The sequence below is a fragment of the Pseudomonas sp. B22129 genome (assembly GCF_044218875.1).
Lineage (GTDB): Bacteria > Pseudomonadota > Gammaproteobacteria > Pseudomonadales > Pseudomonadaceae > Aquipseudomonas.
The window spans coordinates 57,672-173,014 of record NZ_CP162592.1; the positions used below are offsets into that span (position 1 = coordinate 57,672).

At 60.4% G+C, this 115,343-nt stretch carries 100 protein-coding genes and 1 pseudogene (1 of these 101 only partly in view); 40 read left to right on the forward strand and 61 right to left on the reverse strand.

Annotated features, from left to right (window positions below; genetic code table 11):
• The 24 genes from recX to AB4P94_RS00400 form a co-directional block, all read right to left on the reverse strand.
• On the reverse strand, nucleotides 1–389 hold the 5' portion of the coding sequence (gene recX / locus AB4P94_RS00285) for a recombination regulator RecX (RefSeq protein WP_395608922.1). It extends 79 nt beyond the left edge of the window; 389 of the gene's 468 nt are visible here — the first part of the coding sequence; it begins with the start codon at nucleotides 387–389; the stop codon falls past the left edge of the window.
• A gap of 8 nt (nucleotides 390–397) precedes the next feature.
• Nucleotides 398–1,456: a recombinase RecA gene (gene recA, locus AB4P94_RS00290; protein ID WP_395608923.1), complete on the reverse strand. Its 1,059-nt coding sequence runs from the start codon at nucleotides 1,454–1,456 to the stop codon at nucleotides 398–400.
• An 84-nt stretch (nucleotides 1,457–1,540) separates the two neighbouring features.
• Nucleotides 1,541–2,041: a CinA family protein gene (locus AB4P94_RS00295; protein WP_395608924.1), complete on the reverse strand. Its 501-nt coding sequence runs from the start codon at nucleotides 2,039–2,041 to the stop codon at nucleotides 1,541–1,543.
• Between the two features lie 81 nt (nucleotides 2,042–2,122).
• Nucleotides 2,123–2,623 (reverse strand): lysis system i-spanin subunit Rz, encoded by a 501-nt coding sequence (locus AB4P94_RS00300; RefSeq protein WP_395608925.1) that lies wholly within the window; start codon nucleotides 2,621–2,623, stop codon nucleotides 2,123–2,125.
• Nucleotides 2,611–3,168 (reverse strand): glycoside hydrolase family 19 protein, encoded by a 558-nt coding sequence (locus AB4P94_RS00305; RefSeq protein ID WP_395608926.1) that lies wholly within the window; start codon nucleotides 3,166–3,168, stop codon nucleotides 2,611–2,613. Before AB4P94_RS00305 ends, AB4P94_RS00300 begins: the two co-directional genes overlap by 13 nt.
• 6 nt (nucleotides 3,169–3,174) lie before the next feature.
• A complete protein-coding gene (locus tag AB4P94_RS00310) occupies nucleotides 3,175–4,182 on the reverse strand; it encodes a phage late control D family protein (protein WP_395608927.1) in 1,008 nt (335 codons plus the stop codon).
• Nucleotides 4,183–4,191: 9 nt separating this feature from the next.
• Nucleotides 4,192–4,404, reverse strand: coding sequence for a tail protein X (locus tag AB4P94_RS00315; RefSeq protein ID WP_395608928.1), 213 nt, complete (start codon nucleotides 4,402–4,404; stop codon nucleotides 4,192–4,194).
• Nucleotides 4,397–4,780: a phage tail protein gene (locus tag AB4P94_RS00320; RefSeq protein ID WP_395608929.1), complete on the reverse strand. Its 384-nt coding sequence runs from the start codon at nucleotides 4,778–4,780 to the stop codon at nucleotides 4,397–4,399. The genes AB4P94_RS00315 and AB4P94_RS00320 overlap by 8 nt, the downstream gene beginning before the upstream one ends.
• Complete coding sequence (locus AB4P94_RS00325; RefSeq protein WP_395608930.1) at nucleotides 4,780–7,005, reverse strand: phage tail tape measure protein; 2,226 nt, start codon at nucleotides 7,003–7,005, stop codon at nucleotides 4,780–4,782. The genes AB4P94_RS00320 and AB4P94_RS00325 overlap by 1 nt, the downstream gene beginning before the upstream one ends.
• A 128-nt stretch (nucleotides 7,006–7,133) precedes the next feature.
• The gene (locus AB4P94_RS00330) at nucleotides 7,134–7,706 is read right to left on the reverse strand and encodes a phage tail assembly protein (RefSeq protein ID WP_395608931.1); all 573 of its coding nucleotides are present in this window, start codon (nucleotides 7,704–7,706) and stop codon (nucleotides 7,134–7,136) included.
• A 220-nt stretch (nucleotides 7,707–7,926) separates the two neighbouring features.
• Complete coding sequence (locus AB4P94_RS00335; protein ID WP_395608932.1) at nucleotides 7,927–8,433, reverse strand: phage major tail tube protein; 507 nt, start codon at nucleotides 8,431–8,433, stop codon at nucleotides 7,927–7,929.
• Nucleotides 8,433–9,599, reverse strand: a complete 1,167-nt coding sequence (locus AB4P94_RS00340) for a tail protein (protein WP_016970774.1) — start codon at nucleotides 9,597–9,599, stop codon at nucleotides 8,433–8,435. The genes AB4P94_RS00335 and AB4P94_RS00340 overlap by 1 nt, the downstream gene beginning before the upstream one ends.
• 2 nt (nucleotides 9,600–9,601) lie before the next feature.
• Complete coding sequence (locus tag AB4P94_RS00345; RefSeq protein ID WP_395608933.1) at nucleotides 9,602–9,775, reverse strand: hypothetical protein; 174 nt, start codon at nucleotides 9,773–9,775, stop codon at nucleotides 9,602–9,604.
• Nucleotides 9,776–9,860: 85 nt separating this feature from the next.
• Nucleotides 9,861–10,499, reverse strand: a complete 639-nt coding sequence (locus tag AB4P94_RS00350) for a hypothetical protein (RefSeq protein WP_395608934.1) — start codon at nucleotides 10,497–10,499, stop codon at nucleotides 9,861–9,863.
• Between the two features lie 2 nt (nucleotides 10,500–10,501).
• Nucleotides 10,502–12,625: a phage tail protein gene (locus tag AB4P94_RS00355; protein ID WP_395608935.1), complete on the reverse strand. Its 2,124-nt coding sequence runs from the start codon at nucleotides 12,623–12,625 to the stop codon at nucleotides 10,502–10,504.
• The gene (locus AB4P94_RS00360) at nucleotides 12,626–13,255 is read right to left on the reverse strand and encodes a phage tail protein I (RefSeq protein WP_395608936.1); all 630 of its coding nucleotides are present in this window, start codon (nucleotides 13,253–13,255) and stop codon (nucleotides 12,626–12,628) included.
• Nucleotides 13,252–14,247 carry a baseplate J/gp47 family protein gene (locus AB4P94_RS00365; protein ID WP_395608937.1) on the reverse strand — a complete coding sequence of 332 codons (996 nt, stop codon included), beginning with the start codon at nucleotides 14,245–14,247 and terminating at the stop codon, nucleotides 13,252–13,254. The genes AB4P94_RS00360 and AB4P94_RS00365 overlap by 4 nt, the downstream gene beginning before the upstream one ends.
• A complete protein-coding gene (locus AB4P94_RS00370; protein WP_176999501.1) occupies nucleotides 14,244–14,576 on the reverse strand; it encodes a phage baseplate protein in 333 nt (110 codons plus the stop codon). Before AB4P94_RS00370 ends, AB4P94_RS00365 begins: the two co-directional genes overlap by 4 nt.
• A gap of 12 nt (nucleotides 14,577–14,588) precedes the next feature.
• Nucleotides 14,589–15,197 carry a phage baseplate assembly protein V gene (locus tag AB4P94_RS00375; RefSeq protein ID WP_395608938.1) on the reverse strand — a complete coding sequence of 203 codons (609 nt, stop codon included), beginning with the start codon at nucleotides 15,195–15,197 and terminating at the stop codon, nucleotides 14,589–14,591.
• A gap of 3 nt (nucleotides 15,198–15,200) precedes the next feature.
• Nucleotides 15,201–15,716: a hypothetical protein gene (locus tag AB4P94_RS00380; protein ID WP_395608939.1), complete on the reverse strand. Its 516-nt coding sequence runs from the start codon at nucleotides 15,714–15,716 to the stop codon at nucleotides 15,201–15,203.
• 85 nt (nucleotides 15,717–15,801) lie between these two features.
• Nucleotides 15,802–16,317 carry a hypothetical protein gene (locus AB4P94_RS00385; RefSeq protein ID WP_395608940.1) on the reverse strand — a complete coding sequence of 172 codons (516 nt, stop codon included), beginning with the start codon at nucleotides 16,315–16,317 and terminating at the stop codon, nucleotides 15,802–15,804.
• Nucleotides 16,307–16,510, reverse strand: coding sequence for a Com family DNA-binding transcriptional regulator (locus AB4P94_RS00390; RefSeq protein ID WP_395608941.1), 204 nt, complete (start codon nucleotides 16,508–16,510; stop codon nucleotides 16,307–16,309). The genes AB4P94_RS00385 and AB4P94_RS00390 overlap by 11 nt, the downstream gene beginning before the upstream one ends.
• 85 nt (nucleotides 16,511–16,595) lie before the next feature.
• Nucleotides 16,596–16,940 (reverse strand): phage holin family protein, encoded by a 345-nt coding sequence (locus AB4P94_RS00395; protein WP_395608942.1) that lies wholly within the window; start codon nucleotides 16,938–16,940, stop codon nucleotides 16,596–16,598.
• Nucleotides 16,941–17,534: 594 nt separating this feature from the next.
• Nucleotides 17,535–18,269: a helix-turn-helix transcriptional regulator gene (locus AB4P94_RS00400; protein ID WP_395608943.1), complete on the reverse strand. Its 735-nt coding sequence runs from the start codon at nucleotides 18,267–18,269 to the stop codon at nucleotides 17,535–17,537.
• Between the two features lie 252 nt (nucleotides 18,270–18,521).
• On the opposite strand from AB4P94_RS00400, the gene mutS reads away from it, so the two are divergent.
• The gene (gene mutS, locus AB4P94_RS00405; RefSeq protein ID WP_395608944.1) at nucleotides 18,522–21,113 is read left to right on the forward strand and encodes a DNA mismatch repair protein MutS; all 2,592 of its coding nucleotides are present in this window, start codon (nucleotides 18,522–18,524) and stop codon (nucleotides 21,111–21,113) included.
• 142 nt (nucleotides 21,114–21,255) lie between these two features.
• Entirely contained in the window at nucleotides 21,256–21,579 is a 324-nt protein-coding gene (fdxA, locus tag AB4P94_RS00410; RefSeq protein WP_177049752.1) for a ferredoxin FdxA, read from the forward strand.
• A 495-nt stretch (nucleotides 21,580–22,074) separates the two neighbouring features.
• On the opposite strand, the gene apbC is transcribed toward fdxA, so the two are convergent.
• The gene (apbC, locus tag AB4P94_RS00415; protein ID WP_395608945.1) at nucleotides 22,075–23,169 is read right to left on the reverse strand and encodes an iron-sulfur cluster carrier protein ApbC; all 1,095 of its coding nucleotides are present in this window, start codon (nucleotides 23,167–23,169) and stop codon (nucleotides 22,075–22,077) included.
• A gap of 172 nt (nucleotides 23,170–23,341) precedes the next feature.
• On the opposite strand from apbC, the gene metG reads away from it, so the two are divergent.
• The 4 genes and pseudogenes from metG to AB4P94_RS00435 all read left to right on the forward strand — a co-directional run bounded on the left by metG (nucleotide 23,342) and on the right by AB4P94_RS00435 (nucleotide 27,602).
• Nucleotides 23,342–25,393, forward strand: coding sequence for a methionine--tRNA ligase (gene metG / locus AB4P94_RS00420; RefSeq protein WP_395608946.1), 2,052 nt, complete (start codon nucleotides 23,342–23,344; stop codon nucleotides 25,391–25,393).
• A gap of 280 nt (nucleotides 25,394–25,673) precedes the next feature.
• Nucleotides 25,674–26,036, forward strand: a pseudogene (gene rsxB, locus AB4P94_RS00425) (electron transport complex subunit RsxB); the annotation flags it as partial.
• A gap of 637 nt (nucleotides 26,037–26,673) precedes the next feature.
• Complete coding sequence (gene nth, locus AB4P94_RS00430) at nucleotides 26,674–27,312, forward strand: endonuclease III (RefSeq protein WP_395608947.1); 639 nt, start codon at nucleotides 26,674–26,676, stop codon at nucleotides 27,310–27,312.
• 107 nt (nucleotides 27,313–27,419) lie between these two features.
• Nucleotides 27,420–27,602: a PA3496 family putative envelope integrity protein gene (locus AB4P94_RS00435; RefSeq protein WP_124526113.1), complete on the forward strand. Its 183-nt coding sequence runs from the start codon at nucleotides 27,420–27,422 to the stop codon at nucleotides 27,600–27,602.
• 73 nt (nucleotides 27,603–27,675) lie between these two features.
• Here AB4P94_RS00435 and AB4P94_RS00440 read toward each other — a convergent pair whose 3' ends face one another.
• The 3 genes from AB4P94_RS00440 to AB4P94_RS00450 form a co-directional block, all read right to left on the reverse strand.
• Complete coding sequence (locus tag AB4P94_RS00440; RefSeq protein WP_110624399.1) at nucleotides 27,676–28,308, reverse strand: response regulator transcription factor; 633 nt, start codon at nucleotides 28,306–28,308, stop codon at nucleotides 27,676–27,678.
• Nucleotides 28,309–28,919: 611 nt separating this feature from the next.
• A complete protein-coding gene (locus AB4P94_RS00445) occupies nucleotides 28,920–30,137 on the reverse strand; it encodes an argininosuccinate synthase (RefSeq protein WP_159954499.1) in 1,218 nt (405 codons plus the stop codon).
• 129 nt (nucleotides 30,138–30,266) lie between these two features.
• A complete protein-coding gene (locus tag AB4P94_RS00450; RefSeq protein WP_395608948.1) occupies nucleotides 30,267–31,175 on the reverse strand; it encodes an OmpA family protein in 909 nt (302 codons plus the stop codon).
• A 156-nt stretch (nucleotides 31,176–31,331) separates the two neighbouring features.
• On the opposite strand from AB4P94_RS00450, the gene pyrC reads away from it, so the two are divergent.
• Nucleotides 31,332–32,378, forward strand: a complete 1,047-nt coding sequence (pyrC, locus tag AB4P94_RS00455; RefSeq protein ID WP_395608949.1) for a dihydroorotase — start codon at nucleotides 31,332–31,334, stop codon at nucleotides 32,376–32,378.
• Nucleotides 32,375–33,046, forward strand: a complete 672-nt coding sequence (gene rnt / locus AB4P94_RS00460; protein WP_010212742.1) for a ribonuclease T — start codon at nucleotides 32,375–32,377, stop codon at nucleotides 33,044–33,046. The genes pyrC and rnt overlap by 4 nt, the downstream gene beginning before the upstream one ends.
• A gap of 243 nt (nucleotides 33,047–33,289) precedes the next feature.
• On the opposite strand, the gene AB4P94_RS00465 is transcribed toward rnt, so the two are convergent.
• A complete protein-coding gene (locus tag AB4P94_RS00465) occupies nucleotides 33,290–33,892 on the reverse strand; it encodes a peroxiredoxin (protein WP_003172097.1) in 603 nt (200 codons plus the stop codon).
• A 244-nt stretch (nucleotides 33,893–34,136) separates the two neighbouring features.
• Between AB4P94_RS00465 and AB4P94_RS00470 the strand changes: the two genes are divergently transcribed.
• Both AB4P94_RS00470 and bfr read left to right on the forward strand, forming a co-directional pair.
• A complete protein-coding gene (locus AB4P94_RS00470; RefSeq protein ID WP_010564137.1) occupies nucleotides 34,137–34,355 on the forward strand; it encodes a bacterioferritin-associated ferredoxin in 219 nt (72 codons plus the stop codon).
• Between the two features lie 200 nt (nucleotides 34,356–34,555).
• Nucleotides 34,556–35,029 (forward strand): bacterioferritin, encoded by a 474-nt coding sequence (gene bfr, locus AB4P94_RS00475; protein ID WP_395608950.1) that lies wholly within the window; start codon nucleotides 34,556–34,558, stop codon nucleotides 35,027–35,029.
• 69 nt (nucleotides 35,030–35,098) lie between these two features.
• Here bfr and grxD read toward each other — a convergent pair whose 3' ends face one another.
• Complete coding sequence (grxD, locus tag AB4P94_RS00480) at nucleotides 35,099–35,437, reverse strand: Grx4 family monothiol glutaredoxin (protein ID WP_010212745.1); 339 nt, start codon at nucleotides 35,435–35,437, stop codon at nucleotides 35,099–35,101.
• An 84-nt stretch (nucleotides 35,438–35,521) separates the two neighbouring features.
• Nucleotides 35,522–37,630: a molybdopterin oxidoreductase family protein gene (locus AB4P94_RS00485; RefSeq protein ID WP_395608951.1), complete on the reverse strand. Its 2,109-nt coding sequence runs from the start codon at nucleotides 37,628–37,630 to the stop codon at nucleotides 35,522–35,524.
• Between the two features lie 434 nt (nucleotides 37,631–38,064).
• On the opposite strand from AB4P94_RS00485, the gene argF reads away from it, so the two are divergent.
• Entirely contained in the window at nucleotides 38,065–38,985 is a 921-nt protein-coding gene (gene argF, locus AB4P94_RS00490) for an ornithine carbamoyltransferase (RefSeq protein ID WP_395608952.1), read from the forward strand.
• Entirely contained in the window at nucleotides 38,982–40,091 is a 1,110-nt protein-coding gene (locus AB4P94_RS00495) for an ABC transporter ATP-binding protein (RefSeq protein ID WP_395608953.1), read from the forward strand. The genes argF and AB4P94_RS00495 overlap by 4 nt, the downstream gene beginning before the upstream one ends.
• 136 nt (nucleotides 40,092–40,227) lie before the next feature.
• On the opposite strand, the gene ybaK is transcribed toward AB4P94_RS00495, so the two are convergent.
• Nucleotides 40,228–40,698, reverse strand: coding sequence for a Cys-tRNA(Pro) deacylase (gene ybaK / locus AB4P94_RS00500; RefSeq protein ID WP_395608954.1), 471 nt, complete (start codon nucleotides 40,696–40,698; stop codon nucleotides 40,228–40,230).
• A gap of 327 nt (nucleotides 40,699–41,025) precedes the next feature.
• Between ybaK and AB4P94_RS00505 the strand changes: the two genes are divergently transcribed.
• From AB4P94_RS00505 to glpD, 4 genes are all read left to right on the forward strand, one after another.
• The gene (locus tag AB4P94_RS00505; RefSeq protein ID WP_016970743.1) at nucleotides 41,026–41,883 is read left to right on the forward strand and encodes an MIP/aquaporin family protein; all 858 of its coding nucleotides are present in this window, start codon (nucleotides 41,026–41,028) and stop codon (nucleotides 41,881–41,883) included.
• A gap of 80 nt (nucleotides 41,884–41,963) precedes the next feature.
• Nucleotides 41,964–43,469, forward strand: a complete 1,506-nt coding sequence (gene glpK, locus AB4P94_RS00510) for a glycerol kinase GlpK (RefSeq protein ID WP_395608955.1) — start codon at nucleotides 41,964–41,966, stop codon at nucleotides 43,467–43,469.
• 95 nt (nucleotides 43,470–43,564) lie between these two features.
• Nucleotides 43,565–44,320, forward strand: coding sequence for a DeoR/GlpR family transcriptional regulator (locus tag AB4P94_RS00515; RefSeq protein ID WP_010212755.1), 756 nt, complete (start codon nucleotides 43,565–43,567; stop codon nucleotides 44,318–44,320).
• A gap of 257 nt (nucleotides 44,321–44,577) precedes the next feature.
• Nucleotides 44,578–46,116 carry a glycerol-3-phosphate dehydrogenase gene (gene glpD, locus AB4P94_RS00520; RefSeq protein WP_395608956.1) on the forward strand — a complete coding sequence of 513 codons (1,539 nt, stop codon included), beginning with the start codon at nucleotides 44,578–44,580 and terminating at the stop codon, nucleotides 46,114–46,116.
• 61 nt (nucleotides 46,117–46,177) lie between these two features.
• Here the strand turns inward: glpD and AB4P94_RS00525 are convergent, their stop codons facing one another.
• On the reverse strand, nucleotides 46,178–46,942 hold the full coding sequence (locus AB4P94_RS00525) for a tetratricopeptide repeat protein (RefSeq protein WP_395608957.1): 765 nt from the start codon (nucleotides 46,940–46,942) through the stop codon (nucleotides 46,178–46,180).
• 84 nt (nucleotides 46,943–47,026) lie between these two features.
• On the opposite strand from AB4P94_RS00525, the gene AB4P94_RS00530 reads away from it, so the two are divergent.
• From AB4P94_RS00530 to AB4P94_RS00565, 8 genes are all read left to right on the forward strand, one after another.
• The gene (locus tag AB4P94_RS00530; RefSeq protein ID WP_395608958.1) at nucleotides 47,027–49,351 is read left to right on the forward strand and encodes a TonB-dependent receptor; all 2,325 of its coding nucleotides are present in this window, start codon (nucleotides 47,027–47,029) and stop codon (nucleotides 49,349–49,351) included.
• A gap of 382 nt (nucleotides 49,352–49,733) precedes the next feature.
• Nucleotides 49,734–50,660, forward strand: a complete 927-nt coding sequence (locus AB4P94_RS00535) for a glutamate/aspartate ABC transporter substrate-binding protein (protein ID WP_395608959.1) — start codon at nucleotides 49,734–49,736, stop codon at nucleotides 50,658–50,660.
• Nucleotides 50,661–50,854: 194 nt separating this feature from the next.
• Nucleotides 50,855–51,601 (forward strand): amino acid ABC transporter permease, encoded by a 747-nt coding sequence (locus AB4P94_RS00540; protein ID WP_065906793.1) that lies wholly within the window; start codon nucleotides 50,855–50,857, stop codon nucleotides 51,599–51,601.
• Entirely contained in the window at nucleotides 51,601–52,272 is a 672-nt protein-coding gene (locus AB4P94_RS00545) for an amino acid ABC transporter permease (protein ID WP_395608960.1), read from the forward strand. The genes AB4P94_RS00540 and AB4P94_RS00545 overlap by 1 nt, the downstream gene beginning before the upstream one ends.
• Nucleotides 52,269–53,003 (forward strand): amino acid ABC transporter ATP-binding protein, encoded by a 735-nt coding sequence (locus tag AB4P94_RS00550; RefSeq protein WP_049709764.1) that lies wholly within the window; start codon nucleotides 52,269–52,271, stop codon nucleotides 53,001–53,003. The genes AB4P94_RS00545 and AB4P94_RS00550 overlap by 4 nt, the downstream gene beginning before the upstream one ends.
• Nucleotides 53,004–53,211: 208 nt before the next feature.
• Nucleotides 53,212–55,113, forward strand: a complete 1,902-nt coding sequence (locus AB4P94_RS00555; protein WP_395608961.1) for an ATP-binding protein — start codon at nucleotides 53,212–53,214, stop codon at nucleotides 55,111–55,113.
• A gap of 53 nt (nucleotides 55,114–55,166) precedes the next feature.
• Entirely contained in the window at nucleotides 55,167–56,447 is a 1,281-nt protein-coding gene (locus AB4P94_RS00560; RefSeq protein WP_395611409.1) for a sigma-54-dependent transcriptional regulator, read from the forward strand.
• Nucleotides 56,447–56,785 (forward strand): GlpM family protein, encoded by a 339-nt coding sequence (locus AB4P94_RS00565; RefSeq protein WP_395608962.1) that lies wholly within the window; start codon nucleotides 56,447–56,449, stop codon nucleotides 56,783–56,785. The genes AB4P94_RS00560 and AB4P94_RS00565 overlap by 1 nt, the downstream gene beginning before the upstream one ends.
• Before the next feature lie 114 nt (nucleotides 56,786–56,899).
• Here the strand turns inward: AB4P94_RS00565 and AB4P94_RS00570 are convergent, their stop codons facing one another.
• Genes AB4P94_RS00570 through AB4P94_RS00595 form a run of 6 tightly spaced genes read right to left on the reverse strand, consistent with a single transcriptional unit; the run spans nucleotide 56,900 to nucleotide 64,168 of the window.
• Nucleotides 56,900–58,297 carry a sigma-54-dependent transcriptional regulator gene (locus AB4P94_RS00570; RefSeq protein ID WP_395608963.1) on the reverse strand — a complete coding sequence of 466 codons (1,398 nt, stop codon included), beginning with the start codon at nucleotides 58,295–58,297 and terminating at the stop codon, nucleotides 56,900–56,902.
• A complete protein-coding gene (locus AB4P94_RS00575; protein WP_395608964.1) occupies nucleotides 58,287–60,065 on the reverse strand; it encodes an ATP-binding protein in 1,779 nt (592 codons plus the stop codon). Before AB4P94_RS00575 ends, AB4P94_RS00570 begins: the two co-directional genes overlap by 11 nt.
• Complete coding sequence (locus tag AB4P94_RS00580) at nucleotides 60,065–61,189, reverse strand: GNAT family N-acetyltransferase (protein WP_395608965.1); 1,125 nt, start codon at nucleotides 61,187–61,189, stop codon at nucleotides 60,065–60,067. Before AB4P94_RS00580 ends, AB4P94_RS00575 begins: the two co-directional genes overlap by 1 nt.
• 15 nt (nucleotides 61,190–61,204) lie before the next feature.
• A complete protein-coding gene (locus AB4P94_RS00585) occupies nucleotides 61,205–62,071 on the reverse strand; it encodes an alpha/beta hydrolase (RefSeq protein ID WP_395608966.1) in 867 nt (288 codons plus the stop codon).
• On the reverse strand, nucleotides 62,068–63,462 hold the full coding sequence (locus tag AB4P94_RS00590) for an aspartate aminotransferase family protein (RefSeq protein ID WP_395608967.1): 1,395 nt from the start codon (nucleotides 63,460–63,462) through the stop codon (nucleotides 62,068–62,070). Before AB4P94_RS00590 ends, AB4P94_RS00585 begins: the two co-directional genes overlap by 4 nt.
• Nucleotides 63,455–64,168, reverse strand: coding sequence for an MtnX-like HAD-IB family phosphatase (locus AB4P94_RS00595; protein ID WP_395608968.1), 714 nt, complete (start codon nucleotides 64,166–64,168; stop codon nucleotides 63,455–63,457). Before AB4P94_RS00595 ends, AB4P94_RS00590 begins: the two co-directional genes overlap by 8 nt.
• A gap of 228 nt (nucleotides 64,169–64,396) precedes the next feature.
• Here AB4P94_RS00595 and AB4P94_RS00600 point away from each other — a divergent pair, with 228 nt between their 5' ends.
• Nucleotides 64,397–65,167 carry a MipA/OmpV family protein gene (locus AB4P94_RS00600; RefSeq protein WP_395608969.1) on the forward strand — a complete coding sequence of 257 codons (771 nt, stop codon included), beginning with the start codon at nucleotides 64,397–64,399 and terminating at the stop codon, nucleotides 65,165–65,167.
• Nucleotides 65,168–65,353: 186 nt separating this feature from the next.
• Here AB4P94_RS00600 and AB4P94_RS00605 read toward each other — a convergent pair whose 3' ends face one another.
• Nucleotides 65,354–66,007 carry a DsbA family oxidoreductase gene (locus AB4P94_RS00605; RefSeq protein WP_395608970.1) on the reverse strand — a complete coding sequence of 218 codons (654 nt, stop codon included), beginning with the start codon at nucleotides 66,005–66,007 and terminating at the stop codon, nucleotides 65,354–65,356.
• A 56-nt stretch (nucleotides 66,008–66,063) separates the two neighbouring features.
• Nucleotides 66,064–67,083, reverse strand: coding sequence for an alpha/beta fold hydrolase (locus AB4P94_RS00610; RefSeq protein WP_395608971.1), 1,020 nt, complete (start codon nucleotides 67,081–67,083; stop codon nucleotides 66,064–66,066).
• A gap of 186 nt (nucleotides 67,084–67,269) precedes the next feature.
• On the opposite strand from AB4P94_RS00610, the gene metR reads away from it, so the two are divergent.
• Nucleotides 67,270–68,187, forward strand: a complete 918-nt coding sequence (metR, locus tag AB4P94_RS00615; protein ID WP_395608972.1) for a transcriptional regulator MetR — start codon at nucleotides 67,270–67,272, stop codon at nucleotides 68,185–68,187.
• 133 nt (nucleotides 68,188–68,320) lie between these two features.
• Here the strand turns inward: metR and AB4P94_RS00620 are convergent, their stop codons facing one another.
• From AB4P94_RS00620 to AB4P94_RS00645, 6 genes are all read right to left on the reverse strand, one after another.
• A complete protein-coding gene (locus tag AB4P94_RS00620; RefSeq protein ID WP_395608973.1) occupies nucleotides 68,321–68,827 on the reverse strand; it encodes a GNAT family N-acetyltransferase in 507 nt (168 codons plus the stop codon).
• Nucleotides 68,824–69,231, reverse strand: coding sequence for an NUDIX domain-containing protein (locus AB4P94_RS00625; RefSeq protein ID WP_395608974.1), 408 nt, complete (start codon nucleotides 69,229–69,231; stop codon nucleotides 68,824–68,826). The genes AB4P94_RS00620 and AB4P94_RS00625 overlap by 4 nt, the downstream gene beginning before the upstream one ends.
• A gap of 166 nt (nucleotides 69,232–69,397) precedes the next feature.
• Complete coding sequence (locus AB4P94_RS00630) at nucleotides 69,398–70,738, reverse strand: HD domain-containing phosphohydrolase (protein WP_395608975.1); 1,341 nt, start codon at nucleotides 70,736–70,738, stop codon at nucleotides 69,398–69,400.
• 168 nt (nucleotides 70,739–70,906) lie between these two features.
• The gene (locus tag AB4P94_RS00635) at nucleotides 70,907–71,179 is read right to left on the reverse strand and encodes a type B 50S ribosomal protein L31 (protein WP_395608976.1); all 273 of its coding nucleotides are present in this window, start codon (nucleotides 71,177–71,179) and stop codon (nucleotides 70,907–70,909) included.
• A 100-nt stretch (nucleotides 71,180–71,279) separates the two neighbouring features.
• Entirely contained in the window at nucleotides 71,280–72,605 is a 1,326-nt protein-coding gene (locus tag AB4P94_RS00640; RefSeq protein ID WP_395608977.1) for an APC family permease, read from the reverse strand.
• A gap of 190 nt (nucleotides 72,606–72,795) precedes the next feature.
• Entirely contained in the window at nucleotides 72,796–73,617 is an 822-nt protein-coding gene (locus AB4P94_RS00645; protein WP_395608978.1) for a carbon-nitrogen hydrolase family protein, read from the reverse strand.
• 93 nt (nucleotides 73,618–73,710) lie between these two features.
• Between AB4P94_RS00645 and AB4P94_RS00650 the strand changes: the two genes are divergently transcribed.
• The 4 genes from AB4P94_RS00650 (at nucleotide 73,711) to AB4P94_RS00665 (ending at nucleotide 83,983) form a co-directional block, all read left to right on the forward strand.
• Nucleotides 73,711–74,475 (forward strand): response regulator transcription factor, encoded by a 765-nt coding sequence (locus AB4P94_RS00650; RefSeq protein WP_395608979.1) that lies wholly within the window; start codon nucleotides 73,711–73,713, stop codon nucleotides 74,473–74,475.
• A 29-nt stretch (nucleotides 74,476–74,504) separates the two neighbouring features.
• Nucleotides 74,505–76,124 (forward strand): FMN-binding glutamate synthase family protein, encoded by a 1,620-nt coding sequence (locus AB4P94_RS00655; RefSeq protein WP_395608980.1) that lies wholly within the window; start codon nucleotides 74,505–74,507, stop codon nucleotides 76,122–76,124.
• 173 nt (nucleotides 76,125–76,297) lie between these two features.
• Nucleotides 76,298–77,413, forward strand: coding sequence for an OpgC family protein (locus tag AB4P94_RS00660; protein WP_395608981.1), 1,116 nt, complete (start codon nucleotides 76,298–76,300; stop codon nucleotides 77,411–77,413).
• A 69-nt stretch (nucleotides 77,414–77,482) separates the two neighbouring features.
• A complete protein-coding gene (locus AB4P94_RS00665; protein WP_395608982.1) occupies nucleotides 77,483–83,983 on the forward strand; it encodes an NEL-type E3 ubiquitin ligase domain-containing protein in 6,501 nt (2,166 codons plus the stop codon).
• A gap of 3 nt (nucleotides 83,984–83,986) precedes the next feature.
• Here AB4P94_RS00665 and AB4P94_RS00670 read toward each other — a convergent pair whose 3' ends face one another.
• On the reverse strand, nucleotides 83,987–85,405 hold the full coding sequence (locus tag AB4P94_RS00670; protein ID WP_395608983.1) for an amino acid permease: 1,419 nt from the start codon (nucleotides 85,403–85,405) through the stop codon (nucleotides 83,987–83,989).
• Nucleotides 85,406–85,773: 368 nt separating this feature from the next.
• On the opposite strand from AB4P94_RS00670, the gene AB4P94_RS00675 reads away from it, so the two are divergent.
• The 3 genes from AB4P94_RS00675 (at nucleotide 85,774) to AB4P94_RS00685 (ending at nucleotide 90,246) form a co-directional block, all read left to right on the forward strand.
• Nucleotides 85,774–88,860 carry a transglycosylase domain-containing protein gene (locus AB4P94_RS00675; RefSeq protein ID WP_395608984.1) on the forward strand — a complete coding sequence of 1,029 codons (3,087 nt, stop codon included), beginning with the start codon at nucleotides 85,774–85,776 and terminating at the stop codon, nucleotides 88,858–88,860.
• Nucleotides 88,861–88,960: 100 nt separating this feature from the next.
• A complete protein-coding gene (locus tag AB4P94_RS00680; protein WP_395608985.1) occupies nucleotides 88,961–89,482 on the forward strand; it encodes a PadR family transcriptional regulator in 522 nt (173 codons plus the stop codon).
• Nucleotides 89,479–90,246 (forward strand): siderophore-interacting protein, encoded by a 768-nt coding sequence (locus AB4P94_RS00685; protein ID WP_395608986.1) that lies wholly within the window; start codon nucleotides 89,479–89,481, stop codon nucleotides 90,244–90,246. Before AB4P94_RS00680 ends, AB4P94_RS00685 begins: the two co-directional genes overlap by 4 nt.
• Before the next feature lie 110 nt (nucleotides 90,247–90,356).
• Here AB4P94_RS00685 and AB4P94_RS00690 read toward each other — a convergent pair whose 3' ends face one another.
• The gene (locus AB4P94_RS00690; protein ID WP_395608987.1) at nucleotides 90,357–90,983 is read right to left on the reverse strand and encodes a Pr6Pr family membrane protein; all 627 of its coding nucleotides are present in this window, start codon (nucleotides 90,981–90,983) and stop codon (nucleotides 90,357–90,359) included.
• 4 nt (nucleotides 90,984–90,987) lie between these two features.
• On the reverse strand, nucleotides 90,988–91,221 hold the full coding sequence (locus AB4P94_RS00695) for a VF530 family DNA-binding protein (protein ID WP_048720273.1): 234 nt from the start codon (nucleotides 91,219–91,221) through the stop codon (nucleotides 90,988–90,990).
• Between the two features lie 213 nt (nucleotides 91,222–91,434).
• On the opposite strand from AB4P94_RS00695, the gene AB4P94_RS00700 reads away from it, so the two are divergent.
• Both AB4P94_RS00700 and AB4P94_RS00705 read left to right on the forward strand, forming a co-directional pair.
• The gene (locus tag AB4P94_RS00700; protein WP_395608988.1) at nucleotides 91,435–93,453 is read left to right on the forward strand and encodes a TonB-dependent receptor; all 2,019 of its coding nucleotides are present in this window, start codon (nucleotides 91,435–91,437) and stop codon (nucleotides 93,451–93,453) included.
• A 457-nt stretch (nucleotides 93,454–93,910) separates the two neighbouring features.
• Nucleotides 93,911–96,328 carry a glucose/quinate/shikimate family membrane-bound PQQ-dependent dehydrogenase gene (locus AB4P94_RS00705; protein ID WP_395608989.1) on the forward strand — a complete coding sequence of 806 codons (2,418 nt, stop codon included), beginning with the start codon at nucleotides 93,911–93,913 and terminating at the stop codon, nucleotides 96,326–96,328.
• A 182-nt stretch (nucleotides 96,329–96,510) separates the two neighbouring features.
• Here the strand turns inward: AB4P94_RS00705 and AB4P94_RS00710 are convergent, their stop codons facing one another.
• On the reverse strand, nucleotides 96,511–98,847 hold the full coding sequence (locus tag AB4P94_RS00710; RefSeq protein ID WP_395608990.1) for a putative bifunctional diguanylate cyclase/phosphodiesterase: 2,337 nt from the start codon (nucleotides 98,845–98,847) through the stop codon (nucleotides 96,511–96,513).
• A 400-nt stretch (nucleotides 98,848–99,247) separates the two neighbouring features.
• Here AB4P94_RS00710 and lon point away from each other — a divergent pair, with 400 nt between their 5' ends.
• The 5 genes from lon (at nucleotide 99,248) to cmoB (ending at nucleotide 104,641) form a co-directional block, all read left to right on the forward strand.
• On the forward strand, nucleotides 99,248–101,671 hold the full coding sequence (gene lon, locus AB4P94_RS00715) for an endopeptidase La (protein ID WP_395608991.1): 2,424 nt from the start codon (nucleotides 99,248–99,250) through the stop codon (nucleotides 101,669–101,671).
• A 190-nt stretch (nucleotides 101,672–101,861) separates the two neighbouring features.
• Nucleotides 101,862–102,251, forward strand: a complete 390-nt coding sequence (locus AB4P94_RS00720; protein WP_395608992.1) for a protease inhibitor I42 family protein — start codon at nucleotides 101,862–101,864, stop codon at nucleotides 102,249–102,251.
• 1 nt (nucleotide 102,252) lies between these two features.
• On the forward strand, nucleotides 102,253–102,909 hold the full coding sequence (locus AB4P94_RS00725) for a lysoplasmalogenase (protein WP_395608993.1): 657 nt from the start codon (nucleotides 102,253–102,255) through the stop codon (nucleotides 102,907–102,909).
• Between the two features lie 35 nt (nucleotides 102,910–102,944).
• Nucleotides 102,945–103,688: a carboxy-S-adenosyl-L-methionine synthase CmoA gene (cmoA, locus tag AB4P94_RS00730; RefSeq protein ID WP_395608994.1), complete on the forward strand. Its 744-nt coding sequence runs from the start codon at nucleotides 102,945–102,947 to the stop codon at nucleotides 103,686–103,688.
• On the forward strand, nucleotides 103,685–104,641 hold the full coding sequence (cmoB, locus tag AB4P94_RS00735) for a tRNA 5-methoxyuridine(34)/uridine 5-oxyacetic acid(34) synthase CmoB (RefSeq protein WP_395608995.1): 957 nt from the start codon (nucleotides 103,685–103,687) through the stop codon (nucleotides 104,639–104,641). Before cmoA ends, cmoB begins: the two co-directional genes overlap by 4 nt.
• A gap of 139 nt (nucleotides 104,642–104,780) precedes the next feature.
• Here the strand turns inward: cmoB and tadA are convergent, their stop codons facing one another.
• The 10 genes from tadA to lptF all read right to left on the reverse strand — a co-directional run bounded on the left by tadA (nucleotide 104,781) and on the right by lptF (nucleotide 115,335).
• Nucleotides 104,781–105,278, reverse strand: a complete 498-nt coding sequence (gene tadA / locus AB4P94_RS00740) for a tRNA adenosine(34) deaminase TadA (RefSeq protein WP_395608996.1) — start codon at nucleotides 105,276–105,278, stop codon at nucleotides 104,781–104,783.
• The gene (locus AB4P94_RS00745; RefSeq protein ID WP_395608997.1) at nucleotides 105,278–106,654 is read right to left on the reverse strand and encodes a multicopper oxidase family protein; all 1,377 of its coding nucleotides are present in this window, start codon (nucleotides 106,652–106,654) and stop codon (nucleotides 105,278–105,280) included. The genes tadA and AB4P94_RS00745 overlap by 1 nt, the downstream gene beginning before the upstream one ends.
• Before the next feature lie 240 nt (nucleotides 106,655–106,894).
• Nucleotides 106,895–107,638: a pyridoxine 5'-phosphate synthase gene (gene pdxJ / locus AB4P94_RS00750; RefSeq protein WP_395608998.1), complete on the reverse strand. Its 744-nt coding sequence runs from the start codon at nucleotides 107,636–107,638 to the stop codon at nucleotides 106,895–106,897.
• A gap of 51 nt (nucleotides 107,639–107,689) precedes the next feature.
• Nucleotides 107,690–108,379 carry a DNA repair protein RecO gene (recO, locus tag AB4P94_RS00755; protein ID WP_395608999.1) on the reverse strand — a complete coding sequence of 230 codons (690 nt, stop codon included), beginning with the start codon at nucleotides 108,377–108,379 and terminating at the stop codon, nucleotides 107,690–107,692.
• A gap of 217 nt (nucleotides 108,380–108,596) precedes the next feature.
• Nucleotides 108,597–109,499, reverse strand: coding sequence for a GTPase Era (gene era, locus AB4P94_RS00760; RefSeq protein WP_395609000.1), 903 nt, complete (start codon nucleotides 109,497–109,499; stop codon nucleotides 108,597–108,599).
• Nucleotides 109,492–110,181, reverse strand: a complete 690-nt coding sequence (gene rnc, locus AB4P94_RS00765) for a ribonuclease III (protein WP_017136295.1) — start codon at nucleotides 110,179–110,181, stop codon at nucleotides 109,492–109,494. The genes era and rnc overlap by 8 nt, the downstream gene beginning before the upstream one ends.
• A gap of 152 nt (nucleotides 110,182–110,333) precedes the next feature.
• Nucleotides 110,334–111,188: a signal peptidase I gene (lepB, locus tag AB4P94_RS00770; protein ID WP_395609001.1), complete on the reverse strand. Its 855-nt coding sequence runs from the start codon at nucleotides 111,186–111,188 to the stop codon at nucleotides 110,334–110,336.
• Nucleotides 111,189–111,193: 5 nt separating this feature from the next.
• Nucleotides 111,194–112,993: a translation elongation factor 4 gene (lepA, locus tag AB4P94_RS00775; RefSeq protein ID WP_169378422.1), complete on the reverse strand. Its 1,800-nt coding sequence runs from the start codon at nucleotides 112,991–112,993 to the stop codon at nucleotides 111,194–111,196.
• A 151-nt stretch (nucleotides 112,994–113,144) separates the two neighbouring features.
• Nucleotides 113,145–114,224, reverse strand: coding sequence for an LPS export ABC transporter permease LptG (gene lptG / locus AB4P94_RS00780; RefSeq protein ID WP_395609002.1), 1,080 nt, complete (start codon nucleotides 114,222–114,224; stop codon nucleotides 113,145–113,147).
• On the reverse strand, nucleotides 114,217–115,335 hold the full coding sequence (gene lptF / locus AB4P94_RS00785; RefSeq protein WP_395609003.1) for an LPS export ABC transporter permease LptF: 1,119 nt from the start codon (nucleotides 115,333–115,335) through the stop codon (nucleotides 114,217–114,219). The genes lptG and lptF overlap by 8 nt, the downstream gene beginning before the upstream one ends.
• Nucleotides 115,336–115,343 lie beyond the last annotated feature (8 nt).

Here is a 115,343-nt window from a genome sequence, read left to right on the forward strand (position 1 = left end):
TGCTTCGCTCGCTCCTTGGCATCTATCGGGAGATGACCAGAAAACTTGCGGCGCCAGGTATCTTCCAACTGCGCCTGCCAACTGATACCGCACTCACGTAGTGCGAGTTCAATGTCAGCGCGCTGAAGACCACGCTGGCTCAACTCCTCGCGAATTCGCGCAGGGCCGTAGCCGGAGCGGGCTCGGTAAGACACAAAGCTTTCGAGATAACGGGCTTCCGAAAGCAGCCCCTCTTCCGTTAAACGGTCGAGGGCTGTTTCGATCATTTCGGGCTCTGCGCCACGCTGACGCAATTTACGCGTCAGCTCGACTCGACCATGCTCGCGGCGAGCGAGCAGGTCCATTGCAGTGCGCCGAACGGCGACGGGTGTATCCAGTACCACTGTCATCTTTTGGTTCAGATGTCAGTGTCGACTTCTTCAACTTCTTCAACCGGCTCGCGGTTAGCGGCAGCTTTCACGTCTGGGGCTGCGGTGAGCAGCTTGTCGCGAATCTGCTTTTCAAGCGTGGCAGCGATATCCGGGTTGTCTTGCAGGAACTTGGCCGAGTTGGCCTTGCCCTGGCCGATCTTGCTGCCGTTGTAGGCATACCAGGCACCGGACTTCTCGACGAAACCGTGCAGCACGCCCAGGTCGATCATCTCGCCGTTCAGGTAGATACCTTTACCGTAGAGAATCTGGAACTCAGCCTGACGGAATGGCGGAGCCACTTTGTTCTTCACGACTTTAACGCGGGTTTCGCTGCCGACAACCTCGTCGCCTTCCTTCACCGCGCCAGTACGGCGGATATCCAGACGGACCGATGCGTAGAACTTCAACGCGTTACCACCGGTGGTGGTTTCCGGGCTGCCGAACATCACGCCGATCTTCATACGGATCTGGTTGATGAAGATCACCAGGCAGTTGGCGTTCTTGATGTTACCGGTGATTTTACGCAGCGCCTGGGACATCAGACGGGCCTGCAGGCCCACGTGCATGTCACCCATTTCGCCTTCAATTTCAGCCTTCGGCACCAGGGCTGCCACGGAGTCGACCACGATCACGTCGATGGCATTGGAGCGCACCAGCATGTCGGTGATTTCCAGGGCTTGCTCACCGGTGTCCGGCTGGGATACCAGCAGGTCATCGACGTTGACGCCCAGCTTGCCAGCGTACTCTGGGTCCAGGGCGTGCTCGGCATCGACGAACGCACAGGTGGCGCCCATTTTCTGTGCCTGGGCAATCACCGACAGGGTCAGGGTGGTTTTACCGGAAGATTCAGGACCGTAGATTTCAACGATACGGCCTTTTGGCAGGCCGCCAATGCCGAGCGCGATGTCCAGACCCAGAGAGCCCGTGGAAATGGCCGGGATCGCCTGACGGTCGTGATCGCCCATACGCATTACGGCACCCTTGCCGAATTGACGTTCGATCTGACCCAGGGCCGCAGCCAAGGCTTTCTTCTTGTTGTCGTCCATTAAAGTCCTCACGTAATCAATAAGGCCTGGTCGGCCAACACCTGTATAAGTAGACAGTATTGTTCCACAAAGATCCGGGATCGCCTACCCCTGATTTTCGATTTCTGCTGCAGCTCGTCGCAACAAGCCCTCCAGCGCGGCCTTTACCGTTTGTCGGCGCACCTCGTCACGGCTGCCGGGAAAGTGCGCCAGCTCGCTCGTCACCTCGTCGCCCACGCCAAATGCCAACCATACCGTGCCCACCGGCTTGTCCGGCGAACCACCGTCCGGCCCGGCCACACCGCTGACCGCCACGGCAAAGCGCGCCAGGCTTTTTTCCTGCGCGCCCCTCACCATCGCTTCCACCACGTCCTGGCTGACAGCGCCGACTTTGGCGAACAGTTTTTCGGGCACGCCCAGTTGCCGGGTCTTCTGTCGATTGGAATAGGTGACATACCCGGCCTCGAACCAGGCCGAACTCCCCGGAATGCGCGTGATGGCCTCAGCGATACCGCCGCCGGTACAGGACTCGGCAGTGGTGACATGGGCATTGAGCACTTGCAGACGGCGACCCAGTTCAGCAGCCAGTTGAGTGATTTCCTTCACGGTCGTCTCCAGGAATGGGCGGGGGTTTGCCTACCCTACAGGAGCAAATGGCACACGCAAGTGACAGACTGATGCAAGACGCTAACGGGCGACGGCGTGCACGTAAGCCTGGCAAGCACGCAAGGCGATCAAGGCGTTATCGCCGTCGTCGGTGATGCTGATAATTCGTTGAGCATGCGCCGGGTCAAGTCGGGCGCGTGCGGTTGCATGAACCACGCCGCCGGTGGTGGCAGGGGCTGGCACTGTACAACCGTTGGCGGGGTCGCTGGCGTCAAGAAGGACTGACAGCCGCACATCAGCAGTGGCCAAGCGGTCACGCAGAGTAGCCTGGTCACGCCTGGCATCGCTTAACTCCTGGGTATGTTGTTGATCGCCGGCGCTGAGTTGTTGTTCCAGCGCCAGCCGTTTGTCTTGCTGCAATTGCTGTTGATGCAAGGCAAGGGAGCGTTGCAGGCTGAGTGCCTGTACTTGAGCCGCCGATTGCCGTTCAAGCTGCGCGCCGTAACGCCAGGCTTGTACCTGCCACACAACGGCCATCAACAGGCAAATACCCGCTACGCGGCAAACCGCTAGGTAACGCATAGCACCGCCTTGGCCCGCGCCCAAAAGTGCAAACGGTCATCCAAGCCATTGAGCCCGCCGTTGATGCGCCGGGTGATGGTGGTGAACTGGTCCTTGTCGGCCAGCTCGTTCAAACCGTTGCTTTGCCAGAACCAGGCGGCGGATTCACAGGCCCATTGCGGTTGCTCCAGCCGCTCAGGTTGTTGCAGCAGCCGGTCGTCGCCGAACAACGCCTGGCTGCATGCCAAATAGTTGCGCCGGCCGGTGATCTGGATGAGCCCCCTGCCCCGGTACTTCTGGCCATCACCGTCAGCCTCAGGCGTATTGCCCAGCCGCACGGCCAGGGGCCCGGTGTCGTATTTGCTCAGGTACTGGTCGCTGCCCAGTTCGCGCACGTAACGCAACTCAGCGGATTCGTGAGCTATTTGCGCGAGAAACGCAGCGATGCGCTTGGGCTGGCCGATCTCAAACCTGGACATTGCCGCATTCAATGCCGGCAAAAAAACGCCCGCTCTCAGGCGGGCTCCAGGCAAGATTTGAAGCAGTTGAGACAGTGTTATCAACATAAGCCCTCACTCAGCCGGGGCAAGGCCGCTGGCCTTGATCGTGCATCGGTAACTTTCGCTGCGTTTGCCACTGGCCGTCACGCTGTCGATCGACCACCGGCCCTGCATGAAACCGGGCCACGACGCGTCCAGCAGTAACAAGCCTTCGGCGCCAAATGCCGGATTTCCGGGGCACACCACATTGACCTCCAACCCTTCCCGGCCGACTCGACGCATTTCGCCCTCAGCGGCAGTTCTCGCTTCGGCCTCATTCTGGTAGCGCTGCGTCACCACTTTGAAGGGCTCGATCCCCACCTCCACCGTCCGCTTTTTACCGGCCCCCGCATCCCACCAGGACGCTCGCGCCCCCAAGTAGGTGGCTCGGCTGGAGTCGGTGAAGGTGGCGTTGATAAACGCGCGGTCACCCGGGCGATTGTCCCGCGTGATCGACAACTCTACATCCGGCAGGATTTTCCCCGACAGCGAGTTGATCGTGCCTTTGCGGCCCAGCACATACAGCGCATCGACGGGTTTGGCCACCGCGTCAAAGCGCTTGGCCAACCGCGTCAGAAACGCCATGTCGCTTTCATTGGTCTGGTCGATGTGCAGGATCTGTTCATTCTCCAGGTCCGGCGCCACACGCGGTGAGAAGCCGTAGCGCGTCGTCAGTTGGCGAAACAGCGCACCCAGGCTGATCGGCCCGTGGCTGGCGGTGCGTCGCTGCTTGAACTCGGCGTGATCAAACGGCGCCGCCGTCGCCACCAGCACCAGGCGCAACGGGAACAGCGAGGGTGTGCGCTTTGTGATCCTGAACCGTCCCTTATCCACCAGGCCGGACTCGAGGTAACCGACGCGCAGGCCGATATTTCCGCCCAGACTCGGCAACCCTTCAAGGCCCTCGATATCGAGTGTCAGCTTGAGCTGGTCAGACTTGAAACCGGCTACATCGGTGTGCTCCCACTCCAATAGCCGCTCATTGAGCAGCGCGGCATTGGCGCCGTAAATCTCCACCACGGGTGTGAATCCAAGTGTCATGATTGCTCCTTAATCCCAGGCCGAAACCGGTTGCTTGGCCACAGGCTGCGTCTCCAGCTCCGGTACGATCACGCTGACACCCGCCGGCAACACTGCGGCCTGTTCGGCCAGCTGCGGATTCAAGCGCCACAGCACTTCCTCGGCCGCGTCATCACAGCGGCCAAGCTCGCGGTAGAGCAACAGGTTCACCGAGTCACCGGCAATACTTCGAACCCTACGCATTGACGAACTCCTCCAGTACCAACACCCAATTGATCACCATGGCCGTGCCATCGTCGATCACGCTGGACTGTTTTTCGTCCACCGACTTGACGGTCCACAACCCCCAGTTAAGGCCCACGCCATCGACCAACGGCAACGGCACGCGCAGGGCCTGCAGCGCACGCAATTCATCCAGCCGCGCCATGCCCAGCGCCTTTGCCGCCTTGCCACCGAAGGTGAGTGTTTCGAGCGCCTGACCGACCTGGGTGGACTTGGGTTTGCCGGAAACAATATCCAGGCTGCCCCAGCCCCCGCTGCTGATGCGGCCCAGTGAGTCGTAGGCGAACCCACGGGCCAGCCCGAAAATAAACGGGCCCAATGCCATCTGTTGTCGCATCACACCACTCCTGTATCGGTCAGGGCCGAATCACGTCGCGTGCCCAGCAGGCTGTCCATCGACAGTGGCGTGAATTGCGCCTCTATCTGTTGCACCACGAGCGCGGCCAATTCTTGATAGCCCGCCTGCTCGGGCGCATTGATGGTGATTTGCGGGGCGAAGTTGATCTGGCGGTTGTCGGCTTGAGCGTTATTGAGGTTTTTGCTGGTCTCATCGGGCGACGGCAAACGGTCGCTGGAGCCCATCAACTTCTCACTCAGCCACGTGCCGATATCACTGCCGGCGAATGTACCCAGCGCGCCACCGACTACTTTGCCAATCGCGCCACCAGCCACTCCGCCCATTACGCCACCCAGCACTGTGCCGGCTCCGGGTACAACCGAACCGATCGCAGCACCGGCAAGCGTGCCCAGTAAACGGCCAGCGGCCATGCCAGCAAATTCGCCAGCAAGACCACCCGCTATGCCGCCGCCCACCGAGCCAACCGTGGTGCCCACTGCCTTACCCAGGTTCCCGTTCATCGCACCCTGGACAAGATCAACGCCGGCCCCCGCCAGCACTATGCCAAGCGAGCCGTTTCGCACGGCCTTGCTTGTTCTGGTGCTTCTCGGAGCCGTTTCTGCCCTCCGATTACCCACAGGCGTCTCGCTGCCCTTGGGTTTCTCTTTGCCGACAGTCGAGCCGGGCTTGCCGGAGGTGGTATCACCGTCCCCGAGAATTTTCCCGGCAGCCTTCTCGAACACCTTGTCCTTCACCGCACCGAGCAACCCGGAAAACACTCCAGAAAACACCGGAGCCAGCACCGCACCCGCCAAGGCCACGGCGACCGTGGCCTTGGGCAACGCCTCAGCCAACCAACCCACGCCATTGACCAACGCGGTCATTGCCGTCAGCGAGGTATCCACGATCGGCGCCAGCGCCACGTCCTTGGCACTGCCCAGGCGCGTGGTGCTGGCCTCGTAAGCCTGTTGATGCGCTTGCGTGGAGTCTGCGCGAACCGCCGCCGAACGCAGCACCGAGCCTTGCTCACCGAGTGCGGAGGTCGCATACACCGACTTGTCGGCCACCAGCGAAAACGCCTGCTTCACTGTGTCGATGGTCGGTACCAGACTCAGAATCGACTGGTTACCGTCAAACAGCTGCGCCGCCAGTGCCGCCTGCTTCTGGGCAGGTTGCGCCTTCAGCGCCTCAAGCACGGTGAGCAGGGTTTGCGGCGCGTCCTGCTTCATCCCGGTTGCGAGCAATGCGGGATCCAGCTTGAGCGCTGCCCACGCGTTGCGCTGGCCTTCAGAAGCGCCATCACCTTTGGCCAGAACGCTGCTGATTTTTTCCAGCCCGGCACCTGCCGCGCTCTTGTTGTTGCCCGCACTTAGCAACGCGGCCGACAGCGCCGCCGCCTGTTCCGGGGTCATGCCTGCGGCGGTGGCCGCGGCCCCCTGGCGTTGCACAATGGCACCGATATCCGCCGCTTCAGCCTTGAGCGAAACACTGGTGCCCAACACATTGGTTGCGTCCGCCAGGTCATGGGTTTTCGTGCGGTCGAGTTTCATCGTCTCGCGCCAGCCCCCCATCATCTCGCCGGCATTTTTGACGTCAATCTTGAAGGCGGTCGCCACGATCGCGGCGTCACGGGCGAACTGCGTCAGGTCTTGCTGGCGAGCCACGCCATCGATGTTGCCCGAAGCATCTTTGTGTTCGCTGCCGACACCCGAACGAGCGGCCACATACTCGACCCGAGAAAGGTCCACGGCGCTGGCGCCACTCGCCGCCACCATCGGTTCCGAGGCCATCGCCAGATTGGCTTCACGCAACTGTTTACGCTGCCCCCCGACAAATTTCAGGACCTGGTCGAGGTCGGTCATCGCGGCATCCAGCGCCTGCGAGGGCTTGGGCTTTCCAGCGGGTGTTGCGGTTTTTGCCTGGCCTGCGCCCTCGCCCGCGTCGGCTTGTCGAGCGTCCATCAGCTTGAGCAACGAGGCGTTGAACAGCTCAAGGGTTTCCACGAGCCGGGCCTGCCCCGCCGCGAGATGATTGATCTCAACACTGGTGTTGACCAAGGCCAGACCCAGCTTTACGGCCTCGCCCGGCACTGCCCCCGCGGGATCGGTGAGCGTTGATGCGATGGGTTTGAGACGGGCCTGCGCCATTGCTGTTTCACGCGGGCCCAGCGTCAGGTCGCCGTCCGTGGCGATGGCTGACGCGCTTGCATCGTTATTGCCTGCCATACCGCTCTACTCCTGTTTGACGCCAAGGCGTTTGATCGCGATGTCGTAGCGGCGCAATGCTTTACCGGCGTCCCAGTCGAGGATCTCTGCCTCATTGACCGAGTAAATCAGCGGCACCACATCGAGGATTACTTCGATGTCGCGCTGCGAAAGAAGTCCGCCGGTTTGTTTAAAAAATCGTCGATGCGCTCCTGCAGTTCCGTCCAGTCGGGCACGGTCAGGCCGGCCAAGTCAGGAATCATCAAGCCGGTGCAGTGAGCGGTAATGAACTCGGCGCGCTCTTTATTGGTGGTCAGTTTTTTCATGACTTTGGTGGCACGCAGGGCCGGCATTTCCAGGCTAAGCGCGGTCAGGTTGCGGCCAGCGGTGTCCAGGGGCAGCAGCAGTTGCACCTGTTCATGCTGCGATGGCTCATCACCCTTGCCGAGGAAGAACGATGCAGGGCGTGTCGACATTTCGTGCACGTATTGCGCGATGCTCACGTAGTCCGGGCGCTTGAGTTGGTCGAGCTCTTTTTCCGACAGGCCGGTGGCGAGTTTCGCCAGTTCGAAGAACTGGTCGTCCTCGTCATCACCGGCCCGGGCCAGCGCCTCTTTTTGCGCGGCGTAGTACAGCGGTTTGAGTTGAATCTGCTCGATCGTCGCGCCGGTGTCGGCGGTAATCGGCGAGAGCAGGATGTGCAGCGGTGGCATCCAGGCCATGGGTAATTCCTTATTGAAACGTGGCTAAAAAGCGTCTGAAGCATGGTGCGGTCAAATGTGGGAGCTGGCTTGCTGTGGCGAGGGAGCTTGCTCCCGCTCGGCTGCGCAGCAGTCGTCCGCTTTTTTGGGGGCGCTTCGCTCCCCAGCGCAAGCAAGCTTGCTCGCCACAGCAAGCCCGGCTCCCACATTTGACCGTGCCCACTTCAGGTCATGGTTTCTCTTAAGGCATCAATACCGCGCGGCGCGCATCACCGAGAATGTCGACGCCGTTGAGCACGAACTTCTGGGTGCGCACGTCAATGTCGATCACCGGGATGCCGTTTTCCAGGCGGTTGTAGGTGCGGCAGGTCAGTTCCAGCGTGGTGGTCGGTTTCTCGCCCATTTTCAGCGGCGTCTCAGCCAGGCTTTTCAACTTGCCGCCGACGGTGTGGTAAGTGAAGTAAGTCTTGCCGTCCTGATCCTGGCCGGCTTCGCGCACATTCAGCAAGATGTCGTCGCCCAGGCGCACGCCCAGCGCCAGCATGATTTCCGGCCCAGCACCTTGCAGTTCCAGGGTGGCGTTAAGCGCTTTGGCGCTCTTGGCCATTTCCTCGGCAATAAACCGCCCGCCCGTCATGGACTCCATATCGAAGTCGATTTTCGGCGGGGTGAAGGAGGTCACCGTCGCGGACAACGGCAGGCCTTGCAGGGTGGCCGCAATGGCCTGTCTTACACGGTTGGTAAACATTAGAGAACGTCCTCCAGGAACTGCTCGATGATTTCATCGCGGGCATTGAGTTGATAAATCATGTGTTCGTTCGGCGCGTAGCGGCCGTAGTCGATGACGATGAACCAGGTGCCGTTCTTGTACTTCTCGACACTGTTGAGTTCCGGGTGCAGGTACACGCTGCCGCCAGGAATGGTTTCGTCGGCTACCAGGGTTTGCAGCCAGTCATTGATGCGCTTGACCTCCTGGTCCATGAAAGACTTGGTGAGGTTCTTGGCCATGGCTTTCTGGCCGGCCTTGACCAGCTTGCGGCTGATGGCATCTTCCAGGCCGACGTAGCTGATGAACTTGCCGGTGATCGAGCGGTTACCCAGCAGCGAAAAACCGCCAAGGATGGTGCGGGCGTAGTAGCTCACGCCATAGCGGTTGAGCAGGTCGCCTTCGGTGGAGGTGTCGAGGATGTTGTACTCGACCACGCGGGAAACATCCTCGGCGAACGTCACCTGGTTGCCCGGGCTTTCCCACTGCTTGACCTTGGCCAGTGCGGCGATGGCCAGCGAAGACGGCGACAGGAACACGTTTTTCTTCGCCGCCTTGGAGTACACCGACGGCATGTTGTGCACCAACAGGCAACGGTCGAAACCGAGGTCGGCACCGCCCAGCTCGCCGCTGTAGGTCACCTGGTCGGCGACGCTGGCGTCCTTGCCATCCAGCACCACACGGGCCTTGATACGCTTGCCAAAAGAGGCGAACTCACCGGCCACGGCCTTGGTGCCGGTGAAGCCCGGCGCGCCGATGATGGTCAGGTCTTCCGGCACACCCGCCAGCGCCGCCAGGCCCAGTTTGCGGCCGGTGGTTGGTTCGTTGCCGCCAATTACATTGTTGATCGTGTCGGCCGGGGTTGCGCCCTCCTCCACGATCACCACATAGACCGGCACCTTGACCACTTTGAGGATCTGGTACACCGCCTGAAACAGCGTGCCCGACTCGGCGCCGGTCGGGTCCAGCAGCGCCTGGGTGGTGAAGCTGTTGATGCGAAACGGCGCGTTTTTCGGGATCGACGCATGGGCATTCGGCGCAGTGCCGACCAAGCCGATCACGTTATCACCCAGGCCACCCATGGCCTCGGGGGATTCGGTGGCATTCACGGTGATGCCGTTGTGCTCGAAGTTCAAAACCTCAGCCATGGTTAGTCAGCCTTCTTTGGGGTGGAGTTGAGGACGCCTGTCAGTTCCAGGCGGCCAGCGGTGCGCAGGGCGGATGCTTCGACGTCGAGCAGTTCCAGCTCCTCTCCAGCGGTGGACCAGTGGCCACCTCCGGTGGGGAATGGGATGAGGACGGTGTAGGTTTGGCGGTTGGCCATGGGTGGATCTCCGGGCATAAAAAAAACCGCAGGGCGGTTTCGTGTGGGTGTCTAGGAAACGGAGTGTGAAGCTACAAAAATGCCTTCACTGCGGGAGCGACAGCTTCGGCAGTTCAGCAACGAGATCTTGCGGACTGAACACTTCGCGCGTTTTCTGCTCTACGGCATCAAATTGCTCGTAGCAGTACGCCCAACAGACAGAGCGCCAGGAACGAAAGGCCTGGCCTTGAACCTGAAAGCGCGGTACGGCAGGCTCATCGGCATAGCTGATGGCATTTTTGATATCGTCGTATCCCGCAGACTTGGCCGTCTGATCCAGGAAGGCCTGAACGACCGCGACAAACTCAAGCTTGCGTTGCTCCCACGTCGGTTCCGGCGGTGCGGCAATGATGGGGCGAGCGCCGTCGGCTGCGATGACTTTGCCAGAGGCTTGAGCTGCAAAAAGCGCCTCATACTCTTGCGCGCCGACTTGCGAAAGCTCCTGCGCGGGCGGCAAGTAGCAGTCCGGGTTTGCCACCTCAATCAAGGGTGGTTCAGCCGTGACATCTGCAATCCTGACCATGGGCCGCTGGGCTTCAGGGTTGTTTGGATCAGCTTCCCAAGCCTGATCCGGAATGTTCACTTGAGGTCTCTCCCACGAGGGATCAGGGATCCAGAGCGTTCGCTCGCCATGGGCTCGAGTGTCGTAAAAACCTAGTGTTTTGGCATGAAAGAAGATCGTCATAGTCAGTAGCCTGTGGCCTCCCAGTAAATGTCATCAGGTGAATTGAACGGGCCGGAAATAACCGAAAACTGTGTATTGCTGACGATCAGGGTGTTGGTGCCTGTTGAAGTATCGCTGTAAAACACGCTCGTACGGCTTGCAACAAGCGATGAGCAACGATTGGGGAACGCGATAGGAAAACTGCGATGGGTGACGGTGTCCGAGGCCCCCAAGGTAATCCCCCACTGCTTGATCATCCCGGTCTGAGCACACTTCCACCAACCACTGGGTCCCAGCGAGGCGGTATTTTTCAGCACCGTCCCGGGCACATCGGCCGTGGCCTGCGGCAGGTTAGTCAGGCCAGCAGCATTGCCGCTGTAGATGCCTGAAATCGACAGATGCCCCCCTTCGGTAATGGTCATGGCATTGTTGGTGGCCCCCACATGGGTGACGACTTGGGGAGGCGTGGTGCTGGTTCCGCCGGCATAGGCCTCCACTGCCGCAAGATGTCGCTCATTCCAGCACGTTGCCCGCCACACCAGATACGCCATGTAGTTGGCAGGTGCATTAACTTGTATGGCCGGAGAACGGCCGCGCCATGCAACAAAGCCACCGCCCATGTCGGGTACATCAAAGGTGGCAGTACCAGACATCAAGCCACCTGCGAGGGGTAACTTGGCACTGTCAGAGATCGCGATGTTGGCCGTACCATCAAACGGCACACCATTGATTAGCCGCGGTGCTGCTAACCGCGAAGCTGTACCGGAGTTTCCGGCGACATCAATGCTATAAGAACCTTGCAGTCGGGCAGGTGGCACGATGCCTTGGGTCAAGGCATTCGCGTTGAGGTTCTGTAGCTGGCCGCCCTCACCGATGTACGCGCCCTTGATGGTCTGGTTTCCCTGCCCATCAAAAACGAACGCAGCGGGTACCCCGCCGACGTGAAGCGCCACGACAGGAAGCGAAGTGGAGGTTCCGCCCGCGTAAACGTCCATGGACGCCAGATGGCGCTCCCCCCACATGGTCCCTTTCCAGATGGAATAGGCATACGCGTTGTTCGGGCAGTTGATTTGAATGGCAGGTATGCGCTTTTGCCAATCCACGAAATAGCCGGCCATACCCGGGAAGTCCGCGCTGATCGTGCCAGCCATGGTCCCGCCACTCAGTGGCAACTTCGATTCATCGGTCAGTTTCCCGAACATCGACGCTACTTCGCCTTTGGTATAGGCATCCTTGATACCCATCTCGGCAAGCGTTTCCGGGTTGGCACCGCGTACGGCACGCCCATACTTGTCGACGGTGAGAACGCTGTAGGCCCCAGCCTGAACACCACTTCTTCCTGCGAGCATCTCAAACGCCAAGGGCGTGGTACCCAATGCGATGGGCCCCTTGCTGATCAATTGCCAAAGGGACCCACCGTAAGCGTTACCTTCTTCAACAATGACGCTAAGCCCAGGGGTGACAGATTCACCGGACTTGGCATCCGGCGAACGCGACCAAACACCATTGGCAACCACATAGATGCCGTTGTCCTTCGCCACAGATTGGCCCACAACCAGCACACGCTGGCCGGCAATCACGGCAACGCCATCGATCTGCTGCGCAGCGCTCAGCGCAATGTTCGCTGTCGACACAACACGTACCGATTGCTTGTTATCAAGCTTGGCCAACTCATCACCGAGAAAGCCCACAACCCAAGCACGGGTTGCCTTGACCACGGTGTCATCAATCAACAGCGTCACCAGAGACGCATTGCTCGTTTCGAAAATAGAGCGAATGTAAAATTCTTTGCCTGATCCGGAGGTTGCCAACACCGGTTTGAATGACTCCGGATATTTGACGATGGCGTACAACACACCGGTATCGGTCCAGATACCCGCCTCTCGTACATACCATCCACCGACATCAGCCGGAATGGTGACTTCCGCCAGCAGCCAACTCGGGTTTTTTTCGTCCTGAAAAAGGGCATTCAAGGGCCCTCTCCATACCTCACGCTTCAGCGCTTTGGCAGTCGCATCCGGGTTGTAGACAGCGCCATTGCCATCGCCGACCGAGATCTGTGAGAGTTTGATCGGCAAGCCTGCTGCCTTGCAGGCGGTTTCGTAAGCAATACCGGCATTTGTAAGTAGCGTATAGAAGTCGGCCATTTAGGACCCCTGTGGATAACTGGTGAAGGTTTCAACGCTGTAAAGCCCAGCAGCGCAAAATGCATCGCCTGTGGCTTTCAGCCCGTCGATGACAATCGGATGGATAGTGGTAAGTTCGCCGCATACCGTAGCGGCAGCTAGAGAATGGTTGCCGGATGCACTAAGCCCTACGGAGACCGTTACGATATCGCGCTCGCTTTTTGCGGCTGCCAGGCGTTGATCGAGCCGCGCGTCCACCTCTTGGCTGTAGGCTTGACTCGTGAATGCCCTCACCGAAAAGTTGTAGGGCTCGCCCACGGGTGATTGCTCGTACCACGAGCGAACTTCAGGGGCCAATTGCAAGCCAACTGCTGCATTCTCCAATGCCTTGCGTGTACCTGACTGCCTCGCAGTCGGCCAAGCGAGCTTTACGGTGGCCCTCTTTTCAGCTTCCGGAGCGTTGGCACTCCACTCGGTGACACCTCTGTCCGCAGCAAGGTAAGGCAAGAACTCGGCGGGTGTTTGCAACGGGTTCATCAACGCCGGAAACGGCGGCACCACCCGGTCAAGCAGCTTGCCAAACCCCAGGTCCAGCGCCTTTTCCAGTGGGGAACTGTTGGCGGGTAACAGACTTGCCTTGGGCTCACTCATAGCGTGTGCACCTCCACCTCGACGCCCGTGCAATACGGGGCCTGGAACGCGGTGCTGATGATCGGTGCCTGGGGTTCAAGAATCTGCAGTTGCGCAGCCCCGGCGCTGTGAATGGCGTAGTCGATCCAGCTCGGGTCGACGCGGCCTTCGAGGCGATGGCAGGACTCGGCATAGTCACGCAACAGTTTCTGGGCGGCGACTTGGGTGAGCCCCGAATCCGGGCCGGCGTTGATTTTGGCCACCACACGGATTTTGTAGGGTTGAATCTGTGCGCCCTGAACGCTGACCAGATCGGTCTCCGGGCGCACATCGGGTCGTGCGAAATGGCGGCGCACGCCGTCAAGCAAAGCGGCAGACGGCGTGCCGTCGCCTTCCCTTGAAAGCACGGTGACCATCACTTCCCCCGGCGCGGTTCGCCGGCCATTGCCGTCTTTGACCTGCGCCGCGTAGCCGTCCGGGTCAAAGGTGTAGCTGACCGTTACCACGCCCGGCGTTGCGCTTTGCACCTTCACCGATGGCCGCTCGCCGAGGGTGAACACCTCGCGGCGATACTGCATGCGCGAGCCCGCCGCCGGTGCGTGGGGTGCCAGGTAATAACGCAGGCGGGCGTCGTCGTCGCTTTCCAGGGTCGGCGGCACTGGCGGGAAGGCGGCCGGGTCGCCGGGGTCGAGCACCTGGCGCTCCAGGCCCATGTCGGCGAGGCGAGCATCCAGGTTGCTGCCGGTGGCCCACCACGCCAGCATCTGTTTGATGCGCGCATTGTATTTGCGCTCGTGGGTTTGCAGACGGATGCAGAAGGCTTCAAGGGCCAGGGTCAGCAGCTCGCTTTCATTGTCGAGGCTGACCTTGAGTTTGGCGGCGCTTTGCGGGGCACGGGTGGCCACGTAATCGATAACGAACGCCTTGAATTCAGCCAGCAGCGGCTCGAACTCGTCGACCGCAATGATGGCCGGTTCGGCCAGTTGGTTCTGGCCCGGGATCAACATGCTCATGTCACGACCTCGAAAGATTGTTGGCGGTTTTTCCAGGTGCCGGCAAACCGCAACAGCAGTCCGGCGCCTTGGCGGGTGGCGACGATGACCTGGGGTTGAAAATCGCCGATGCCGTTCTGGGTGTTGTAGAACGCCTGGGCTGCGTGGCTTTGGGCGAGGATCAACAGGTCGTCGCCCAGGTTCTGGCCGAGCAGTTGCGGGATCATCGAGCCGTACAGCGGGCGCTTCTGACGAGTGCCCACGGGGGTGGTCAGCGCTCGGGTGGCGCGCTGCACAAATTGCAGCCAGTCATCGACGGCTGCCCCGGTGTTGCGATCGATGCCGATCATGGGATGTCCTTGTCACGGGCTGATGACCCGGCCCTGGTGGTCCACCACCGGGCCGCTGAAGTGCGCGCCGCCGGCATCCAGCAACAGGCCGGTGCCGCCGATTTGCAAGGTGATGCTCTGGGGCGTGATCGTCAGGCTGGCGGCGCCGACTTTGACGTCGACCCGCTCACGGGAACCGCTGAATGTGGTAGGCCCGTTGGCCCAGTTGAAGGTGTGGCTGGCGTCGTCGTAGTCACTTTGGGTGCCGTCCTGATGGCGCCGCCGGGTCAGGCTTGCAACACTGGAGACCGGCGGAAACTGACTACTGTTAAGACCGAACAGGGCTACAGACTGGCCGCCACCTTCCCCGCCGCCGTAGTTGAGCAACAGGCATTGTTCGCCCACGGACGGGATGCGTGTTTCGGTTTGCGCGCCGGCGCTGGGGTTGAAAAAACGGATGGCGGGCGTCAGTAGCTCGCCGTGGCTGACCTTGCAGGTATTGCTGGCGGCGTCGACCTCCTGGCACACGCCAATCCGGCAGAAACTTTCGGCACGCCGGTAAAGGTCTTCGAGCTGGGCCTCCATTTCCGCCAGGCGCTCGACGATCGGCCCCAGTTGCATGCGTAACAGCGCGTCAAACATGGGCTACTCCGCCAGTGGTTTGTATTGAGCGGGGTCGTTAATGTTCGAGACCTCCCAGGTGCAGGCAAACAGCGGCGTGCCTGTAGGGTCTTCGAGCAGTCGCTGGCCGAGATAGACGGTTTGGCTAAAGGATACGGTCCAAGTGTCGTAGTCCATTTCCGTACTGGCTTGTATCGACGGCACTGCAACAATGGCGGCGGGCAAATCGCACTGCGCTGGCGGTAGCCCCCAGCGGTTATCCAGGGCCAAGTCCATCAGTTGGCTGGCCAGGTCGCAGGCATCAAAAGGTGCGGAACCGCTGACGACCATGACTTTGAGAGAAATCAACAATACGTGGGCTTTACGCCCGTCAAGAGCGCGAACATCCGGGCCGTTGCGCTCTACGCTAATCAGCACACCGGGTTTACGCTCGCCAGCCTGAAAGTCCTGGCGATTGCCCACCTGCAACTGTGGAAAGGCACCCTTGAGTACCTCGCCGATCGCAATGGGCAGCTGAGAAGGTTTTTCAATAAGTGTCATCTTGGGCATCCTTGCATCGGTGACTGCCGATAAGGGCGGGAAGCCCCGCACAATGGCGGGGACTTCCTGCTATCGGGTAACGCGCTTAGAAGGTCCAGCTCCATGCCGGAAAGGTAGGCAGCGGGCCGGTACCGTGATCTGGATAGAACACGTGAGGCGTAGGCGCCGCCGTGGGAGTAAAGCCAAAACGAGCCCACATGGGCACGCCGTCGATCAAGACGATGTTGCCGTCATCCTGCAACTGCAAGTAGGTACGATCAGGTCGGCCAGCCTGGTCCTGTACCGGAATCCAGCTGGTCAGGGCGATCCAGGTACGGCTGTGGACATGGTCGACGAGAATGGCCCCGCCTTGCATGTAGAAACAGTTAACCAGGTCCGAATTAGGACGGGCGTCTACGTAGGTGTAAGGCACCGAGCTATCGGCCACCCAGATTTTGACGCCGTTATCGTAAAGCACCAGGTTCGCGTCGGCCTCCAGGATCAGTTTGTACTGCTTGCTGGGAGACTCGAGATACTGCCCGACCAGCATGAAGTTACGGGGAGGTAGTACCGAGCTTCCGTTTTGAGTGAACGGAATAATATGAAAACCACTACTGGACATGTTGATCACCTTTTTGGGGTCGATTTATTGCGGAGGATTCCGCTTTTACGTCGCTCACAGGCGATTGCTCGAGACTCGTGGCCTTCACATGATTCAGCGTCCCACACCGGGGGCACTTGATCTGGAGCTCGTTACACTTGTCCGTCCGGGCAAGTAATTTCTTACAGCTTCCGCATCTAAGGTCCTTCAGCATCTGTGGACTCCTTCACGAGCCACATACCCGCTTGCATCGCCGGGGGTGGGGCTCGCGCACTTCACTTCAACGCATCAAATGCACGTCACTGCTGATCCGGGCGCGGGGTTGGAGGGTCGCTGACTCCAATTCGTTTGGCCGCCCAACGCTCATAAAGGCCAATCGCGACGTCTGCGCCGGCCATGGCAGTGAGGCAACCGATGGCGCCGGCGGTCCAGATCGACATGCCGGCGGCGTAGCACAGCATCAACGCTGAAACCCCGCACACCATGCAGGCCCCGGACCGTAGCACCAGCCGGCGAATCAACGACCAGCCGCGAGCGCCCTCCTTGTCTGCACGCCACATTTCCCCGGAAACGCCGCCAATCACGGCCAATATGATCACCAGCCAGATGGGCATTTCCGCTAACGCTTGCTGCTCGTTTGTCATGTCACGCCTCCTGGCTGAGCTCTAGATAGTCCGTATTTCATTTACACATGCTTCGATAGGTAGGCATTCCAAAAAGCCCGGTTGCCCGGGCTTTTCAGTAATGCTGTCCTCGAACGTTCGGCGCTACTGGCGCGGTACGGTTCTTTCCTCAATGTTTTTCCGACCACGATCCCTGTCTGCCGGATAACTGCTTCTGGTGCTTTACGCTGCACACCCGGGTCAGTTGCCAACCCTCTGAACCGTTATGAGGCCGGTTCATCGCTGCCTGTTTTTAAAGCGGTGAAACTAAAGAGCGTCGGCATCCTTGCCGGGTGTTGCCTGGCATCCCTGCCATCGCTTCGATGGCGTCCTTGCCGATGTTGCGTGCCTTCCTTGTCTTTCCCTGGCGGCATCCTTGCCGCCTCCACCAGGCCTTGTTGGCTGGCTTGAGATGAAGAATATGCATGTATGCATATACAGTCAATGCATTAATGCATTTATTTTTACCTTCAACATGCACTGATGCATTTAGAGCCTTGCTGGCCAGGGATTTGCCGATTTTCTACAGGCGAAAAAAAACCCGCACACTGGCGGGCTTTGTCTTATGCAAGGAGGCTAGCGGGCGTACATGCCCCACCAAAACACATGGCCGAGGATGCTGATCTGCTCATCCTGGATATCCTGAAAGCTGTAGTCTTCATCCGGGTGCTCATCGCGGTTGAAACTGCGCAGACGAATCCCGGAAGGCAGGCGGTAGAGCTGTTTCACGCGCAGCTGGCCATTGTGGTTGATGGCGTACAGGTCGCCATCGACGATATCACCAATGCCACTCTTGCCCGCATTCACCCCCACCGTCGCACCGTCGCGCAGCACCGGCAACATGCTGTTGCCGCGCACCGTCACACATTTGGCCTGGTCGAACTGCACACCGTTGTGGCGAAGGCTGCGCTTGCCGAACCGCAGGCTGGCCTTCTCGCTTTCCTCGATGACGAATCTTCCTGATCCAGCAGCCAATTCAACCTCGCGCAGAAAGGGGATCGACACCTCGTCATCATTAACGGGCGTGTCGTCGTCCCACAGGCTTATGTCCTTGAGTTCCGAATGCATCGGGTCGCGTCCGTCGTCCCGCGAAACGCCCACCGCCGCGCGCCCGCGCAGTTGGTCGGTGCTCACACGGAAGTAGTCGGCGATGCGGGAAATGTGCTTGTCCGACGGATCAACGATCTTGCCGCTGAGGATCCGGGACAACGTGGATTGAGGCACGCCGGTACGCCGGTGAAGCTCCGTGGGGGAGATCCGGTCGCGGTCCAGCAATTCTCTTAAGACGGATGAAACGTTGCGTTTTTGCATAATGGGGATGATGACGGGGGATTTCGGGGTTGGCAAATGCTAATTTGCATATTTCATGCATATTTCAGGCCGCGGTGGCGAGCCCCTTTAATACTGGCTGGCAGTAGAGGCCTCGCCCTTTTGTATTTTCCCTAGCCGTTTGCGAACTGCGAACCCTCGACCTCGCATGTTAACCTTGCCGCCATCGCAAAATCGCAGGGCCAAACGCCCCACCTTTGCCCCACTCCTTTCAACGAATTTGCCTACGACCCAATGAGTAAAGCCACTTCAGATCTGTCCTCCCACACCCCGATGATGCAGCAGTACTGGCGCCTCAAAAACCAGCACCCTGATCAGTTGATGTTCTATCGCATGGGCGACTTCTACGAGATCTTCTATGAAGACGCGAAGAAGGCCGCCAAGTTGCTGGACATCACCCTGACCGCGCGCGGGCAGTCGGCGGGGCAGTCGATTCCGATGTGTGGCATTCCTTACCACTCACTGGAAGGCTACTTGGTCAAGCTGGTGAAGCTGGGCGAGTCGGTGGTGATTTGTGAGCAGATCGGCGACCCGGCCACGAGCAAGGGGCCGGTGGAACGCCAAGTGGTGCGCATTATTACGCCGGGCACGGTGAGTGATGAGGCGCTGCTGGATGAGCGTCGCGATAACCTGATCGCAGCGGTGTTGGGCGATGAGCGTTTGTTCGGCCTGTCGGTGCTGGATATCACCAGCGGCAATTTCAGCGTGCTGGAGATCAAGGGCTGGGAGAACCTGCTGGCGGAGCTGGAGCGGATCAATCCGGTGGAGTTGTTGATTCCGGATGATTGGCCAAAGGACTTGCCGGCAGAAAAGCGCCGTGGGACCAAACGCCGTGCGCCGTGGGACTTCGAGCGTGATTCGGCGCTGAAAAGTCTGTGTCAGCAATTCTCGGTGCAGGACCTTAAAGGCTTCGGCTGCGAAACCCTGACCCTGGCGATCGGCGCCGCCGGTTGCCTGCTGGGTTACGCCAAGGAAACCCAGCGCACCGCCCTGCCGCATTTGCGCAGCCTGCGCCATGAGCGCCTGGACGATACCGTGGTGCTCGATGGCGCCAGCCGTCGCAACCTGGAGCTGGACACCAACCTGGCGGGCGGGCGTGACAACACGCTGCAATCGGTGGTCGACCGCTGCCAGACCGCCATGGGCAGCCGTTTGCTGACCCGTTGGCTGAACCGTCCACTGCGCGATCTGACCGTGCTGCAAGCGCGGCAGACTTCCATTACCTGCCTGCTGGACGGCTATCGCTTTGAAAAGCTGCAGCCGCAGCTGAAAGAAATCGGCGACATAGAGCGCATTCTGGCGCGGATCGGCCTGCGCAACGCACGGCCCCGTGACCTCGCGCGCCTGCGTGACGCCCTCGGCGCCCTCCCACAGTTGCAAGAGGCGATGACCGATCTGGACACGCCGCACCTGCAACAGCTGGCGGTGACCACCGGCACCTACCCGGACCTCGCGGCCCTGCTGGAAAAAGCCATTATTGATAACCCGCCTGCGATCATCCGTGACGGCGGCGTGCTGAAAACCGGATATGACACCGAGCTGGACGAGCTGCAATCTCTGAGCGAAAACGCCGGCCAATTCCTGATTGACCTGGAAGCACGCGAGAAAGCCCGCACGGGCCTGGCCAACTTGAAGGTCGGCTACAACCGTGTGCACGGCTACTTTATTGAGTTGCCGAGCAAGCAGGCCGAGTCGGCGCCGGTTGATTATCAGCGTCGCCAGACCCTTAAAGGCGCCGAGCGCTTTATCACGCCGGAATTGAAAGAGTTCGAAGACAAGGCGTTGTCGGCCAAAAGCCGTGCCTTGGCGCGGGAAAAGATGCTCTATGAAGCCTTGCTCGAAGACTTGATCAGCCGCTTGGCGCCGTTGCAAGACACCGCAGGCGCGCTGGCGGAACTGGATGTGTTGAGCAACCTGGCCGAGCGTGCGCTGAACCTTGACCTCAATTGCCCGCGCTTTGTGAGCGAGCCGTGCATGCGCATCGTGCAGGGGCGCCATCCGGTGGTTGAGCAGGTGTTGACCACGCCGTTTGTCGCCAACGACCTGTCGCTGGATGACGACACGCGCATGCTGGTGATTACCGGCCCGAACATGGGTGGTAAATCCACCTACATGCGCCAGACCGCATTGATCGTATTGCTGGCGCACATCGGCAGCTTTGTGCCGGCGGCCAGTTGCGAGTTGTCGCTGGTGGACCGCATTTTCACGCGGATCGGCTCCAGCGACGACCTGGCCGGTGGCCGTTCGACCTTTATGGTGGAAATGAGCGAGACCGCCAACATCCTGCACAACGCCACAGAACGCAGCCTGGTATTGATGGACGAAGTGGGCCGCGGCACCAGTACCTTCGACGGTCTGTCTCTGGCCTGGGCGGCGGCCGAGCGCCTGGCGCATCTGCGCGCCTACACGCTGTTTGCCACTCACTACTTCGAACTGACCGTATTGCCGGAAAGCGAACCGCTGGTCGCCAACGTGCATTTGAATGCCACCGAGCACAACGAACGCATCGTGTTCCTGCACCACGTGCTGCCAGGGCCGGCGAGCCAGAGCTACGGCCTGGCAGTGGCGCAACTGGCCGGCGTACCGAGCGAGGTAATCACCCGCGCCCGAGAGCATCTCAGCCGCCTGGAAACCACCGCGCTGCCCCACGAAACCGTGGTTGCAAGCCCCGTCAAAGCCAAAAGCAAGAGCAGCGCGCCGCATCAAAGCGATATGTTCGCCAGCCTGCCCCATCCGGTACTGGATGAGTTGGCCAAGCTTGATCTGGACGACATGACCCCGCGCAAAGCGCTCGAAATGTTATATGCACTGAAGGTTCGGATATAACGCTGAGGCTTGCAAGCTGGTAGACTCTCGCGCGGTTTGGGATGCTGCGGGCTTTTAGCCTGGCCTGCAGACTATCGCTCCCGAACCTCGCGAGCCCTGCCACAAAGGGTTTCGCTGCCGCCGCCTGAGGAGAAAATTAGAAATGACCTTCGTCGTCACCGACAACTGCATCAAGTGCAAGTACACCGACTGCGTGGAAGTATGTCCGGTGGACTGCTTCTACGAAGGCCCGAACTTCCTGGTTATCCACCCGGACGAGTGCATCGACTGCGCCCTGTGTGAGCCTGAATGCCCGGCCGTCGCCATTTTCTCCGAGGATGAAGTCCCGGCAGAGATGCAGGAATTTATTCAGTTGAACGTCGAGCTGGCGGAAATCTGGCCGAACATCACTGAACGCAAGGATCCGATGCCGGATGCAGCGGACTGGGACGGTAAAAAAGGCAAGATTGCAGACCTCGAACGCTGATAGCGTCGCCGCCCATAAAAAAGGCCCCTTGCGGGCCTTTTTGCGTTTCTGCGCAGCGGGTTTTACTTTTCTGCAGGCAAAAAAAGGGGCGGTATGACCCGCCCACATTTTTTCCCTAGTCCCTGTATTCCTTTTCATCATCCTGATGAATCGCATCCTGCGACATTCCCTGAACCATCGTTCCTTGATGGCTGTGCCAATCCGTGGACACAGGGCTGATGTTAGAGAGTTCCAAGGGAAGTTCAACGGGATCCAAGTTGCGGGCTGACAGCTTTTCACGCGAGGCCTCGCATAAATAATTGTTACTTTTCAACAGGATAGAAAAGTCTCTCGCCTTTCTTAGTCGTACACACCCGGTAAAAACCCCAAACACTTACGAAAAAGTAAGCGAATGCTTACACGCGCAATTGCGTAAAAGCGTAACCGGGCCCTGTTGGCCGATCTTCAGGCATGAAAAAGCCTCGGCAATGCCGAGGCTTTTTCGCTTCAGAGAGGTCAGTCGTCGCTGACCGTGATCGTCGGCATCGCCGGTGCAGCCGCTTCCTGCAGCACGATCCGGGCCCCCACGTGGCGGGCCAGTTCCTGATAAACCATGGCGACCGGGCTGTCAGGCTCGGCCACCACGGTAGGCTTGCCACCATCGGCCTGCTCACGAATCAGCATCGACAACGGCAACGAGGCCAGCAATTCAACGCCGTATTGAGTCGCGAGCTTCTCGCCACCGCCCTCACCGAACAGGTGCTCGGCATGCCCGCAGTTGGAGCAGATGTGCACCGCCATGTTCTCCACCACGCCCAGCACGGGAATGTTGACCTTGCGGAACATCTCCACACCTTTGCGGGCATCAAGCAGCGCAAGATCCTGCGGCGTGGTCACGATCACCGAACCGGCCACCGGGACTTTTTGCGCCAGGGTCAGCTGGATATCACCGGTGCCGGGCGGCATGTCGATAACCAGGTAATCGAGGTCGCCCCAGGCGGTCTGGGTGACCAGTTGCAGCAACGCGCCGGAGACCATCGGCCCGCGCCAGACCATCGGCGTGTTGTCGTCGGTGAGGAAGGCCATGGACATGACCTCAACACCATGGGCCTCAATCGGTACAAACCATTTCTGATCCTTGACCTTCGGCCGCGTGCCTTCGGCGATGCCGAACATCACACCCTGGCTTGGGCCATAGATGTCGGCGTCGAGAATGCCCACGCGCGCGCCTTCGCGAGCCAGGGCCAGGGCGAGGTTGGCCGCCGTGGTGGACTTGCCCACGCCACCCTTGCCGGACGCCACGGCAACCACGTTCTTGACGTTGGCCAGGCCCGGGATTTGCGCCTGGGCCTTGTGCGCGGCGATCACGCACTGAATGTCGACCTTGGCCGCACGTACGCCCTCGAGACCTTCGATGGCCATTTGCAGCATTTGCGCCCAGCCGTTCTTGAACAGGCCTGCGGCATAGCCCAGTTCCAACTGGACCGACACTTGGTCACCCTGGACCTCGATGGCGCGCACACAGCCGGCGCTGACCGGGTCCTGGTTCAAATAGGGGTCGGTGTACTGGCGAAGAACGGCTTCCACCGCTGCGCGATTGACGGCGCTCATGGGCTACTCCCGAAAAAAGACTGACTGAAACAGGCGGCTATCCTAACCGTTCCGACAGCCCAGCGGCATGCTTTCGAAGGTCTGGAAGATGCTGAAACAGCGTCACGGGGTGAAATAAATTTCCCGGCGCTTTATAGTGGCCGACCTCCGTTTCATCAAGTAGCCGAGCCCCATGTCCGAGCCACGCAAGATCCTCGTCACCAGCGCCCTGCCCTATGCCAATGGTTCCATCCATCTTGGCCATATGCTTGAGTACATCCAGACTGATATGTGGGTGCGCTTCCAGAAGCATCGCGGCAATCAATGCATTTATGTCTGCGCGGACGACGCCCACGGTTCGGCCATCATGTTGCGCGCCGAAAAGGAAGGGATCACCCCGGAACAACTGATCGCCAATGTGCAGGCTGAACACAGCGCCGACTTTGCCGAGTTCCTGGTGGATTTCGACAACTTCCATTCGACCCACTCCGAGGAAAACCGCGAGCTGTCGAGCCAGATCTACAAGCGCCTGCGCGACGCCGGGCACATCGACACGCGGTCGATCACCCAGTATTTCGACCCGGAAAAGAAAATGTTCCTGGCCGACCGCTTCATCAAGGGCACCTGCCCGAAATGCGGCACCGAAGACCAGTACGGCGACAACTGCGAGAAATGCGGTGCTACCTACGCGCCGACTGACCTGAAAGATCCGAAGTCGGCCATCTCGGGCGCCACGCCGGTGCTCAAGGATTCCCAGCACTTCTTCTTCAAGCTCCCGGATTTCCAGCAAATGCTGCAAACCTGGACCCGCAGTGGCACGTTGCAGGACGCCGTGGCGAACAAGATCGCCGAATGGCTGGATGCCGGCCTGCAACAGTGGGACATCTCCCGCGATGCGCCGTACTTCGGTTTCGAAATCCCTGACGAGCCGGGCAAATACTTCTACGTGTGGCTGGATGCTCCGATCGGCTACATGGCCAGCTTCAAGAACCTGTGTGACCGTACGCCGGAACTGGATTTCGACGCGTTCTGGAACAAGGATTCCACCGCCGAGCTGTACCACTTCATCGGCAAGGACATCGTCAACTTCCACGCCCTGTTCTGGCCGGCGATGCTTGAAGGTTCGGGCTACCGCAAGCCAACCGGCATTGCCGTGCACGGCTACCTGACGGTCAACGGCCAGAAAATGTCCAAGTCCCGTGGCACCTTTATCAAGGCGCGCACCTACCTGGACCATCTGTCGCCGGAATACCTGCGCTACTACTACGCCTCCAAGCTGGGCCGTGGCGTCGACGACCTGGACCTGAACCTGGAAGACTTCGTACAGAAGGTCAACTCGGACCTGGTCGGCAAGGTCGTCAACATCGCCAGCCGCTGCGCCGGTTTTATCCATAAGGGCAACGCCGGTGTGCTGGTGGCTGAAAACGCCGCGCCGGAACTGACTGACGCCTTCCTCGCCGCTGCGCCAAGCATCGCCGACGCCTATGAAGCCCGTGACTTTGCCCGCGCCATGCGCGAAATCATGGGCCTGGCTGACCGCGCCAACGCCTGGATCGCCGACAAGGCACCGTGGTCGCTGAACAAACAGGAAGGCAAGCAGGCTGAAGTCCAGGCAATCTGCGCCACGGGCGTCAACCTGTTCCGTCAGTTGGTGATTTTCCTCAAGCCCGTGCTGCCATTGCTGGCTGCCGATGCCGAGGCGTTCCTGAACGTCGCGCCGCTGACCTGGAATGACCACGCCACCTTGCTGAGCAACCATCAGCTGAACGAGTTCAAGCCGCTGATGACCCGTATCGACCCGGTCAAGGTCCAGGCCATGACCGATGCTTCGAAAGAAGACCTGGTCGCCAGCCAGACCGACACCGGTGAGTCCGCGCCTGCTGGCAATGGCGAACTGGCCAAGGACCCGCTCTCCCCGGAAATCGAGTTCGACGCCTTTGCGGCCGTGGACCTGCGCGTTGCGCTGATCATCAAGGCCGAAGCCGTGGAAGGGGCTGACAAGCTCTTGCGCCTGACGCTGGACATCGGTGACGAGCAGCGTAACGTTTTCTCCGGCATCAAGAGCGCGTACCCGGACCCGTCCAAGCTCGATGGTCGGCTGACCATGATGATCGCCAACCTCAAGCCACGGAAAATGAAGTTCGGTCTTTCCGAAGGCATGGTGATGGCAGCTGGCCCTGGCGGTGAAGAGATTTACCTGCTGAGCCCTGACAGCGGCGCCAAGCCGGGTCAGCGTATCAAGTAAGCCAGAAGGCTGTGCTTGTGGTTGTTGTAGTGAGCGGGCTTGCCCCGCGTTGGGTCGCGCAGCGGCCCTAAACCAGCGACTCGGTCCTATTTGTAGAAACCGTGATGGCAGTGATGGGGCTGCTCCGCAGCCCAACGCGGGGCAAGCCCGCTCGCCACGACAAGCCCACAAGCCACAACGGATAGAATCCCGCTCATTACAACCTGCGGGCTCACCACCCAGGCCCTGTTCGTCTAACCGGCATGCCAATGATCCTCCCATGAACCTGACACAACGTATCGACGCGCTGCTGCCGCAGACCCAATGCGGCAAGTGCGGGCACCCGGGCTGCAAACCCTACGCCGAGGGCATCGCGCTTGGTGAAGCGATCAACAAATGCCCGCCGGGCGGCGAGGAAACCATCGCCAGCCTGGCGCAATTGCTGCGCGTGCCGGTGCTGGAACTGGACACCAGCCGAGGGGAAGCTCCGGCACAGGTCGCCTATATCCGTGAAGCCGAGTGCATCGGCTGCACCAAGTGCATACAGGCCTGCCCGGTGGATGCAATTGTCGGCGCCGCCAAGCTGATGCACACCGTCATCATGGATGAATGCACCGGCTGCGACTTGTGTGTTGCGCCCTGCCCCGTGGACTGCATTGAAATGCACCCGGCAGCCACCGTGCTGCCGATTGTGGGCGGCCTGGCGACCAATGATCGACAACGCGATGAGCGCAGCATCAAACGTGACCGGGCGCGGCGCCGTTATGAACAACGCAATGCGCGGCTGCAACGGGAAGAGGCTCAAAAGCTCGCTGAACGCCTGGCTCGGGCCAAACGTTCGGAACCGGCGTTACCCGTGCAGGCCAGCACTGCCCAAGATGCAGCGGTCAAGAAAGCCAAAATCACGGTTGCAATGAGTCGCGCCCAGTTGCACAAATCCTTGAAAGCGTTTGGTCACCCGCCAACCTTTGAACAGCAATCGCAGTTGATTGCCCTGCAACAGCAATTCGAAGCAGCGGAGCAAGCGCTGGCAGCTTTGGAAGTGCACACCGCACCGACGGCAGTAGCCGCGACCGGTAATACTGCCGACCTGAAACGCGCCAAAATCCAGCTCGCGATGCGCCGCGCGGAGCTGAAGAAAGCCCAGGACTTGAACGCCGACCCGCAACAACTGGCGCAGGCGCAGCACAAGCTCGACGAGGCACAGCACCAGGTGGATGCCCACAGCAACGCCTGATCCGCAAATCCTGCGGCGTGTATTGCTACAATCGCGCCGACCGCCTGCAAGGAACCTCTGCCCCATGAACGCCGCAAAACGCCTGGAAATTTTCCGCAGGTTTCACGAGGATAATCCGGAACCCAAGACCGAACTGGCCTACACCACGCCGTTCGAGTTGCTGATTGCGGTGATCCTCTCGGCGCAGTCCACAGACGTTGGCGTCAACAAGGCCACGGCCAAACTGTACCCGGTGGCCAACACGCCAGAGGCGATTTATGCACTGGGCATTGAAGGCTTGTCGCAATACATCAAGACCATCGGCCTGTACAACAGCAAGGCGAAGAATGTGATTGAAACCTGCCGCCTGCTGGTCGAGATGCATGGCGGCGAAGTGCCACAAACCCGCGAAGCTCTGGAAGCGTTGCCGGGTGTGGGCCGTAAAACCGCCAACGTGGTGCTCAATACGGCGTTCCGGCAACTGACTATGGCGGTGGACACGCATATTTTCCGTGTCAGCAACCGCACCGGCATCGCGCAGGGCAAGAACGTGGTGGAGGTGGAAAAGCAGTTGATGAAGTTTGTACCCAAGCCCTATCTGCTCGATTCCCACCACTGGCTGATCCTTCACGGGCGTTATGTTTGCCAGGCCCGCAAGCCGCGTTGCGGGAGCTGCCGCATCGAGGATCTGTGCGATTACAAGGACAAGACGTCTGACGATTGAGGGATCATTGGTTTTTTCGATCACCCGATTGAAAAAATCTTTTTTACCCATTCATGGATTATCGTTATAAGGAGCGCCAACGGCAGTCTTAGCCTGGAGTTAACCTTATGAGCACTGGCAAAGAACAACTGGATGTAGAGGACGACCTCGTTGCGGAGTCGGATGACGATGGGGAAGCCCCTGTTGCAGAGGTGGCCAAGACCAATTTGAGCAAACGCCGCACTATCGACAACCTATTGGAAGAGCGACGCTTGCAAAAACAACTGGCCGATTACGACTTCGATCTCTGATCGACCTGTTGACGACCGGAAGCCTCCCTGACGGAGGCTTTTTTCTGCCGGTTACTCTGGGGGGATCCGGCCGCTAGACGAGGCCATTGCGTTGAGCCAGCTCGATCAGGTCCACCAGGGAGCGCGCGTTGAGCTTGAGCAGAAGGCGAGTCTTGTAGGTGCTCACGGTCTTGTTGCTCAAAAACATGCCGTCAGCGATTTCCTTGTTGGTTTTGCCACGGGCCAGTTGCTGCAGCACCATCATCTCACGCCCGGACAGGCGTTCGACCATGTCCGCTTCACTGGCATTGCCCATGGTGGAGCGCACCGAGTTGAGCGCCTGGTTCGGAAAGTAGCTGTAACCCGAGAGCACGGCCTTGATGGCACTCAGCAGCTCGGTCAGGTCTTGCTGCTTGCACACATAGCCTGCCGCACCCGCCTGCATGCAACGCATCGAAAAATGCCCGGGGGCCTGGGACGTCAGCACCAGTACCTTCACCGGCGCGGGTTGTTTGGCAGACGCCAGCCGGCAAATCACTTCCAGCCCGTCGAGCTTGGGTATTCCGATATCCAGAATGACGATGTCCGGTACATGCTCCCGTGCAAGTTGCAATGCATCGACACCGTTATCAGTCTCGGCAACGACTTCATAACCATGACGCTCCATTAGCATGCGCACAGCAAGCCGAATGACGGGATGATCATCCACGATCAGCACTTTATTCATGAGAAAGTCCAATTTCGCTGTTCGAATTATTTAGAGCAAACACAATAGCCTAGTCGCCCGCTAGTTGGCATAGCATTCCCCCCCAAGCAACAGCAAGCAGAGACCCAACCCACAACGATATCGGAATAAGCCTACAAAAAAACACTAACTCGGATGCACCCTGCTTTATGACGCCTTTCAGATATTTCCGGGCTTTTAAATATTTTGCGCAAATTAAGCCACGTACACGGCGCATTGGGTAAACGCCCCGCACGTGACTTTCAGGAAAAGCCCATTGTGTAAAGCTGCCCGGAGAATAATCCCACGTAAAACTTCCGACTGTTTTAGTTCCATTCAACATATTTTAAAACCTCCTTAATTCCTACAGAATTTTCAGCGCATTACTGGAATCCTGTAAAACATAGTGAAACTTCTGTAAGAAATAGTTCCTATGAAGGTGTTAGAAATTCATTCAGTTAAACAAAAACTCAACAGACAACTTTAGAGTTCAACAAAATATAAACACTCTGGTAATACAACTAAAAATCATCGCCGGCTCAAGGCCACAGATTACTTACAGGCAAAAAAATGGCCCCTTGAACAAGGGGCCATTTTTCACAACAAGGAATCTGTCAGAACAGCTTGCGGCCCTTGTTGGCTGCAATGCGCATGCGCAGGGCATTCAACTTGATAAAGCCAGCTGCATCCGCCTGATTGTAAGCGCCGCCATCTTCCTCGAAGGTGGCAATGTTGGCGTCGAACAGCGACTCATCGGACTTGCGGCCAGTAACGATCACGTTGCCCTTGTACAGCTTCAGGCGCACAACACCATTCACGTGAACCTGGGAGGCATCGATCATCTGTTGCAGCATCAGACGCTCAGGGCTCCACCAGTAGCCGGTGTAGATCAGGCTGGCGTACTTGGGCATTAGCTCGTCTTTGAGGTGAGCCACTTCGCGATCCAGGGTGATGGACTCGATGGCGCGGTGGGCACGCAGCATGATGGTGCCACCTGGGGTTTCGTAGCAGCCACGGGACTTCATGCCCACGTAACGGTTCTCGACGATGTCGAGACGGCCGATACCGTGTTCACCGCCGATACGGTTCAGGGTCGCCAGCACGGTGGCCGGGGTCATTTCGACGCCGTCCAGCGCGACGATGTCGCCGTTGCGGTAGGTCAATTCCAGGTACTGGGCCTTGTCTGGAGCGTTCTCCGGGGAGACGGTCCATTTCCACATGTCTTCTTCATGCTCGGTCCAGGTGTCTTCCAGCACGCCGCCTTCATAGGAGATGTGCAGCAAGTTGGCGTCCATCGAGTACGGGGACTTCTTCTTGCCGTGACGCTCGATCGGGATCGCGTGCTTTTCCGCGTAATCCATCAGCTTTTCACGGGACAGCAGGTCCCACTCGCGCCACGGAGCAATCACTTTTACGCCAGGCTTGAGGGCGTAGGCGCCCAGTTCAAAACGGACCTGGTCGTTGCCTTTGCCGGTGGCGCCATGGGAAATGGCGTCAGCGCCGGTTTCGTTGGCGATTTCGATCAAGCGCTTGGCGATCAGCGGACGTGCGATGGAGGTACCCAGCAGGTACTCGCCTTCGTAGACGGTGTTGGCGCGAAACATCGGGTAGACGAAATCGCGGACGAACTCTTCGCGCAGGTCGTCAATGTAGATCTCTTTCACGCCCATGGCTTGCGCCTTGGCACGTGCAGGTTCGACCTCTTCGCCCTGACCCAGGTCAGCGGTGAAGGTCACCACTTCACAGTTATAAGTATCCTGCAGCCACTTGAGGATCACCGAAGTGTCCAGGCCGCCGGAATACGCGAGAACGACCTTGTTTACGTCGGCCATGCCATCACTCCACGGGGTTGTACGGAAAGGCGACGATTCTACCGACCAAAACCATGAAATTACAGGGGCGCGACAGCAAATGAAGATAAAGCGACAGATTATGTCGAGTGCGCGACCGATAGCCGCACTTTATGACGTGTGTGCAGGGTTGCCTGGAGCCGTGGCCTGAGGCGCCGGTTTTTCGGGAACGGCGACACGTTCAAGCTGAATATTCACACGGCGGTTGCGCGCCCGGTTGGCGGCGTTGGTGTTGGGGGCCAGCGGGTAGCTCTCGCCGTGAAAGCGCATGGTTATCTGCGATTCCGGGATGCCATTTTCCTTGAAGTAGTCCGTCACGGCCAGGGCACGGCGGCGCGAGACGTCGCGGTTGGTCAGGCGATTGCCACTGTTGTCGGAATGGCCGTTCAACTCGATATGGTTAACCGTGGGATCAGCCTTCATGAACGCGACAATCACCGCCAGTTTCTTTTTGGCCGCCGCATCCAGCTCGATGCCGCCACCGGGAAACCCGACTTCAGTCTGTTTGACCTGGTCGTAATTCATCGGCAATAACTTGGCCGTGCACAGTTGATAGTCGTTGAAGGCCTTGTTGAATTTCACCGGTAGCAGGCGAACCTCCGAGTAGCCGCCTTCGCGCCCGTAATGCCGCACAGTCGGACTGCGCCCTTCGAGCAAACCGCTGAACAGCCGCCCGGCCTGGGCTTGGGAACTGTTGAAAAGCACATCGCCACTGCCGACACGCACAGCGCCAAGGTTGATATCACCACGGCCCGGCTGCCAAGGCGCAGCGGCGGCCAACAAGGTGGCCGAGCCCGCACCCAATGCGCCGTTGTAGGCTTTGAGGCGGAACGTCGCCTGCTCGCCGGCCCGGCGCACGAACTCACCCGAGCCAAAATCGGTGATCGGCTGGGTCAGGCGGCACTCGAACTGGTCGCCTTCCACCTTCCACTCGATGTTCTCCAGACGTGTCTGGAACGTGAGGGCCATCGCAGGCAGGCTGGCGAACACACTGAGCAGGGCTAGATAATGCTGGCGCACGGGAGGCTCCACTGGTTTCTACAACACTTCAAAGCGTCATACGTCGTTAAGGCATACCCAGGGATATCGGACGCCTGCAGCAAAACTTGATAGCGAGTGCCTGCAAGAGTCTTTTCCGGTAGCATTCCCACCAGATTGACCCGCCTGGAATCCCCAATGTCCGACCGCCTGACCCTGCTGCGTCCCGACGACTGGCATATTCATCTTCGCGATGGTGCTGCGTTACCCCAAACTGTGGCCGATGTAGCGCGCACGTTTGGCCGCGCCATCATCATGCCAAACCTGGTACCTCCGGTGCGTAATGCCGAGCAAGCCGACGCCTATCGCCAGCGCATCCTCGCTGCGCGCCCGGCCGGCAGCCGCTTCGAACCGTTGATGGTGCTCTACCTGACCGATCGCACCCAGCCCGAAGAGATTCGTGAGGCCAAGGCCAGCGGCTTCGTGTACGCCGCCAAGCTGTACCCGGCAGGCGCGACCACCAACTCCGATTCCGGCGTAACCAGCATCGACAAGATCCTGCCCGCCATCGAAGCCATGGCCGAAGTCGGCATGCCGCTGTTGATCCACGGCGAAGTCACCCGTGGCGACGTCGATGTGTTCGACCGTGAAAAGATCTTCATCGACGAACACATGCGTCGCGTGGTCGAGCTGTTCCCGACCTTGAAAGTGGTGTTTGAACACATCACCACCGCCGACGCCGTGCAGTTCGTCAACGAAGCTTCGGCCAACGTTGGCGCGACCATCACCGCGCATCACTTGCTCTACAACCGCAACCACATGCTGGTGGGCGGTATTCGACCGCACTTCTATTGCCTGCCGATCCTCAAGCGCAACACCCACCAGGTGGCCTTGCTGGATGCCGCCACCAGCGGCAGCCCGAAGTTCTTCCTCGGTACCGACTCGGCACCTCACGCCCAGCACGCCAAGGAAGCCGCGTGCGGCTGTGCCGGCTGCTACACCGCGTATGCCGCCATCGAGCTGTACGCCGAGGCGTTCGAGGCGCGCAATGCCCTGGACAAACTCGAAGGCTTCGCCAGCCTCAATGGCCCGCGTTTCTACGGCCTGCCGGCGAACACCGACCGCATCACCCTGGTTCGTGAAGACTGGACCGCCCCTGCCAGCCTGCCGTTTGGCGAGTTGACTGTTATCCCGCTGCGCGCCGGTGAAACACTGCGCTGGCGCCTGCTGGAGGAAAGCAAGTGAGTGAAGACCATTACGACGACGAACATGAGCACAGTGGTGGCGGTTCCCGTCACCCGATGGCCGAGCGGTTTCGCGGCTATCTGCCGGTTGTCATCGACGTAGAGACCGGTGGCTTCAACTGTGCCACCGACGCGCTGCTGGAAATTGCCGCGACCACCATCGGCATGGATGAACAGGGTTTTGTGTTCCCGGAACACACTCACTTCTTTCGCGTGGAGCCGTTTGAAGGCGCGAATATCGAAGCCGCTGCTTTGGAATTCACCGGTATCAAGCTCGATCATCCATTGCGCATGGCCGTAAGCGAAGAAGCGGCGCTGACCGACATCTTCCGTGGCGTGCGCAAGGCGTTGAAAGCCAATGGCTGCAAACGCGCGATCCTGGTCGGGCACAACAGCAGCTTCGACTTGGGCTTCCTGAACGCCGCCGTGGCGCGGCTGGACATGAAACGCAACCCGTTTCATCCGTTTTCCAGCTTCGACACCGCCACCCTCGCTGGCCTGGCGTATGGCCAAACCGTACTGGCCAAGGCCTGCCAGGCAGCCGGTATCGACTTTGACGGCCGTGAGGCTCACTCGGCCCGCTACGACACCGAGAAGACCGCCGAGCTGTTCTGCGGCATCGTCAATCGCTGGAAAGACATGGGCGGCTGGGAAGATTTCAACGACTGAGGCTGACGCGCCTGTGGAGCGAGCTTGTTGTGGCGAGGGAGCTTGCTCCCGCTGGGCTGCGCAGCGGCCCCAATAAGACCGCTGCGGTTAACCTGTTAAACTGCGGTGTCAGGATCTGGGGCCGCTTCGCAGCCCAGCGCGAGCAAGCTCCCTCGCCACAGAAGCTCGCTCGCCACAGACCCAAATGCAGTGCATAAAAAAACCGGCCTTCACAGGCCGGTTTTTTTGTACCTCGAACCTGGCTTACAGCTTGCCAGCGTTCTCGGTCAGGTAAGCCGCAACGCCTTCTGGCGAAGCGTTCATGCCTTTGTCGCCTTTTTTCCAGTTGGCAGGGCAGACTTCGCCGTGCTCTTCGTGGAATTGCAGCGCGTCAACCAGACGGATCAGCTCTTCCATGTTACGGCCCAGTGGCAGGTCGTTGATGATCTGGGAGCGAACCACGCCTTTGTCGTCGATCAGGAACGCGCCACGGAAAGCCACGCCGCCTTCGGACTCCACGTCGTAGGCCTTGGCAATGTCGTGCTTCATGTCGGCAGCCATGGTGTATTTGACTTTGCCGATGCCGCCATCATTGATGGCGGTGTTGCGCCAGGCGTTGTGGGTGAAATGGGAGTCGATGGAAACCGCGACCACTTCAACGTTGCGCGCCTTGAAATCGTCCATGCGGTGGTCCAGAGCAATCAGCTCCGAAGGGCAGACGAAGGTGAAGTCCAGCGGGTAGAAGAACACCAGGCCGTATTTGCCTTTGATGGCTTCAGACAGTTTGAAGCTGTCTACGATTTCGCCATTGCCGAGGACGGCAGGTACGTCGAAATCCGGGGCTTGTTTGCCGACGAGTACGCTCATTGGGTTTCTCCTGATGTGAGGGTGAAGATTGAAGTAAAAGGACCGGCCCCGAGTCTGCCGCTATCAAGCGACAGCCCTGTGACACAATCACGCTTCGTGAAGACCGACCATCATACACTGAAAAAACCGTCCGTCAGCGAAGGCACGGCGCCATGCAATACGCCGAGAATCTACTTTGACAATCATTCTCGTTAACATTAAGATCCAACGCACTTAAGCCTTAAACCCGCGACGGTTCTCCCTTATGTATGTGTGCCTCTGTACTGGCGTCACCGACGGACAAATCCGCGAAGCAATCTATGAAGGTTGCTGCAGCTACAAGGAAGTGCGTGAAACCACGGGCGTTGCCAGCCAGTGCGGCAAATGTGCTTGCCTTGCCAAGCAAGTGGTACGGGAAACCCTGACGCAGCTGCAAACAGCCCAGGCCGCTCTCCCCTATTCAGCAGAATTTACACACGCATAATTTCGCGTGTTTTAAAGAGCCGGGCTTAATGTCCGGTTTTTTTATGCCTGTAATTCAATTAGTTAGCGCCAAGACGCGGAACACAAACATTCTTATTCCGATTAATTTTCATTTATTATTCAATAACTTAGGTTTGACACTCAGGTTTTCGCCGCTCAAACTCTGCCCATACACAGCTATTACAGGGCAGGACCCCAGTCATGAAAGGCGACATCTCAGTCATCCAGCAACTCAACAAAATCCTTGCCAATGAACTGGTCGCGATCAATCAGTACTTTTTGCATGCACGCATGTACGAAGATTGGGGCCTGAACAAGCTGGGCAAGGTTGAATACAAAGAATCCATCAAAGCCATGAAAGATGCGGACAAGCTGATCAAGCGCATCCTCTTCCTGGAAGGCCTGCCGAACGTGCAGGACTTGGGCAAGCTGAACATCGGTGAGCACACTCAGGAAATGATCGGCAGCGACTTGGGCTTCGAGCGCAAGAGCCACGGCGACCTCAAGGCCGCCATCGCTCACTGCGAAACCAAGGGCGACTTCGGCAGCCGTGAACTGCTGGAAGATATCCTGGAAGACCAGGAAGAACACATCGACTGGCTGGAAACCCAACTGGGCCTGATCGACAAAGTCAGCCTGGAAAACTATCTGCAATCGCAGATGGGCGACGAATAAGCCCTCGGCACTCAGGTACAAAAAAGCCCCGCTCTCTTTCGAGAAGCGGGGCTTTTTATTGCCAGCGAATCAAGCGTCGGTCTTGGCCGCCGCGTTTGCCGCTGCGTCTTTGATCAGCGCTTGCAGCGAACCATCAGCCGCCATCTCAGTGATGATGTCGCTACCGCCGACCAGCTCACCGGCTACCCACAGTTGCGGGAATGTCGGCCAGTTGGCGTACTTCGGCAGGTTGGCGCGAATTTCAGGGTTTTGCAGGATATCCACGTAAGCGAATTTCTCGCCACACGCCATGATGGCCTGGGAAGCTTTCGCGGAGAAACCGCACTGAGGAGCGTTCGGCGCGCCCTTCATGTAAAGCAGAATGGTGTTGTTGGCAATCTGCTCTTTGATCGTTTCGATGATATCCATGGAACACCTCGGCTGGAACTTTGCGACTCACAGGTCGGCACGGTGGCGCATTGTAACGCAAAATTCCAGCGCGGTGCTCGAGCCTTATGCGGCAGCCACCTGCACCGGAACGCCGTTCAGCGCGGCGTTTCCAGACAATTCGTCGAGTTGCCGCTCGTCGGTCAGGTCATTTGCACTGGCTCCCGGCTGACCGCTGGCGATGCTCATCTGCACGCCAGGGCGGCCGTGCCCCCAACCGTGAGGCAGGCTGACGACGCCGGGCATCATGTCCAGGCTGGCCAGCACTTCCACTTCAATCATGCCGATACGCGAACTGACGCGCACACGCTGGCCATCACTCAACTGACGGCTGGCCAGGTCATCCGGGTGCATCAGCAACTGATGGCGCGGTTTGCCCTTCACCAGGCGGTGATAGTTATGCATCCAGGAGTTATTGCTACGCACATGGCGGCGACCAATCAGCAGCAGCTCGTCGACTACCGGCGCCGGTTGCGCGGCAAACCGCGCCAAGTCCGCGAGAATCACCGCCGGCGCCGCGTGCACTTTGCCATCAGCCGTCTTCAGGCGTGCGGCAAGATTGGCGCTGAGCGGCCCCAGATCAACTCCATGGGGATGATCCGCCAGCATCTCCACTGACAATTTGTGCTCGGAGGCGTCACCGTAACGCCCAGCGCGCAACCCGAAGTCGATCATCTGCGCAGGCGGCAGGGTCGGTTTAAGCGCCGCGCCCGTCTGCGCTGCAAAGGCTTTGGCCAGGCCGACGAAAATCTCCCAGTCATGCAGCGCGCCCTCCGGCTTGGGCAGAATCGCGCGGTTGAAGCGAGTGACATTGCGCACCGCGAACATATTGAACGTGGTGTCGTAGTGATCATTCTCCAGCGCCGAGGTCGACGGCAGGATCAAGTCGGCATAGCGCGTGGTCTCGTTGATGTACAGGTCGACGCTGACCATGAACTCCAACCCCTCCAGTGCCTGCTCCAGTTGCCGGCCATTGGGCGTCGACAGCACCGGGTTGCCCGCCACCGTCACCAGCGCGCGGATTTGCCCTTCGCCCTCGGTGAGCATTTCCTCTGCCAGCGCCGACACCGGAAGCTCGCCGCCATATTCAGGACGACCGGATACGCGACTCTGCCAGCGATTGAAATGCCCGCCGCCGGTGGAGGCCACCAAATCCACGGCTGGCGAGGTGCACAAAGCACCGCCGACGCGGTCAAGGTTGCCGGTGACCAGGTTGATCAGTTGCACCAGCCAATGGCACAAAGTGCCGAACGCTTGGGTCGAGACGCCCATGCGCCCGTAGCACACGGCGCTGTCGGCGGCGGCAAAGTCCCGCGCCAGCTGGCGAATTTGCTCGGCAGGCACTGCGCATTGGCGGCTCATGGCTTCGGCAGTAAACCCGGCAATCGCCTGGCGCACGTCATCCAGCCCCTCGACCGGCAGGTGGCTGTCCCGAGTCAGGTTTTCGCTGAACAACGTGTTGAGCACACCGAACAAGAGCGCCGCATCACCGCCCGGCCGCACGAACAGGTGTTGGTCCGCTATCGCCGCCGTTTCGCTGCGGCGCGGGTCAACGACCACCACTTTGCCGCCACGGGCCTGAATGGCCTTGAGGCGCTTCTCCACGTCAGGCACGGTCATGATGCTGCCATTGGACGCCAGCGGGTTGCCGCCGAGGATCAGCATGAAGTCGGTGTGATCGATGTCCGGAATCGGCAGCAACAGGCCGTGGCCGTACATCAGGTAGCTGGTGAGGTGGTGGGGCAACTGGTCAACGGAAGTCGCGGAGAAGCGATTGCGGGTCTTGAGTTGGCCCAGAAAGTAATTGCTGTGGGTCATCAGCCCGTAGTTATGCACGCTGGGGTTGCCCTGGTAGACCGCCACGGCGTTCTGACCATGCCTGGCCTGGATGCCCGCCAGCCGTTCGGCCACGAGCGAAAACGCATCTTCCCACGGAATCGGTTGCCATTCGCTGCCGACCCGGAGCATGGGTTGATGCAAACGGTCGGGGTCGTTCTGGATATCCTGCAGCGCCACGGCCTTGGGGCAGATATGCCCGCGGCTGAAGGCGTCCTGCGGGTCGCCCTTGATCGAGGTGATCGTCAGGCTACCGTCGTCGGCCTGGGTGGTTTCCAGGGTCAGGCCGCAAATGGCTTCACACAGATGGCAGGCACGGTGGTGGAGAGTCTTGGTCATGGCCAGTCTCTTTATCAGGGCTTTGACTTCACTATGGGCCGCGACCGAAGGCGACACCACTAACGTTCGCCCCGTGAATCGAACGGCATCAGGCCAAGGCATGGCTAAGCGTGAGCAAATGTTTCAAAACCCTCCCGCTAGCCTCTGAAACCGACGCAGTCTGGCCTGGGCCCGCCCCCGCGCATTGCAAAATATCTCGACGCCAGTGTACAAATGGCCCGCTGCTGTCTGGAAATTGTCTTCAAAAGCGCTCAGGCGCCCCTCTTGAACACCCTTAAAAACCGTAGCCCTATTGGTAAGACGCGACATTTAATTATAAGATCGCGCCTTCCCCTATTTCGTCGCCCCGTGCGGCTTTCGCCGCAGGTCTCGCCCGTTGTCACAATAAACAAGGCTTTGAGTATCTGCGGTCTGTTGCAAAAAGGTAGTTAATGATGAGCGCAAGGCACTTTCTCTCCCTGATGGATTGCACGCCCGAAGAGCTGGTCAGCGTGATCCGTCGAGGCATTGAGCTTAAAGACCTGCGTAACCGCGGTGTACTGTTCGAGCCTTTGAAAAACCGTGTGCTCGGGATGATTTTCGAAAAGTCGTCGACCCGCACCCGGGTGTCGTTCGAAGCCGGCATGATCCAACTGGGTGGCCAAGCCATCTTCCTGTCCTCGCGCGATACCCAATTGGGCCGTGGCGAGCCGGTTGCCGACAGCGCCATCGTGCTGTCGAGCATGCTCGATGCGGTGATGATCCGTACCTTTGCCCACAGCACCGTGACCGAATTTTCCGCCAATTCCCGTGTACCGGTGATCAACGGCCTGTCCGATGACCTGCACCCGTGCCAGTTGCTGGCCGACATGCAAACCTTTCTTGAGCACCGTGGTTCGATCCAAGGCAAGACCGTGGCCTGGATCGGCGACGGCAACAACATGTGCAACAGCTATATAGAAGCGGCGATCCAGTTCGACTTCCAATTGCGCATCGCTTGCCCGGAAGGTTACGAACCCGATGCACGCTTCCTGGAACAGGCCGGTGACCGTGTCACCGTGGTACGCGACCCGCGTGACGCAGTGATCGGCGCGCACCTGGTGAGCACCGACGTGTGGACGTCCATGGGCCAGGAAGAAGAAACCGCCAAGCGCCTGGCGCTGTTTGCGCCGTTCCAGGTTACTCGCGCACTCCTCGACCTTGCCGCGCCGGACGTGTTGTTCATGCACTGCCTGCCCGCGCACCGTGGCGAAGAAATCAGCCTCGACCTGCTCGACGACAAGCGTTCGGTTGCCTGGGACCAGGCTGAAAACCGCCTGCATGCGCAGAAAGCGTTGCTCGAATTCCTCGTGCCACCGTCGTACCACCACGCATGAGCCAGCCATTACTGCTGAACCTGCGCAATCTGGCATGCGGCTATCAAGATCAACGCGTGGTGCAGAACCTCAATCTGCACCTCAACGCCGGCGATATCGGTTGCCTCTTGGGTTCCTCAGGTTGCGGCAAAACGACGACCCTGCGTGCGATTGCCGGGTTTGAGCCGGTGCACGAAGGTGAGATCAGCCTGGCCGGTGAAGTGATCTCCAGCGCCGGTTTCACACTGGCACCGGAGAAACGTCGTATCGGCATGGTTTTCCAGGACTACGCACTGTTTCCACACCTCAGCGTCGCCGACAACATCGCCTTCGGTATTCGCAAACACCCGCAGAAAGACCGGGTGGTCGCCGAGTTGCTGGAACTGGTCAACCTGAAAAACCTCGGCAAGCGCTTCCCTCACGAGCTGTCCGGCGGCCAGCAACAACGCGTCGCCCTCGCCCGCGCCTTGGCGCCGGAGCCACAACTGTTGCTGCTGGACGAACCGTTTTCCAACCTCGACGGGGAGTTGCGGCGCAAGCTCAGCCATGAAGTGCGCGACATCCTCAAGGCGCGGGGCACCAGCGCAATTCTGGTCACCCACGATCAGGAAGAAGCCTTCGCCGTGAGCGATCAAGTCGGGGTTTTCAAAGAAGGCCGGCTGGAACAGTGGGACACGCCCTACAACCTTTATCACGAACCACAGACGCCTTATGTCGCCAGCTTTATCGGCCAGGGCTACTTCATCCGGGGCCAATTGAACTCGCCGGAATCGGTGAGCACCGAACTGGGTGATTTGCGTGGCAATCGTGCTTACACCTGGCCGACGGGCGGCGCGGTGGATGTATTGCTGCGCCCGGATGACATCGTTTACGCGCCGGGCAGTGCGTTGAAAGCGCGGATTGTTGGCAAGACGTTCCTGGGGGCTTCGACCCTGTATCGTTTGCAGTTGCCGACGGGTGCGCAGCTGGAGTCGATTTTCCCGAGCCATGCGGATCATCAGGTTGGCGTGGATGTTGGGATTCGGGTGGCGGCAGAACATCTGGTGCTGTTTCAGGCGTCAGGCAGTACGGCCGCGCAGATTCCTCACGCCGAGTCAGGCGTGCGTCGCTACAGCCCCGCCAACTGACGAAACCGGAACAAAAAATGTGGGAGCGGGCTTGCTCGCGAATGCGGTGTATCAGTGATGAATGTATCGACTGACACACCGCATTCGCGAGCAAGCCCGCTCCCACATTTGGTCCTGCATATAGTTCAGAATCGCCTTACGCCCGGCCTATTTCTGCAAACTTCGCCTGTGTATGCTCAGCCAACACCGCCGCCGGCAATTCCACTTCCAACCCCCTTCTCCCCGCACTCACAAAAATCGTCGCAAACGGCTGCGCTGTCACATCAATAAAAGTGCGCAAACGCTTCTTCTGCCCCAACGGGCTGATGCCGCCCAACAAGTAGCCCGTGGAACGTTGCGCCGCAGCCGGGTCAGCCATCTCGGCCTTTTTCACTCCGGCAGCCTGCGCCAAGGCTTTTAAATCCAGGCTTCCGACGACCGGCACCACGGCCACCAACAATTCACCTTTCTCACTGCTGGCCAGCAGCGTCTTGAACACCTGCGCCGGGTCGAGGCCCAATTTTTCCGCGGCCTCCAGACCATACGACGCAGCCTTGGGATCGTGTTCATAACTATGGATGCGATGTTCGGCGCGAACTTTTTTCAACAAGTCCAATGCAGGGGTCATGAAGTCTCCAGGCGTGGCAAACAGAGGACCAATTCTAGGCCAAGGGCGCACAAAAGGCTCTAGTACGCCTACTCGAAAGATCAATACCCTGTGCTCCCTGCGTGATCATTCACCAGACCTATAGTTCGAAAATGACCGATCGTTCACTTTCGACCTTTGACAGCCGTCATTCTTGTCTATATTTTTTCGTTTCCGAATACTGTAGGAATGGCACTACAGTACTCCAGCAGTAAGCTGCGGCCTGGATGGGGATCCTTGCCACGGTGAAAATCGCGTAACAACACGTTGAGGTTGTGCGCCAGACAAGAACAACAATCGAGGTTTTCCATGACAACTGCTCTTCAACAGCCTTCACTTTCGAGCCAATGCATGGCCGAATTCCTGGGGACTGCGCTGCTGATCTTCTTCGGTACCGGATGTGTCGCTGCGCTCAAGGTCGCGGGTGCCAGCTTTGGCTTGTGGGAGATCAGTATCATCTGGGGGGTTGGCGTCAGCATGGCGATCTACCTCAGCGCCGGCATTTCCGGGGCGCACCTCAACCCGGCGGTCAGTATCGCCCTGTGCATCTTTGCCGACTTCGAAAAGCGCAAACTGCCCTTCTATATTCTCGCCCAAGTCGCCGGCGCCTTTTGCTCGGCGGCCCTGGTGTACACGCTCTACAGCAACCTGTTTTTCGATTACGAACAAACTCACCACATGGTTCGCGGCTCCCAGGCGAGCCTGGAACTGGCGTCGGTGTTCTCCACCTACCCTCACGCACTGTTGAGCACCGCCCAAGCGTTCCTGGTGGAAGTGGTCATCACCGCCATTCTGATGGGCGTGATCATGGCGCTGACCGATGACAACAACGGCCTGCCGCGCGGCCCGCTGGCCCCGCTGCTGATCGGCTTGCTGATCGCGGTGATTGGCAGTGCCATGGGCCCATTGACCGGTTTTGCGATGAACCCGGCGCGGGATTTCGGGCCCAAGCTGATGACCTTTTTCGCCGGCTGGGGTGAAATGGCCTTTACGGGCGGTCGCGATATTCCTTACTTCCTGGTGCCGATTTTCGCGCCCATTGTGGGTGCATGCCTTGGCGCTGCGGCCTATCGCGGGCTGATCGCTCGCCACCTGCCGAGCGCGGCACCTGCTATAGATGAAGAAACACCTGACACGGCTGTCAACGGCAACACGCGTATTTCCTGATCACACCCGCCTGGTGCCCACTGCCCTTTTGCGGCCCAGGCGGATTACTTACTTCTTTACTTCCGTGCAAGGCAATCGACATGACCGACATTCAGAATAAGAACTACATCATTGCCCTTGACCAGGGCACCACCAGTTCGCGGGCGATCATCTTTGATCGGGACGCCAACGTGGTCTGCACCGCCCAGCGTGAATTCACCCAGCACTACCCGCAAGCCGGTTGGGTCGAGCACGACCCGATGGAAATTTTCGCTACCCAGAGCGCGGTGATGGTCGAAGCGCTGGCTCAAGCCGGCCTGCACCATGATCAGGTCGCCGCCATTGGTATCACCAACCAGCGTGAAACCACGGTGGTGTGGGATAAAGTCACCGGCCGCCCGATCTACAACGCGATCGTCTGGCAGTGCCGCCGCAGTACCGAGATCTGCCAGCAGCTCAAGCGCGACGGCCACGAGCAATACATCAATGACACCACGGGCCTGGTCACAGACCCTTACTTCTCCGGCACCAAACTCAAGTGGATCCTCGACAACGTTGAAGGCAGCCGCGAACGTGCGCGCAACGGCGAGCTGCTGTTCGGCACCATCGACAGTTGGCTGATCTGGAAATTTACCGGCGGCAAAACCCACGTCACCGACTACACCAACGCCTCGCGCACCATGCTCTTCAACATCCACACCCTGGAGTGGGACGCGAAGATGCTGGAGATCCTCGACGTACCGCGCGAAATGCTGCCGGACGTGAAATCGTCCTCGGAAATCTACGGCCGCACCAAAAGCGGCATCGCCATCGGCGGTATCGCCGGTGACCAGCAGGCCGCGCTATTCGGCCAGATGTGCGTGGAAGCGGGCCAGGCCAAGAACACCTACGGCACCGGCTGTTTCCTGCTGATGAACACAGGCGACAAGGCGGTGAAATCCAAACACGGCATGCTCACCACCATCGCCTGTGGCCCGCGCGGCGAAGTGGCTTACGCCCTCGAAGGCGCAGTGTTCAACGGTGGTTCCACCGTGCAATGGCTGCGTGACGAGCTGAAAATCATCGCCGACGCCACCGACACCGAATACTTCGCCGGCAAGGTCAAGGACAGCAACGGCGTGTACCTGGTCCCGGCCTTCACCGGTCTGGGTGCTCCGTACTGGGACCCCTATGCCCGTGGCGCACTGTTCGGCCTGACCCGTGGCGTACGCGTGGATCACATTATTCGTGCTGCCCTGGAGTCGATTGCCTACCAGACCCGCGACGTACTGGACGCCATGCAACAGGATTCCGGCGAACGCCTCAAGGCCCTGCGCGTGGACGGCGGCGCTGTAGCGAACAACTTCCTGATGCAGTTCCAGGCCGACATCCTTGGCACCCAAGTTGAGCGCCCGCAAATGCGCGAGACCACCGCGCTCGGCGCTGCCTACCTGGCAGGCTTGGCGTGCGGTTTCTGGGGCAGCCTGGACGAGTTGCGCGGCAAGGCGGTGATCGAGCGCGAATTCGAACCGCAACTGGATGAAGCCGCCAAGGAAAAGCTCTACGCCGGCTGGCAAAAAGCGGTGAGCCGCACCCGTGACTGGGAACCGCACGAAGGCGCTGAATAAGCCAAGCGCCGGACCTATATAGGGTTGTAACTGGCAGGGAGCAGATTCCTGCGTCATCATGGGCCACTTTTGTATGGCAGCCCAAAGGACGCCCCATGAATCTGCCTCCCCGCCAACAACAAATCCTCGAGCTGGTCCGCGAACGCGGCTATGTCAGCATCGAGGAAATGGCGCAGCTGTTCGTTGTCACCCCGCAAACCATCCGCCGCGATATCAACCAACTGGCGGACGCCAATCTGCTGCGCCGCTACCACGGCGGCGCAGCCTATGACTCCAGCGTTGAAAACACCGCGTACGCCATGCGTGCCGACCAGATGCGCGACGAGAAACAGCGCATCGGCGAAGCCATCGCTGCGCAAATCCCCGACCACGCCTCGCTGTTCATCAATATCGGCACCACCACCGAATCCATCGCCCGTGCGCTGCTCAATCACAACCACCTGAAAATCATCACCAACAACCTCAACGTCGCCACCATGCTCAGTGCCAAGGACGACTTTGATGTGCTGCTGACCGGCGGCAACGTGCGCCGTGACGGCGGTGTGGTGGGCCAGGCCAGTGTCGACTTTATCAACCAGTTCAAGGTCGACTTTGCGCTGGTGGGTATCAGTGGGATTGACGAAGACGGCAGCCTGCTGGACTTCGACTATCAAGAAGTGCGGGTTTCGCAGGCGATCATCGCCAATGCGCGCCAGGTGATTTTGGCGGCGGACTCGAGCAAGTTCGGGCGCAATGCCATGATTCGCTTGGGCCCGATCAGTTTGGTGGACTGCCTGGTGACTGACCAGCAGCCGGTGCCGGCGTTGGTGCAGTTGTTGAATCAGCACAAAGTCAGGCTGGAAGTGGTTTAGCAGCTGTACTGACGCCATCGCGGGCAAGCCCGCTCCCACAGTTTGAAATGCGGTCAACTGTGGGAGCCGGGCTTGCCCGCGATAGCGGTCTGACAGGCACTCCATTCCCCACGATGTTCACAATTCTTCCTTTCCCCGCCCTTCGATGAGTTTTTTCAATCGAAGTCGGGTGGCTGCGCGCGCGTTTATCGGCTACCATTTTCGCAAATGAACATTAATGTTCGAATTCCAAGACGAAAAGATCGCGAGGCCAGCCGATGAACCCTTCCACCTTGCCTGCTCCACCGCTTGCCGAAGTCTATGACGTTGCCGTTATCGGCGGCGGGATCAATGGCGTCGGCATTGCAGCAGACGCAGCCGGTCGCGGGTTGTCGGTATTCCTTTGCGAAAAGGATGACCTGGCCAGCCACACGTCGTCGGCCAGCAGCAAGCTGATCCACGGCGGCCTGCGCTATCTCGAACATTACGAATTCCGCCTGGTGCGCGAAGCCCTCGCCGAACGCGAAGTGCTGCTGGCCAAGGCCCCGCACATCGTCAAACAAATGCGTTTCGTGCTACCGCACCGCCCGCACCTGCGCCCGGCGTGGATGATTCGCGCAGGTCTGTTCCTGTACGACCACCTCGGCAAGCGCGAGAAGCTGGCAGGCTCGAAAAGCCTGAAGTTCGGTGCCGACAGCCCGCTGAAAAGCGAAATCACCAAAGGCTTCGAATACTCCGACTGCTGGGTGGATGACGCCCGCCTCGTCGTGCTCAATGCCATGGCCGCCCGCGAAAAAGGCGCGCATATCCACACCCAGACCCGTTGCGTCAGCGCACACCGCAGCAACGGCATGTGGGAAATGAACATGGAACGCGCCGACGGCAGCCTGTTCTCGATCCGCGCCCGTGCGCTGGTGAATGCGGCCGGCCCGTGGGTCGCCAAGTTCATCAAGGATGACCTGAAGCTGGATTCGCCGTATGGCATTCGCCTGATCCAGGGCAGCCACCTGATCGTGCCTCGACTGTACGAAGGCGCCCACGCGCATATCTTGCAAAACGAAGACCAGCGCATCGTCTTCACCATTCCGTACCTCAACCACCTGACGATCATCGGCACCACCGACCGCGAATACACTGGCGACCCGGCTGCAGTTGCGATCACAGAAGGTGAAACCGACTACATGCTCAACGTGGTCAATGCGCACTTCAAGAAACAACTGAGCCGCGACGATATCGTGCATACCTATTCCGGTGTGCGCCCGCTGTGCAACGATGAATCGGACAATCCGTCGGCAATCACCCGCGACTACACCTTGGCATTGTCCGGCGGCAACGGCGAAGCGCCGATCCTGTCGGTGTTTGGCGGCAAGTTGACCACCTACCGCAAGCTCGCCGAGTCGGCGATGGCGCAGCTGGCGCCATTCTTCACGCAGATGCGTCCGAGCTGGACCGCCACTGCGAGCCTGCCTGGCGGTGAGAACATGACGACGCCAGAAGCCCTGGCCGACGCGATTCGCGCCAAGTTCGACTGGGTACCGAGCGAGATCGCCCGTCGTTGGTCCACCACTTACGGCAGCCGCACCTGGCGCCTGCTGGAAGGTGTGCAATCACTGGCAGACCTGGGCGACCACCTGGGTGGCGGCCTGTACACCCGCGAAGTCGATTACCTGTGCGCCGAAGAATGGGCGACCAAACCTCAGGACGTGTTGTGGCGCCGTACCAAGCTCGGCCTGTTCACTACGCCGCAGGAACAGGAAAATGTGCAGCGTTATCTGTCCAAAGTCGAACTGACCCGTGCAAAGATTGAAGCGGCCTGATCAACCTCAGGTTCGTGCCGCATACAGCAAAGCCCCTGCACCGAAAGGTCCAGGGGCTTTTTTATGGGGCGAGGGTTTGGCGCTGATAGCGCAGCCCCATTTCCCGAATCTCATCCGAGCCGGACCTCAGCAATACGGGGTAAGCCGCCTCGAGAAACCCAGGCGTTGCCGACGTCAGCGCCCGCTCCAGCCAGACGCAGGCTTGCGTTGTGTCCCCCGCCTCGGCCAGCTCCGCCGCATGGTTGTATTGCCCGCGAAAATCTCCGCCTTCAGCCGCGCGCTGATACCACTGCCGCGCCAGTTGAAGGTCCTCTGGCACCACAACGCCCTCATGGTGGAAGCGCCCGAGCAGGTTCATCGATTTGGCGTGGCCTTTGGCAGCGGCCTGACAGAACAGCTCGTAAGCCGCTGACAGATCTTTCTCCACGCCTCGTCCGCGCGTCAGCAATTGGCCGTAGTTGTAGAGCCCCCAATCCAACCCAAGGTCAGCGGCTTGCCGATAATGCCGCGCCGCCCCCTTCAAATCGATGTCGCTGCCCCAGCCGTTCTCCAGGCAACGCCCAATCATGTTGATCGCCATGGGATGGCGATGCCGAGCGGCAATGCGAAACCAGCTCAGCGCCAATTGCGCATCTTTCTGCACGCCCCGACCGTCCAGCAATAGCTGGCCCAAGGTCGCCTGTGCATCGGCATCACCGAGTTGCGCGGCATGCATGACCCAACGCACATAAGCGCGCGGGTTACCGCCGATCTCAGACGTTTCATTGTCTGCCTGCCCACTCTGCATCCGCGCCCCGCATGCGATCCGGGATCGCAAAAATTTCATGAATTATTTCGTTACAAACTATTACATTTGAGATCGCTTATCAATTACGATCGCCTCTCACTTTCACCCACACGAGAATATTCAATGGCTACCGGGATCAGTTCTGCCCCCCTTTCATCGCGGCATTTGCTCGCGTCGGCGGTGGGTTTGGCAGTGGCTGCGCAGGGAGGTTTCAGTTATGCAGCGGAGACTGCAGCAGATGACAACACAGGCGTAATCCAGCTCGGCGCGACCAGCATTGAAGGTCAAGCCCAAAGCACCAGCACTTACAACCCTGTGGCCCCCTCTTCCCCCAAGTACACCGAAGCGCTGCGCGACACCCCGCAGACGATCACGGTCGTACCCAAGGAGGTCATTCATGACCAAAACCTGCTGACTCTGCGCGATGTGCTCAGCACCGTGCCGGGCATCACCTTTGGTGCCGGTGAAGGTGGCAGTGGTTATGGCGACAGCATCAACCTGCGGGGGTTTTCCGCCAGTGGTGACATCTACGTCGATGGCGTGCGCGACAGCGCGCAATACAGCCGCACCGACCCCTTCAACCTGGAGCAGGTCGAAGTCGTCAGCGGCGCAAGTTCGGTGTATTCGGGTTCGGGCGCGGTGGGCGGCACCATCAACCTGGTGACCAAGCAGCCGGAGTTGCGTGACAAAACCACCGTCAGCGCCGGTATTGGCACCGATAGCTACAAGCGCTTTACCCTGGACTCCAACAGCCAGCTCAACGACACCACCGCATTTCGTTTGAACCTGATGGCCCATGGTAACGACGTGCCCGGCCGCGATTATGAAGATTACTCGCGCTGGGGCATTGCGCCCTCCATCGCCTTTGGCTTGGGTACGCCTACCCGCGTGACCGTCAGCTATGAGCACCAGAAAGACGACAACACCCCGCAATACGGCATCCCCATCTACAACGGCAAACCAATGCCGGGCGTGGGCTGGAGTGATTTCTACGGCTATCACAACATCAATGACCAGCAGATCACCTCGGATGCATTCAGCCTGAAGCTCGAACATGACTTCAATGATTCCGTGTCCGTGCGCAACTTCAGCCGCGTCGAGCGTGTGCGCCAGGAATTGCGCGCCTCAGGCCCCGAGGGCGCCCAGGCCGGCTGCCTGGCCAGCGGCACCCAGATCACCGGCGCGCCCTGCCCCACAGGCCTGGCCCCCGGTTTCTTCCAGCCCGCCGGTGGCTCACTGGGTAACGAGCGCAACACCCAGAACAAAATGTTCACCAACCAGACCGACGTAACCAGCCGCTTCAGCACCGGTTTCATCGACCACACGCTGGTGACCGGTATTGCGATCAGCCGCGAGGAATACCAGGCAGACACCGGCAAATGGCTGACCAACAGCAATGGCACCGCGATCGTTCCGCCGCCGGTCAGCTTCAGCGATCCGAACTCCGACTGGACAGGCCCGGTCAACTTCACCCGTGCCGCCCACGTCGACGGCGCACTGAACAACCGCGCCGCCTATGCCTTCGACACCCTCAAGCTCAACCCGCAGTGGGAAATCAACGGCGGCCTGCGTTACGAGCATAACGCCGGCAGTTCGGTGACCAATGCCTACTCCCCCGCTGGCGTGGAAACCCCTGGTACCCGTTTCGGCCAAGCGGATGACCTGACGTCTTACCGCCTCGCACTGGTCTACAAACCGGTGGAAAACGGCAGCTTCTATATCGCCTACGGCAACAGCAAGACGCCGTCGCAATCCAGCGTCAACGGGGGTTGCTTCACTCCAGCCAAGACCTCAAGCGGGGCCACCAACAACTGCAACGTCGCCCCGGAAACCGCCGTCAGCTATGAAATCGGCACCAAGTGGGACTTCCTCGACAATGCCCTGTCAGTCACCGGTGCGATTTTCCGCAATGACCGCACCAACTACAAAGTCGCCGACCCCGACCCCACCAACCTCAGCGGCTCGCAATCGCTCGACGGCAAAGCCCGCGCCGACGGCGTAGCCCTGGGCCTGAGTGGTGCGATCACAGAACGCTGGAGGGTCTTCGCCAACTACACCTACCTGGACACCCGCGTACTGCGCAGCGCCAGCGACTTTACCCTGGCAACCACCGGCTTTGACGCGCAGAAAGGTGAGCCCCTGCCGTTCACGCCAAAACACGCCGCCAGCCTGTGGACGGTGTACGACCTGCCGTACAACTTCCAAGTGGGCTACGGCATCACGGCGCAATCCAAGCAATACCTGGTCAGCGCCGCCGGGGCACCGACGGCACCTGGCTACGCAGTGCAGCGTGCGATGCTCGGTTATAAGGTCAACAAACAATTAAACCTGCAGTTGAACGTCAACAACCTGTTCGACAAGGAATACCTGACCCGCATCCGTAACAACGGCTGGGCGGTACCGGGTGATGGTCGTGCAGCGGTGGTTTCGGCTGACTACACCTTCTGATTGCACCGCACACCCTGTGGGAGCTGGCTTGCCTGCGATTGCATCTCCTCGGTACAACCAAAGACCGAGGTGCCTGCATCGCAGGCAAGCCAGCTCCCACATTAATGCTGCACCTGAAACCCATCCGCGACCATTCGGTTTTCCGAACGGCATCCCCCACACCATTCGGTTAACCGGATCGGCCAGTTACAAATTCCCCGTAACACAAACTTAATCTCCTTATAAATCAGCCATATAACCTTTTATCTCGGGTATGGCACGACTCATGCTCTACACTCCCTGACGATTGCCTGAGACGCCTCAGGAGCCGTTACGGGCATTCGCTGTACAAGAGAGCCGCTTAGCCGGCTTCATAAAAAAAACAAATGTCGAGGAAGTATTGATGCGCATCGTTCCCCATATCCTGGGCGCAGCTATCGCTGCTGCTCTGATCAGCACTCCAGTTTTCGCCGCCGAACTCACCGGCACACTGAAGAAAATCAACGACTCCGGCACCATCACCCTCGCGCACCGCGACAGCTCCATTCCGTTTTCCTATATCGCGGACGGTTCGGGCAAACCTGTGGGCTACTCCCACGACATTCAGTTGGCCATCGTTGAAGCCCTGAAAAAAGACCTGAACAAACCCGACCTGAAGACCAAGTACAACCTGGTCACCTCGCAGACTCGTATCCCGTTGATCCAGAACGGCACCGCGGACATCGAGTGCGGCTCCACCACCAACAACGCCGAACGCGCCCAGCAAGTTGATTTCACCGTCAACATCTTCGAAATCGGCACCCGCCTGCTGGTCAAGAAAGACAAGGATGGCAAGCCGTCCTACGCTGACTTTGCCGACCTGAAAGGCAAAAACGTCGTGACCACCGCCGGCACCACGTCCGAGCGCATCATCAAAGCGATGAACGCCGACAAACAAATGGGCATGAACGTCATCTCCGCCAAAGACCACGGCGAATCCTTCCAGATGCTGGAAAGCGGCCGCGCCGTTGCCTTCATGATGGACGACGCCCTGCTGGCCGGCGAAGAAGCCAAGGCCAAGAAGCCGGACGACTGGGTCATCACCGGTACTCCGCAGTCCTTCGAAGCCTACGCGTGCATGGTGCGTAAAGACGACCCGGCCTTCAAAAAGGCTGTGGATGACGCCATCGTCGCCCTGTACAAGTCCGGCGAGATCAACAAGATCTACAGCAAATGGTTCGAGAGCCCGGTTCCGCCAAAAGGCCTGAACCTGAACTTCCCGATGAGCGAAAAAGTTAAAGACCTGATCGCCAACCCAAGCGACAAGCCAGCGCCAGACGTAAAAATCTGATACCTGACTAAGCTTATCTCCTGAGGGAGCCAACCCTCCCTCAGGCGTCTGTTACTACCTGCTGGCTTTAATGTGGAACACTCGACCTGGCGGTTTTCGAGCCGATCGCGTGTGCCTGGCGTTCACCGTCAGGCGGGAAAGGATCTTCCCCAAGCGGGTGCTTGTACATCGATCGATCTCGAGGGGAGACCCTAATGAATTACAACTGGGACTGGGGCGTGTTCTTCAAGTCCACCGGCGTTGGCAGCGAGACTTATCTCGACTGGTACATTGCCGGCCTGGGCTGGACCATTGCCATCGCTGTCGTGGCATGGATTATCGCCTTGTTGCTTGGCTCCATTCTGGGGGTCATGCGCACCGTGCCAAACCGCATCGTATCGGGCATCGCGACCTGCTACGTGGAACTGTTTCGTAACGTGCCACTGCTGGTTCAGCTGTTTATCTGGTACTTCCTGATACCCGACCTGCTGCCGCAAAACCTGCAGGACTGGTACAAACAAGACCTCAACCCGACCACCTCGGCTTACCTCAGTGTTGTGGTGTGCCTGGGCCTGTTCACCGCCGCTCGCGTGTGTGAGCAAGTGCGTACCGGTATCCAGGCGCTGCCACGCGGCCAGGAGTCTGCCGCGCGCGCCATGGGCTTCAAGCTGCCGCAGATCTACTGGAACGTACTGCTGCCGCAGGCCTACCGGATCATCATTCCGCCGCTCACCTCGGAATTCCTCAACGTGTTCAAGAACTCCTCCGTGGCGTCCTTGATCGGCTTGATGGAACTGCTGGCGCAAACCAAACAGACCGCAGAGTTTTCGGCGAACCTGTTTGAAGCCTTCACCCTGGCCACGCTGATCTACTTCACTTTGAACATGAGCCTGATGTTGCTGATGCGCCTGGTCGAGAAGAAAGTCGCGGTGCCCGGCCTGATCTCCGTGGGGGGTAAATAATGGACTTCGATTTCAGCGGCATCATCCCCGCCATGCCCGGCCTGTGGAACGGCATGATCATGACCTTGCAGTTGATGGTCATGGGCGTAATCGGTGGCATCGCATTGGGTACCGTACTGGCGCTCATGCGCCTGGGGTCCAACAAACTCCTGGCCAACCTGGCCGGCGCTTATGTGAACTACTTCCGCTCGATCCCGCTGCTGCTGGTGATCACCTGGTTCTACCTGGCGGTGCCGTTCGTGTTGCGCTGGATCACTGGCGAAGACACCCCGATCGGCGCGTTCACCTCCTGCGTCGTGGCCTTCATGATGTTCGAAGCTGCGTACTTCTGTGAAATCGTGCGGGCCGGCGTGCAATCGATTCCCAAGGGCCAGATGGGCGCAGCCCAGGCGATGGGCATGACCTATGGCCAGACCATGCGTCTGATCATTCTGCCCCAGGCGTTCCGCAAGATGACCCCGTTGCTGCTGCAACAGTCGATCATCCTGTTCCAGGACACCTCGCTGGTCTACACCGTGGGCCTGGTGGACTTCCTTAACTCCGCCCGCTCCAACGGCGACATCATCGGCCGCTCCAACGAGTTCCTGATCTTCGCCGGTGTCGTCTACTTCATCATCAGCTTTTCCGCCTCGCTGCTGGTCAAGCGTCTGCAAAAAAGGTTTGCCGTATGATCTCTATCAAGAACATCAACAAGTGGTATGGCGACTTCCAGGTGCTGACCGATTGCAGCACTGATGTCAAAAAAGGCGAAGTGATCGTGGTGTGCGGGCCGTCGGGCTCGGGTAAGTCCACCCTGATCAAGTGCGTCAACGCGCTGGAACCGTTCCAGAAGGGCGACATCGTGGTCGACGGCACCTCCATCGCCGACCCGAAAACCAACCTGCCGAAATTGCGCTCGCGCGTGGGCATGGTGTTCCAGCACTTCGAACTGTTCCCGCACCTGACCATCACCGAAAACCTGACCATTGCGCAGATCAAGGTGCTGGGCCGCAGCAAGGAAGAAGCCACCAAGAAGGGCCTGCAACTGCTCGAGCGCGTTGGCCTGTCGGCTCATGCCCACAAACACCCTGGCCAGCTCTCCGGCGGCCAGCAACAACGTGTGGCCATCGCCCGCGCCCTGGCCATGGACCCGATCGTCATGCTGTTCGACGAACCGACCTCGGCGCTGGACCCGGAAATGGTCAACGAAGTGCTCGACGTGATGGTGCAACTGGCTCACGAAGGCATGACCATGATGTGCGTGACCCACGAAATGGGCTTTGCCCGCAAAGTGGCCGACCGCGTGATCTTCATGGATGCCGGCAAGATCATCGAAGACTGCCCGAAAGAAGAGTTCTTCGGCGACATCAGCGCCCGCTCCGAACGCGCCCAGCACTTCCTTGAGAAAATCCTGCAGCACTAAGCATTACAGCGCTTCCACTGTAGAAACCGCGCCCATGTGGGAGCGGGCTTGTGTGGGAGCTGGCTTGCCTGCGATGGCATCACCTCGGCACCCCTGTGACACCGAGGCGTCTGCATCGCGGGCAAGCCCGGCTCCCACAAAAGCCAGGCCCCACACAAACAGGTCCATGCCAGGGCTGGCAAGCTCTGGTTGACCCAAGGCATCTGTGATGAAATGCGACCCCAACCAATTTCGCGCCGCACCGCCATCACTTGCCGTGAAACCACGCCTGATTCGCCAACTGTTCCTGCCGCCACTGATCATCGCCCTGATGATCGGCCTGGGTTATATCGGCTTTTGGGTCAGTGAGTACTATGGCATCCGCACCCTCAGCGACACTGGCGAACGTCAGCTGGAGCTGCATGCCCGCACCGTCGAAAGCGAACTGAGCAAATACACCTACCTGCCCAGCCTGCTGGAACTGGAGTCCAGCGTCTCCACGCTGCTGGCCGACCCGAGCCAGGAAACCCGGCAACCGGTCAATGATTACCTCGAAGGCTTGAACCGCCGCAGCCGCAGCCGGGCCATCTACGTGATGGACACCACCGGCCGCGTACTGGCTACCAGTAACTGGCGTGACGCTGACAGTTACCAGGGTGAAGACCTGTCCTTCCGCGCCTATTTCCAAAATGCCGTACGCGGCCAGCCCGGGCGTTTCTATGGCGTGGGCAGCACCAATGGCGAAGCCGGTTACTACCTGGCCCACGGCCTGGAAGAACACGGCAAGATCATCGGCGTGGCCGTGGTCAAGGTGCGCCTCGAAGCCCTGGAAGAACGCTGGCAACGCGCGCGTCTCGAGGCTTTTGTCAGCGACGAGAACGGCATCATCATTCTGTCCAGCGACCCGGCCCGCCGCCTCAAGGCCGTGCGCCCGCTGAGCGACGAAACCAAGGAACGCCTGGCCCACAGCCTGCAATATTACTGGGCGACACTGAACGAGCTGGAACCTCTGGCCCGCGAGCGCCTCAACGAAGGCAACGAAAAACTGACCTTTCCCGCCAACAGCGAAGTGGTCAACGATGAACACGAAGTCAGCTACCTGGCGCAAACCCGCCCGCTCTCCGACACCCCGTGGAATTTCACCCTGCTCACGCCGCTCAATGACCTGCGTCGCGCGGCGATCAACCAGGGCATCCTGGTGGCAGTCGCGTTTGGTCTGGTCGCGTTTTTGCTGATTGCCTGGAACGAGCGGCGCAAGGTCATCGCCACTCGCCTCGCCGCGCGCGAGGCCTTGCAGGAAGCCAACAGCCAGCTGGAACGGCGGATTGCCGAACGCACCGCCGACCTGCGCGCCAGCAACGAACGCCTCAAGAGCCAGATACGCGAACGGCGCCAGGCCGAAGAAACCCTGCGCCACGCCCAGGATGAACTGGTACAGGCCGGTAAACTGGCGGCCATCGGTCAGATGTCTACCAGCATCGCCCACGAATTGAACCAGCCGCTTGCGGCCTTGCGTACGCTATCGGGCAACACGGTGCGCTTCCTTGAGCGTGGCGCCCTCGATACCGCCAGCACCAACCTCAAGACCATCAACGAACTGATCGACCGCATGGGCCGCATCACCGCCAGCCTGCGTTCGTTTGCCCGGCGCGGCGACGACCAGGGTGAAGCCAACCTCGGCAAAGCCGTGGATGCCGCGTTTCAAGTGCTGGGCGCGCGCCTGGACGGCTTGGCATTGAAGGTGAACCGCGACTTCGCCAACGCCCGGTTGCAGATCGACCAGACGCGCCTGGAGCAGATTCTGGTCAACCTGATCGGCAACGCCCTGGACGCCATGCAGGCGCAACCGGCCCCTGAACTGTGGCTGGACGGCCACAGCGTTGACGACAAGTACCGCCTGCAAGTACGCGACAACGGCCACGGCATCGACCCCGAGGCGCGCAAGCATTTGTTCGAACCGTTTTTCACCACCAAGCCCGGCGAGCAAGGCCTGGGCCTGGGCCTGACCCTGTCCGCCAGCCTCGCGGCGGCCACCGGCGGCAACCTCGCCGTGGAACACCCGGCCAGTGGTGGTACTGCCTTTGTCTTGTGCCTGCCGCTGGCGGGCACTCAAAAAGCTGAGTCGACATGAATACAGATTCGAAAGACCTCACCGTTCTGATCGTCGAAGACGACCCCCATGTACTGCTCGGCTGCCAGCAGGCCCTGGCACTGGAAGACATTCCCAGCGTGGGCGTGGGCAGTGCCGAAGAAGCGCTCAAGCGCATCGGCGAGAACTTTGCCGGCATTGTCATCAGCGATATCCGCCTGCCCGGCATCGACGGCCTGGAACTGCTGACCCGCCTCAAGTCCCTGGATAAAAGCCTGCCGGTGGTGCTGATCACCGGGCATGGCGATATCTCCATGGCGGTGGGCGCGATGCGCAACGGCGCCTACGATTTCATGGAAAAACCCTTCTCCCCCGAGCGCCTGGTCGACGTGGCGCGCCGCGCCTTGGAGCAGCGCGGGCTGGCGCGGGAAGTCTGGTCGTTGCGTCGCCAATTGGCCGAGCGCGACTCCCTGGAAGGCCGCATCATCGGCCGCTCGCCGGCCATGCAGAACCTGCGCGAGCTGATCGCCAACGTGGCCGACACCTCGGCCAACGTACTGATCGAAGGCGAAACCGGCACCGGCAAGGAACTGGTCGCGCGCTGCCTGCATGATTTCAGCCGGCGTCACTCGCACCAATTCGTAGCGCTGAACTGCGGCGGCCTGCCGGAAAACCTCTTCGAAAGCGAAATTTTCGGCCACGAAGCCAACGCCTTTACCGGCGCCGGTAAACGCCGGATCGGCAAGATCGAGCACGCCCACGAAGGCACGCTGTTCCTCGATGAAGTGGAAAGCATGCCGATCAACCTGCAGATCAAGTTGCTGCGGGTGTTGCAGGAGCGCACCCTCGAACGCCTGGGCTCCAACCAGAGCGTGGCGGTGGATTGCCGCGTGATTGCCGCCACCAAGTCCGACCTTGACGAGCTGAGCCGCGCCAGCCAATTTCGCAGCGACCTGTATTACCGCCTCAATGTGGTCACCCTGGAACTGCCACCCCTGCGCGAACGCCGCGAAGACATCCTGCACCTGTTCGAACACTTCCTGCAGCAGTCCTCACTGCGCTTTGACCGCAGCGTGCCGGAGCTGGATAACCAGACGGTGTCGACCCTGATGAGCCACGACTGGCCGGGCAACGTGCGGGAACTGCGCAACGTCGCCGAGCGCTTTGCCCTGGGCCTGCCAGCCTTCAAGAAAAGCGGTGCCGGCGCCAGCAACCACGGCCTGGCGTTTACCGAGGCGGTGGAGGCATTTGAACGCAACTTGCTCAACGACGCCTTGCAGCGCAGCGGCGGCAACCTGACCCAGGCCAGCCTGGAACTGGGAATGGCCAAGACCACGCTGTTCGACAAGGTCAAGAAATACGGGTTGAGCCACTGATGGATCTATTCTTGAAAGCCGCCATCGGCGCGGCGGTGGTGTTGATCCTGGCGGCGCTGGCCAAGACCAAAAACTACTACATCGCCGGGCTGGTGCCGCTGTTTCCGACCTTTGCGCTGATCGCGCATTACATCGTCGGCAAGGGCCGTTCGGTGGACGATTTGAAGACCACGATCCTGTTCGGGATGTGGTCGATCATTCCGTATTTTGTGTATTTGGCGACGCTGTACGTGATGGTTGACCGGATGCGGCTGGAGGCGTCGCTTGCGGTGGCCGCGGTGGCATGGTTGATGGCGGCGACGCTGCTGGTGAGCGTGTGGGTGCGCGTGCACAGCTGACTGTGGGAGCGGGCTTGCTCGCGAAAGCGGTCTGTCAGCAACTTATGTGTAGCTGACCCACCGCTTTCGCGAGCAAGCCCGCTCCCACATTTAGATCGTTGGCAGACTGAGAAATCAGCGAATGATTTTCTCGACCTGAATCCCCAGCTTCTTCAAGCGGTACCAGAAGCTCCTTTCGGAAATCCCGATCTTCGACGCGGCGGCAGCCTGCACGCCGTTGCTCTCGTTCAGCGCGGCCAGAATGTAGGTTTTCTCGACCTCGGCCAGCGCCGCATCAAGGTCCGCCGGCACGCCCGGGTTGTCGCCGAGCAGTGCGGTAACCCCTTCTTCGGCAGGCCTGGAGGCGAACAGGTAAGCCGGCAGGTCGATGTCTTCAATCACCGGTTTGGCCGCAACGATGGTCGCGCGCTCCACACAGTTCTGCAGTTCACGGATATTGCCCGGCCAGTTGTAAGCCGCCATGGCCTGCAGCGCCTCGGGGCTGAAGCCGGTGATGCGCTTGCCGGCAGTAGCGCTCAGGGTATGGGCAAAGTGCCGCGCCAGGGGCACGATATCTTCGGCGCGCTCGCGCAGGGCCGGCAGCGGAATCGGGAACACGTTGAGGCGGTAATACAGGTCTTCGCGAAACTCTTTATTAGCCACCGCATCCAGCAGGTTCTTGTTGGTGGCAGCGATGACCCGCACGTCCACCTTGCGCTCGCGCGGGTCGCCCACAGGCTCGATCACCCGCTCTTGCAACGCACGCAGAATCTTGGCTTGCAACGCCAACGGCATATCGCCCACTTCGTCCAGGAACAAGGTGCCCTGGTCTGCCTGCATAAAGCGCCCTACCCGGTCCGCCACGGCGCCGGTGAACGCGCCTTTGCGGTGGCCGAACATCTCGCTTTCCAGCAGGCCTTCGGGGATGGCGGCGCAGTTGACCGCCACGAACGGTTTGTCGGCGCGGCTGCCATGCTTGTGGATGGCGCGGGCGACCATTTCCTTGCCCGTGCCGCTTTCGCCGGTCAGCAGGATGGTTGCATTGCTGTCGCGTACCGAATCGATCGCGTGCAGCACCTGGCGAAACGCCGGGCTGTCACCCACCAGGCTGTCGAACTGCGCATGCTGGTCGAGCTCGGCACGCAAGCGTGCGTTGTCGCGCAGGATGTCGCGAAATTGCAGGGCCTTGGCCACGGTGATGTCCAGCTCGTCGATATCGAACGGCTTGGCGATGTAGTCGTAGGCGCCATTGCGCATCGACTGCACGGCGTTTTTCACTGTGCTGTAGGCGGTCATCACGATCACCGGCAAATCCGGGAAGCGCACTTTGATTTCGGCCAGCAGCGCCGGCCCGTCCATGCCGGGCATGCGCCAGTCGCTGATCACCAGGTCGATGTCTTCCTGCTCCAGCACTTTGAGCGCATGCAGGCCGTTGCTCGCGGTAAACACTTGAAGGCCGTTCTGGCTCAGGGCCGACGTCAGCAAGTCACAGAGCTTGGGTTCATCGTCGACCACCAATACGTTATGCGTCATGACCTTCCTCATCATCGCCGTCGTCTTCACCCTGAGCCGGAATGTACAGGCTAAAGGTGGCGCCGGCATCTTTCTCACTGGCGCATTCAATGCTGCCATCGTGACTTTCCATGATCGAATAGACTTTCGCCAGACCCAACCCCGTGCCCGAGGCCTTGGTGGTGACGAATGGCGTGAAGATGCGCTCAATCATGTCCGCCGGGATGCCTTGGCCGGTGTCGGCGATGCTAATCACCGTGTTGTGCTCCACCGTGCGAATGCCCACGGTCAGGCGCCCGCCTTCGGGCATGGCATCAATGGCGTTGAGAATCAGGTTCAGGCACGCCTGCTTGAGCTGCTTGGCGTCGGCATACAAGGTCGCTCCCGGCGCCTGGTCATCGATTTGCGCATCGATAGTGTGGGTGGCCAGCTCCGGGCTGCAAAAACCCAGGATCTCCTCCACCAACGGGCGTGCCGGCTGCAACACGCGCAACGGCGCGTTGGGCTTGGCGAAATCAAGAAACTCGGTGATCAGGTCATTGATGCGGCTGACTTCGCTGATCACGTATTCCAGGTGGCGCTTGTCGGTTTCCGGCAGGTCGACGCGCCGGTGCAGCAACTGGGTGGCGGTCTTGATGATGCCCAACGGATTGCGGATTTCGTGCGCCAGGCCCATGGCGACTTCACCCAGGGCGTGCAGCCGGTCGCGGCGGCGCAGCTGGGCTTCGAGGTGGTGCAGCTCGCCCAAGCGCTCGGTCATGTGGTTGAAGGTGCTGCTCAGTTGCGCCAGTTCGTCGCCGCCGGAGACCAGTACGCGGTGCTCATAATTGCCCGAGATCACCGCATTCACGCCTTGGGATAAGTCCCGCAGCGGTTTGGTCAGGCGTCGCGACACCAATACGCCAGCCCCCAGGGACAAGGCCGAACTGAGCAGGAAAATCAGCACGAACAGGTTGCTCTGGTTCACCAAGCCCACCAGGCTGGTATGGCGCAGCAGGCCGCTGAAGATCACACCTTGCAGGTCACCCGCGTCATTGAAGATCGGCCAGTACAAACCGCTGTAGTTATTGGTGAACTGCTCGCTCGGCTGCTTGGTGGCACGCATGGCCTTCTCGACACTGGTCGGGATGCGCGAAGGGTGGTTTTCAAAACGCTGGGTCGAAAAAATCTCTGAAAACCCCGTGGGGTTCGCCAGGTAGAGGCGCAGGTCGAGGGAATGCACATCGGCCACACTGGTCAGGAAGCTGCTGTCCAGGTAGGTGGCAACCAGCAGCAAATAATCGACGCCCTCCTGGGTGGTTTCGAAGGTCGAGACCACCAGGCCCGTACTCACGCCGGCCACTTGCACTGTCTGCAACACGGCGTTGCTGGTCAGGTCGATCTGCTTGACGATGTCGTCGGACGCCGTGCTGAACATTACCTTGTGGTCACTGCTGCGGATCAGCGCGACCACGTCGATATCCGTGGCATCCGCGATGTCGGCGGTCAGCCGGTCATGCTTGGCCGCCTGCTTGCTCGAAGGCGGGCTGGTGTAGCGCAGGAACAGCTTGGCCATGCGCGCATTGTCATGAAGGATGTCGCCAATCTCGTCCTTGACGATCTTGGTCGACTCTTGCAGCCAGATACGCACGTTACTGTCGAAAATCTGCGACAACGTGGTCGCCGCCAGTTCGGCCGCGATCATGGTGGGAATGACGCTGACCAGCCAAAACGCCAGCACCAGCTTGCGCTGGACGCTCCAGCGCGAGATGGCAAAGGGGCGGGCTTTCTGGCGGGTCTTGGTGATCATCAGGTTTCGCTTATCGCAGCAGCCATGGCAGGGTCGGATCGATCCGGTCGGAGAAATATTTTCGCAAGCTTGAGCACCGTATTCACCAACCAATTCCGGTGACGGAAAAACATACTGTTGCCCTGGAATTCACACCCCAGGCGCAGCTTACTGGCATACCCCTCCTGGCCGCACTCATACACCGGGATATTGTGCGCAATACAATAGTCGACATTGGTCAGCCAGCTCCGAAAGTAGAGGTTGTACTCACGGCTGAACGTCCGGTCATGCCCGAAGAACTTGTCGATCAAACGGTGCTGGTCCAGCAGGATCAGGTTGAAGGCCACCAGATGCTCGTCCACCCAGTAAAGTACACAGACTGCACGGTGTTCAAGGCGTTCAAGGATGCCGGTGAAGTAGCTGGCCGGCAGGCGTTCGAACTGTAAATCGGCGCGGCTGAGGGTGTCTTCGTACAGACGCATGACGTGCGGCAACACATCATCGATATTGTGCCGCCACTCCACCCGCGGACCCGGCGCACGCAGTTTGCGGCGCAGATCCTTGCGGGTCGCTTTGCACAACGACCCCAGGTAGGCGTCGACCGAACCATAAGGCACGCTCAACAACCCGCTGGGCAAACTCGGCATGCTTTGAAAGCCCGCAGCACGGCAACTGGCGGCCCAGTGCGGGTCTTTGGTCGGCACATCTTTCACCGCCACCAGGCCCACGCCAAATTCGTTGGCATCCTGGCGCGCGGCCTGCAACAAGTGCTTGAGCAACAAGGGGCGCCGCGCCTCAGGCACGCTACTGGCAACCCCCGCGTCGCAACGCTCGGCGACCGGTGAGCCGATGGCATACAACTGCAGCTGTAAAACACCCGGCCACAGCCGCTCCAGGCGCTCGGTAAAGCGCTTGCCGCTGCCTGACACCGTGGTGTCGAGGCGATAATCCGTGATGAACGCGGCGGCAACTGCCACCACTGTTCCGTGTTCGTAAACAGCCAGGTAGCGCCATTTGAAATCAACAATGGCCGCGCTTTCCACGGCCACGTAATAGTCCCAATCCTCCAGGGCACCGGGGAAACAGTCGTTCCAGGTACTGCGCTGGATGGCCCGGATAGTCGAGAAGGCTTGGGCGGTGATCACGTCTGTTCCTCAGGCTCAGGCCCGCTGTCGATAATCTTCGGGGGCGTGGTAAACCGCGGTGTGCTGCTCGACAAACTCGGCGCTCAACTCGATCACCCGGCGGTACTGCAAATCGACGGTGATCATGTGGTAGCAGTTGTCCAACAGAATCTTGGTCACGGGGCCGCCGAGGTGGCGCTCCACGTAATCAGCGTTCCAGCGGCTGGTGATGTCATCCTCGATGGAATGCAGCACCAACGCCGGCACCTTGACCTCGGGCATGCGTTTTTTGACCACGGCATTCATCCGGTGCAACTCACGCACCGTGATGCCTTCCATGGTCAGCAAACCGGCCTCGCTGCTCTCCCCTTCCTTCATCTGGCGCTCGACGATCGCCCGCAGGCGCTCGTTCTTGATGCCATACGGCGGCTTCTCTTCGAAGCGGCAGATGTGCACGCCGAACGGGATCTTCATCAGCAACGGCGTCAAAAACGCCAGCTTGTGAATGCTCCAGCCGTCGTACTTCAAGGTGGTCGAATACATCAACAGCCCGGCAACTTGCCCCGGGTGCTCGGCGGCCACGTACATCGACATCACCGCGCCCATGGACAAGCCACCGACAAACACTTGCTCGTGGCGTTGTTTGACCTGGGCGAAGGTTTTGCGCACGCCTTCGTACCAGTCCAGCCAACCGGTGGCCTGCAGGTCGCTGTTATCGCCGCAGTGCCCGGCCAGGGTGGGCACGTACACCGTGCAATTACCCGCCTTGGCCAGGCCTTTGGCGACCTGGCGCAATTCCGTCGGGGTGCCGGTCAGGCCGTGGATCAACAGGATCCCGACCGGACCTTCACCGAGAACGAAGCCGGCATCACCTTCACCGAGGTCGATCCCGAGGTTGTTCACCGTTTAGTCGCTCGCACCAGCAGTTGCTCGAGGAGTTTCAGGCCCAGGTCGATTTCCGGGTAGCTGATTTCCAGGGACGGTGCCAGGGTGATCACGTTTTTGTAGTAGCCGCCCACGTCGAGGATCAGGCCGAGTTTCTGACCGTCAACGATCATGTCGCCTTTCATGCCTTCTTCGACCATGTAGTCCAGGGTCGCCTTGTCTGGGGTGAAGCCGTCGGGGCCGCAGATTTCGCAGCGCAGGGCCAGGCCCAGGCCGTCGACGTCGCCGATGATCGGGAAACGCTTCTGCAGGTCTTGCAGGCCTTCCAGGAAGTATTTGCCCTTGGCCATGACCATCGCGCCGTAATCGACTTCGTTGGTCATCTTGAACATTTCCAGACCGACTGCCGTGCCCAACGGGTTGGAGGCGAAGGTGGAGTGGGTCGAACCTGGCGGGAAGACCTTAGGGTTGATCAGCTCTTCACGGGCCCAGATGCCGCCCAGCGGGTTGAGGCCGTTGGTCAGCGCCTTGCCGAAAACGATCACGTCCGGCTGCACGTCGAAGTGCTCGATCGACCACAGTTTGCCGGTGCGGTAGAAGCCCATCTGGATCTCGTCGGAGACCATCAGGATGCCGTGCTGATCCAGCACTTGCTTCAATTCGCGGTAGAAGTTCATCGGCGGGATCACGTAGCCGCCGGTGCCCTGGATCGGCTCGACGTAGAAGGCGGCGTATTCACACTGGTTGGTTTTCGGGTCCCAGACGCCGTTGTATTCGGTCTCGAACAGACGGGCGAACTGCTGCACGCACTGGCTGCCGTATTCTTCCTTGGTCATGCCTTTCGGGCCACGGAAGTGGTACGGGAACGGAATGAAGTTGGCACGTTCGCCAAAGTGGCCGTAGCGGCGACGGTAGCGGAAGCTCGAGGTAATCGACGACGCGCCGAGCGTACGGCCGTGGTAGCCGCCTTCGAAGGCGAACATCAGGCTCTTGCCGTTGGAGGCGTTACGCACCACTTTCAGGGAGTCTTCGATCGACTGCGAACCGCCGACGTTGAAGTGTACGCGACCGTCGAGGCCGAATTTCTTCTTGGCATCGACCGCGATCATTTCCGACAGCTCGATCTTGCCTTTGTGCAGGTACTGGCTGGCGATTTGCGGCAGGGTATCGATCTGCTGTTTCAGCGCGTTGTTCAGGCGTGGGTTGGCGTAGCCGAAGTTAACGGCCGAGTACCACATTTGCAGGTCGAGGTAGGCCTGGTCTTCGGTGTCCCACACGTAGGAGCCTTCGCAACGGCTGAAAATACGCGGTGGCTCGATGTAGTGAACGGTGTCGCCGTAGGAGCAGTACTTGGCTTCTTTATCCAGAAGAATCTGGTCTTCGGCGGTGGCGATTCGGATATCAGACATGGTGGAAGAGTTCCTGATTTTCAACAGAGAGGTCAGTAGCAGTGAAGGTGGTGGCGTTGGCGGCGATGCCCATTGGCAGCTTGGCCAGCAGCGCAGGCACTTCGGCGAAAGTGTCGAAACGCGCGTGAGGAATATGGTTGGCGACGCAGTAGTCAGCGAGGCTGCCTTTGGCGAAGACGAAATCGGCGGTGGAGGCCACGCACATATCGGACTTGCCGTCGCCGATCACCAGCACGCGCTTGTTGCGCGGGGTGGATTTGCACTTGCAGTTGCCGGAAGCGGCACGGCAGGCATCGCTGGAATACGGGAAGTCGATGCGCCAGCTGTTCTGGTCGACCTGGCGCAGGCGGTTGGCGAGGATCGGCAGCAGCGTCACGTAGTTGCGCGACAGGATGCGCGCGATGCCTTGCTCGATGCCGTCGCTGACCACTTCGATGGTCGCGCCCAGGCCCATGACGTGGTCGACGAAATCCGGGAAGTCCGGGTCGATCTCGACGCTGTCGAAATACGCCAGCAGTTCAGCGGGGGTGGCCTTGATCAGTGCCAGTTGACGGCTCAGGCATTCGCGTGAACCGATGTGCCCATCCAGCCATTCCTGCTCGATGGTTTCCCACTCCGGGCCGGCGAAGCGTTGGAGGACGTTGTCGATGACATCGGTGGGGGTAATGGTCCCATCGAAATCACACACGATATGCCAGTGAATCATCTGCGTTGTACCTTGGAAGGGCGCGCTCTGTGCGCTTGCAGAAGGGGTAGAGCAGGGATTGTGCCAACTGAACGAAACCCGGCGGGGCTGGGGCTTTGGCCGTTACGCCGGGAGTTTTGTGTCGCAGGAGCTACAATTTTTGTAGCTTGCTACAAACAAGATGAGTGCTTGCGCCAGAGCCGCCCTTCGCGCGTGAATGCGCGCATGTTCAGATAAGGAATACGCTCCATGTTCAAGGTCACTTCTGCTGTATTCGCCGGTTTGTTGGGGCTGTGGGGCTTTTCCGGCACCGTATTGGCCGAAGGCATCACCGGTGAAGTCGGTGCGGGCGTCAGCTATCAGCCCCACGACCCGACCGGCAGCCGTTACGAAACCCAGCCGATTCCCTACTTCGACCTCGACTGGGGCAATGTCAGCCTGGGGACCGACGACGGCCTGACCTGGAGCGCACTCAATACCCACGGCATTACTGCCGGCCCGTACATCAACTACCTTTCGGGGCGCACGGCCAACGGCTCGCTGCGCGGTTTGCGTGACGTACAGGACGCGGCGGAGGTCGGCGGCTTCATTCAATATGCCCCGGCCGAGTTCTGGCGTGTGTACGCTCAGGTCGGCCACGCAGTCGGCGGCGCGCGCGACCAAAGCGGGGTGTTGGGCAAGCTGGGCGGGGAGCTGGGCTATCCGCTGGGTGGCGGGATTATCGGCAGCACGGGCTTGATGGCGCATTTTGCCGACGCGCGTCAGACCCAGGCGTTTTTCGGGGTGGATGACAAGGATTCTGCGGCTTCAGGCTTTCGCCCTTATAACGCCAGCGGGGGTTTTCAGAACCTGACGCTGACGCAGAGTTTTGAATTCCCGCTGGATACCCATTGGTCGTTGCTGACCAGCGCCAGCTGGGTGCACCTGGTCGGTTCGGCAGCCAACAGCAGCATCGTCAAAGAGACGGGCGACGTGAACCAGGGCCAGGTGCAGACGGCGATCAGTTACAAGTTTGATTGATGGGCAGGAGGCGCCCTCCTGAGCTAATTTCTAACGCCATACTCGGTCAAAAATGTGGGAGCGGGCTTGCTCGCGAATGCGGCGTGTCAGTCAACAGATTCACCGGCTGACACACCGTATTCGCGAGCAAGCCCGCTCCCACATTTGGATCTCCACACGCCTGAGAGCAAGCGCCCGTCAAACTCTTCAGCCCTTGGCTTCGCTGATGATCTGCCGTATCGCCCCGACAAAGGCTTCAGCCGGCTGCCCGCCGCTGACGGCGTACTGGTCGTTGAAAACGATGGTCGGCACCGACGTCACGCCCCGCGAAACCCACAGTTGCTCCTGCTCACGCACTTCGGCGGCGTATTCATCCGAGGCGAGAATCTCGGCCGCACGTTTGATATCCAGCCCGACACTTTCGGCGATGATCGCCAGGGTCGCGTGGTCGGACGGGTCCTGACCGTCGCTGAAGTACGCCTTGAACAGCGCTTCCTTGAGGTTGTACTGCAACCCTTCAAGCCCGGCCCAATGCAACAGGCGATGGGCGTCGAAGGTGTTGTAGATGCGGCTCTGCCCATCGGTGCGGAAGGCAAACCCCAACGCGGCACCCATGTCGCGAATGCGCTCGCGGTTCGCCTGGGATTGCTCGGCGGTGGAGCCGTATTTCTCAGTGATGTGCTCGACGATGTTTTGCCCTTCAGCCGGCATGTTCGGGTTCAGCTCGAACGGCTGGAAATGGATCTCGGCCTGCACCTCGGCGCCCAGCTGGTCGAGGGCTTCAGTCAAACCACGCAGGCCGATGATGCACCAGGGGCAGGACACGTCGCTGACGAAATCGATTTTCAGGGGAGTACTCATGGCTGGGAGACCTCGCTGGCTTCAGTGAGCCGCAAAAGCTCCACGATACACCAACTTCACAGCACCTTCGAAGGCTCGCCCAAGTCAATTTGCGCCCAATGCGCGGCATCTTCACGATGGGCTTTGAGGTACGGCAGCACCGCCGTCAACAGCGGCGCCTTGAACGCCTCCTGGAAACGATGGGCCATCCCGGGGATCAGTTTCAGCTGGCTGCCCTGGATATGCGCGGCCAGGTGCACGCCATGCATCACCGGCAACAATGGGTCAGCGGTACCGTGTACCACCAGCGTGGGCACGCGCAGTTGGTTGAGCAAAGGCACCCGGCTCGGTTCGGCGAGGATCGCCATGATCTGGCGCTTCACGCCGTCGGGGTTGAAGGCGCGGTCATAGGACAGCGCCGCCTGATGCAGCAACACCTGGCGATCATCTTTCACATAAGGGCTGCCCAACGCCGCGAGCAAATCGGCTTGCTGCTCCAGCGCCACTTCGCGGTTCGGTGCGCTGCGCCGTGACAGCAACTGCACCAGCGCCGCACTCGGTGCCGGCAGGCCTTCGGCGCCGGAACTGGTCATGACCAGGGTCAGGCTTTCGACCCGTTGCGGCGCCATGGCCGCCAGGTGCTGGGCGATCATGCCGCCCATGCTCGCGCCCAGCACGTGGAATTGCTGGATCTGCAACGCGTCCATCAAGCCCAGGGCATCATCCGCCATGTCGGTCAGGGTGTACGGCGCCGCCACGGGCAAGCCGAGCTTGTAGCGCAGCACTTCAAAGGTCAGGTTGGCGCTGGCCGGGGCCTGGCGCCAGGTAGACAAGCCGACGTCACGGTTGTCGTAGCGAATCACCCGAAAACCTTGCTGGCACAGGGCGACGACCACCTCATCCGGCCAGTGGATCAACTGCCCGCCCAAGCCCATCACCAGCAGCAAGGCAGGGTCGGACGCACGGCCGATGCTCTGGTAGGCGATGCTCACCTTTTCCAGGTCGACCGTTTGAGTCGGGACATTGACATCACATCGAGAAGCCGCAAAAGACGGCAGGCCGAACAGTAGAGCGGCCAGTAAAAGCAACACGCGCATGAAAAACACCGAAACGCAGAACCCCAGTAGAGCGCGAGTCTGATGAAGTTTGTTCAAGCGCGCTGCCACAGTTGCGTGACAGTTTGATGAAGAGTGCCCAGCGGTCATGTTTTGTCGACAGGCGCGCCAACATGAGACAAACTCACGCAATTCGAATTCGCCACAAATTGTTTTCATGGAGAGCCCGTGCTCGAAATCCGTCATCTCAAGACCCTGCACGCCTTGCGCGAGGCCGACAGCCTGGTGGAAGCCGCCGAGCGGCTGCACCTGACGCAGTCGGCGCTGTCCCATCAGTTCAAGGAGCTGGAAGAGCGCCTGGGCATGCCGCTGTTTGTGCGCAAGACCAAGCCACTGCGCTTTACCAGCGCCGGCTTGCGCCTGCTGCAACTGGCCGACGCGACCCTGCCGCTGCTGCGCGGCGCCGAGCGCGATATCGCGCGGTTGGCCGGCGGCACCGCCGGGCGCTTGCACATGGCCATTGAGTGCCACAGTTGTTTCCAGTGGCTGATGCCGACCATCGACCAGTTCCGCGACGCCTGGCCGGAAGTCGAACTGGACCTGGCTTCAGGTTTCGCCTTCGCCCCGCTGCCGGCGCTGGCCCGTGGCGACCTCGACCTGGTAGTAACGTCCGACCCGCTGGAGCTGCCGGGCATCACCTATGTGCCGCTGTTCACCTACGAAGCCATGCTCGCGGTGGCCAACCAGCACGTGCTGGCGCACAAGGCGTATATCGTGCCGGAAGACCTGTTGACCGAAACCCTGATCACCTACCCGGTGGAACGCGACCGCCTGGACATCTTCACGCGCTTCCTCGAACCCGCCGATGTAGAGCCCGCGCAGGTACGCACGTCGGAGCTGTCGGTGATGATGATGCAGCTGGTGGCCAGCGGCCGTGGTGTGTGCGGCATGCCCCATTGGGCGCTGCATGAATACAGTTCGCGCGGTTACGTGAAGGCCAAGCGGCTGGGTGAGAAAGGCTTGTTTGCGACGCTGTATGCGGGGATCCGCGCGGACATGCTGGATGCGCCGTATATGCGCGATTTCTTGCTGACGGCCAAGGACACGTCGTTTTCGACGCTGGATGGGGTCAGCGCCGTTCGCTGAGCAACTCCTGATACTCGGCACCAATGAAGATCAAATGTGGGAGCGGGCTTGCTCGCGAAAGCGGTGTGTCAGTCAACTTATGTGTAGCTGACACACCGTATTCGCGAGCAAGCCCGCTCCCACATTTTGATCTTCACTGGTCTTGCAACTTGCACCACATGTGAATCTTGTCGAAGTAATCCTCACCCACCCGCACCGCCAGCGGCTCCAGACCGTACTGGATAAACCCGCAACGCCGGTACAACGCAAAGGCAGCGTCGTTGCCGGCGGTGACGGTCAGCTGGATCAGTTTGAGGCGCGGATGCTTGCACGCCTCGGCGAGTGCCGCCTCGACCAGCTGGCGGCCCAACCCTTTGTGCTGGTGGGCCCGGGTCACGTACATCCCAAACAGCGTCACCTTGTGCCGCGCCTTCTCGCGCGGCTCGAAGGCCAGGCCGACGATCCCTGCCAGCTCATCGCCTTCAAAGCCGCCGAGCAACTGGTCCAGCGGGCCGCTCAGGCGTTTTTCCCACCAGCTCAACGGCATCGCGGCGCGCTCGGCAACGCTGGAGGTGAACGCCTGGGGATAGGCGCCGTAAGCCTCCAGCATCAGCGCCCGGTAGGCCTCGGCATCGCCGCCGCCCAGGGTGCGGATGATCATGCCGTGAGGGATGCGCGATAAAACGGCAGGATCAGATCGCGGGTCAACGGAGCCAGCTGCAGGCCACCGTCACCGGCCGGGTCGATCCAGCGCACTTCTTCGATTTCAGCGGCGGGCATTACCGGCACGTCGATGTGCACCTGGAACAGTTCGGCTTCTACGGTAAACCCCGGTTCGTTGGCGGCGGGAGCGGAAAAGTTGCCGAGGTAAATGGCGTCGCTGGGTTCGATCTGTAAATTCAACTCTTCATGCAATTCACGGGCGAGCGCCTCTGCCGGTTGCTCGCCGGCGTCGATTTTGCCGCCGGGCTGCATGAAGGCCTGGGTGCCGCGCTTGCGCACCAGCAGGGTCTGGCCGTCGCTGCCGATCAACAGGGCGGCGGCGATGCGGATGGTGGAAGTCATGAAAGGGTCGCCTTGAACGCAAAGGCGCAAGGATCACATGCCCACCGGCACGCCGCAATCCAATGTGGGAGCGGGCTTGCTCGCGAAGGCGGTGTATCAGTTAACGGTACTGTGACTGACCCAACGCTTTCGCGAGCAAGCCCGCTCCCACATTTTTTGACCGCGCTCACACAGCAATCACTGGTGTGTCCTTGATGAACACGCTGTACCGCGCGCCCTCCATGGTCTCAAAGGCGATCAGCTTGTCCACCAGCGGCAGGTTCAGCACCTTGCCGGCATTGAGCAGCAACATGCCGTTATCCGCGTTCAAGTTGCGCGCCAGTACCATGCCCTCCTCCAGTTCGCGCGTGCCGAGGACTTTGACGTTCGGGTCGCCCAGCGTCACGTCATTGAGGTAGGTGGCGCACACCCGCACAAAGTCTTCGACCATCTCGGGGTCATAGAGCCGCCCGGCGTATTTGCGGATGTACAGCAACGCTTCGTCGCTGTTCATCTGCCGCTCCAGGATCAAGCCTTTTTGCAGCTCGATAAAATCCACGGCGAGTTTCAGCAGCCGGGAACCTGCGGGAATCGCCTCACCTTTGAGGTGGTCGGGGAAACCGCTGCCGTCCCAACGCTCCTGATGATGGCGGATCAGGCGCGCCGCGTCTTTCATCGGTTCCAGGGTCATCAGCAGCGATTCACTTTGCGTGGCGTAGGCGCGATAGCGCTCACGGTCGGCGCTGTGCAGCAAATCCGAGGGCGAGGCCATCATGCTGTCGCTCCAGCTCAGCTTGCCAATGTTGTACAGCGCGGCCGCCATGGTCAGGTCCCGGTTGCTCGCCTCGTCCACGCCATGGGTGACGCACCAGGTGCGCACCAGTTCGATGATCTGCCGGTTGGTCTGCTTGGCACGCGGCAGGCGCAGGTTGGCCAGCAGCGAGAACACTTCAGTGCCGGTCGCGTAGCTGTGCTTGAGTTCTTCGTAGGCCAGGTCGAGCATATCGGCGGTTTGCTGCAGCTCGCTGGTGCGCGCGGCCACACGTTTTTCCAGGGAAGCATTGAGCTGCTTGAGCTCGTCGTTCTGCTGCTGGATCAGTTGCTCCAGCCGCCCGCGCTCACGCTCTGAATGTTGATGGGCCAGGGATTGGCGCAGGGCCAGGAGCAACTCCTCGTCATTCCAGGGTTTGCTCAGGTAGCGGTAGATCTGGCCCTCGTTGATGGCTTTGACGATCAGCGTCAGGTCGGTCTCGCCGGTCAGCAGGATGCGCACAGTATGGGGGTAGGCTTGATGGATATGGGCCAGCAACGAAGCACCGTCGATGTCCGGCAGGCGCGCGGCGCTCATCACCAGGTCAACAGGCTGACTGGCGAGAATCGTCAAGGCGTCGGCAGCGCAGGTTGCACTGTGCAGTTCAAAAGGTTCAAGGCGCAGCAATTGCGTCAGGCTGTGCAATACGTCCGGGTGGGCGTCGATCAACAGCACCACGGCACGGTCGCTATCGGTGAACGTAACTGACTCTCCCATGGGACACCTCGGATCGTCGGCATGCAGTCCTTACGGTCTGGTTTTGCCCTCCTGGCGTTTACTGAGGAGTCTAGCCGGTTTTTCGGAAAGTGATGGCGTTACGATATCAACGCATAAAAAAAGCCGCTCCAGAAACCGGAGCGGCCTTCGAGGTGAAACCTCTATGCCTCACGCGTCAGCTTTTTTCGGGCTGGAGCCGAACGAAGCGAAACGCTTGTTGAACCCGGCAATCCGGCCTTCGGCCTGAGTCTTGCGCTGTTGGCCGGTGTAGATCGGGTGCGAGGCGCTGGAAACGTCCAGCGGAATGTAAGGGTATGTGTTGCCGTCGCTGTACTTGTGGGTGCGGTCGCTGTCGGCGGTGGAGCCGATCAGGAAAAACACGTCGGCGGCGGTGTCGTGGAACAGCACGGTGCGGTAATCGGGATGGATACCAGCTTTCATAAGGCCTCCGGGGCGTTTGGGTGCATTTAACGTGTTATACAGTAACACAAATCATGCGCCCAAACGAGAACCGATTGCAATAAGAATAGACCAGCAACGTCTATGCAGCTTCTTGAAAGTCCATTTCCGGCGGCTGTTTGGAGAAGCCACGCGTCAGGAAACCCAGGTAAACCAGCCCGATTGCCAACCACACCACGCCCAGGTAAATCGCCAGGTGATCAAGGCTGATCATCAACCACACATCCGCCAGCAGGCCGATGGTCGGGAACACCAGAAACAGGATCAGCTCACGTACACCGCGTTGCTTGGCGCCCACCCAGTAATGAAAGATCACCGACAGGTTCACCAGGCTGAACGCCAGGAACGCACCGAAGTTGATAAACGAGGTGGACGTGGTCACATCCAGCTTCAACGCGAGCAAAGCCACCACCGCACACAGCAGAATGCTGTTCACCGGCGTACCAAAACGCTCATGCAACGTCCCGAAGAACGACTTGGGCAACACACCGTCACGCCCCATTGCAAACAGCAGGCGCGAACCGCTGGCCTGGGCCGACAGCCCCGAGGCGAACTGGCCGACGATCAGGCCGATCAGGAAGATCGACACGAACAGGTCACCGCCGATATTGCGCGCGATTTCATACGCGGCCGAATCCACGTCGGCAAACTCGAAAGACGGGTGAGCGACCTGCACGAAGTATGACACCCCGACAAAAATCAGCCCGCCAATCAAGGTGATCAACATGATCGCCCGTGGGATGGTGCGGCGTGGGTCACGGGTTTCCTCGGTGAGGGTGCTGACCGCGTCAAAACCCAGGAAGGAATAGCACGCGATGGCCGCGCCGCTCATGATCAACGGCATCTGCATCTGGCCGTTGAAGAATGGGGTGATGGTCCACAGTGGCTTGCTTGCATCACCGCCGATGTAGTGGATGCACAACACCACGAACGCAATCAGGACCAGCGCCTGCACCAGCATCAGCAACGCGTTGATGCCATTGGCCAGTTTCAGGCCGATGATATTGATCAAGGTGGTGATGCCGATAAACGCCAGCACCCAGACCCACTGTGGCACGGCTGGAAATGCGGAATGCAGGTACGCCGCGCCAATCAGCCAGATGGCCATCGGCAGGAACAGGTAGTCGAGCAACACCGCCCAACCGGCGATAAAGCCCAGTTTCGGGCTGATAGCTTTGCGCACATAGCTATAGGCCGAACCGGCCACCGGAAAGGCCGACGCCATACGCCCGTAACTCATGGCGGTGAAGAACATCGCCACCAGGGCGGCCAGGTAAGCGGCGGGCACCATGCCGGCGGTGGATTGCGCCAGGATGCCGAAGGTGCCGAGCACGATGATTGGCGTCATATAGGCGATGCCAAACAGCACCACCGACCCTAACGACAGGGTGCGTTGCAAACGAGCCATGAGCGATTCTCCGCTGATTTATTAGATTTATGGCAGAACTGAAGTCGGTGAAGCACGAGCACTATTTTTATGATGGATACAGCTTTTGTGGCGAGGGAGCTTGCTCCCGCTGGGCTGCGTAGCGGCCCCAACATCTCAGGGCCGCTTCGCGCCCCAGCGGGAGCAAGCTCCCTCGCCACAGGGGTCTGTGTTAAGTCCGAGGGATCAGCAGTTCGCGAGTCCCATCGCTGTGCTCAATCACCTCACCCGGCAATTTCAAGCGCTGGTCATCCAGGTAGCGGTAATCCTTGCGAGCCGCCGCCAGATGGTCGAGATCCAGCTCAACCGTGAATTGCCCTTCCTCGCGCCCGGCTTCGAACAGCAAGGTACCGAACGGATCAACCAGGGCGCTGCCGCCGGCAAACACCAGGTCGCCGTCGCCTTCTTCCACGCGGTTGACCATCAGCGCGAACGCCTGGTTTTCCTGGGCACGGGCCATGATCGCGGTGCGGTGGGTGGGGCCGTACGGGTCCATGTTGCCGTTGGTCACCAACAACAGCTGCGCACCCAATTGCCCCAATGCGCGGGCGGTTTCCGGGAACTCGATGTCGTAGCAGATCAACAAGCCGACGCGTACGCCATTCCACAGGCACGTGGCGTAGCGATCACCGGGGTTGACCACGCCGCGTTCCAAAGGCCACAGATGGGTCTTGCGATAACGCAAGGCGATGCCCTCAGGCGTGATCAGCAAGGTGGTGTTATAGAATTGGCCGTCATCGTTCTCGATCATGCCGATGACCACGGCAATATCACGCGCACGCGCGGCCTGGATAACCGCCTGCACGGTGGGGCCATCCAGCGGCTCGGCAACTTCGGCGACGGTTTCGGCCGACGGGAAGCCTGTCAGGTGGGTCTCCGGAAACACGATCAGTTGCGTATCGGCGGCGCAGGCAGCAATTGCCGCCAAGGCGCGCTCAAGGTTGTAAGCTGTGTCGTTATCACGGCCTGCCAACTGGGCAAATTCGACCTTCATGAGTATTCCTTGTTCTTTATCTGTGCCGCAGTATGCGCAGCCACAACCTGCCAGGGAATTACGCGGCGGGGGTAACCCGATAGGGGTAGATCAATGACCATGTCGCTGGATGACATCGCCTGGCACCGTTCGGTGGGGCAAATGATAGACGCGCTGGACCAGGCCAATTTCTGGACCCAGCTTGTCAGATTGCTGGACCAGTACGTGCCGTTCGACAGTTGGGTAGCCCTGCTGTTCAGCAGCGAACACCGGCCCCTGGTGTTCGCCGAATGCCCAGGCCTTGACGGCGCGCCCGACCAACTCTTCCAGGACTACCTCAACGGTCTCTACCTGCTCGACCCCTTCTACATGGCCAGCCGCGAACTGTCGCGCACGGGCCTGTTTCGCCTGGCCGAAGTCGCGCCGGAGCACTTCGAACTCACCGAGTATTACCAGCGCTACTTTCGCCTGAACGTGGTGGCCGACGAAATCCAGTTCAATTGCCAACTGCCGGATGGGCGTACCCTGTGCCTGTCGCTGGGCTCAAGGCAACGTTTTGACCCGGCGCAGATTGCCCTGCTGTCGTTGATTCAACCCTGGATACTGAGCCTGCTGCGCCAGCGCCTGCCCTTTGAGCTCAACCAGGTCAGCGCGCCGCAACCCCCGCTGCACAATGATGAATGGGGCGCGCAACTCACCGCTCGCGAGCTGGATGTGGGCCGCTTGATGCTCAGCGGTTGCTCCAGCAAGGAAATCGCTCGTAAGCTGGAAATCTCTGTTGAAACCGTGAAAGTCCATAAGAAACACATGTACAGCAAGCTAGGGATCAAATCCCAGTCGGAGCTGTTCTCGATCTTTCTACAGGCGCAAAACGCCTAGCCGATGAGTCCGAACCCAAGGAAAACCGTATGAGCCTGTCGTTACTAAGCCGTTACGCCTTCTTTGCCGTGTGCGTCATTTTCACCCTCGCCAGCCTCCCGTTTATCGAACATGAATGGCTGTGGCCCATCACCGTGGTCACCGGCATTCTCAGCCTGATCGGCCTGTTCGACCTGCTGCAGAGCCCCCACGCAGTGCGCCGCAACTACCCGATCCTGGGCAATATCCGTTACCTGGTAGAAGCCATCCGCCCGGAAATCCGCCAATACCTGCTCGAATCCGACAGCGACGCCCTGCCCTTCTCCCGGGCCCAGCGTTCGCTGGTGTATTCGCGCGCCAAAAATGAAAGCGCCGACAAACCGTTCGGCACGTTGATCGACGTGTACCAGTCAGGCTTCGAGTTTATCGGCCACTCCATGCGCCCCGCGCCGTTGAGTGACCCGAGCGCGTTTCGCGTGATGGTCGGCGGCCCGCAGTGCAAGCAGCCGTACTCGGCGTCGGTGTTCAATATCTCGGCGATGAGCTTTGGCTCGCTCAGCGCCAACGCCATCCGCGCGCTGAACCAGGGCGCCAAGCTCGGCAACTTTGCCCACGACACCGGCGAAGGCAGCATCAGCCCTTACCACCGCGAGAACGGCGGCGACCTCACGTGGGAATTGGGCAGTGGTTACTTTGGCTGCCGCACCAGTGACGGCCGTTTCGACCCCGAACGCTTCGCCGTGCAGGCGCAAAACCCGCAAGTGCGCATGATCGAAATCAAGATGAGCCAGGGCGCCAAGCCCGGCCACGGCGGCATCCTGCCCAAGCACAAGGTCACCAAAGAGATCGCCGAAACCCGCGGCATTCTGATGGGTGAAGACTGTGTGTCACCGTCGCGTCACAGCGCGTTTTCAACGCCCGTCGAAATGATGCAGTTCATCGCCCAACTGCGCGAACTGTCCGGCGGCAAACCGGTGGGTTTCAAGTTCTGCCTGGGCCACCCGTGGGAGTTCATGGGCATCGCCAAGGCCATGCTTGAAACCGGCATCCTCCCGGACTTTATCGTGGTCGACGGCAAGGAGGGCGGCACCGGCGCGGCACCTGTGGAGTTCACCGACCATATCGGCGTACCGCTGCGTGAAGGCCTGCTGTTTGTGCACAACACCCTGGTGGGCCTGAACCTGCGCGACAAGATCAAGCTCGGCGCCAGCGGCAAGATCGTCAGCGCCTTCGACATCGCCAGCGTGCTGGCCATCGGCGCCGACTGGGCCAACTCGGCGCGCGGCTTCATGTTCGCCATCGGTTGCATTCAGTCACAAAGTTGCCACACCAATAAATGCCCGACCGGCGTGGCCACTCAAGACCCGTTGCGCCAGCGCGCACTGGTGGTGCCGGACAAGGCCCAGCGCGTGTTCAACTTCCACCGCAACACCCTCAAGGCGCTGGCGGAAATGCTCGCCGCCGCCGGCCTGGACCACCCCTCGCAGTTGTCCGCCAAGCACTTGGTACGGCGCATGTCGGCGACTGAGATCAAGCTGTTCTCGCAGCTGCATGTGTTCCTCAAACCCGGCGAATTGCTCACCGGTGAGGTGAATGGCGAGTTCTATTCGCGCATGTGGCAGATGGCGCGGGCCGACAGCTTCGAACCCCATGAAGAAGTAGCCGCCTGACCCCCTTCCCCCAGCCTGCCCACCCCGGGGCAGGCTGTTGAGACATTCAGTAATACCCAGCCTTTGCAATTGCTTACAAATACCGCCAACCTGCGCGCCGCCCGACGCAAGGCGTACACCCATACTGCCGCCTGCGTGTTATCAGTAAACCCTTTGTTCAAGAGCCCGCTGCCATGCTGAACGGACGCGACCCGCGCATCGATTTTTTTCGGGGCTTGGCGTTGATCTTCATTTTCTGGGATCACGTCCCCCACAACCCACTCGGCCAGATCACTCTGCGTAACTTCGGTTTCAGCGACGCGGCGGAAATTTTTGTGTTCCTGGCTGGCTTCGCCTCGGTGCTGGCCTACGGTAAAGTCCTGCAACGCGAAGGCTATTGGATGGCCTGCCTGAAAATCCTGCGCCGCACCTGGGTGCTTTACGTGGTGCACATCTTTTTACTGGCGGTATTGATGGGCATCGTGTTCTTCGCCAACAGCCACGTCGAGACACGTGACTTGGTGCAAGAGATGGGCATGACCCACTTCATCAGCGACCCTCAACGCGCTTTGCTGGATGAACTGCTGTTGCGCTTCAAGCCCAACCTGATGGACCCACTGCCGCTGTACATCGTATTACTCGCCAGCCTGGCGCTGGTGTTACCGCTGATGCTGCGTAGGCCCTGGGTGCTTGTTGCCATGTCGCTGACGGTGTATCTGCTGGCGCCATGGATGGGCTGGAACCTGCGGGCAATTGCCGATGGCGTGTGGTATTTCAACCCTGTGACCTGGCAGTTGCTCTTCATACTGGGTGGCGCGGCAGCGGTACGCAGCCAACAACCCAAAGCCGTTGAAACCCGTGCCTTGCCACGCCAACCGCTGTTTGTCGCGGCGGCCGTGTATGTCGTGGTCGCCGGCATCCTGACCCTGTCGTGGCGCTGGCCGCAGATTCATGATGCGGTGATGCCGGCGGTGATCAGCGACTTGATCTACCCGATCAGCAAGACCGACCTGTCCCCCCTGCGCCTCCTGCATTTCCTGGCTCTGGCCTATGTCATTTCCAAGCTGTTGCCCTCTGCCGGTTGGACACAAAACCCGGTGGCCGCGCAGATAGGCCGCATGGGCCGTTTCTCGCTGGAAATCTTCTGCCTGGGGGTGGTCCTGGCGCCGCTGGCCGACATGCTCAATGCCATGGCTGGCGATACCCTGGCGATACAACTGCTGACAGCTCTCACAGGGGTTTTGCTGATGGCCGCACTGGGCGCCTGGCTGGAGCTGAACAAACACTTGAATCAGCGCCGCACTACATAGCTAGCGCCCGCCATGGGCGGGTGGATGCTTCCATTTCTCTCCACATTTATTGTGAAAGGAAGCAGCCCAATGCCCAACCACCAACTCCTCAACGGCCTGTCCGGCCACTTGCAGTCCAGCGAATCCTGGGGCCGGCAACAGGCCCTCGAAATACTGCGCCACACGCTGGCGCAGTCGATGAGGAGCCTCTCGCCTGAACAGCAGCGCGAGTACATCCGCCTGCAACGTGACGCCGTCACCGCACTCCAGGCGGTGGAAACAGAAAACGCAGCCCTTGTGGAACAGTTCAAAACCGGCGGCCTGGCCCAGCTGCGCAGCAAACTCGGCGGCATCGACCCGGAAAAAGTCTTCATCAATACGCGTTACCTGGAAAAGCTCGATACGCCCCTGCCCTGGGAACCCCGCAGCAGCGCCCTCGGCGGCTTGGCGCATGCCCCGCGTTTTCGCCGTGCCGTCGATGAATGGAAGTACCGCGTACACGTCTCAAGAATGTCGCTATGGGAAGCGGCGTGCCTGAACTTCGACTTCGGCACCGGCAACCCGCAGGCGTCCGGGCACAGCCACGTGGATGCGTCCTACCTGACCGGCGTGGAAGAACAACAACTGAGCGTCAGCCAATTTATCGCCATCAGCCGCGAACTGGACCTGGGCGGCCAACTGCAAACCGAGTTGGCCAAAGCCCTCGGCCCGAGCGGAAAACTGCAAGGCCTGATCGAGGCCAGCGCCCGTGCCCATCTGTTGTTTGAGGCGCTGGAAGCGTATCGCAGCCGCGCCAGCAGTGGCGTGACACAGGCTATGTATGACGCGCTGGTGGCCGACATCGGCGGCGGCGCGGCACTGCCCTTCGAGACGCTGAGCATGGACCTCGACAACACGCTGATCCAGGGCGTGCCGTTTGTACCTTCGGGCGAAAGTATCCCGGTGCCCTTGCTGCTGATTCATGTAGCCAGCCTGGGCGTAGTCTCCTACTTCCCGTTCCGCCCCGGTGGCGCCATGCGCTATCACGTCGACGCCAAAAGCGCCGGCACGCACTTTCTCGCCGACCTCAAGCGTAGCTATCACGACGGCGACTTGGGCTGGTTCTCCCGGCAATTGCCGGTGACAGAAATCAATCAGTTCAAAGACCTGCTGCGCGAAGAGCCGCGCCCCGAAGGTCTGAGCCTGGTGGCGGGTTTTCTCTACGATTCCTTTCATACGCTGTTCCCGGAAAAGACTCTGGCGCACGTCCGCTTCGTCAACGACCCCAAGCCTGATCGCCCGCTGCGCCTGCTGCAAGCCCTGACCTTTCGCCATATCCAGCACTACCAGGCCAACCTCGGCATGCTTGCCACCCGACGCTCGGAACGCGACCTGCAGGGCGTGATTGATGGCGCTGCGGCGATCGCCGCCGAGATCATGGAGCTGCTGATGACCCCGGTGCCCGGCGGCGTCACCGGTTTAAACCGGCTGATGCAGGCAGTGGTATTCGGCAACCTGGCGTATAGCCTGATCATCGGTATCGACAAAGCTGCCAAAGGCGAAGCCAGTGACTTTGCCGCTGCGATGGCCGACGTGGCGGACCTGGCGATCAATGGCCTGCTGATTTCCACCGCCGGGCGCGCGCATCGCCAGCGTATCGAAGGCCTGCTCAGACGCCTGGGCAACCCGCGCAAAGTGCCGCGCAGCGGCGGCGGTCATGAACTGTGGAAACCCGACATCACCCCCTACGCCAGCCCCAACCAGCGCCTGCTCGACGGCCAGACGCCCAATGCTCAGGGCCTGTACCTGATCAACGGCGCGCAGTATGCAAGGGTGCAGCAGGGCGACCAGCAAATCGTCGCGCAGGTCAGCCCTGATCCCACGACCATGGGCTTTGTGCTCAAGCGCAAGAATGGCAATGGCTTGGCTGCACCCGTTGTATTCGACCCCAGGCTTCAAGCCTGGGTCCTCGACCTGCACGGTGCCGGCACGCTCTCGAACGCTCAATTGATCGGGCAGATGCTACCCAACGGCGAGGCGCCAGTGCCGGCGGTGCAAATCCGCAACCTGCTGCGCAGCACCGCCGTGCCCCGCGCGACCCTGGACGCCATTTGGGCAGGTGAGCCACCGCCGGTCAACCTGATCGAGGCAAGCCGGCGGGTGCAAGTCGATCGGGTCATCGAACAATTGAGCAACGGTTTTCACCGCCGCGGCAACATCCCCGCCCATGCCGGCAGCGCCATCTTCAGCCTGTTGACCCAACTGCCCACCTGGCCTGCCGAGGCTGTCATCCATGTGTATGACCGGCATGGCGAACTGGTGGAAAGCTACGCCGCCAACGACAACGTCACACTGGCCATTCACCTCAAGCGCAGAGACGACGGCACCTACAGCGAACGAGATACGCCGGACACCCACGTCGCCACTCTGGAGGCTTTGTTCGAGCTGATCATTCGCCAGCAACCCGCCACGTCAACCCTGGGCAAGGAAGGCAGTGCGCACCTCACCGAGGCCCAGCGCATTGCGCGGCTACGCGTGCAGATCAGTACGTTGGCCCACAAGGAACGGATAGCGTTGTTCAGTGCGATGACACGCTACAGTAGCTACGCCCGGCATGAGGTGCCGGTGGGCGACCCAGCCCGTGCGTTTGTGCCGATAAAGGCTGCAACCCATGGCGTGGAGGCCTCCCCGCTGTTGACTCGTTTACAGGCGGAGTTTGCGCCTCTGCGCCCTGCCAACCTCAAGCAATTGCTGGAGCAAACGCCCCTGAGCACAACGCAGCAAAGTGCCTACCTCAACGACGGCAAGCTGCCCGCCAGCGTACGCGAACACCTTGAACAACATCGCACTGCCCTGCGCATTGATGCCGTGATAGATGGCCTGTATCACTCGCGCGCCTACAGCCTCGACACCGATCAATGGGCCAGGGAGTTCTCCAAAAACCTGTTGCTCAAACGCCTCAATCGCGACTTCGTCGTCACCGAAATGGTCACCGCAGAGGCACCCAACCGCTACAAGAACAGCGGCCCGGACGACACCACCGTGGAGTTGCTGCATTACGGTGACGGGCGCTACGAAGCCTACGACATGCGCAACGCCGGGCCGATTCCGGTATCGCCCGATGTGGACAGTTTTTACCTCGCCATTGCCTCGGTACTGCAGCCTCACGAGCGCACCCTGCTGGGCATCAGTTCTGCCAGCGATGCCCAGGGTCTGCGCAATACCCTTGGTGATCTAATGAGCGAACGCCGCAGCCCTGCCGGCCTGGTCAGCCTGCTCGATCACTCACTGGGGCAATACCAGCAAAACCTGGTACTGCCCATCGACCTTAAGCCAAACCCCGAAGGTTTGTATGACTGGGAAGGCCAGCAACTGCTGCCGTTGTACGGTTCGTTCTACCCGGTGACCTATGACCAGACCGTGCGCAAGTGGCGGCTCAAGCACCCACAGAAAGTCGGTGTCGACACACCTCGCCTTGAACATAATCACAAGGGCGCCTGGCGCCTGGAAACCGAAAACCCGTTGAGCTGGGACGAGCATCATCTGTTTTCACGCCTGGGAGCGGTTGATTTCAATATGGACCAGCCCACCGCCGCACGCCTGCTCAAGCTCACCGATACGCCGGCCCGTGCCTTGCGAGAGGTGCATTGCGCCGGTATTGCGCCGCCGCCACTGCTTAAAGACAGCAGTAAACGTTTCGGTATAGAGCGTCAGATCCTGCACTTCATCAAGGCCATGACCACCTATTCGGCCACACGCACGGCGCGCCCCTCGTTGCAATTGCTGTTGGTGTGCGCGCTGCCGCAGTGGCCGGCAAGCCATGTATTGGTCCTGCACGATGAGGCAGGCCGCGCGACAGCGCACTACCCGTCCGCCAACGCCGATGCGCCCAACAAGGTCCGCATGTCCCAGGCGCAGAGCCGCGGCCTGGAACCGCTGCTCCCGCTGGTGCGCAATGACGCACTGACCAACGCCCTGCTTGGCGAACTCCCCGAAGGCCAGGCAGAGCGCCTGTTCAAGCTGGCAAAGAAGATCGCCGAACACGCCTATCGCGAACGCGCACAGCTGTTCGATACGCTCTATGCCCAAAGCGAGCGCAACGGCAACTCCCTGCACAACCGACTGCGCCTCCATTTCCCGCAGCTGCCTGGCAGTGCGCTCCAGGCGTTGCTGGACGAGGCTACGCCCAAAGAACTCAAACAGCTCAACGAGAGAGACCAGGTACCGCTGCGCCTGCAGGAGCAAGCCAGGTTGACCGCCAACGATGTACGCCTCAACCGCGCGTTCGAAGGGTTATACCTGACTACGCTGGCCAATCCCGACAGCGAAAAAATCATCCTGCATGCACTCAAGTTGCTACCCGGCTGGCCCGCCAATGTACGCCTGGATATTCATCACGGCAGCGCCAGCGGGCCCCTGCTGGAAAGCGCCGGGCACCTGGCGGGCAGCGAACGCAAAATCCTCGCCCGGGTCGATGGCCGCTACCAGGCCTATGACGCCGACAACCGATTGATCAGCGACAGCGGGGACACCTCCACCGATTTACTCACCGCCATCTGGCGCATGTTGAGCGACAGCCAGCGCGAAGCCCTGGGGCTGGACGACAGTGGCGATACAACGGCCCTGCGCAATCCAATCGCCGAGCTGGCGCTCAACCAGCGCATCGCCATCAAGGACCTGCTCGGCCTGCCGCACATTCCGTACTGGTTGCAACCGCCGATGCGGGTCAACAGCTCATTCGTTGCCTACCCCTTCAGCCTGCGCAACCTTTGGCCGTTCGGCGGTCCGCAGGCGGTAGACCTGGTCAGTAAGGTACGCGAGCTTTACCCCAGGATGGGTCGCGCCGATGCCAATCAGCTCATCGACTCCCTGGGCCTGAGTGAACCGGCAGCACTGCTCGAACTGGAACGGCGCAAGGCCGAATACCAGGCGCTTGAGTTCGGCCTTGATCAATGGGCAACCGCCGAATACGCCATCGACGCCGATGACCCTTTAGGTCTGCACCTTGCGCGGCGCCGCCTGGTGGCGATGCAAATACTTAAAGCCTGGCGGCGGGAGACACGGCAACTCATCGCCAATGGGTTGTTCGATGCCCATAGCCTGGAATTGTTATTGGACGGTAACACGCTGCCCGACGCCGACTTCATCCTGAGCGCCCGGGGCTTCGAACACATCGAATACCTGAACATCGCCGGCGACAGCTACCCAGCCTCGGGCAACGCGTTCCTGAGCAAGTTCACGAATCTCAAGTCGTTGAAGCTCGATTGTATGCTCAACGAGCTGCCCAACAGCGTTACTGACATGACGCAACTGGAGCACCTGGACCTGAGCGACAACAACATCACCCTCACCGCCGAATCACGCCAGCGCCTGACCGGCCTGACCCGCCTGGAAGTGCTGAACCTGGACGGCAACCCGTTGGGGCTGACACCGGATGTCACCGGTATGACCCACCTGCTGAACCTGACCCTGCAACAGACCGGTATCAACCAATGGCCCATCGGTGCCGAACGGCTGACCCAACTGCATAGCCTGTTACTGCAGGAAAACCAGATCACCACCGTGCCTGCCGTGCTGCTCACCGACCCTCGCATGCGCGCGGCCAACCGCGGCACCGTCCTGCATGACAACCCCTTGAGCGAAGCCACCCGGCAACAACTGACCGAATACCGCCAGCGCACCAATATGGTTCTGGGCGGCGCCATGCCTGGCATCCTGCATGTGCATGCCACCCCCAACGACGTGACGCAGTGGCTGGAAGGCGTACCTGCCGCCGACCACGCACAGCGTAAAACCGTATGGGAACAACTGAAAAATCATGAGGGGGCAAGCCCTGATGATGCCTTCCGGGTGATCCGGGATTTGACCATGGCCCACGACTATATCCACAGCACAGCCACCCGAAAGACCCTCACGGCACGTGTGTGGCGCTTGCTTCAAGCGTTGGCTGAATCCCATGAGCTGCGTGAAAGCGTCTTTCTCAACACCTATGTGGCCGGCACCTGTGGCGACGGCGCCATCCTGACCTTTATCGATATGGAACTGCGGCACAAACAGCACCAGGCCAAGGCCCAACCCAGCACTAACCAGGCGAACCGCGAGTTGCTGGCGCTGGCCAAAGGCATGTTTTACCTGCGTAGCCTCGATCAATTTGCCGAAGACCATCTGCAAAGGCTGCGCAACCAAGGCAAAGATCCGGATGATGCGGAGGTCAAGCTCTACCTCAGGCTCAAGCTCGCCCGCGAGTTTGACCTGCCGGTGTTAGAGGAAGAGCGGCTCTACAACCCGGGCGAGGACCTGGCCACCCAGGACCTGGCGAACATTCGCAAGGCAATGCTCGCCTTGAAGTCAACAAGCGCTGCGGAGAACGCGTTGCTGATGGAAGAATTCTGGATCCAGTACCTGGCGCGCCACGTCCCGGAACCTTTTGCCACGATCGAAGACACCGCACGCCACAAGCTGGAGCTGCTGAAGCAGGAAGTACCCGACACCCGCTCAGACGATTACCAGGAGCGGCGCCAATCCATCACGCAAGAGAAGGAGGCCGAACTCAACCGCCTGATCGGCCAACTGACCCGTGCGGCCCAAAGCGGGGCGCAACGGGCCGAGTAACGATCAGACCGATTGCGGCGCAACACGACCGGCGTTGGTGGGTTGCAGCTTGAAGGCGTAGAACAGCACCGTCAGCAGCACCAGGAACGCCGGCCCCACATACAGCGCCACACGGGTATCCGGGAAGTAGGCCATCAGGCCGACCACCAGCACCAGAAATGCCAGCGCCAGGTAGGAGCTGACCGGGTACAGCCACATGCGGTACTTGAGGCCCGCCTGCTCGGCCGGGCTCAAGCCTTTGCGGAATTTGAGCTGGGCCAGCAGGATCATCAGCCAGGTCCAGATCGCGCCGAAGGTGGCGATGGAGGTCACCCAGACGAACACCTGGTCCGGCACCAGGTAGTTGAGCAACACGCCCAGCAACAAGGCAAAGATCGACAGCAGCAGCGCCTTGCGCGGTACACCATTTTTCGAAGTGGTGCCGAACGTGGCCGGTGCCTGGCCGTTCTGCGCCAAGCTGTACAGCATGCGCCCGGTACTGAAGATGCCGCCGTTGCAGGATGACAACGCGGCGGTGATCACCACGAAGTTGATGATGCCGGCGGCGGTCTTGATGCCCAGCCGCTCAAAGGTCATCACAAACGGGCTGCCCTGGGTGCCGATTTCATTCCACGGGTAGATCGACAGAATCACGAATAACGCACCGACGTAGAACAGCAGGATGCGCCAGAACACCGAACCGATGGCGCTCGGGATAGTCTTCTGCGGGTTGCGTGCTTCACCGGCGGTCAGGCCGATCATCTCCACGCCGAGGTAGGCGAACATCACCATCTGCAGGGACATCAACACGCCCTGCACGCCATTGGGCATGAAGCCGCCATGGGTCCACAGGTTGGAAATACCCAAGGCCACGCCGTCGTTGCCAAAGCCAAACGCGATGATGCCGACGCCGCCGATGACCATCGCAATGATGGTGACGATTTTGATCAGTGCAAACCAGAACTCGAATTCACCGAAGGCCTTGACCGCGATGAGGTTGATGGTGCCCATGCTGATCAGCGCCGCCAGGGCCCAGATCCAGCGTGGCGTGTCGGGGAACCACACGCCCATGTACACGGCCACGGCGGTGATCTCCGCCACGCAAGTCACCAGCCACAGAAACCAGTAGTTCCAGCCGGTGAGAAAGCCCGCCAGCGGGCCCAGATAATCCTGCGCATAACGGCTGAACGAGCCGGCGACGGGGTTATGCACCGCCATCTCGCCGAGGGCGCGCATGATCACCAGAATGGCCAAGCCGCCGATGATGTAGGAGAGCATGATCGCCGGGCCGGCCATCTCGATGGCTTTGGCCGAACCGAGGAACAGGCCGACACCGATACAGGCGCCAAGGGCCATGAGGCGAATATGGCGCTCACCGAGTTCGCGTTTGAGCGGGCCGCCTTGAGCGGTCTCGCCATGGGGCAGTGGGTTGCCGACTGGCATAAAGGTACAACCTCATTTTGTTATTGGATTGCCCACCTGAGTCTGTGGGGAGCAAGCCGGTAAGCCTGCCCCCATGCCGAGACCGGGGCCGCCTCATGGGCGGGCCCTTCTTGCCGGGCAAGATCAGCGGGGCATGCAGTATAAAAAGCTCGACTCAGAACCTTTCACTATAAAAACAGGGCAATTTAGGGGAAGCACCCGTTGAAACGTCATTTTACGGGAACATCTTACCTGCCCCGGGCGGCAAAACGCCGCAGCCCGCACGATTGGCATACTTGACGGGTCGATCACAATTTCCCTCACAACCAGCCCCCAGCGACTACGCTTTGAGCAAGTCCGATCAATCTGCGTGAAGGGATCAATCGACTATGGGCGCACTGCTGCAAACCGAATCGACAGAGGCTGCGAAACTACAAGGCAGTTCGGACCCAGCGCCTTTACCCAAAAACAAACCCCGGCCCCGCTATTGGCGGCGAGTGTTCTGGCTGATCGTACTGATGGCCCTGATCGCCCTCGGTTTCGCCGCCAGCAAAGAGATGCGCACCTCCGAGCTGCAAGCCCGGGAACTCAGCCGCCTGGCCCGTGACCTCACCTACGAAACCAAACCCGGCGCCAGTGACGCCATGGTCTATCCCGGCGCAGGCCCCTTCGATCGCCGCCTGGGCTACAGCGACCTCGGCACCTTCCTGCCGCGCTTGCTCAAGCGCGGCTACGTGATCGACACTCAGGTGCGGTTCTCGCCGGCACTGATGGATTACACCAACAAAGGCCTGTTCGTGCCCTACGCGGAAAAAATCCAGGCGGGCCTTTCGATCACCGACTGCCGAGCTGTGCCGCTCTATCGATACGACTACCCGCAACAGCTCTACTCGAGCTTCGCTGCAATCCCGCCGCTGGTGGTCAACAGCCTCTTGTTCATCGAAAACCGTGACCTGCTCGACCCCGCTCAACCTCACGCCAACCCGGCCGTAGACTGGCCACGCTTTGCCAAAGCGGCGTGGTCGCAGGTTGCCAAGTTGCTGCATCTTCCCGGGCAAAGTGCGGGCGGCAGTACCCTGGCCACCCAGCTGGAAAAATACCGGCACTCGCCGGACGGCCTGACCGTCTCAGGCAGTGAAAAGCTGCGCCAGATGTTTTCCGCCGCCGTGCGCGCTTACCACGATGGCCCCGACACGCTGCCCGCGCGTAAAAACATTCTGCGTGACTACCTCAACAGCGTGCCCCTGTCGGCGGTGCCGGGTCACGGTGAAGTGCACGGCATGGCCGAGGGTTTACGGGTGTGGTACGGCGCCGATTTCAACCACGTGAACAATGCACTGACCGGCCCGGTGAATGCACAGCAAGGCTTGGCGTTGCGCGAAGTGTTGTCGCTGATCATCGCCCAGCGTCGCCCGTCCCATTACCTGGCCAAGGGCCGCGATGAACTGGCGCAACTCACCGACAGCCACCTGCGCCTGCTGGCCCAGAACGGGGTGATCGAACCGGCGCTGTTGCAGGCGGCCCTGGCCAGCAAAGTGACTTACCGCGACTGGGTGCAACAACCCACGGTGCAGCCGGTGGAAACCAACAAGGGCATCAGCGTCGCCCGTAGCCGCCTGGCCGCGTTGCTCAACCGTCCGCTGTATGATCTGGATCGCCTCGACCTTTCGGCAACCAGCACTCTGCAAGGCCAATTGCAGGGCCAGGTCAGCGACTACCTCAAGCACCTTGCCGACCCCGACTACGCGCGCCAGATCGGCCTGCTCGGCGAACGCCTGCTGACCCCCGCCAGCACCGCGCAAGTACGCTACAGCTTCACCCTGTTTGAGTTGACCCCGGACGGCTCACGGGTGCGCGTGCAAACCGACAACACCGACCAGCCCTTCGACATCAACGAAGGGAGCAAGCTGGAACTGGGCTCCACCGCCAAGCTGCGCGTGCTCACCACCTACCTGCAAATCATCACTGAGCTGCACGACAAGTACGCCACCCAGGCACCCGCGGCGTTGAAAAAAGTCACGGTGGATGATCAGGACCGCCTGAGCCGCTGGGCCCTTGATTACCTGATCCAGACCCCGGACAAATCCCTGGCGAAAATGCTCGACGCAGCCCTGGATCGCACGTACTCGGCCAGCCCCGGCGAGCGTTTTTTTACCGGCGGCGGGCTGCACACCTTCCACAACTTCCGCAGCCAGGACAATGGCCGCAGCCCAACGCTGCGCGATGCCTTGCGTGAGTCGATCAACCTGCCCTTCATTCGCCTGATGCGCGACGTGGTGCGCTACGTCACCTACTCCGGCGAGAACAACAGTGCCGAGTTGCTCAAGGATGACAACGACCCGCGCCGCCAGGAATACCTCGCCGGTTTTGCCGACCGCGAAGGCACCACCTTCCTGCGCAAGTTCTGGAAGAAGTACCAGAAGAAAGACACCCAGGCGCGCCTGGAAACCTTCCTCGACAGCGTGCGCCCCACGCCGATTCGCCTGGCCGCCGTGCATCGTTATTTGCTGCCCAACGCCAGTCAGGAAAGTTTCAACCTGTTCGTACGCGCGCACATGACCGGGGTCAAAACCACGGTAAAACTCACCGACGAGCGCCTGGAAAAACTCTACAAAGACTACGGCCCCGGCACCTATGATTTGCCCGACCAGGGCTATATCGCCAAGGTGCATCCACTGGATTTGTGGTTACTGGGTTACCTGCTCAACCATCCCGAAGCGACCTTCAGCGACACGGTGAAAGCCAGCCAGTTCGAACGTCAGGAAGTCTATAGCTGGCTGTTCAAGAGCCGCCATCAGAGCGCGCGGGACAGCCGCATCCGTACCATGCTGGAGATCGAAGCGTTCCTGGATATCCATCAGCGCTGGCAGGCTGTGGGCTACCCGTTCGACCATCTGGTGCCCTCGCTCGCCACGGCCATCGGCAGCTCGGGGGATCGCCCGGCGGCGCTGGCGGAATTGATGGGCATCATCCTCAATGACGGCGTGCGCCCCAAAGTGCTGCGCATCGACACACTGCACTTTGCACCTGGTACGCCGTACGAAACCCGCGTGGTCAACGACCCGGCACCGGGCAAACAGGTGATCCCCGTGGAAGTGGCCAGGGCCTTGCGTGGCGCGCTGTCCCAAGTGGTGGATGCAGGCACCGCCAAACGCGTGGCCGGCAGTTTCAAACTGGCGGACGGCACGCCGTTGGCCATGGGCGGCAAGACCGGCACCGGGGATAACCGCATTGAGGCCATCGGCGCAGGCGGGCGGATTCTCAGCTCCAAATCCATCAACCGTACGGCGACCTTTGTGTTCTATCTGGGCGAGCACCACTTCGGCACGCTGACGGCGTTTGTGCCAGGCCAATCTGCCGAGCATTTCACCTTCACTTCGGCGTTGCCGGTGCAGGTGCTCAAAGGCATGGCGCCGATTTTGATGCCTTATCTGCAACCGGGCAGCCTGACGCAATGCCTGCCAACGGCCCCCTGATTGCTTGACCGGGTGCCGAGTGCACCTTTCGTCGGAAGCTCTTGTGTGCCACATAAGATATATCTTACGTTATATCTAGACACACACAGAGGCTCCCACCATGCGAGACCATCCTCACCCACGCGACGGTTTTGACCCGCGCGGCGGCCGCGGTCGCGGCCCACGGGTATTTGCACCCGGCGATTTGAAACTGCTGCTGCCGGCTTTGATTGCCGAACAGCCGTGCCACGGCTATGACTTGATCCGCCAGATCGAAAGCTTGTTCGACGGCGCCTACACCCCCAGTCCCGGCGTGATCTACCCGACCCTGACCTTTCTGGAAGAAAGCGATTTGATCCAGGGCGACGCCGATGGCGGAAAAAAACGCTACACAATCACCGACGCCGGTCGTCTCTTCTTAAGCGAGCAAGCGGTTGCACTGGACGGCGTGCGCATGCGCATCGACGTCAGCAAGCGTTCGCTGCGCGGCCAGGACCGCCCGCCACAAATCCACGAGGCGGTGCACAACCTGCGCCACGCCCTGCATTCGCACCACGGGCGCTGGAGCCCGGAAGAAATCGTTCGTGTCGCGGCGCTGCTCAATCGCACCGCTCAATCCATCGCCGACGGGAAAGACCAATGACTACGCAAGCCATTCACCGCGTGACCCACGAAATCAAACGTCGCCGCCTCGAAGTGTTGCGGGTGGTCGACATCACGCCACGCATGCGCCGCATTACGCTGGGCGGCCCGGAGCTGGCGGGGTTTATCAGCCTGGGAGCCGATGACCATATCAAACTGCTGTTCCCGCAGAACGCCGCCGAACAGGCCGCCCTGGAAAGCCCGACATTCAACATCAAGGGCGACGGCCCGCAGCCGGCCATGCGCGACTACACGCCACGCCGCTACGACCTGAACATCGGCGAGCTGGACATCGACTTCGTGCTGCACGGCGATGGCCCTGCATCCACTTGGGCCGACCAGGCCAAAGTCGGCCAGCACCTGTACATCGGCGGGCCACGGGGCTCGTTGATCGTGCCGGATATCTTCGACAGCTACCTGCTGATCGGCGACGAAACCGCCCTGCCCGCCATTGCGCGGCGGCTGGAAGAATTGTCGGCGGGGCGCAAGGTGCTGGCGGTGATTGAAATCGCCAATGCGGCGGAACAGCAGCCGCTCAACAGTGCGGCGGATGTGGAAGTGATCTGGGTGGTTCGCGGTCAGGACGACCTGCTTGAAACCGTGCGAAACCTGACGCTGCCGGGTGGCTCGCTGTACAGCTTCGTCGCGACCGAAACCAAGCTGTCACGCCAGGTTCGGCGCGTGCTGCTGGACACCCACAAGGTCAATGAAGAGTTCCTCAAGGCCGTGGGTTACTGGCGCGCCGAGGGCAGTGAAGAAGAGTAAAACCTGACGCGGTCAAAACTGTGGGAGCGGGCTTGCTCGCGAATGCGGTAGTTCAGTCGACTGATGTATTGGCTGGCATACCGCATTCGCGAGCAAGCCCGCTCCCACATTTACACTCGGTGTGTCTTCAAGAACTTGTCCAACCCCAGCACCGCTAACGCAATCACCACAAACCCCGCCAAAATCCCCCCGGCATTCACAAACACCTGTGGATAACCGAGGGTGTCCACATCGATGAACGGGTATTGATACTGCCCGAGCAAATGCCCGCGCAGCAGTACATAGCCAAAGTACACCACGGGGTAAATCACCCACCCGGCCAGGTGCTTGAGGCGCAACGTACCTTTGGGCACACAGCGCCACCAATACACGCAGAACAGCAGCGGCATCACGTCGTGCAGCAATTCGTCGGCGATAAATTGAAAGCCATGCGGACTCCACAAATGCCGCAGCAACAGGTTGTAGGCCAGGCTCACCACGATGATGCTTGCGGTAATCCCGCTGCTCACGCTGGGCGCCAGGAAAAACCGCTTCGCCGCCGAATCGCGCTCCACCAGCGCATAACTGAGCACCACCACCACGAGGGTGTTGGTCAGCACGGTGAAGAAACTGAAAAAGCTGATCAGCCCGCCCAGCAGGCTGGCGCCGCTGGAAAAGCGCGAGTAGAAAATCAGGTACTGCTGAATCGCCAACCCCACCCACCCGGCCAGTGCCGCCGCCGCGACAAAGCGCTTCACAGGTTCAATCCAGCGGGCGTTTGGTGCGCATCAGCTTGACGTACAAGCCTTCGACTTTTTCCCGCGCCCATGGGGTTTTGCGCAGGAATGTGAGGCTCGACTTGATGCTTGGGTCGCTCTTGAAGCAGCGCACATCAATGCGTTCGGCCAGGCCTGCCCATTCGTAATGCTCAACCAGCGTGGTGAGAACGTGTTGCAGGGTCACGCCGTGGAGCGGGTCGTTGCTTGTTGCGGTCATGCCGGGCCTTTTTGCAAAAAGAGGAAACACAGCCGCGCACCTTAGCCGACGGGGCCTGACGGTGGAAGCACTGCATTGAATATAGACCCTGAGAGAAAGTTCCCCTTTTCAGCAAAAAAAGAGATGTTATATTGTAACGATACTTATCAAAAGTAACTGATTCGATACCGTTTGCAGCCTTCTCTTTTCTGCCGTTTTGCCAAGGAATGTCCGATGTCCCTCTCTTCTCTCTGGCGCTTGACCCCGCTTGCCGCCGCCCTGCTGATCTGCTCCGAAGCCCACGCCCTTGAGCTGCAACCCCAAGTCATCACCGGCAACCCGCTGGGCAGCGAACAACTGGCGTCGCCGACCACCGTGCTCGAAGGCGATGACCTGACCCTGCAACAAAAAGGCAGCCTGGGCGAAACCCTGAACAAGCAGCCGGGCGTGTCCTCTTCTTACTTTGGTCCTGGTGCCAGCCGGCCGATCATCCGTGGCCAGGACGGCGACCGCATCCGCATCCTGCGCAATGGCGTGGGCGCGCTGGACGCCTCGTCGCTGTCCTACGACCACGCCGTGCCGCTGGACCCGATCAATGTCGACCGCATTGAAATCGTGCGCGGCCCGGCGGCGCTGCTGTACGGCGGCAGTGCCATCGGCGGCGTGGTCAACACCTTCGACAACCGCATCCCCACCGAAGCCATCGAAGGTATTCATGGCGCGGGTGAGTTGCGCTACGGCGGTGCCGACACCACGCGCAGCAGCGCGGGCAAACTGGAAGCCGGCAACGGTACGTTCGCCTTGCACCTGGACGCCAACGCACGGGAATTCAATGACCTGAAAATCCCCGGCCAGGCGCGCAGCCGCCACGCGCCGGAAACGGATGACGCCCCCGGCAAAAACGGTCGCCTGGGCAACAGCGACGGACGTCAGGACGGCGGTGCCGTCGGCGGTTCCTACACCTGGGACGACGGGTATGCCGGCCTGTCCTACAGCAACTACGACAGCAATTACGGCTCCCCCGCCGAGCAAGACGTGCGCATCCGCATGAAGCAGGATCACTACGCGTTCGCCTCCGAATTGCGTAACCTGCAAGGCCCGTTTACCTCGGTCAAACTCGACGCGGGCTACACCGATTACGAGCACCGTGAAATCGAAGGCGGCGAAACCGGCACGATTTTCAAGAACAAGGGTTATGAAGCCCGCGTGGAAGCACGCCACCAGCCGCTCGGTCCGTTCAACGGCGTAGTCGGCGCACAAGTCACTCGCAATGAGTTCTCGGCGCTGGGCGAAGAAGCCTTCGTACCACAGACCGATACCAACGCCGGCGCGCTGTTTATCCTCGAAGAAATGCAGGCCACCGAACGCCTGAAGCTCAGCCTCGGCGGGCGCGTGGAGCACACCAACGTCGACCCGAATGCCAAGGGCAACGAGCGTTTCGCCGGGGCCGACAAGAGCAATGACTTCACGGCCGGCAGCCTGTCGTCGGGCGCGGTCTACAGCCTCACGCCGGTCTGGTCGCTGGCAGCAACGCTGGGCTACACCGAGCGCGCACCGACCTTCTACGAGCTGTACGCCAACGGTGCCCACGTGGCCACCGGCACCTACGAGCTGGGCGACGCCAACCTGAAGAAAGAAAAAGCCGTGTCCAGCGACCTGGCCCTGCGCTTTGACAATGGCACCCACAAAGGCAGCTTCGGCGTGTTCTACAGCCGCTTCTCCAACTACATCGGCTTGCTCGGCACGGGCCGCACGTTGAACGATGAAGGTGTGGAAGACGCGAGCGGTATCCCCGAGTACAAATACTCCGGCGTGCGCGCACGTTTCGCAGGCTTTGAAGCCCAGGATCACTGGAAGCTCGGCGAAAGCACCTACGGCAAGTTTGCGCTGGAGCTGTCGGGCGATTACACCCGCGCCACCAACCTGGACACCGGCGAAGCCTTGCCACGTATTGCGCCACTGCGCTTGAACAGCGGCCTGCTGTGGGAACTGGACCGCTGGCAGGCGCGTATCGACGTGGAACACGCCGCGGGCCAGGGCCGTGTGCCGGACAACGAAAGCGGCACCGACGGCTACACCACCCTGGGCGCGAGCATGGGTTACCACTTCAACATGGGGGGCAGCCAGTGGCTGGCGTTCGTGAACGGTGAAAACCTGACGAACCAGACCGTGCGTTATGCCAGCTCAATCCTGCGCGATATCGCGCCGGCGCCGGGCAGAAGCGTGCAGTTCGGCGTACGCACCACGTTCTAAAAAACACCACGGTTCCCCTGTGAGAACCGGGTTTATGTGGGAGCTGGCTTGCCTGCGATGCGGCCACCTCGGTGTTTCAGTGACACTCAGGTGATGCCATCGCAGGCAAGCCAGCTCCCACAGAAGCCCGCGTTTGCAGCGACGTTCTGTCACTGTTACCAAATCTGAAATGATGCATCTTGCGATTGGCGCTTTCTCTCGGCGCGCAGTCGCTTTATCCTTGCCGGCAACAAACTGAAACGTTTCACTCCCCGGTCGACCCCATCTTGCCGATTATTCCTACCTGCAAAGACAGCGCTGTCTTACAGCGACCTGCGCATGGGAAACCTTCGCCCGCCTGTGGATAACCGCGCTATCCCCAGAAAAACCGAATTAACGCTGAACCAAGCCCGCGCCGAATCGTCATCTACAGTGAAGCACGGGGTTACATAATTCCAACGTCACGGAGAAACACACTATGAGCACTGATGGTGCTTCGAGCCAGAGCCGCCTGCTGCCCAGGCTGCTGGGCGTCTTGCTGCTGATCATGGGGCTGGCCTTGCTGGCCGGCGGCGTCAAGTTGAGCATGCTCGGCGGGTCGCTGTATTACCTGCTCGCCGGTATCGGCATCGCCCTCACCGGCCTTTTGCTGCTGGCCACCCGCCGCGCCGCACTGGGTCTGTACGCGCTGGTGCTGTTCGCCAGTACCCTGTGGGCACTGTGGGAAGTCGGCCTGGACTGGTGGCAACTGGTGCCACGCCTGGCCCTGTTGTTTGCCTTGGGCATCGTCATGTTGCTGCCGTGGTTCCGCCGCCCGCTGTTGCGTGGCCAGGCCGCGCCAATGGGCACCGCTGCATTGAGCGTGGCCGTGGTATTGGCCGGCGCTACCGCCGTGGCCAGCCAATTCACCAACCCGGGTGAAATGGTCAAGACCGGCCAACTGGACCGCGACGCGGTGCCTGGCATGGCCAGCGCAGCGCCGACCCAGGCCGATGGCGACTGGAACTCCTATGGCCGTTCGGCCTTCGGTGATCGCTACTCGCCGCTGGCGCAGATCACCCCGGAAAACGCCCACAAGCTGGTCCCGGCGTGGACCTACCGCACCGGCGACATTCCTGGCCCGGGCGACCCCGGTGAGACCACCGCGGAAAACACCCCGCTGAAAGTCAACGGCATGCTCTACGTGTGCACCCCGCACAGCCAGGTGATTGCCCTGGACCCGGACACCGGCAAGGAAATCTGGCGTTTCGACCCGAAGATCAGCAGCGAAGGCGCTGCGAACTTCAAGGGTTGGGCCCACATGACCTGCCGTGGTGTGTCGTATCACGATGACGCGGTGTACGCCTCCGAACAGAGCCCTACCGGTTCGGCCAGCGCAGCACCGGTCAGCGCCGTCTGCCCGAAACGCATCTTCGTGCCGACTGCCGACACCCGTCTGATCGCCCTGAACGCCGACACCGGCAAAATGTGCGAAGACTTCGGTGACAAAGGCCAGGTCGACCTGCGCGCCAACATCGGCAGCTTCGCCCCGGGCGGTTACTACTCCACCTCGCCTCCGGCCGTGACCAAAAACCTGGTCGTGATCGGCGGCCACGTGACCGACAACGTGTCCACCGACGAGCCAAGCGGCGTAATCCGCGCGTTCGACGTGCACACCGGCAAGCTGGTGTGGAACTGGGACAGCGGCAACCCGGACGACACCACCCCGTTGGCCGAAGGCAAGACCTACACCCGCAACTCGCCGAACATGTGGTCCATGTTCAGCGTGGATGAAAAACTCGGCATGCTTTACCTGCCGATGGGCAACCAGATGCCCGACCAGTACGGCGGCGACCGCACGCCGGACTCTGAAAAATACAGCGCCGGCCTGACCGCGCTGGACATCGACACTGGCCACGTGAAATGGACCTTCCAGTTCACTCACCACGACCTGTGGGACATGGACGTAGGCGGCCAGCCTTCGCTGATCGACATCAAGACGGCTGACGGCGTGAAGCAAGCCGTGATGGCGTCGACCAAGCAAGGCAGCATCTACGTGCTGGACCGCAGCAACGGCCAGCCAGTGGTGCCGATCAACGAAATCCCTGTACCGCAAGGCGCAGTGGCCGGTGATCACACCGCACCCACCCAACCGAAGTCCGACCTGAACTTCATGCCGCCGCCGTTGAAAGAACGCGACATGTGGGGCGTGACCCCGTTCGACCAACTGATCTGCCGGATCGACTTCAAGTCGATGCGCTACGACGGCCCATTCACCCCGCCGTCCTTGCAAGGCTCGATCGTTTACCCGGGTAACTTCGGCGTGTTCGACTGGGGCGGCATTTCCGTCGACCCGGTTCGCCAGATTGCCTTCGTGAACCCGAGCTACATGGCGTTCAAATCGAAGCTGATCCCGGCGGCCGACATTGCCAAGCAAGGCCCGCGCGTCAGTGAAACCGAAGGCGTACAGCCGAACAAAGGCGCGCCGTACGGCGTGATCCTCGAAGCGCTGCTGTCGCCGATGGGCCTGCCGTGCCAGGCACCGGCGTGGGGTTATGTGGCGGCGGTCGACCTGACCACTCACAAAACCATCTGGATGCACAAAAACGGCACCGTGCGCGACAGCTCACCGGTTCCGATCCCGCTGACCATGGGCGTACCTAGCCTGGGCGGTACGTTTACCACCGCTGGTGGCGTGGCGTTCCTGAGCGGCACCCTGGACCAGTACCTGCGTGCCTATGACGTGAAAAACGGCAAGCAATTGTGGGAAGGCCGCCTGCCTGCAGGCGCGCAAACCACGCCGATGACCTACACCGGCAAGGACGGCAAGCAATACGTGCTGGTCATGGCCGGCGGTCATGGCTCGCTGGGCACCAAGCAAGGTGACTACGTGATGGCGTTCAAACTGCCGGATTAAGCAGTACCGGCGGTAAAGACAAAGGCGGCTACCTTCACGGGTAGCCGCCTTTTTTCATGAGCAATGGAGATTAAAATGTGGGAGCGGGCTTGCTCGCGAATGCGGTGGATCAGCAGCGAATGCATCAACTGACACACCGCATTCGCGAGCAAGCCCGCTCCCACATGAGCCCTGCGATACGTTCAAATCAGTACCCGCTCGCGCCGCATCCACATTTCAAACGCCATGGCATTCAACGGCCGGCTGATCAGGTAACCCTGCGCGGTGTCGCACTTCCACTGCTTGAGCAGTTTCAGGCTCGGCTCGAACTCCACGCCCTCCGCCACCACCTTGAGGCCCAGGTTATGGCTCATCTCGATGGTCGAGCGCACGATCACCCCGTCACCGCTGGTGCTGTCGAGGTTGCGGATAAAGGACTGGTCAATCTTTACCTCCTGCACCGGCAGGCGTTGCAGTTGCGCCAGGGATGAATAGCCGGTGCCGAAATCGTCCACCGACAGGCTGATACCGCAGGCGCGCAGTTGCTCCAGCACGCTGAGCGCTTGTTGCGGGTTGTGCATGATCGCGCTTTCGGTGATCTCGAAAATCAGTTGTTCGGCCAGAACGTTGTATTGCATCAGCAACGCAGTGACGCGAATGGCCAGGTCATCATCGGCCAGGTCGTCCACCGAAATGTTCACCGACAGCTGAATGTGCAAACCCCGCTGCGCCCACTCAGCCACCTGGCGGATGGCTTCTTCAATCACCCACAGGGTCAAGCCGCCGATGCTGCCGGTGCGCTCGGCCAGCGGAATGAATTCGTTGGGCGACACCTGGCCAAGGGTCGGATGCTGCCAGCGCAGCAAGGCTTCCGCCTGACGCACGCGGCCATCATTGAGATCGAGTTTGGGCTGGTAGCACAGGAACAACTCACCTTCGACCACCGCACGCCGCAAGTCGCGGATCAGCGTGATCTGCCGCTGGTGCGCCAGGTCGCGGTCCTGCTGGTAGATCTGCAAATGCCCGGGCAAGTTCGCCGCATCGTGCCGGGCAATCGCCGCGCGGCTGATCAACTCCTCTACTTGCTGGCCGTCAGCCGGGTAGGCGGCGATGCCGATACTGACTTCATGGCGCACTTCGTCGTTGCCGATGCGCTGGGTTTCAGTCAGCAGCCCGTAGAGGCGGTCGGCGCGGGCCACGGCACGGTCGATCTCGGTGTTTTCCAGCAGCAGCAGAAACTCACTGCCGGCGATGCGCGCGGCGGTATCGCTGGCCAACAGGCTCATGGACAGGCACCGGCTGGCCTCGCGCAGCATCTCCTCCACACCTTGCGGGCCAAAGCCCTCGTTGATCACCCGGTAGTTTTCAATGCCCACGTACAGCAACACCACCGGCCGCTGCGCACTGATCGCGCTGCCGAGGCGCTCCAAGGCCAACGCGCGGTTGGGCAGGCCGGTGAGCGGGTCATGCAAAGCGTTATGCGCCAGTTGCCGTTCGCGCACGGCAATGCCGCTTTGCATCGCATTAAACGCCCGCGCCAGCAGGCCGAACTCATCATGGCTGCGCACGCGCACCGGCGTGCGGTAGTCGCCGGCGCCAATCCGCTCGGCTGCCTCGACGAGCGCGTTGAGCGGGCGCGACACACGCCGCGCCAGGAACAACGCGCCCGCCAGCGACACCAGCAACACCGCCACGGCAATCCAGAGAAATTGCCGGTCCAGGGGCGCAAAGGATTCCAGGGCATGGTCCAGAGGGCTTTGCAGCAACACGCGCACTTCATCGCCATCACCGGTGTTCGCCAACGGCAGCACCTGGCTGAGCACACGCTGGCCATAAAACCGTGTGATCTGTGCTTCGGGGTTCAACTGCTCGTCGCGCAAGATATTGATAATGCCGGCCCTGTAGTCGTCCGGCTGAGTGGTGAAGAGTTGGCCGGGCTTGCCTTCTTGTACGCTGAGAAACGACACGTCCAGGTTGCTCATCGAACGCAATTCGTTGGCGAACAGCGCGTCCATGGGGAACCCCATCACCACGCGAGCAATGGGTTGTGTGTCGAACACTTCATCCTGCACCAGCAAATAGGGCTGGCCAGCCATGGCGACGATCAACATCTGCAAGCCGCTGCGCCGCGCCTGGCGCAAGGCCTCTTCATAGGGAAACACCTGGCCCTGCTCAAGTACGGGCACGGTACTGACCATCACCTTGCCGTGCAGGTCCAACACAAACACCTCGCTGGCGCGCAGGCCGGTGCCATGCCGGCGCAACGCCGCCAGAATCGCTGCCGCCTCGCCTTCGATCACGGCATGCTTGAACGGGCCATCCACGGTCAACCAATCCAGGCCGTATTGCAGGCGGCGCCCGCGCAGGTCGAGCAGGCGCTCGAATACCTGGCTGCCGGTATTGAGTTGCACCTGGGCCTGGTTCTCCACGGCGCGGGTGGTGGCCGCCTTGACGGCGAAATAGGTGGCAGCCACGACCACCAGCAGCAACAACGCCAGCACCCCGGCAATGCGGGTTTGGAAAGTGTGGCGCCATTTCATTGCCGAGCCCTCTGGCAGCGCTTGCCTCTCTCTGCCATTGCGTCCCTTTGTCATACGCCTCCCTGGCGACTGCTGACTTGGCGTCAAAAAAATAGCTATTTTAAATCATCAGATGGTTTTAGGAGATTAGCTGGGAGATTGAATATGTACACCCAATACTGGCGGGGATTTTAATGTCATTTTATTGGCGAAGCTGGGTATGTCCGAGCGTACTTCAATTATTCAAGCCAGGGTTTGCGCTCAATCACTGGCAAGCCCCAACAACCAGGCGCTGCCAGCTCCCACAGGGGAAAGCAGCGTTCTGAAAATATTATGCAATTTGTTGCTAACGCTTCACGCCCATTGAAACCACCGCTGCGCCGCCCCATCTAACCTCCATACTTCCTTATGCAGGTGCCCCATGAGCGACCAGCAAGCCTTCCCTGATTACGACTTGAACGACTACGCCGACCCCGAACACGCGGATGAGGAGGCGTCCTCGAGCACCGGCCTGGCCCTGCCCGGGCAAAACCTGCCGGACAAGGTCTACATCATCCCGATCCACAACCGCCCGTTCTTTCCCGCGCAAGTGCTGCCGGTGATCGTCAACGAAGAACCGTGGGCCGAGACGCTGGAGCTGGTGAGCAAGTCCGACCACCATTCCCTCGCGCTGTTTTTCATGGAAACCCCGCCGGAAGACCCGCGCCACTTCGACACCTCCGCCCTGCCGCTGTACGGCACGCTGGTGAAGGTGCACCACGCCAGCCGCGAGAACGGCAAGCTGCAGTTCGTCGCCCAGGGCCTGACCCGCGTACGCATCAAGACCTGGCTCAAGCACCACCGTCCGCCGTACCTGGTGGAAGTTGAATACCCACACCAGCCGACCCAGCCGACCGACGAGGTAAAGGCCTACGGCATGGCGCTGATCAATGCGATCAAGGAGTTGCTGCCGCTCAACCCGCTGTACAGCGAAGAGCTGAAGAACTACCTCAACCGCTTCAGCCCCAACGACCCTTCGCCGCTCACCGACTTCGCCGCCGCCCTCACTTCGGCGACAGGTAATGAGCTGCAGGAAGTGCTGGATTGCGTGCCCATGCTCAAGCGCATGGAAAAAGTCCTGCCGATGCTGCGCAAGGAGGTTGAAGTCGCGCGCCTGCAAAAAGAGCTCTCCGCCGAGGTGAACCGCAAGATCGGCGAGCATCAGCGCGAGTTTTTCCTCAAGGAACAGCTCAAGGTCATTCAGCAGGAGCTGGGGCTGACCAAAGACGACCGCAGCGCCGACGTCGAACAGTTCGAACAACGCCTGGTGGGCAAAGTGCTGCCGCCCCAGGCGCAAAAGCGCATCAGTGAAGAAATGAACAAACTGTCGATCCTGGAAACGGGTTCGCCGGAATACGCCGTGACCCGCAATTACCTCGACTGGGCAACCGCTGTGCCGTGGGGCGTATATGGCGAGGACAAACTCGACCTGAAACACGCGCGCAAGGTGCTGGATAAACACCACGCCGGCCTGGACGACATCAAGAGCCGCATCCTCGAGTTCCTGGCCGTGGGCGCTTACAAAGGTGAAGTCGCCGGTTCCATCGTGCTGCTGGTCGGCCCGCCCGGCGTGGGCAAGACCAGCGTGGGTAAATCCATCGCCGAGTCGCTGGGCCGCCCGTTCTATCGCTTCAGCGTCGGCGGCATGCGTGACGAGGCCGAGATCAAGGGCCACCGCCGCACCTACATCGGCGCCCTGCCGGGCAAGCTGGTGCAGGCGCTCAAGGATGTGGAAGTGATGAACCCGGTGATCATGCTCGACGAGATCGACAAGATGGGCCAAAGCTTCCAGGGCGACCCGGCGTCGGCCTTGCTGGAAACCCTCGACCCGGAGCAAAACGTCGAATTCCTCGACCACTACCTGGACCTGCGCCTGGACCTGTCCAAGGTGCTGTTCGTGTGCACGGCGAACACCCTGGATTCGATCCCGGGCCCATTGCTCGACCGGATGGAAGTGATTCGCCTGTCGGGCTATATCACCGAAGAAAAAGTCGCCATCGCCAAGCGCCACCTGTGGCCCAAGCAGCTGGAAAAAGCCGGCGTGTCGAAGAACACCCTGACCATCAGCGACGGCGCCCTGCGCGCATTGATCGACGGCTACGCCCGCGAAGCCGGGGTGCGCCAACTGGAAAAACAGCTGGGCAAACTGGTGCGCAAGGCCGTGGTCAAGCTGCTCGATGAGCCGGATTCGGTGATCAAGATCGGCAACAAGGACCTGGAAAGCTCCCTCGGCATGCCCGTGTTCCGCAACGAGCAAGTGCTCTCCGGCACCGGCGTGATCACCGGCCTTGCCTGGACCAGCATGGGCGGCGCGACCTTGCCGATCGAGGCGACGCGCATCCACACGCTCAACCGCGGCTTCAAGCTCACCGGGCAGTTGGGTGAAGTGATGAAAGAGTCCGCTGAAATCGCCTACAGCTACATCAGCTCCAACCTGAAGTCGTTTGGCGGTGATCCAAAGTTCTTCGATGAAGCCTTTGTGCACTTGCACGTGCCGGAAGGTGCTACGCCCAAAGACGGCCCGAGCGCGGGCGTGACCATGGCCAGCGCGCTGTTGTCGCTGGCGCGCAACCAGCCGCCGAAAAAGGGTGTGGCCATGACCGGCGAGCTGACACTGACCGGGCATGTACTGCCGATTGGTGGCGTACGCGAGAAGGTGATTGCGGCGCGGCGCCAGAAGATTCACGAGCTGATTCTGCCGGAGCCCAACCGTGGCAGTTTTGAGGAGTTGCCGGATTACCTGAAGGAAGGCATGACGGTGCACTTTGCCAAGCGGTTTGCCGATGTGGCCAAGGTGCTGTTCTGATCGTTAGGTAACGCCTGGTCTGGCCTCATCGCGGGCAAGCCCGCTCCCACAATTTGATTTGTGAATACCTTCAAATGTGGGAGCGGGCTTGCCCGCGATGGCGTCAGCCGCCGCAACACAACGCCCGCTTGTCACACCTTGTCTCATCTTCGGTTATGCTCGCCCTTCGTCGTGAATCAACGGAGCCCCCATGACCGCTGCCCGCCTGTTTCTCCCCTTGAGCCTCGCCCTGCTCGCCGCGTGCGCTAGCACACCGAAGCAAAACGTCACCGTGGAAGACCAGAGCGCCTGCCCGCTTCAGCTTAAAACCGGGCAAAACCTGATTCTCACCCTGCCGAGCAACCCCACCACCGGCTACCGCTGGGCCATCCAGGATTCCGCCGGCGGTGTGCTGCGCGCGTTGAGCCCTGAGGTTTACAGCAGCACCGAATCCGGCGTGGTCGGCGGTGGCGGTCAGTCGACCTGGCGCTTCCAGGCGTTCACCGCCGGCCAAGGCCGGTTGCGCCTGACCTCCCAGCAACCCTGGGAGCCGGAAGCTGAGCCCGCCGAAACCTTCGACTGCGCCATCACGGTGAACTGATATGCCATGGCTGATTCTTGCGTTGATGGGCGCCGGCACCTTTGTCTACGGCCTGAGCACCCATGCGGCGCTGCTGTGCCTGTTGGTCAAACCGCTGCCGGTACTGGCGCTGCTGGGCTGGCTGCATGATGCGCCGCCCACTGACTATCGACGCTGGATCAGCCTGGGGCTGATTTTTTCCCTGGTCGGCGATGTGCTGCTCGCCTGGCCCGGTGACCTGTTTATCTTTGGCCTGGGCGCCTTTTTGTTTGCCCACCTGGCGTACCTGAAAGCGTATTTCAGTGACTGCCGCCGCTTGGCCGTATTGCCACTGATATTGGCGCTGGGCGTGGGCGCCATTCTGCTGAGCATCCTGATCGCCCACGGCCTGGGCGAACTGCTGATTCCGGTGGTGGTTTATGCGCTGGTGATCAGCGCAATGCTCTGGCGGGCGCTGGCGCGGCTGGGCAGTGAAGTGCCCAAACAGTCGGCGCTGCTGGCGGCGGCGGGCGCAGTGTCGTTTGTGTTCTCCGACACGCTGATTGGGATCAATCGGTTTGTGGTCGCCTTTGAGGCGGCACCTTATTTGTTGATCACCACTTACTGGCTTGGGCAATGGGGCATCACCGCCTCCGCGTTCCATCAGACAACCCGCGCACGCGAGGGCCAATTTGGCTAAAATGCCGGCCTTTCCCCATCAATGCCGGAACAACCGTGAGCAAAGAACCCGATCGCCTATTCGCCCAGCCCCTGCCCCAGGTGCCGGACTTCGCCTTTAACGAGGACGTGGTGCGGGTGTTCCCGGACATGATCAAACGCTCGGTACCGGGCTACCCGACCATCGTCGAGAACCTGGGCGTGCTCGCGGCTCAGTTTGCCCAGCCGGGGAGCGTGCTCTACGACCTCGGCTCATCCCTTGGCGCCGTCACCCAAGCCTTGCGCCGCCATGTGCGCACCGACGGCTGCCGGGTAATCGCGGTGGATAACTCGGCGGCGATGGTCGAGCGTTGCCGCGAATACCTCAATGGCCAGGATTCGATGTTCCAGGAGTTGTTGCCGGTTGAGGTGATCGAGGGCGATATCCTCGCGTTGCAATTCCAGCCCGCGTCAGTGGTGGCGTTGAACTTCACCCTGCAATTCATCGCGCCCGATGAGCGCCTGGCGCTGCTCTCGCGCATTCGCCAGTCGCTGTTGCCGGGCGGTGCGCTGATTCTGTCGGAGAAGCTGCGCTTCAATGACGCCGAAGAGCACGCCTTGCTCACCGACCTGCATATCGCGTTCAAACGCGCCAACGGCTACAGCGAACTGGAAATCGCCCAGAAGCGCAGCGCCATCGAAAACGTCATGAAGCCCGACAGCCTCGAAGAACACCGCGAACGCCTGCTGGCGGCCGGGTTTTCGAAAGTCGTGCCGTGGTTCCAGTGTCTTAACTTTGCCTCGTTGATTGCCTTGCCATGATTGATCTGTCCCCCCTCGCCCGCCATCTGGTCGGCACCCCTCTGGCCGTATGGGCCCAGGGCCTGCAAGCGCAACTCGATAGCAAAATGGAAAAGGGCCATGGCGACCTGGAGCGCTGGCAGAGCGCACTGGATGCATTACCAAAGATCCAGCCCAGCGAAGTGGATTTGCTCAACGGCCTGACACTCGATACAGACTGCGACGACGCCACCCGCGCGCAAATGCACACCGCGCTGATGGGGTTGAGCCCATGGCGCAAAGGGCCGTTCAACCTGTTCGGCGTGCACGTGGACACCGAGTGGCGCTCGGACTGGAAGTGGTCGCGCGTGGCACCGCACTTGAACTTGAAAGGCAAACTCATCCTCGATGTGGGCTGCGGCAACGGCTACTACATGTGGCGCATGCTCGGCGCCGGGGCCGACAGCGTGATTGGCGTGGACCCGAACTGGCTGTTTTTCTGCCAGTTTCAGGCCGTGCAACGTTACCTGTCAGAACCCAGGGCCTGGCACCTGCCGTTCCCGTTTGAAGACCTGCCGCCGAACATGGAAGGCTTCGACACCGTGTTTTCCATGGGTGTGTTCTACCACCGCCGTTCGCCCATCGAGCATTTGCTGGCCTTGAAGGACACCCTGGTCAAAGGCGGCGAGCTGGTGCTGGAAACCCTGGTGGTGGAAGGCGATCAGCAGCAAGTACTGGTGCCGGAAGATCGCTACGCGCAGATGCGCAACGTATGGTTCCTGCCGTCGGTGCCGGCGTTGATGCTGTGGCTGCGCCGCGCGGGTTTCAGTGATGTGCGGTGTGTGGATGTGAGTGTGACGACGGTTGAGGAACAGCGCGGGACGCAGTGGATGAAGTATCAGTCGCTGAGTGATTTCCTTGACCCGGATGATCACAGCAAGACGATTGAAGGGCTGCCGGCGCCGATGCGGGCAGTCATCATCGCCAGGAAGTAACCCAAATCTCCCTGGAGAAATGAAGATCAAAATGTGGGAGCGGGCTTGCTCGCGAATGCGGTGGGTCAGCTACCACATGCATGGCTGACACACCGTATTCGCGAGCAAGCCCGCTCCCACATTTGCTCTCCAGTGTTATTTATAGCGCGGGCTTGGCTCTTCTAGCCTTGAAAAACTCGCTCAACACAGCCCCACACTCTTCAGCCAGCACCCCACCCTCATACAACACCCGATGATTCAAAAAGCCCTGGGTAAAAAACTGCCCCTGGCTCTGCACAATCCCCGCCTTGGGCTCCAGCGCCCCGTACACCACCCGCGCAACCCGTGAATGCACGATCAAGCCCGCGCACATGCTGCACGGCTCCAACGTCACATACAACGTGCTGCCCACCAGCCGGTAATTGCTGATCGCCTGCGCCGCCGCGCGGATGGCGACCATTTCCGCGTGGGCGCTGGGGTCGTTGCCACTGATCGGGCAGTTGAAGCCACGCCCGATGATTTCACCGTCCTGCACCAGCACCGCGCCTACGGGCACTTCGCCCAGTGCTGCGCCTTGGGCAGCGAGGGCCAGGGCTTCGCGCATGAAGTCCTGATCACGGCTACGGTCGATAATCGCGGCGGGGCGAATCTGGCGCATCACGCCACCTCGATGGCGGCCATCAGGCCGGTTTCCATGTGGTCGATCACGTGGCAGTGGAACATCCATACCCCCGGGTTATCCGCCACCAGCGCCACGCGGGCGCGCTCGTTTTTGCCGAGCAGGTAGGTGTCGGTGAAGTACGGAATCACCTTGTGACGGTTCGAAGCAATCACCTTGAAGCTCATGCCGTGCAGGTGAATCGGGTGTTGGTACTGGGTCATGTTTTTCAATTCGAAGATGTAGCTTTTGCCCTTCTCCAGTTTGGCAATCGGGCGGTCGGCGCAGGTTTTGTCGGTGATGTCCCAGGCCTTGCCGTTGATTTGCCACAGGCTTGGCGGCTTGCCGTCGTCAACAGAAACGGAGCCGACCCATTCGAAATTGAAGTTGAGTTTCTCGGCATTGGCCAGGTCCGGCTCGGCGATCGGGTTGGCGGGCAACGCGGGTGGCCATTCGGACAGTGCATCGATGCTGGCCACCGAACGGAAAGTCCCCAGGCGCACAGGTCCGTTGCGGATGGAGAGCTCTTCGCCGGCCGGCGGTGCCTTGATTGCCAGGCAAATGCGCATGCCCGGGCCCAGCCAGTATTCCTTGCCCAGCGGGCGCGGCTCGATGGGATTACCGTCCAGCGCGTAGATCTGCGCTTCGACGTCGGGAATGTTGATGCGGTAGGTCAGGGTGTTGTCGAGGTTGAGCAGGCGCACACGGGTGATCTGCCCGGCGGGCAAATCGACCACCGCCTGCGGCACACCATTGATCGTCGACAACCGCCCGGCCGTGCCGCCACGCGCCGCTTCACGGGGCACACTGAAGGCGACAAAGGCGCCTTCTTCGTCCACATGCCAGCTTTTCAGGCTCAGCGTACGCTCGTGCTTGAAACCGGTAGGCTCACGCTCTTCGATGATCAGCGGGCCGACCAGGCCCCGGCCGAGTTCTTCGCTGCTGTTCACGTGGGGGTGATACCAGTAGCTGCCGGCGTCGGGCACGCGGAATTTGTAGTCGAAGTATTCGCCGGGCAGCACCGGCAATTGGGATACGTAAGGCACACCATCCATTTCCAGCGGCAGGCGGATGCCATGCCAGTGAATGGTGGTGGCGACTGGCAGGTGGTTGATAAAGCGCACCCGCAGCCACTCGCCCTGGCGCACACGCAACTCGGTGCCCGGCGCCGAAGCGCCGAACGCCCAGGCTTCGGTTTTGTGGCCCGGCACCAGTTCCACGTCCAACGGCGCGGCAATCAGCTCGTAATCGTGCCCGGCCTCGGCCTCGGCGACTTTCCCCAGCCAGTAGCGGTAGGCGCCACCGGCACCGACGCCCACTACGGCCAGGCCTGCAAGACCACCCAGGATTTGTCGACGGGAAAAGGATCGGGACACAACAACCTCACGTATCTGCTGCGGGCCAGGGCCTGCAAAGGGCAGATACGATACACCTGCATCGGCTAAACAGTAAGACTTCGCATTGCCGCATGCCAAATTCACTGCAGACTAATGTGGGAGCTGGCTTGCCTGCGATGACGGTGGGCCAGCCAATACATGTGCTGACTGATCCACCGTCATCGCAGGCAAGCCAGCTCCCACATTGTTGATCTTCAGTGTTGTTTAGACTGTGTTTGTTCAGGCTTTGGCAGCGGCCAGGATCAGCGCTTTCATCTCGGCCACAGCGCCTTTGAAACCGACGAACAGTGCATGGGCCACCAGGGCATGGCCGATGTTCAGTTCGTTGATGCCCTTGATCGCGGCCACGGCCTCGACGTTGTGGTAATGCAGGCCATGGCCGGCATTGACGATCAGGCCTTCATTCAAGCCGCACTTCACACCATCAATGATGCGTTGCAGCTCGTCAGCCACTTCAGTCGGCGTGGTCGCATCGGCGTAACGGCCGGTGTGCAGTTCGATGGCCGGCGCACCGACTCGGCGGGAGGCTTCGATCTGGCGCTCGTCGGCGTCGATGAACAGCGAGACTTCACTGCCGATCTTCGACAGGCGCTCAACAGCGGCCTTGATCCGCGCTTCCTGGCCCGCCACGTCGAGACCGCCTTCGGTGGTGAGTTCCTGGCGGGTTTCCGGTACCAGGCAGATGTGCGCCGGGCGGATGCGCTCGGCGAACTGCATCATTTCCTCGGTCACGCCCATTTCGAAGTTCATGCGGGTTTGCAGCACATCCTTGAGCAGCAGCACATCACGCTCCTGGATGTGGCGGCGGTCTTCGCGCAGGTGCACGGTGATGCCGTCGGCGCCCGCTTCTTCGGCGTCCAGCGCGGCCTTGACCGGATCAGGGTAACGGGTGCCCCGGGCCTGGCGCAGGGTGGCGACGTGGTCGATGTTGACGCCAAGAAGAATGCGATTGCTGGTGGTCACGGAAGCGCTCCTGAAAAGGGAAAGAAACGCCGCACAGCATACACGGGGTTGTCAGGGCTTTCGAAACAACTCGCGACTGACCAGCGGCCGTCCGCCCAAGTGCACGGCCAGGGCCTGACGCATCAGGCGCTTGGCAGCGGACAAGGCACCGGGCGCTGTCCAGTCGGCTTCGCTCATGGCCAGCAACTCAGTGCCCTGGAACAGGCCGGGTTGCAGCAGGTACACGCGCTCAAGGCCCGCATCGACTTGCAGGCGGTACATGCCATCGGCGGCGACAGGATCGCCGTGCAGGTCGTTGGCCAGTTCGAAGCCGTAGCCCAGATCGTCGAGCAGGCGCCATTCGAAAGCACGCAGCAAAGGCTCCAATGGGCGGCCTTCGGCCAGGGCCAGCAGGGTGGCGGCGTAGTGATCGAAGACCCGAGGGTGCGGATCTTCGGCGGGCAACAGGCGGATCAGCAGTTCATTGAGGTAGAGGCCACTGAACAAAGCCTCGCCATTGAGCCAGGCGCTGGTGCCGACGCTTTCCATGCGCCCCACGTTTTTCAGCTCGCCCTTGCCACGAAACTCCACGTCCAGGGCCACGAACGGCCGCGCCAATGTGCCCGCCTTGCCCCGTGCGCTGCGCAAGACGGCGCGCAACCGGCCTTGGGGCGTGAGGAAATCCACCAGGGCGCTGGTCTCGCGGTAGGCGCGGCTGTGCAGGACGTAGGCGAGTTGGCTGGGGGGTGGGGATTGGGACATGAGACGGGGAATCTCTGAAGAGCAATCAATGTGCTGAGCGAACACTTACTGTGGCGAGCAGGCTTGCCCTGCGTTGGGCTGCAGAGCAGCCCCAATAAGATCTACCCGACTCTACGGACAGACCTCAGTTGCAGGTTTTTGGGGCTGCTTCGCAGCCCAACGCAGGGCAAGCCTGCTCGCCACAGCAAGCCCGCCCACATTTTAGTCCAGCGGTGTTTTACAGGTCGCCGTAGCCCAGGGAGCGCAGTGCACGCTCGTCGTCGGACCAGCCACCCTTAACCTTCACCCACAGGTTGAGCATGATCTTGGAATCGAACAACAATTCCATGTCCTTGCGCGCTTCGGTGCCGATGCGCTTGATGCGCTCGCCCTTGTCGCCAATGATGATTTTCTTCTGGCCGTCACGTTCGACGAGGATCAGCGCATGGATGTGCAGGGTTTTGCCCTGCTGCTTGAACTCTTCGATTTCAACGGTGATCTGGTACGGCAGCTCGGCACCCATCTGGCGCATGATTTTCTCGCGCACCAGTTCGGCGGCAAGGAAGCGGCTGCTGCGGTCGGTGATCTGGTCTTCCGGGAAGAAGTGCTCGTTCTCCGGCAGGTGCTCGGCGATCACGCGCTCCAGGGCGTCGAGGTTGTGGCCGTGCTGGGCCGAGATCGGAATGATCTGGGCGTTCGGCAGTTGCTCCTGCAGCCAGCTCAGGTGCGGCATCAGCTCGGCTTTGTCTTCGATGCGGTCGGTCTTGTTCAGCGCGACGATCAACGGGCCGGTGACGTACTGCACACGCTCCAGAACCATCTGGTCTTCGTCGGTCCATTTGGTGCGGTCGACCACGAAGATCACCACGTCGACGTCTTTCAACGCTGCCGAAGCAGTTTTGTTCATGTAACGGTTAAGGGCTTTCTCGCCGCCTTTGTGCATGCCCGGGGTGTCGACGTAGACCGCTTGCACGGCGCCTTCGGTCTTGATGCCCAGCATGTTGTGGCGGGTGGTCTGCGGCTTGCGCGAAGTGATCGCGAGCTTCTGGCCGAGGATGTGGTTGAGCAACGTGGACTTGCCCACGTTCGGGCGGCCGACGATGGCAACATAGCCACAGCGTGTTGCGGTTGTATCAGTCATGGCCATTCTCCACGCCCAGGGCAATCAGTGCTGCAGCGGCCGCTACCTGTTCGGCAATACGACGGCTCACACCCTGACCTCGGCTTTTTTCATTCAATAAGGTGATTTCACATTCCACGAAGAACACGCGGCAATGGGGCTCACCCTGGATATCCACCACTTCGTAGCGTGGCAGTTCGCAACCACGGGACTGCAGGTATTCCTGCAGGCGGGTCTTGGGATCTTTGTTGGTGTCGACCAGTGTCAGGCTTTCGATCTCCGACGCCAGCCAGGCGACCACGCGCTCCTTGGCCGTCTCCATGCCCGCGTCGAGGTAGATTGCACCGATCAAGGCTTCCAGGGCATCGGCCAGAATCGACTCGCGACGAAAGCCGCCGCTTTTCAATTCACCGGAACCCAGCCGCAGGTATTCGCCCAGGCCGAAACCACGGGCGAGCACGGCCAGGGTCTCGCCCTTCACCAGGCGTGCACGCAAGCGCGACAGCTGGCCTTCGCGCGCCTGAGGGAAACGCTCGAACAGCGCCTCACCGGCAGCGAAGTTAAGGATGGCATCACCGAGGAATTCCAGGCGTTCGTTGTTACGCCCTGCAAAGCTGCGGTGTGTGAGGGCAAGGACCATCAATTCCTGGTCCTTGAAGGTGTAGCCGAGCTGGCGCTCGAGACGGCTTAGAGAAACGCTCACGGTTTACCCATATCTGTTTGGTGGCACCGGCGGCCATCGACGATTGACGCAGTGTTCAAATTCAAATCCTGATTGGTGCAGCAAGGGGCCGGGACAATGACTGTCCCAACCCCAGAAAAGCATTCGGCGCTGTGTTCACAGCGCCGCCTGTATTACTTGATCAGCCCGACCCGCGAGAAGTTCGGCAGGTGGCTCAGTTTAGGTTCCGGCCAGCTCATCCAGACCGCGAAGGCCTTGCCGACGATGTTCTCGTCGGGAACCATGCCCAGCAGGTCCTTGGGAATGTTGGGGTCATCCCAGTAACGGCTGTCGTTGGAGTTGTCCCGGTTGTCGCCCATCATGAAATAGTGCCCGGCAGGCACTTTCCATTCGCCATCAGGCATTGCACGGTAGCGGCTCATTTCCTTGCGGATTTCGTGCTCGACCGTGCCGAGTTTTTCCTGGTAAAGCTCGGCGCTGCCCAAGGTGTTCGGCTCGGTGCCGATCAGCTTTTCAGCTACCGACTCACCGTTGACGAACAGACGCTTGTCGCTGGTGTAGCGAATCACGTCGCCCGGCAGGCCCACTACACGCTTGATGTAGTTGACGTTCGGGTCGCTCGGGTAACGGAACACCATCACGTCGCCGCGTTGCGGGTCACCCACCGGAATGACTTTCTTGTCGATCACCGGCAAGCGGATCCCGTAGGAAAACTTGTTCACCAGGATGAAGTCACCCACGTCCAGGGTAGGTTTCATCGACCCCGAAGGGATCTGAAACGGCTCTACCAGGAACGAACGCAGCACCAGCACGATGAACAACACCGGGAAGAACGACTTGCCGTATTCAACCAGCAAGGGCTCTTTGTTCAGCTTCTCGACGACCACCGCATCGGGCTGGCTGACGCTGCCCTGATAGGAGGCGATAGCCGCCCGCCGACGCGGGGCGAAGAACACCAGATCGAGCAACGCCAAGAGGCCGCAAACGGCGACAGCGATGACCAGCAACAGCGGGAAATTTAGTGACATAGGACCTAACTATCCAACCTGAGCACCGCAAGGAAGGCTTCTTGTGGAATTTCCACGTTGCCCACTTGCTTCATGCGTTTTTTACCGGCCTTTTGCTTCTCAAGCAGCTTGCGCTTACGGCTTACGTCACCGCCGTAGCATTTGGCCAGTACGTTCTTTCTGAGTGCCTTGACGGAGGTCCGTGCAATGATCTGCCCGCCAATGGCGGCCTGGATCGCGACGTCGAACATCTGGCGCGGAATCAGTTCTTTCATCTTTTCGGTCAACTGCCGACCTTTGTAGTGCGCGTTGTCCTTGTGCACGATCAATGCCAGTGCATCTACCTTGTCGCCGTTGATCAGCACATCCAGTTTCACCAGATTAGCCGATTGGTAACGATCGAAATGGTAATCCAGCGAAGCATAGCCGCGACTGGTGGATTTGAGACGGTCAAAGAAGTCCAGGACCACTTCGTTCATCGGCAAGTCGTAGGTCACTTGCACCTGGGTACCGAGGAACAACATGTCGTGCTGCACTCCACGTTTTTCGATACACAGGGTAATCACGTTGCCCAAGTGCTCCTGCGGAACCAGGATATTGGCCCGCACGATAGGCTCGCGCATGTCTTCGATGGAGGACAGATCCGGAAGCTTGGACGGGTTGTCGACGTAAATCGTTTCACCGGTTTTCAGCGCCAGCTCAAAAATAACCGTTGGCGCAGTGGTGATCAGGTCCAGGTCGTATTCGCGCTCGAGACGCTCCTGGATGATCTCCATGTGCAGCATGCCGAGGAAGCCGCAACGGAAGCCGAAGCCCAGGGCGTCGGAGCTTTCCGGGGTGTACTGCAACGACGAGTCGTTGAGGGTCAGCTTTTGCAGGGCTTCGCGGAAATCTTCGAAGTCATCGGAGCTGACCGGGAACAGGCCGGCGTAAACCTGCGGCTGGATACGTTTGAAGCCCGGCAGCACGTCAACGTCAGGGGTGGAGCTCAAGGTCAGGGTGTCACCAACCGGCGCGCCGTGAATGTCCTTGATACCGGCAATGATGAAGCCTACTTCACCGGCTTTCAGGTCAACGGTTGCCGTGTGCTTCGGGTTGAATACACCCACGCTGTCCACCAGGTGAATCTTGCCGGTGGATTTGACGAGGATCTTGTCGCCCTTCTTCACACGGCCGTGGCGCACGCGTACCAGGGACACAACGCCCAGGTAGTTGTCGAACCAGGAGTCGATGATCAACGCTTGCAGCGGATCTTCGTAGTTGCCGGTGGGCGCAGGAATGGTCTTGACCAGGCGCTCGAGCACCTCGTCAACGCCCAGGCCGGTCTTGGCGCTGCACTCGACGGCGTCGGTGGCGTCAATGCCGATGATTTTTTCGATTTCTTCTTTCACGCGGTCAGGATCGGCCTGGGGCAGGTCGATCTTGTTCAGTACCGGCATGACCTCAAGGCCCTGCTCGATCGCGGTGTAGCAGTTGGCGACGGACTGGGCTTCAACGCCCTGGCCGGCATCGACCACCAGCAAGGCCCCTTCGCAGGCTGCCAGCGAACGGCTGACTTCGTAGGTGAAGTCAACGTGGCCGGGGGTGTCAATGAAGTTCAACTGGTACTTGATACCGTCTTTGGCGGTGTAGTACAGGGTAACGCTGTGGGCCTTGATGGTGATCCCGCGCTCGCGTTCGAGGTCCATGGAGTCCAGGACCTGGGCTTCCATTTCACGCTCGGCAAGGCCGCCGCACATCTGGATGAATCGATCGGCCAGCGTCGACTTACCATGGTCAATGTGGGCGATGATGGAGAAATTGCGGATATGACTCAAATCACTCACGGATCAACACTCAAAAAGGCTGCAGGCAGATTGCCCGCTGAAAAATAGCCGGGAATTGTACCTGATGCTCAGGCCGGACGTCATCTTTGCTGACCAGAACAAAAATGCCCCGATCTCGTGAACGGGGCATTTTTTGTTCATAAGCGTGACATCAGCCGGCTCTGCGCAACAGCCAGAACCCTGCCAACGCACAGATCGTGGTCGGCACCAGCACCGCAAACAGCGGCGAGAAACCGAACACCAGGCTCGACGGCCCGAGCAGATCCTGTGCGATGCGAAAGGTAAAGCCCACCAGAACGCCGGTAAACACCCGCTGGCCGAGGGTCACGGAACGCAACGGACCGAAGATGAATGAAATCGCCATCAACACCAGCGCCGCGGTGACCACCGGCTGCAACACCTTGACCCAGAATGCCAGCCAATAGCGGCCGTTGTTCAGGCCCTGGTCCTTGAGGTAGTGGATATAGCTCCACAACCCGGAGATCGGCAGGCTTTCCGGGATCATCACGACGGTATTGAGCAGTTCCGGCTTGAGGGCGATATCCCACGCCTCGGTCGGCACGTTGATGACTTCGGTGTAAGCCTTGGTGCCCTGCCCCACATTGCGGAAATAGGTCGTGGTGACATCACTCAGCTCCCACTTCTCGGCACTGTATTGCGCGCGCTTGGCGAAGCTGGAGGTCAACATGTGGCGTTCTTTGTCGAACGTGTAACGGGTCACACCAATCAACAGGCCGCCCGGTTGCACGGCGTTGATGTGGATAAACTCGTCACCCTGACGGTGCCAAAGGCCATGCTTGGCGCTTTGCGCGTCGCCCGAACCCTGGGCCAGGGCGCGGTTGGCCTGGGCAGTGGCTTCGGACGGTGGCGCGACGTATTCGCCGATCAGCACGCTGCACGCCATAAGCAACAGCATGGGCTTCATGACTGCCCAGACGATACGGCCGATGGAAACCCCCGCGGCACGCATGATGGTCAGTTCGCTGCTGCTGGCCAGGCTGCCCAGGCCGATCAGGCAACCGATCAGCGCAGCCATCGGCATCATGTCGTAAAGGCGGCGCGGCGCGGTCAGCGCCACAAAACTCAGCACGTCAGCAACGGTATAGGTTTCGGTGACGTTGCCCACTTCATCGATGAAGGCGAACAACGACGCCAGGCCGAGGATGATGCCCAAAACCGCCAGAATGGCGATCAGTACGCTGCTACCAATGTAGCGATCGAGCTTAGCCACGAGCCAACTCCTTCAGGCCACGACGGCTCTTCATTTTCAAACGTATGGGTTCCCAGTAGAGCAGCCCCAGGCCTATCAGCAGGAAGATGCCATGCACCCACCACAGCCCGATAACGGGTGACAGCTTGCCTTTCTCGAGGGAGCCACGGGCGGAAATCAGGATCGTCAGGTAGGCCATGTACAGCAGGATCGCCGGCAACAGCTTGAGGAAACGGCCTTGGCGCGGGTTTACCCGGGACAGCGGCACGGCCATCAAGGTCACGATAAACACCAGCAGCGGCAGCGAAATACGCCATTGCAGCTCGGCAATGGAGCGCAGTTCCTGGCTGCCGAACAGCGAGGCCGTCGGCAAAGCATCACGGTCAGTGACTTCCTCGCTGATCTCGGGCTTGGCCAGCATGACGCCATAGGTGTCGTATTTGATCGCCCGATAGTTCGCCAGACCCGGGCTGCCGTCGTAACGGTAGCCATTTTCCAGGACCAGGTAACGGCTGCCGTCAGGGCGCACTTCCTGGCGACCGCTGTTGGCCACCAGGATCGAAATGCCACGGTCCTTCTGGTTTTGCCCCAGGTTTTTCTGGGAAATGAACACACCGCCCAGGTTGGAGCGATCATCGGTCATGGTTTCGGTGTAGGTCACCCGGGTGCCGTCGTTCAGCGCCTGGAAGCGCCCCGGCTCCAGGGTGTCGAATTCCGTCATCGCGTCCTGTTTGTTCAACAGCAACTGGAACTGCATGGCGCCCTGAGGGGCAAGGCTCATGCTCAACCAGGCCACCACCAGGGCAACGCCGGTGGCCGGCACCATGGTCATGGCCAGCAGACGCTGCTGGCTCATGCCTGTGGCCGACAGCACGGTCATCTCACTTTCAAGGTACAACCGGCCATAGGCCAGCAGAATGCCGAGAAACAGGCCGAGCGGCAGGATCAGTTGCAAAAAACCCGGCAGGCGAAAGCCCATGATCAGGAACAACGAGCCCGGATCCAGGGCGCCCGAGGCCGCCTGGGCAAGGAATTTGACGAAACGACCACTCATGGTGATGACCAACAGCACCGCACTCACGGCACTCAGGGTCAACAGGACTTCGCGGGACAGATAACGGAAGACAATCAAACCAGACA

What these genes read in the sequence shown, in the direction of transcription:
- recA (WP_395608923.1), bottom strand. Translation starts at nt 1,456, where the DNA reads ATGGACGACAACAAGAAGAAAGCCTTGGCTGCGGCCCTGGGTCAGATC.
- AB4P94_RS00300 (WP_395608925.1), bottom strand. Translation starts at nt 2,623, where the DNA reads ATGCGTTACCTAGCGGTTTGCCGCGTAGCGGGTATTTGCCTGTTGATG.
- AB4P94_RS00305 (WP_395608926.1), bottom strand. Translation starts at nt 3,168, where the DNA reads ATGTTGATAACACTGTCTCAACTGCTTCAAATCTTGCCTGGAGCCCGC.
- AB4P94_RS00310 (WP_395608927.1), bottom strand. Translation starts at nt 4,182, where the DNA reads ATGACACTTGGATTCACACCCGTGGTGGAGATTTACGGCGCCAATGCC.
- AB4P94_RS00315 (WP_395608928.1), bottom strand. Translation starts at nt 4,404, where the DNA reads ATGCGTAGGGTTCGAAGTATTGCCGGTGACTCGGTGAACCTGTTGCTC.
- AB4P94_RS00320 (WP_395608929.1), bottom strand. Translation starts at nt 4,780, where the DNA reads ATGCGACAACAGATGGCATTGGGCCCGTTTATTTTCGGGCTGGCCCGT.
- AB4P94_RS00325 (WP_395608930.1), bottom strand. Translation starts at nt 7,005, where the DNA reads ATGGCAGGCAATAACGATGCAAGCGCGTCAGCCATCGCCACGGACGGC.
- AB4P94_RS00330 (WP_395608931.1), bottom strand. Translation starts at nt 7,706, where the DNA reads ATGGCCTGGATGCCACCGCTGCACATCCTGCTCTCGCCGATTACCGCC.
- AB4P94_RS00335 (WP_395608932.1), bottom strand. Translation starts at nt 8,433, where the DNA reads ATGTTTACCAACCGTGTAAGACAGGCCATTGCGGCCACCCTGCAAGGC.
- AB4P94_RS00340 (WP_016970774.1), bottom strand. Translation starts at nt 9,599, where the DNA reads ATGGCTGAGGTTTTGAACTTCGAGCACAACGGCATCACCGTGAATGCC.
- AB4P94_RS00345 (WP_395608933.1), bottom strand. Translation starts at nt 9,775, where the DNA reads ATGGCCAACCGCCAAACCTACACCGTCCTCATCCCATTCCCCACCGGA.
- AB4P94_RS00350 (WP_395608934.1), bottom strand. Translation starts at nt 10,499, where the DNA reads ATGACGATCTTCTTTCATGCCAAAACACTAGGTTTTTACGACACTCGA.
- AB4P94_RS00355 (WP_395608935.1), bottom strand. Translation starts at nt 12,625, where the DNA reads ATGGCCGACTTCTATACGCTACTTACAAATGCCGGTATTGCTTACGAA.
- AB4P94_RS00360 (WP_395608936.1), bottom strand. Translation starts at nt 13,255, where the DNA reads ATGAGTGAGCCCAAGGCAAGTCTGTTACCCGCCAACAGTTCCCCACTG.
- AB4P94_RS00365 (WP_395608937.1), bottom strand. Translation starts at nt 14,247, where the DNA reads ATGAGCATGTTGATCCCGGGCCAGAACCAACTGGCCGAACCGGCCATC.
- AB4P94_RS00370 (WP_176999501.1), bottom strand. Translation starts at nt 14,576, where the DNA reads ATGATCGGCATCGATCGCAACACCGGGGCAGCCGTCGATGACTGGCTG.
- AB4P94_RS00375 (WP_395608938.1), bottom strand. Translation starts at nt 15,197, where the DNA reads ATGTTTGACGCGCTGTTACGCATGCAACTGGGGCCGATCGTCGAGCGC.
- AB4P94_RS00380 (WP_395608939.1), bottom strand. Translation starts at nt 15,716, where the DNA reads ATGACACTTATTGAAAAACCTTCTCAGCTGCCCATTGCGATCGGCGAG.
- AB4P94_RS00385 (WP_395608940.1), bottom strand. Translation starts at nt 16,317, where the DNA reads ATGTCCAGTAGTGGTTTTCATATTATTCCGTTCACTCAAAACGGAAGC.
- AB4P94_RS00390 (WP_395608941.1), bottom strand. Translation starts at nt 16,510, where the DNA reads ATGCTGAAGGACCTTAGATGCGGAAGCTGTAAGAAATTACTTGCCCGG.
- AB4P94_RS00395 (WP_395608942.1), bottom strand. Translation starts at nt 16,940, where the DNA reads ATGACAAACGAGCAGCAAGCGTTAGCGGAAATGCCCATCTGGCTGGTG.
- AB4P94_RS00400 (WP_395608943.1), bottom strand. Translation starts at nt 18,269, where the DNA reads ATGCAAAAACGCAACGTTTCATCCGTCTTAAGAGAATTGCTGGACCGC.
- mutS (WP_395608944.1), top strand. Translation starts at nt 18,522, where the DNA reads ATGAGTAAAGCCACTTCAGATCTGTCCTCCCACACCCCGATGATGCAG.
- fdxA (WP_177049752.1), top strand. Translation starts at nt 21,256, where the DNA reads ATGACCTTCGTCGTCACCGACAACTGCATCAAGTGCAAGTACACCGAC.
- apbC (WP_395608945.1), bottom strand. Translation starts at nt 23,169, where the DNA reads ATGAGCGCCGTCAATCGCGCAGCGGTGGAAGCCGTTCTTCGCCAGTAC.
- metG (WP_395608946.1), top strand. Translation starts at nt 23,342, where the DNA reads ATGTCCGAGCCACGCAAGATCCTCGTCACCAGCGCCCTGCCCTATGCC.
- nth (WP_395608947.1), top strand. Translation starts at nt 26,674, where the DNA reads ATGAACGCCGCAAAACGCCTGGAAATTTTCCGCAGGTTTCACGAGGAT.
- AB4P94_RS00435 (WP_124526113.1), top strand. Translation starts at nt 27,420, where the DNA reads ATGAGCACTGGCAAAGAACAACTGGATGTAGAGGACGACCTCGTTGCG.
- AB4P94_RS00440 (WP_110624399.1), bottom strand. Translation starts at nt 28,308, where the DNA reads ATGAATAAAGTGCTGATCGTGGATGATCATCCCGTCATTCGGCTTGCT.
- AB4P94_RS00445 (WP_159954499.1), bottom strand. Translation starts at nt 30,137, where the DNA reads ATGGCCGACGTAAACAAGGTCGTTCTCGCGTATTCCGGCGGCCTGGAC.
- pyrC (WP_395608949.1), top strand. Translation starts at nt 31,332, where the DNA reads ATGTCCGACCGCCTGACCCTGCTGCGTCCCGACGACTGGCATATTCAT.
- AB4P94_RS00465 (WP_003172097.1), bottom strand. Translation starts at nt 33,892, where the DNA reads ATGAGCGTACTCGTCGGCAAACAAGCCCCGGATTTCGACGTACCTGCC.
- AB4P94_RS00470 (WP_010564137.1), top strand. Translation starts at nt 34,137, where the DNA reads ATGTATGTGTGCCTCTGTACTGGCGTCACCGACGGACAAATCCGCGAA.
- bfr (WP_395608950.1), top strand. Translation starts at nt 34,556, where the DNA reads ATGAAAGGCGACATCTCAGTCATCCAGCAACTCAACAAAATCCTTGCC.
- grxD (WP_010212745.1), bottom strand. Translation starts at nt 35,437, where the DNA reads ATGGATATCATCGAAACGATCAAAGAGCAGATTGCCAACAACACCATT.
- AB4P94_RS00485 (WP_395608951.1), bottom strand. Translation starts at nt 37,630, where the DNA reads ATGACCAAGACTCTCCACCACCGTGCCTGCCATCTGTGTGAAGCCATT.
- argF (WP_395608952.1), top strand. Translation starts at nt 38,065, where the DNA reads ATGAGCGCAAGGCACTTTCTCTCCCTGATGGATTGCACGCCCGAAGAG.
- AB4P94_RS00495 (WP_395608953.1), top strand. Translation starts at nt 38,982, where the DNA reads ATGAGCCAGCCATTACTGCTGAACCTGCGCAATCTGGCATGCGGCTAT.
- ybaK (WP_395608954.1), bottom strand. Translation starts at nt 40,698, where the DNA reads ATGACCCCTGCATTGGACTTGTTGAAAAAAGTTCGCGCCGAACATCGC.
- AB4P94_RS00505 (WP_016970743.1), top strand. Translation starts at nt 41,026, where the DNA reads ATGACAACTGCTCTTCAACAGCCTTCACTTTCGAGCCAATGCATGGCC.
- glpK (WP_395608955.1), top strand. Translation starts at nt 41,964, where the DNA reads ATGACCGACATTCAGAATAAGAACTACATCATTGCCCTTGACCAGGGC.
- AB4P94_RS00515 (WP_010212755.1), top strand. Translation starts at nt 43,565, where the DNA reads ATGAATCTGCCTCCCCGCCAACAACAAATCCTCGAGCTGGTCCGCGAA.
- glpD (WP_395608956.1), top strand. Translation starts at nt 44,578, where the DNA reads ATGAACCCTTCCACCTTGCCTGCTCCACCGCTTGCCGAAGTCTATGAC.
- AB4P94_RS00525 (WP_395608957.1), bottom strand. Translation starts at nt 46,942, where the DNA reads ATGAAATTTTTGCGATCCCGGATCGCATGCGGGGCGCGGATGCAGAGT.
- AB4P94_RS00530 (WP_395608958.1), top strand. Translation starts at nt 47,027, where the DNA reads ATGGCTACCGGGATCAGTTCTGCCCCCCTTTCATCGCGGCATTTGCTC.
- AB4P94_RS00535 (WP_395608959.1), top strand. Translation starts at nt 49,734, where the DNA reads ATGCGCATCGTTCCCCATATCCTGGGCGCAGCTATCGCTGCTGCTCTG.
- AB4P94_RS00540 (WP_065906793.1), top strand. Translation starts at nt 50,855, where the DNA reads ATGAATTACAACTGGGACTGGGGCGTGTTCTTCAAGTCCACCGGCGTT.
- AB4P94_RS00545 (WP_395608960.1), top strand. Translation starts at nt 51,601, where the DNA reads ATGGACTTCGATTTCAGCGGCATCATCCCCGCCATGCCCGGCCTGTGG.
- AB4P94_RS00550 (WP_049709764.1), top strand. Translation starts at nt 52,269, where the DNA reads ATGATCTCTATCAAGAACATCAACAAGTGGTATGGCGACTTCCAGGTG.
- AB4P94_RS00555 (WP_395608961.1), top strand. Translation starts at nt 53,212, where the DNA reads ATGAAATGCGACCCCAACCAATTTCGCGCCGCACCGCCATCACTTGCC.
- AB4P94_RS00565 (WP_395608962.1), top strand. Translation starts at nt 56,447, where the DNA reads ATGGATCTATTCTTGAAAGCCGCCATCGGCGCGGCGGTGGTGTTGATC.
- AB4P94_RS00570 (WP_395608963.1), bottom strand. Translation starts at nt 58,297, where the DNA reads ATGACGCATAACGTATTGGTGGTCGACGATGAACCCAAGCTCTGTGAC.
- AB4P94_RS00575 (WP_395608964.1), bottom strand. Translation starts at nt 60,065, where the DNA reads ATGATCACCAAGACCCGCCAGAAAGCCCGCCCCTTTGCCATCTCGCGC.
- AB4P94_RS00590 (WP_395608967.1), bottom strand. Translation starts at nt 63,462, where the DNA reads ATGTCTGATATCCGAATCGCCACCGCCGAAGACCAGATTCTTCTGGAT.
- AB4P94_RS00595 (WP_395608968.1), bottom strand. Translation starts at nt 64,168, where the DNA reads ATGATTCACTGGCATATCGTGTGTGATTTCGATGGGACCATTACCCCC.
- AB4P94_RS00600 (WP_395608969.1), top strand. Translation starts at nt 64,397, where the DNA reads ATGTTCAAGGTCACTTCTGCTGTATTCGCCGGTTTGTTGGGGCTGTGG.
- AB4P94_RS00605 (WP_395608970.1), bottom strand. Translation starts at nt 66,007, where the DNA reads ATGAGTACTCCCCTGAAAATCGATTTCGTCAGCGACGTGTCCTGCCCC.
- AB4P94_RS00610 (WP_395608971.1), bottom strand. Translation starts at nt 67,083, where the DNA reads ATGCGCGTGTTGCTTTTACTGGCCGCTCTACTGTTCGGCCTGCCGTCT.
- AB4P94_RS00620 (WP_395608973.1), bottom strand. Translation starts at nt 68,827, where the DNA reads ATGATCATCCGCACCCTGGGCGGCGGCGATGCCGAGGCCTACCGGGCG.
- AB4P94_RS00625 (WP_395608974.1), bottom strand. Translation starts at nt 69,231, where the DNA reads ATGACTTCCACCATCCGCATCGCCGCCGCCCTGTTGATCGGCAGCGAC.
- AB4P94_RS00630 (WP_395608975.1), bottom strand. Translation starts at nt 70,738, where the DNA reads ATGGGAGAGTCAGTTACGTTCACCGATAGCGACCGTGCCGTGGTGCTG.
- AB4P94_RS00635 (WP_395608976.1), bottom strand. Translation starts at nt 71,179, where the DNA reads ATGAAAGCTGGTATCCATCCCGATTACCGCACCGTGCTGTTCCACGAC.
- AB4P94_RS00640 (WP_395608977.1), bottom strand. Translation starts at nt 72,605, where the DNA reads ATGGCTCGTTTGCAACGCACCCTGTCGTTAGGGTCGGTGGTGCTGTTT.
- AB4P94_RS00645 (WP_395608978.1), bottom strand. Translation starts at nt 73,617, where the DNA reads ATGAAGGTCGAATTTGCCCAGTTGGCAGGCCGTGATAACGACACAGCT.
- AB4P94_RS00650 (WP_395608979.1), top strand. Translation starts at nt 73,711, where the DNA reads ATGACCATGTCGCTGGATGACATCGCCTGGCACCGTTCGGTGGGGCAA.
- AB4P94_RS00655 (WP_395608980.1), top strand. Translation starts at nt 74,505, where the DNA reads ATGAGCCTGTCGTTACTAAGCCGTTACGCCTTCTTTGCCGTGTGCGTC.
- AB4P94_RS00660 (WP_395608981.1), top strand. Translation starts at nt 76,298, where the DNA reads ATGCTGAACGGACGCGACCCGCGCATCGATTTTTTTCGGGGCTTGGCG.
- AB4P94_RS00665 (WP_395608982.1), top strand. Translation starts at nt 77,483, where the DNA reads ATGCCCAACCACCAACTCCTCAACGGCCTGTCCGGCCACTTGCAGTCC.
- AB4P94_RS00670 (WP_395608983.1), bottom strand. Translation starts at nt 85,405, where the DNA reads ATGCCAGTCGGCAACCCACTGCCCCATGGCGAGACCGCTCAAGGCGGC.
- AB4P94_RS00675 (WP_395608984.1), top strand. Translation starts at nt 85,774, where the DNA reads ATGGGCGCACTGCTGCAAACCGAATCGACAGAGGCTGCGAAACTACAA.
- AB4P94_RS00680 (WP_395608985.1), top strand. Translation starts at nt 88,961, where the DNA reads ATGCGAGACCATCCTCACCCACGCGACGGTTTTGACCCGCGCGGCGGC.
- AB4P94_RS00685 (WP_395608986.1), top strand. Translation starts at nt 89,479, where the DNA reads ATGACTACGCAAGCCATTCACCGCGTGACCCACGAAATCAAACGTCGC.
- AB4P94_RS00695 (WP_048720273.1), bottom strand. Translation starts at nt 91,221, where the DNA reads ATGACCGCAACAAGCAACGACCCGCTCCACGGCGTGACCCTGCAACAC.
- AB4P94_RS00700 (WP_395608988.1), top strand. Translation starts at nt 91,435, where the DNA reads ATGTCCCTCTCTTCTCTCTGGCGCTTGACCCCGCTTGCCGCCGCCCTG.
- AB4P94_RS00705 (WP_395608989.1), top strand. Translation starts at nt 93,911, where the DNA reads ATGAGCACTGATGGTGCTTCGAGCCAGAGCCGCCTGCTGCCCAGGCTG.
- AB4P94_RS00710 (WP_395608990.1), bottom strand. Translation starts at nt 98,847, where the DNA reads ATGAAATGGCGCCACACTTTCCAAACCCGCATTGCCGGGGTGCTGGCG.
- lon (WP_395608991.1), top strand. Translation starts at nt 99,248, where the DNA reads ATGAGCGACCAGCAAGCCTTCCCTGATTACGACTTGAACGACTACGCC.
- AB4P94_RS00720 (WP_395608992.1), top strand. Translation starts at nt 101,862, where the DNA reads ATGACCGCTGCCCGCCTGTTTCTCCCCTTGAGCCTCGCCCTGCTCGCC.
- AB4P94_RS00725 (WP_395608993.1), top strand. Translation starts at nt 102,253, where the DNA reads ATGCCATGGCTGATTCTTGCGTTGATGGGCGCCGGCACCTTTGTCTAC.
- cmoB (WP_395608995.1), top strand. Translation starts at nt 103,685, where the DNA reads ATGATTGATCTGTCCCCCCTCGCCCGCCATCTGGTCGGCACCCCTCTG.
- tadA (WP_395608996.1), bottom strand. Translation starts at nt 105,278, where the DNA reads ATGCGCCAGATTCGCCCCGCCGCGATTATCGACCGTAGCCGTGATCAG.
- recO (WP_395608999.1), bottom strand. Translation starts at nt 108,379, where the DNA reads ATGTCCCAATCCCCACCCCCCAGCCAACTCGCCTACGTCCTGCACAGC.
- era (WP_395609000.1), bottom strand. Translation starts at nt 109,499, where the DNA reads ATGACTGATACAACCGCAACACGCTGTGGCTATGTTGCCATCGTCGGC.
- lepB (WP_395609001.1), bottom strand. Translation starts at nt 111,188, where the DNA reads ATGTCACTAAATTTCCCGCTGTTGCTGGTCATCGCTGTCGCCGTTTGC.